The sequence below is a fragment of the Nocardioides sp. IC4_145 genome (assembly GCF_011250565.1).
Taxonomy (GTDB): Bacteria; Actinomycetota; Actinomycetes; order Propionibacteriales; family Nocardioidaceae; genus Nocardioides.
On the sequence record NZ_JAANMS010000002.1, the window covers coordinates 1 to 114,285 of the forward strand.

General features: G+C 70.9%; 103 protein-coding genes (1 of these 103 only partly in view). 75 read left to right on the forward strand and 28 right to left on the reverse strand.

The window, feature by feature from the left end:
- The first annotated feature begins 252 nt into the window (after window positions 1-252).
- The 3 genes from G6553_RS01310 to G6553_RS01320 are packed head-to-tail and all read left to right on the forward strand — an operon-like array spanning window position 253 to window position 3,657.
- Window positions 253-1,332: a sulfotransferase family protein gene (locus tag G6553_RS01310; protein ID WP_166188473.1), complete on the forward strand. Its 1,080-nt coding sequence runs from the start codon at window positions 253-255 to the stop codon at window positions 1,330-1,332.
- Window positions 1,329-2,249: a hypothetical protein gene (locus G6553_RS01315; protein WP_166188475.1), complete on the forward strand. Its 921-nt coding sequence runs from the start codon at window positions 1,329-1,331 to the stop codon at window positions 2,247-2,249. The genes G6553_RS01310 and G6553_RS01315 overlap by 4 nt, the downstream gene beginning before the upstream one ends.
- A complete protein-coding gene (locus G6553_RS01320; protein WP_166188477.1) occupies window positions 2,242-3,657 on the forward strand; it encodes a hypothetical protein in 1,416 nt (471 codons plus the stop codon). Before G6553_RS01315 ends, G6553_RS01320 begins: the two co-directional genes overlap by 8 nt.
- On the opposite strand, the gene G6553_RS01325 is transcribed toward G6553_RS01320, so the two are convergent.
- Window positions 3,628-4,773, reverse strand: a complete 1,146-nt coding sequence (locus tag G6553_RS01325; RefSeq protein WP_166188478.1) for an aminotransferase class I/II-fold pyridoxal phosphate-dependent enzyme — start codon at window positions 4,771-4,773, stop codon at window positions 3,628-3,630. The two genes, G6553_RS01320 and G6553_RS01325, sit on opposite strands and share 30 nt — an antisense overlap.
- A gap of 46 nt (window positions 4,774-4,819) precedes the next feature.
- On the opposite strand from G6553_RS01325, the gene G6553_RS01330 reads away from it, so the two are divergent.
- The 9 genes from G6553_RS01330 to G6553_RS01370 all read left to right on the forward strand — a co-directional run bounded on the left by G6553_RS01330 (window position 4,820) and on the right by G6553_RS01370 (window position 13,824).
- A complete protein-coding gene (locus G6553_RS01330; RefSeq protein WP_166188480.1) occupies window positions 4,820-5,719 on the forward strand; it encodes an ABC transporter substrate-binding protein in 900 nt (299 codons plus the stop codon).
- Window positions 5,712-6,602, forward strand: a complete 891-nt coding sequence (locus G6553_RS01335; protein ID WP_166188482.1) for an amino acid ABC transporter permease — start codon at window positions 5,712-5,714, stop codon at window positions 6,600-6,602. The genes G6553_RS01330 and G6553_RS01335 overlap by 8 nt, the downstream gene beginning before the upstream one ends.
- Window positions 6,599-7,342, forward strand: coding sequence for an amino acid ABC transporter ATP-binding protein (locus G6553_RS01340; RefSeq protein WP_166188484.1), 744 nt, complete (start codon window positions 6,599-6,601; stop codon window positions 7,340-7,342). Before G6553_RS01335 ends, G6553_RS01340 begins: the two co-directional genes overlap by 4 nt.
- A 277-nt stretch (window positions 7,343-7,619) precedes the next feature.
- Complete coding sequence (locus tag G6553_RS01345) at window positions 7,620-8,783, forward strand: CaiB/BaiF CoA-transferase family protein (RefSeq protein ID WP_166188486.1); 1,164 nt, start codon at window positions 7,620-7,622, stop codon at window positions 8,781-8,783.
- Window positions 8,726-9,526 carry a glutamine amidotransferase gene (locus G6553_RS01350; protein ID WP_347565437.1) on the forward strand — a complete coding sequence of 267 codons (801 nt, stop codon included), beginning with the start codon at window positions 8,726-8,728 and terminating at the stop codon, window positions 9,524-9,526. The genes G6553_RS01345 and G6553_RS01350 overlap by 58 nt, the downstream gene beginning before the upstream one ends.
- 48 nt (window positions 9,527-9,574) lie before the next feature.
- The gene (locus G6553_RS01355; RefSeq protein ID WP_166188488.1) at window positions 9,575-11,065 is read left to right on the forward strand and encodes an NAD(P)/FAD-dependent oxidoreductase; all 1,491 of its coding nucleotides are present in this window, start codon (window positions 9,575-9,577) and stop codon (window positions 11,063-11,065) included.
- 83 nt (window positions 11,066-11,148) lie between these two features.
- Window positions 11,149-11,343: a CsbD family protein gene (locus G6553_RS01360; RefSeq protein WP_166188490.1), complete on the forward strand. Its 195-nt coding sequence runs from the start codon at window positions 11,149-11,151 to the stop codon at window positions 11,341-11,343.
- Between the two features lie 216 nt (window positions 11,344-11,559).
- Window positions 11,560-13,074 carry a DEAD/DEAH box helicase gene (locus G6553_RS01365; RefSeq protein ID WP_166188491.1) on the forward strand — a complete coding sequence of 505 codons (1,515 nt, stop codon included), beginning with the start codon at window positions 11,560-11,562 and terminating at the stop codon, window positions 13,072-13,074.
- 54 nt (window positions 13,075-13,128) lie between these two features.
- Window positions 13,129-13,824, forward strand: coding sequence for a CPBP family intramembrane glutamic endopeptidase (locus tag G6553_RS01370; RefSeq protein ID WP_166188493.1), 696 nt, complete (start codon window positions 13,129-13,131; stop codon window positions 13,822-13,824).
- 89 nt (window positions 13,825-13,913) lie between these two features.
- Here G6553_RS01370 and G6553_RS01375 read toward each other — a convergent pair whose 3' ends face one another.
- Both G6553_RS01375 and G6553_RS01380 read right to left on the reverse strand, forming a co-directional pair.
- Window positions 13,914-14,816 carry an NAD(P)H-binding protein gene (locus G6553_RS01375; protein ID WP_166188495.1) on the reverse strand — a complete coding sequence of 301 codons (903 nt, stop codon included), beginning with the start codon at window positions 14,814-14,816 and terminating at the stop codon, window positions 13,914-13,916.
- Window positions 14,817-14,839: 23 nt separating this feature from the next.
- Complete coding sequence (locus G6553_RS01380; protein WP_347565438.1) at window positions 14,840-15,592, reverse strand: MerR family transcriptional regulator; 753 nt, start codon at window positions 15,590-15,592, stop codon at window positions 14,840-14,842.
- A gap of 110 nt (window positions 15,593-15,702) precedes the next feature.
- Here G6553_RS01380 and G6553_RS01385 point away from each other — a divergent pair, with 110 nt between their 5' ends.
- The 4 genes from G6553_RS01385 to G6553_RS01400 all read left to right on the forward strand — a co-directional run bounded on the left by G6553_RS01385 (window position 15,703) and on the right by G6553_RS01400 (window position 21,594).
- Window positions 15,703-16,914, forward strand: a complete 1,212-nt coding sequence (locus G6553_RS01385; protein ID WP_166188497.1) for an acetyl-CoA C-acetyltransferase — start codon at window positions 15,703-15,705, stop codon at window positions 16,912-16,914.
- 52 nt (window positions 16,915-16,966) lie between these two features.
- The gene (locus G6553_RS01390; protein WP_166188499.1) at window positions 16,967-19,165 is read left to right on the forward strand and encodes a 3-hydroxyacyl-CoA dehydrogenase NAD-binding domain-containing protein; all 2,199 of its coding nucleotides are present in this window, start codon (window positions 16,967-16,969) and stop codon (window positions 19,163-19,165) included.
- 178 nt (window positions 19,166-19,343) lie between these two features.
- The gene (locus G6553_RS01395) at window positions 19,344-20,075 is read left to right on the forward strand and encodes an ABC transporter ATP-binding protein (RefSeq protein WP_166188501.1); all 732 of its coding nucleotides are present in this window, start codon (window positions 19,344-19,346) and stop codon (window positions 20,073-20,075) included.
- Window positions 20,050-21,594, forward strand: coding sequence for a hypothetical protein (locus G6553_RS01400; protein ID WP_166188502.1), 1,545 nt, complete (start codon window positions 20,050-20,052; stop codon window positions 21,592-21,594). The genes G6553_RS01395 and G6553_RS01400 overlap by 26 nt, the downstream gene beginning before the upstream one ends.
- 114 nt (window positions 21,595-21,708) lie before the next feature.
- Here the strand turns inward: G6553_RS01400 and G6553_RS01405 are convergent, their stop codons facing one another.
- Window positions 21,709-22,248 (reverse strand): hypothetical protein, encoded by a 540-nt coding sequence (locus G6553_RS01405; protein ID WP_166188504.1) that lies wholly within the window; start codon window positions 22,246-22,248, stop codon window positions 21,709-21,711.
- A 40-nt stretch (window positions 22,249-22,288) separates the two neighbouring features.
- Between G6553_RS01405 and G6553_RS01410 the strand changes: the two genes are divergently transcribed.
- From G6553_RS01410 to G6553_RS01425, 4 genes are read left to right on the forward strand one after another with little or no spacing between them, the layout of a single operon-like run.
- Complete coding sequence (locus tag G6553_RS01410; protein ID WP_166188505.1) at window positions 22,289-23,545, forward strand: acyl-CoA dehydrogenase family protein; 1,257 nt, start codon at window positions 22,289-22,291, stop codon at window positions 23,543-23,545.
- Window positions 23,542-24,318, forward strand: a complete 777-nt coding sequence (locus tag G6553_RS01415; protein ID WP_166188507.1) for an SDR family NAD(P)-dependent oxidoreductase — start codon at window positions 23,542-23,544, stop codon at window positions 24,316-24,318. Before G6553_RS01410 ends, G6553_RS01415 begins: the two co-directional genes overlap by 4 nt.
- On the forward strand, window positions 24,315-25,406 hold the full coding sequence (locus G6553_RS01420) for a phosphotransferase family protein (protein WP_166188509.1): 1,092 nt from the start codon (window positions 24,315-24,317) through the stop codon (window positions 25,404-25,406). Before G6553_RS01415 ends, G6553_RS01420 begins: the two co-directional genes overlap by 4 nt.
- The gene (locus G6553_RS01425; protein WP_166188511.1) at window positions 25,406-26,074 is read left to right on the forward strand and encodes a histidine phosphatase family protein; all 669 of its coding nucleotides are present in this window, start codon (window positions 25,406-25,408) and stop codon (window positions 26,072-26,074) included. Before G6553_RS01420 ends, G6553_RS01425 begins: the two co-directional genes overlap by 1 nt.
- 4 nt (window positions 26,075-26,078) lie before the next feature.
- On the opposite strand, the gene G6553_RS01430 is transcribed toward G6553_RS01425, so the two are convergent.
- Window positions 26,079-26,837: an SDR family oxidoreductase gene (locus G6553_RS01430; protein ID WP_166188513.1), complete on the reverse strand. Its 759-nt coding sequence runs from the start codon at window positions 26,835-26,837 to the stop codon at window positions 26,079-26,081.
- 124 nt (window positions 26,838-26,961) lie between these two features.
- Between G6553_RS01430 and G6553_RS01435 the strand changes: the two genes are divergently transcribed.
- Genes G6553_RS01435 through G6553_RS01485 form a run of 11 tightly spaced genes read left to right on the forward strand, consistent with a single transcriptional unit; the run spans window position 26,962 to window position 39,294 of the window.
- A complete protein-coding gene (locus tag G6553_RS01435) occupies window positions 26,962-27,603 on the forward strand; it encodes a TetR/AcrR family transcriptional regulator (protein ID WP_347565439.1) in 642 nt (213 codons plus the stop codon).
- Window positions 27,600-28,406 (forward strand): TIGR03084 family metal-binding protein, encoded by an 807-nt coding sequence (locus G6553_RS01440; RefSeq protein WP_166188515.1) that lies wholly within the window; start codon window positions 27,600-27,602, stop codon window positions 28,404-28,406. The genes G6553_RS01435 and G6553_RS01440 overlap by 4 nt, the downstream gene beginning before the upstream one ends.
- Window positions 28,399-30,183 carry an acyclic terpene utilization AtuA family protein gene (locus tag G6553_RS01445; RefSeq protein ID WP_166188517.1) on the forward strand — a complete coding sequence of 595 codons (1,785 nt, stop codon included), beginning with the start codon at window positions 28,399-28,401 and terminating at the stop codon, window positions 30,181-30,183. The genes G6553_RS01440 and G6553_RS01445 overlap by 8 nt, the downstream gene beginning before the upstream one ends.
- Window positions 30,180-31,337: an acyl-CoA dehydrogenase family protein gene (locus tag G6553_RS01450; protein ID WP_347565440.1), complete on the forward strand. Its 1,158-nt coding sequence runs from the start codon at window positions 30,180-30,182 to the stop codon at window positions 31,335-31,337. Before G6553_RS01445 ends, G6553_RS01450 begins: the two co-directional genes overlap by 4 nt.
- A 41-nt stretch (window positions 31,338-31,378) precedes the next feature.
- Complete coding sequence (locus G6553_RS01455) at window positions 31,379-32,929, forward strand: acyl-CoA carboxylase subunit beta (RefSeq protein ID WP_166188815.1); 1,551 nt, start codon at window positions 31,379-31,381, stop codon at window positions 32,927-32,929.
- A gap of 5 nt (window positions 32,930-32,934) precedes the next feature.
- The gene (locus G6553_RS01460) at window positions 32,935-34,908 is read left to right on the forward strand and encodes a biotin carboxylase N-terminal domain-containing protein (RefSeq protein ID WP_166188521.1); all 1,974 of its coding nucleotides are present in this window, start codon (window positions 32,935-32,937) and stop codon (window positions 34,906-34,908) included.
- Window positions 34,905-36,092 carry an acyl-CoA dehydrogenase gene (locus tag G6553_RS01465; RefSeq protein ID WP_166188523.1) on the forward strand — a complete coding sequence of 396 codons (1,188 nt, stop codon included), beginning with the start codon at window positions 34,905-34,907 and terminating at the stop codon, window positions 36,090-36,092. Before G6553_RS01460 ends, G6553_RS01465 begins: the two co-directional genes overlap by 4 nt.
- Window positions 36,093-36,135: 43 nt before the next feature.
- Window positions 36,136-36,696, forward strand: a complete 561-nt coding sequence (locus G6553_RS01470; protein ID WP_166188525.1) for a hypothetical protein — start codon at window positions 36,136-36,138, stop codon at window positions 36,694-36,696.
- On the forward strand, window positions 36,693-37,001 hold the full coding sequence (locus tag G6553_RS01475) for a hypothetical protein (protein WP_166188527.1): 309 nt from the start codon (window positions 36,693-36,695) through the stop codon (window positions 36,999-37,001). Before G6553_RS01470 ends, G6553_RS01475 begins: the two co-directional genes overlap by 4 nt.
- Window positions 36,998-38,779 carry an alpha/beta hydrolase gene (locus G6553_RS01480; protein WP_166188529.1) on the forward strand — a complete coding sequence of 594 codons (1,782 nt, stop codon included), beginning with the start codon at window positions 36,998-37,000 and terminating at the stop codon, window positions 38,777-38,779. Before G6553_RS01475 ends, G6553_RS01480 begins: the two co-directional genes overlap by 4 nt.
- Complete coding sequence (locus G6553_RS01485) at window positions 38,776-39,294, forward strand: hypothetical protein (protein ID WP_166188531.1); 519 nt, start codon at window positions 38,776-38,778, stop codon at window positions 39,292-39,294. Before G6553_RS01480 ends, G6553_RS01485 begins: the two co-directional genes overlap by 4 nt.
- Window positions 39,295-39,314: 20 nt before the next feature.
- Here G6553_RS01485 and G6553_RS01490 read toward each other — a convergent pair whose 3' ends face one another.
- The 3 genes from G6553_RS01490 to G6553_RS01505 form a co-directional block, all read right to left on the reverse strand.
- Window positions 39,315-40,040, reverse strand: coding sequence for a TSUP family transporter (locus tag G6553_RS01490; protein ID WP_166188533.1), 726 nt, complete (start codon window positions 40,038-40,040; stop codon window positions 39,315-39,317).
- A gap of 140 nt (window positions 40,041-40,180) precedes the next feature.
- Complete coding sequence (locus G6553_RS01500) at window positions 40,181-43,573, reverse strand: M14 family metallopeptidase (protein WP_207619228.1); 3,393 nt, start codon at window positions 43,571-43,573, stop codon at window positions 40,181-40,183.
- A 215-nt stretch (window positions 43,574-43,788) separates the two neighbouring features.
- Window positions 43,789-43,935 carry a hypothetical protein gene (locus G6553_RS01505; RefSeq protein ID WP_166188469.1) on the reverse strand — a complete coding sequence of 49 codons (147 nt, stop codon included), beginning with the start codon at window positions 43,933-43,935 and terminating at the stop codon, window positions 43,789-43,791.
- A 96-nt stretch (window positions 43,936-44,031) separates the two neighbouring features.
- On the opposite strand from G6553_RS01505, the gene G6553_RS01510 reads away from it, so the two are divergent.
- The 3 genes from G6553_RS01510 to G6553_RS01520 all read left to right on the forward strand — a co-directional run bounded on the left by G6553_RS01510 (window position 44,032) and on the right by G6553_RS01520 (window position 47,120).
- Window positions 44,032-44,373, forward strand: a complete 342-nt coding sequence (locus G6553_RS01510; RefSeq protein ID WP_166188535.1) for a hypothetical protein — start codon at window positions 44,032-44,034, stop codon at window positions 44,371-44,373.
- Complete coding sequence (locus G6553_RS21965; protein WP_166188537.1) at window positions 44,366-45,694, forward strand: site-specific integrase; 1,329 nt, start codon at window positions 44,366-44,368, stop codon at window positions 45,692-45,694. Before G6553_RS01510 ends, G6553_RS21965 begins: the two co-directional genes overlap by 8 nt.
- 1,141 nt (window positions 45,695-46,835) lie before the next feature.
- A complete protein-coding gene (locus tag G6553_RS01520) occupies window positions 46,836-47,120 on the forward strand; it encodes a hypothetical protein (RefSeq protein WP_166188539.1) in 285 nt (94 codons plus the stop codon).
- Window positions 47,121-47,379: 259 nt separating this feature from the next.
- Here the strand turns inward: G6553_RS01520 and G6553_RS01525 are convergent, their stop codons facing one another.
- The 4 genes from G6553_RS01525 to G6553_RS01540 form a co-directional block, all read right to left on the reverse strand.
- Window positions 47,380-48,954, reverse strand: coding sequence for a hypothetical protein (locus tag G6553_RS01525; protein ID WP_166188541.1), 1,575 nt, complete (start codon window positions 48,952-48,954; stop codon window positions 47,380-47,382).
- A 26-nt stretch (window positions 48,955-48,980) separates the two neighbouring features.
- Window positions 48,981-50,597, reverse strand: coding sequence for a recombinase family protein (locus tag G6553_RS01530; RefSeq protein ID WP_166188543.1), 1,617 nt, complete (start codon window positions 50,595-50,597; stop codon window positions 48,981-48,983).
- A complete protein-coding gene (locus G6553_RS01535) occupies window positions 50,578-50,733 on the reverse strand; it encodes a hypothetical protein (protein WP_166188545.1) in 156 nt (51 codons plus the stop codon). Before G6553_RS01535 ends, G6553_RS01530 begins: the two co-directional genes overlap by 20 nt.
- Before the next feature lie 1,749 nt (window positions 50,734-52,482).
- Complete coding sequence (locus G6553_RS01540) at window positions 52,483-52,893, reverse strand: hypothetical protein (RefSeq protein ID WP_166188547.1); 411 nt, start codon at window positions 52,891-52,893, stop codon at window positions 52,483-52,485.
- 441 nt (window positions 52,894-53,334) lie between these two features.
- On the opposite strand from G6553_RS01540, the gene G6553_RS01545 reads away from it, so the two are divergent.
- Both G6553_RS01545 and G6553_RS01550 read left to right on the forward strand, forming a co-directional pair.
- Window positions 53,335-53,565, forward strand: a complete 231-nt coding sequence (locus tag G6553_RS01545) for a hypothetical protein (RefSeq protein ID WP_166188549.1) — start codon at window positions 53,335-53,337, stop codon at window positions 53,563-53,565.
- A 206-nt stretch (window positions 53,566-53,771) separates the two neighbouring features.
- Entirely contained in the window at window positions 53,772-54,743 is a 972-nt protein-coding gene (locus G6553_RS01550) for an IS481 family transposase (protein WP_166188816.1), read from the forward strand.
- Between the two features lie 544 nt (window positions 54,744-55,287).
- Here G6553_RS01550 and G6553_RS01555 read toward each other — a convergent pair.
- Window positions 55,288-55,620 carry an XRE family transcriptional regulator gene (locus tag G6553_RS01555; RefSeq protein ID WP_166188551.1) on the reverse strand — a complete coding sequence of 111 codons (333 nt, stop codon included), beginning with the start codon at window positions 55,618-55,620 and terminating at the stop codon, window positions 55,288-55,290.
- 275 nt (window positions 55,621-55,895) lie between these two features.
- Here G6553_RS01555 and G6553_RS01560 point away from each other — a divergent pair, with 275 nt between their 5' ends.
- From G6553_RS01560 to G6553_RS01570, 3 genes are all read left to right on the forward strand, one after another.
- Window positions 55,896-56,087, forward strand: coding sequence for a hypothetical protein (locus G6553_RS01560; protein WP_166188553.1), 192 nt, complete (start codon window positions 55,896-55,898; stop codon window positions 56,085-56,087).
- Between the two features lie 482 nt (window positions 56,088-56,569).
- Entirely contained in the window at window positions 56,570-57,085 is a 516-nt protein-coding gene (locus G6553_RS20855; RefSeq protein WP_278249464.1) for a TIGR02391 family protein, read from the forward strand.
- A 191-nt stretch (window positions 57,086-57,276) separates the two neighbouring features.
- Window positions 57,277-57,978 carry a hypothetical protein gene (locus G6553_RS01570; RefSeq protein WP_166188557.1) on the forward strand — a complete coding sequence of 234 codons (702 nt, stop codon included), beginning with the start codon at window positions 57,277-57,279 and terminating at the stop codon, window positions 57,976-57,978.
- A gap of 117 nt (window positions 57,979-58,095) precedes the next feature.
- On the opposite strand, the gene G6553_RS01575 is transcribed toward G6553_RS01570, so the two are convergent.
- Window positions 58,096-58,380 (reverse strand): hypothetical protein, encoded by a 285-nt coding sequence (locus G6553_RS01575; RefSeq protein ID WP_166188559.1) that lies wholly within the window; start codon window positions 58,378-58,380, stop codon window positions 58,096-58,098.
- 830 nt (window positions 58,381-59,210) lie between these two features.
- Here G6553_RS01575 and G6553_RS21970 point away from each other — a divergent pair.
- Window positions 59,211-60,263, forward strand: a complete 1,053-nt coding sequence (locus G6553_RS21970) for a tyrosine-type recombinase/integrase (RefSeq protein ID WP_166188561.1) — start codon at window positions 59,211-59,213, stop codon at window positions 60,261-60,263.
- A 255-nt stretch (window positions 60,264-60,518) separates the two neighbouring features.
- Window positions 60,519-61,010: a hypothetical protein gene (locus G6553_RS01585; protein WP_166188563.1), complete on the forward strand. Its 492-nt coding sequence runs from the start codon at window positions 60,519-60,521 to the stop codon at window positions 61,008-61,010.
- Window positions 61,011-61,505: 495 nt separating this feature from the next.
- On the opposite strand, the gene G6553_RS01590 is transcribed toward G6553_RS01585, so the two are convergent.
- Both G6553_RS01590 and G6553_RS01595 read right to left on the reverse strand, forming a co-directional pair.
- Window positions 61,506-62,912, reverse strand: a complete 1,407-nt coding sequence (locus tag G6553_RS01590) for a hypothetical protein (protein ID WP_166188565.1) — start codon at window positions 62,910-62,912, stop codon at window positions 61,506-61,508.
- Window positions 62,913-62,939: 27 nt separating this feature from the next.
- The gene (locus tag G6553_RS01595; protein ID WP_166188567.1) at window positions 62,940-63,314 is read right to left on the reverse strand and encodes a hypothetical protein; all 375 of its coding nucleotides are present in this window, start codon (window positions 63,312-63,314) and stop codon (window positions 62,940-62,942) included.
- A gap of 229 nt (window positions 63,315-63,543) precedes the next feature.
- On the opposite strand from G6553_RS01595, the gene G6553_RS01600 reads away from it, so the two are divergent.
- Complete coding sequence (locus G6553_RS01600; protein WP_166188569.1) at window positions 63,544-64,407, forward strand: hypothetical protein; 864 nt, start codon at window positions 63,544-63,546, stop codon at window positions 64,405-64,407.
- A gap of 693 nt (window positions 64,408-65,100) precedes the next feature.
- On the opposite strand, the gene pntB is transcribed toward G6553_RS01600, so the two are convergent.
- From pntB to G6553_RS01630, 6 genes are all read right to left on the reverse strand, one after another.
- A complete protein-coding gene (gene pntB, locus G6553_RS01605) occupies window positions 65,101-66,585 on the reverse strand; it encodes a Re/Si-specific NAD(P)(+) transhydrogenase subunit beta (RefSeq protein ID WP_166188571.1) in 1,485 nt (494 codons plus the stop codon).
- Window positions 66,586-66,587: 2 nt separating this feature from the next.
- Window positions 66,588-68,129 carry a Re/Si-specific NAD(P)(+) transhydrogenase subunit alpha gene (locus tag G6553_RS01610; RefSeq protein ID WP_166188573.1) on the reverse strand — a complete coding sequence of 514 codons (1,542 nt, stop codon included), beginning with the start codon at window positions 68,127-68,129 and terminating at the stop codon, window positions 66,588-66,590.
- A 91-nt stretch (window positions 68,130-68,220) separates the two neighbouring features.
- Window positions 68,221-68,973, reverse strand: a complete 753-nt coding sequence (locus G6553_RS01615; protein WP_207619230.1) for an SDR family oxidoreductase — start codon at window positions 68,971-68,973, stop codon at window positions 68,221-68,223.
- Window positions 68,970-70,001, reverse strand: coding sequence for an alcohol dehydrogenase catalytic domain-containing protein (locus G6553_RS01620; RefSeq protein WP_166188575.1), 1,032 nt, complete (start codon window positions 69,999-70,001; stop codon window positions 68,970-68,972). Before G6553_RS01620 ends, G6553_RS01615 begins: the two co-directional genes overlap by 4 nt.
- Window positions 70,002-70,056: 55 nt before the next feature.
- Window positions 70,057-70,494, reverse strand: a complete 438-nt coding sequence (locus tag G6553_RS01625; protein ID WP_166188577.1) for a thioesterase family protein — start codon at window positions 70,492-70,494, stop codon at window positions 70,057-70,059.
- A gap of 105 nt (window positions 70,495-70,599) precedes the next feature.
- Window positions 70,600-71,673, reverse strand: coding sequence for a CoA transferase (locus G6553_RS01630; RefSeq protein WP_166188579.1), 1,074 nt, complete (start codon window positions 71,671-71,673; stop codon window positions 70,600-70,602).
- A 249-nt stretch (window positions 71,674-71,922) separates the two neighbouring features.
- Between G6553_RS01630 and G6553_RS01635 the strand changes: the two genes are divergently transcribed.
- Entirely contained in the window at window positions 71,923-72,930 is a 1,008-nt protein-coding gene (locus G6553_RS01635) for an enoyl-CoA hydratase/isomerase family protein (RefSeq protein WP_166188581.1), read from the forward strand.
- Window positions 72,931-73,198: 268 nt separating this feature from the next.
- On the forward strand, window positions 73,199-74,242 hold the full coding sequence (locus tag G6553_RS01640) for an amidohydrolase family protein (protein ID WP_166188583.1): 1,044 nt from the start codon (window positions 73,199-73,201) through the stop codon (window positions 74,240-74,242).
- Here the strand turns inward: G6553_RS01640 and G6553_RS01645 are convergent.
- Window positions 74,236-75,882 (reverse strand): sulfite reductase flavoprotein subunit alpha, encoded by a 1,647-nt coding sequence (locus G6553_RS01645; RefSeq protein ID WP_166188585.1) that lies wholly within the window; start codon window positions 75,880-75,882, stop codon window positions 74,236-74,238. The genes G6553_RS01640 and G6553_RS01645 overlap by 7 nt on opposite strands.
- A 244-nt stretch (window positions 75,883-76,126) precedes the next feature.
- On the opposite strand from G6553_RS01645, the gene G6553_RS01650 reads away from it, so the two are divergent.
- The 11 genes from G6553_RS01650 to G6553_RS01700 all read left to right on the forward strand — a co-directional run bounded on the left by G6553_RS01650 (window position 76,127) and on the right by G6553_RS01700 (window position 88,367).
- Window positions 76,127-76,618, forward strand: a complete 492-nt coding sequence (locus G6553_RS01650) for a nuclear transport factor 2 family protein (RefSeq protein WP_166188587.1) — start codon at window positions 76,127-76,129, stop codon at window positions 76,616-76,618.
- On the forward strand, window positions 76,611-77,843 hold the full coding sequence (locus G6553_RS01655) for a cytochrome P450 (protein ID WP_166188589.1): 1,233 nt from the start codon (window positions 76,611-76,613) through the stop codon (window positions 77,841-77,843). Before G6553_RS01650 ends, G6553_RS01655 begins: the two co-directional genes overlap by 8 nt.
- Before the next feature lie 20 nt (window positions 77,844-77,863).
- Window positions 77,864-78,865 (forward strand): NADP-dependent oxidoreductase, encoded by a 1,002-nt coding sequence (locus G6553_RS01660; RefSeq protein WP_207619231.1) that lies wholly within the window; start codon window positions 77,864-77,866, stop codon window positions 78,863-78,865.
- Window positions 78,866-80,119: an acyl-CoA dehydrogenase family protein gene (locus G6553_RS01665; protein ID WP_166188590.1), complete on the forward strand. Its 1,254-nt coding sequence runs from the start codon at window positions 78,866-78,868 to the stop codon at window positions 80,117-80,119. It begins immediately after the preceding gene.
- Entirely contained in the window at window positions 80,098-80,958 is an 861-nt protein-coding gene (locus tag G6553_RS01670) for an SDR family NAD(P)-dependent oxidoreductase (RefSeq protein ID WP_166188592.1), read from the forward strand. The genes G6553_RS01665 and G6553_RS01670 overlap by 22 nt, the downstream gene beginning before the upstream one ends.
- 38 nt (window positions 80,959-80,996) lie before the next feature.
- Window positions 80,997-81,779 (forward strand): glucose 1-dehydrogenase, encoded by a 783-nt coding sequence (locus G6553_RS01675; RefSeq protein ID WP_166188594.1) that lies wholly within the window; start codon window positions 80,997-80,999, stop codon window positions 81,777-81,779.
- 226 nt (window positions 81,780-82,005) lie between these two features.
- Complete coding sequence (locus tag G6553_RS01680) at window positions 82,006-83,646, forward strand: FAD-binding protein (RefSeq protein ID WP_166188596.1); 1,641 nt, start codon at window positions 82,006-82,008, stop codon at window positions 83,644-83,646.
- Window positions 83,647-83,763: 117 nt separating this feature from the next.
- A complete protein-coding gene (locus tag G6553_RS01685) occupies window positions 83,764-84,894 on the forward strand; it encodes a substrate-binding domain-containing protein (protein WP_166188598.1) in 1,131 nt (376 codons plus the stop codon).
- The gene (locus G6553_RS01690; protein WP_166188600.1) at window positions 84,891-86,513 is read left to right on the forward strand and encodes a sugar ABC transporter ATP-binding protein; all 1,623 of its coding nucleotides are present in this window, start codon (window positions 84,891-84,893) and stop codon (window positions 86,511-86,513) included. Before G6553_RS01685 ends, G6553_RS01690 begins: the two co-directional genes overlap by 4 nt.
- A complete protein-coding gene (locus tag G6553_RS01695) occupies window positions 86,510-87,544 on the forward strand; it encodes an ABC transporter permease (protein WP_166188602.1) in 1,035 nt (344 codons plus the stop codon). The genes G6553_RS01690 and G6553_RS01695 overlap by 4 nt, the downstream gene beginning before the upstream one ends.
- Window positions 87,545-87,548: 4 nt before the next feature.
- The gene (locus G6553_RS01700; RefSeq protein ID WP_166188604.1) at window positions 87,549-88,367 is read left to right on the forward strand and encodes an SDR family oxidoreductase; all 819 of its coding nucleotides are present in this window, start codon (window positions 87,549-87,551) and stop codon (window positions 88,365-88,367) included.
- Window positions 88,368-88,441: 74 nt separating this feature from the next.
- Here G6553_RS01700 and G6553_RS01705 read toward each other — a convergent pair whose 3' ends face one another.
- From G6553_RS01705 to G6553_RS01715, 3 genes are read right to left on the reverse strand one after another with little or no spacing between them, the layout of a single operon-like run.
- On the reverse strand, window positions 88,442-88,810 hold the full coding sequence (locus tag G6553_RS01705) for an EthD domain-containing protein (protein WP_166188606.1): 369 nt from the start codon (window positions 88,808-88,810) through the stop codon (window positions 88,442-88,444).
- A gap of 7 nt (window positions 88,811-88,817) precedes the next feature.
- A complete protein-coding gene (locus G6553_RS01710; RefSeq protein ID WP_166188608.1) occupies window positions 88,818-90,287 on the reverse strand; it encodes an aldehyde dehydrogenase family protein in 1,470 nt (489 codons plus the stop codon).
- Window positions 90,284-91,459 (reverse strand): iron-containing alcohol dehydrogenase, encoded by a 1,176-nt coding sequence (locus G6553_RS01715; RefSeq protein WP_166188610.1) that lies wholly within the window; start codon window positions 91,457-91,459, stop codon window positions 90,284-90,286. The genes G6553_RS01710 and G6553_RS01715 overlap by 4 nt, the downstream gene beginning before the upstream one ends.
- 89 nt (window positions 91,460-91,548) lie before the next feature.
- Here G6553_RS01715 and lhgO point away from each other — a divergent pair, with 89 nt between their 5' ends.
- Entirely contained in the window at window positions 91,549-92,751 is a 1,203-nt protein-coding gene (lhgO, locus tag G6553_RS01720; protein ID WP_166188612.1) for an L-2-hydroxyglutarate oxidase, read from the forward strand.
- A 63-nt stretch (window positions 92,752-92,814) separates the two neighbouring features.
- Here the strand turns inward: lhgO and G6553_RS01725 are convergent, their stop codons facing one another.
- The gene (locus G6553_RS01725; protein ID WP_166188819.1) at window positions 92,815-93,669 is read right to left on the reverse strand and encodes a GntR family transcriptional regulator; all 855 of its coding nucleotides are present in this window, start codon (window positions 93,667-93,669) and stop codon (window positions 92,815-92,817) included.
- 270 nt (window positions 93,670-93,939) lie between these two features.
- Between G6553_RS01725 and G6553_RS01730 the strand changes: the two genes are divergently transcribed.
- The 14 genes from G6553_RS01730 (at window position 93,940) to G6553_RS01795 (ending at window position 108,616) form a co-directional block, all read left to right on the forward strand.
- Entirely contained in the window at window positions 93,940-95,184 is a 1,245-nt protein-coding gene (locus G6553_RS01730; protein WP_207619232.1) for a CoA transferase, read from the forward strand.
- Window positions 95,184-96,383: a CoA transferase gene (locus G6553_RS01735; RefSeq protein ID WP_166188613.1), complete on the forward strand. Its 1,200-nt coding sequence runs from the start codon at window positions 95,184-95,186 to the stop codon at window positions 96,381-96,383. The genes G6553_RS01730 and G6553_RS01735 overlap by 1 nt, the downstream gene beginning before the upstream one ends.
- A complete protein-coding gene (locus tag G6553_RS01740) occupies window positions 96,376-97,575 on the forward strand; it encodes a lipid-transfer protein (RefSeq protein WP_166188615.1) in 1,200 nt (399 codons plus the stop codon). The genes G6553_RS01735 and G6553_RS01740 overlap by 8 nt, the downstream gene beginning before the upstream one ends.
- Entirely contained in the window at window positions 97,572-98,012 is a 441-nt protein-coding gene (locus G6553_RS01745) for an OB-fold domain-containing protein (protein ID WP_166188617.1), read from the forward strand. The genes G6553_RS01740 and G6553_RS01745 overlap by 4 nt, the downstream gene beginning before the upstream one ends.
- A complete protein-coding gene (locus tag G6553_RS01750; RefSeq protein ID WP_166188619.1) occupies window positions 98,005-98,430 on the forward strand; it encodes an OB-fold domain-containing protein in 426 nt (141 codons plus the stop codon). Before G6553_RS01745 ends, G6553_RS01750 begins: the two co-directional genes overlap by 8 nt.
- Entirely contained in the window at window positions 98,427-99,575 is a 1,149-nt protein-coding gene (locus tag G6553_RS01755) for a thiolase family protein (RefSeq protein ID WP_166188620.1), read from the forward strand. Before G6553_RS01750 ends, G6553_RS01755 begins: the two co-directional genes overlap by 4 nt.
- Before the next feature lie 90 nt (window positions 99,576-99,665).
- Window positions 99,666-100,973 (forward strand): acyl-CoA dehydrogenase family protein, encoded by a 1,308-nt coding sequence (locus tag G6553_RS01760; protein ID WP_166188622.1) that lies wholly within the window; start codon window positions 99,666-99,668, stop codon window positions 100,971-100,973.
- Window positions 100,970-102,100: a phosphotransferase family protein gene (locus G6553_RS01765; protein WP_166188624.1), complete on the forward strand. Its 1,131-nt coding sequence runs from the start codon at window positions 100,970-100,972 to the stop codon at window positions 102,098-102,100. The genes G6553_RS01760 and G6553_RS01765 overlap by 4 nt, the downstream gene beginning before the upstream one ends.
- Window positions 102,097-102,390 carry a hypothetical protein gene (locus G6553_RS01770; RefSeq protein WP_166188626.1) on the forward strand — a complete coding sequence of 98 codons (294 nt, stop codon included), beginning with the start codon at window positions 102,097-102,099 and terminating at the stop codon, window positions 102,388-102,390. Before G6553_RS01765 ends, G6553_RS01770 begins: the two co-directional genes overlap by 4 nt.
- 6 nt (window positions 102,391-102,396) lie before the next feature.
- Window positions 102,397-103,914, forward strand: coding sequence for a class I adenylate-forming enzyme family protein (locus G6553_RS01775; protein ID WP_166188628.1), 1,518 nt, complete (start codon window positions 102,397-102,399; stop codon window positions 103,912-103,914).
- Window positions 103,911-104,990: an acyl-CoA dehydrogenase family protein gene (locus tag G6553_RS01780; RefSeq protein WP_166188630.1), complete on the forward strand. Its 1,080-nt coding sequence runs from the start codon at window positions 103,911-103,913 to the stop codon at window positions 104,988-104,990. Before G6553_RS01775 ends, G6553_RS01780 begins: the two co-directional genes overlap by 4 nt.
- Before the next feature lie 32 nt (window positions 104,991-105,022).
- Window positions 105,023-106,513 carry an aldehyde dehydrogenase family protein gene (locus G6553_RS01785; protein WP_166188632.1) on the forward strand — a complete coding sequence of 497 codons (1,491 nt, stop codon included), beginning with the start codon at window positions 105,023-105,025 and terminating at the stop codon, window positions 106,511-106,513.
- A complete protein-coding gene (locus G6553_RS01790; RefSeq protein WP_207619233.1) occupies window positions 106,510-107,283 on the forward strand; it encodes a glucose 1-dehydrogenase in 774 nt (257 codons plus the stop codon). The genes G6553_RS01785 and G6553_RS01790 overlap by 4 nt, the downstream gene beginning before the upstream one ends.
- A 55-nt stretch (window positions 107,284-107,338) precedes the next feature.
- On the forward strand, window positions 107,339-108,616 hold the full coding sequence (locus tag G6553_RS01795) for an MFS transporter (protein ID WP_207619234.1): 1,278 nt from the start codon (window positions 107,339-107,341) through the stop codon (window positions 108,614-108,616).
- A gap of 15 nt (window positions 108,617-108,631) precedes the next feature.
- Here the strand turns inward: G6553_RS01795 and G6553_RS01800 are convergent, their stop codons facing one another.
- Window positions 108,632-109,516, reverse strand: coding sequence for a LysR family transcriptional regulator (locus G6553_RS01800; protein WP_166188634.1), 885 nt, complete (start codon window positions 109,514-109,516; stop codon window positions 108,632-108,634).
- Here G6553_RS01800 and mmsB point away from each other — a divergent pair.
- The 5 genes from mmsB to fabG all read left to right on the forward strand — a co-directional run.
- A complete protein-coding gene (gene mmsB, locus G6553_RS01805) occupies window positions 109,515-110,513 on the forward strand; it encodes a 3-hydroxyisobutyrate dehydrogenase (protein WP_166188635.1) in 999 nt (332 codons plus the stop codon). The genes G6553_RS01800 and mmsB overlap by 2 nt on opposite strands.
- Window positions 110,514-110,547: 34 nt before the next feature.
- The gene (locus tag G6553_RS01810; protein ID WP_166188637.1) at window positions 110,548-112,050 is read left to right on the forward strand and encodes an aldehyde dehydrogenase family protein; all 1,503 of its coding nucleotides are present in this window, start codon (window positions 110,548-110,550) and stop codon (window positions 112,048-112,050) included.
- A 68-nt stretch (window positions 112,051-112,118) separates the two neighbouring features.
- Complete coding sequence (locus G6553_RS01815) at window positions 112,119-113,297, forward strand: thiolase family protein (protein ID WP_207619236.1); 1,179 nt, start codon at window positions 112,119-112,121, stop codon at window positions 113,295-113,297.
- Window positions 113,297-114,076 (forward strand): enoyl-CoA hydratase/isomerase family protein, encoded by a 780-nt coding sequence (locus G6553_RS01820; RefSeq protein WP_166188639.1) that lies wholly within the window; start codon window positions 113,297-113,299, stop codon window positions 114,074-114,076. The genes G6553_RS01815 and G6553_RS01820 overlap by 1 nt, the downstream gene beginning before the upstream one ends.
- A 38-nt stretch (window positions 114,077-114,114) precedes the next feature.
- Window positions 114,115-114,285, forward strand: the 5' end (the start) of a protein-coding gene (gene fabG, locus G6553_RS01825; RefSeq protein ID WP_166188641.1) for a 3-oxoacyl-ACP reductase FabG. Its footprint extends 594 nt past the window's final position; the window shows 171 of its 765 coding nt (coding positions 1-171); its start codon is at window positions 114,115-114,117; the stop codon falls past the right edge of the window.

Genomic DNA, 114,285 nt, shown 5'->3' on the forward strand with positions numbered 1-114,285 from the left:
GGCCTGGGACGACCTCCACCCCGCCACCCCTCCCCGGCCGCAGCCGGAGCAGCCCGCGCCGGAGCCCGAGCCACAGCCCGAGCCGGTGTCGCTCCTGGCCCGAGCCAAGCGCCGCCTCACCCGCTGACCCCTCGCCCAACCCCGACCGGCTGGTCGAGGAGCGCGCGCTGGCGCGCGTCTCGAGACGCCGAGAACTCGAGCGGCCCAGCAGGTGCGGCGGGGGAGGCGGGGGGATCTCCTAGGCTGAGGGCCATGTCGACGCCGCCAGTCCCGCCGACCCCTCCGGTGAAGCGGCGGGTGGTGTTCGTGGTCGGTTCCGGGCGGAGCGGGACGAGCACCATGTCCGGCACGCTGCAGACGCTGGGGATGCACGTGCCGCAGCCGGAGGTGCAGGCCGACGAGACCAACCCGAAGGGGTTCGGGGAGCCGCAGTGGGTGGTCGACTTCCACCACGAGCTGCTGCAGCGGTGCAACGTGGCGGTCTCCGACGCGCGGCCGGCGGCGTGGTTCGAGGCGGGCAGGCTCTCGACGTTCGAGCCGCTGCGCGGGCGGCTGCACGCGTGGCTGGAGCAGCAGTTCGTCGAGGGTGGCCCGGAGGTCGTGGTCAAGGACCCGCGGCTGGCGTGGTTCCTGGGCCTGTGGCGCAGCGCGGCGCTGCGGTGCGACGCGACCCCGGCGTACGTCACGATGCTCCGCCCGCCGACCGAGGTGGTCGGCAGCAAGCAGAAGTACTACGCGGGCGGGCGCACCTCCAGCACCGCCGGCGAGATCAGCCGCACCGCGGCCTGGGTGAACATGATGCTCCACACCGAGCGGTCGACGCGGGGGAGCGCGCGAGCGTTCGTCCGCTACCACGACATGCTCACCGACTGGACGATCCCGGTCTTCGGCCTCGGCCAGCTCTTCGACCTCGACGCGGTGAAGTCGGCCTCGGCCAACGACATCCGCAAGGTCCACCAGTTCATCGACCCGAACCTCCGCCGCGTGCAGCTGACCTGGGACGACGTCCGCGTGCCGACCCGCCTGCGCGAGGTCGCCGAGGAATCCTGGCGGGAGCTGGACCGGCTCGCCGACGACGGCGGTGACACCCCGGCCGCGCACGACCGCCTCGACGAGCTGCGCACGGCGTACGCCGAGCTCTACGAGGAGGCCGAGGCGCTCAGCGAGTCCACCGCCCTGGCCGCCAAGCGAGAGGGCCAGGCGCAGAAGCCGCAGCCCGACCAGCTCCCGGTCGGCCGCCGCGGCGCCGACCGCGTCCCGCACGGTGTCCGCGCGATGGTGCCGGCGAGCGCCCGACGCGGCCTGCGCAAGGCGCTCGGCAAGTCCCGATGAGGGCGCCGGACATCGCCTGCCTCGAGGGCGACGCGGCGTACGACGTCCGCTGGGCGTGGCAGGACGGCGCGCTCGACCCGGGGCTGACCTGCGTGTTCCGCGTGCGCAACGAGGCCCGGAACCTCCCGTGGGTCCTCCCGCCGATGCTGCGGGCCGTCCAGCGGGTGGTGCTGGTGGACAACCGGTCCGACGACGGCACCGCCGAGGTGGCGCAGCGGGTCGCGGACGAGTGCGGCGCGGGCGACCGGATCGAGGTGACCGGCTATCCGTTCCAGGTCAGCCGCGCCGGCACGGAGCACCTCGCGACACCGCCGCACTCGGTCCACTCGCTGACGCACTTCTACAACTGGTCCTTCTCGCACGTGCGCACCAGCTACTCGATGAAGTGGGACGGCGACATGGTGCTCACGCCCGAGGGCGAGGCGCTGCTGGCCGACCTGTCCTGGCAGCTGCACGGCTCCGGCGCGGTCGTCGCGGTCCCGCGGCACCCGCTGAGCATCGAGAGCGAGTCGGTCGCCTGGATCGACCTCGGCTTCCGGTTCCTGGAGCCGTGGGTCTACCCGATGGGTCCGCAGTTCACGTTCGTGAAGGCCTTCGAGTGGGAGGTGCGGGAGTTCCCGGAGACCTCCGAGCGGATCGTCGCCCCCGAGGGTCTCTGCGTGGAACTGAAGTGGCTCGACCAGGACGAGTTCGCCCACTGGACCAGCACCGAGGACTTCGACTCCTCCCGAGCCCCCCGCAAGCGCCGCGAGTGGGAGGTCTACTCCGCGCTGCGCGAGGGCCGCGGCGAGGAGGTCCCCGGCCTGCACCGGATCGAGGCGCCGCCGGGCGTGCACATCGTCGACCACGTCACCCGCACTTGGCTCCCGCAGGCGCCGCGGCCGCTGGTCAAGCGCCGCGGCCGGCTGGATGTCTGAGCCGGCGCTCGCACCCGTGCTCGAGCGGGGGCGCCACGACCGGGTCACGCTGCGGTTCGCCGACCGCACGGAGCTGAGGGCGTACGCCGCGGCGCCGGCCGACCACCGCGGCGTGCTCGCCAAGACCGTCGAGGTGCTGGTCGACGCCGACCCCGGCCCGCTCGGCTTCGTGCCGCGGCCGGAGTGGCCGCCGCTGCGCCGCTACCGCGCGCACACCACCGACGGGGGCTGGCGGGTCGTCGTGCGCCTGACCGGGCACGTCGAGGTCGCCGAGGTCCTCGTCGAGCTCGGCCGCCACGCCGTCCGCCCGGCGCTGGAGGTGACCGAGCGCCGAGCGCCGCTCACCCTCGACGACCGCGTCTACAACGCCGAGGGCTTCCGGTGGGCGGACGGCCCGGTGGTGGAGGTGACCGCGACCCGACCGAGCGAGCGCCTCCTGGTCGAGGCCTCGCGGGACCACGCGGGCGTCCGGGTCACGCCCGCCACCGGCACCGCGGTCGTCGCGGCGCTGGCGATGGCCGGCGTGCCGCTCGTCGGGAAGGCGCCGACCGGTGCGGACGAGGCGCTCGGCGACCTGGTCGCCGGGGGCGACGGCGTGGACCTCGCCGACCCCCGCGCCCGCGAGGAGCACTCGGTCCTCCTGCGCCGGGCGGGCCTCGACGCCCACGGCCCGGTCCGCCGCCAGCCGTCGGTGAGCGTCGTGCTGGCGACCAAGCGGCCCGACATGGTCGACCACGCCCTGCGCCAGGTCGCCAAGCAGTGCGGGGTCGACCGGCTCGAGCTGGTCCTCGCGCCGCACGGGTTCACCCCCGACGAGGCCGACGTGCGGCGCCGCTCCGGCGTACCCACCACCGTCCTGCCGCAGCCCCCCGACGCCGTCTTCGGTGACGTGCTGACCGCGGCCTCCCGAGCGGCGTCGGGCGAGCTGGTGCTGAAGATGGACGACGACGACTGGTACGGCCCCGACTTCGTCGCCGACCTCCTCCGGGCCCGCGGCTGGAGCGGTGCCGACGTGGTCGGGACGCCCGCCGAGCAGCACTACCTGGCGCCGCTCGACACCACCGTCACCCGCGGCCACCGCACCGAGGCGTGGACCCGCTTCGTCGCCGGCGGCACGATCCTGGTGAGCCGCGACCTGCTCCGCGAGGTCGGCTGGTGGCGCCAGGTCCGGCGGTACGTCGACGCGCAGCTGCTCGCCGCGGTCCATGCCGCCGGAGGCACGGTCTACCGCACGCACGGCCTCGGCTACCTGCTGCGCCGCAACGCCTCGGGCCACACCTGGGAGGTCGACCTCGAGGAGCTGCTCGACCCCGCGCGGGTCCAGCAGCGCTGGGAGGGATTCCGCCCCAGCCGGCTGCTCGGGTGCGCTCCCGAGGAGCTACCCGGCGAGTCCCCGCGCGAGCCGTAGGACGACCTCGCGCAGCCGCTCCGGCGACGTCGCGACGTTGAGCCGCACGTGTCCCGCGAGCCCCGGGTGGTAGTCGTGGCCCGGCGCCACCCGCACCCGTCCGCGCTCCAGCGCGACCGCGGCCGGGTCGTCGTGGCCGTAGGCGCGCAGGTCCAGCCAGGCGAGGTACGTCGCCTCCAGCGGCCGCATCCGCGCCTCCGGCAGGTGCTCGGCCAGCAGCTCCGCGAGCAGCGTCCGCTGCTCGTCGAGGCGCTCCAGGAGGGCGTCGAGCCACGCGTCGCCCTGCTCGTACGCCGCCACCGCGGCCACCTCGCCGAGCGGCGACCACGAGTCGTTCCGCGCCACCGGCACGCCGGCCAGCCGCTCGGCGGTCGCCGGGTCGTCGCTGACCACCTGCGCGCACCGCAGCCCCGCGGTGTTGAACGCCTTGGACGCCGCCACCACCGCGACCGCGTGCTCGCCCGCGCCGTCGAGCGACAGGTACGGCACGTGCTCGGCACCCGGCAGCACCAGCGGCGCGTGGATCTCGTCGCTGACCACCCGCCCGCCGTGCCGCGTCACCACGTCCCGCACGCCCTCGAGCTCGGCCCGCGTGTAGACCTGGCCGCACGGGTTGTGCGGCTGGGTCAGCAGCAGCGTCGACGCCCCGTCGGCGAACATCCGGTCCAGCCGGTCGAGGTCGATCGTCACCCGCTCCGCGTCCGGCTCGACGGGGAGGTCCCACCGCTCACGACCGCAGACCCCGGGCACCCCCAGCTGCGGTGCGTACGCCGGTAGCGGCAGCACCACCGCGCCCGGCCCGCTCAGCACGTCGATCGCGAGCCGCACGCCCGCCGTCACGTCGACGGTCGGCAGCACCTGCGTGGGGTCCACCCGCCAGCCGAACCGGCGCGCCGAGAACCCGGCGTACGCCCGGCCCAGCGCGCCGCCGCCCGGCTCGAACGAGGGGTAGCCGGTCACGCCCGCCGCCACCGCCTCGGCCACCGCGTCGGCCACGACCGGCGCCTGCGCGTAGTCCATCTCGGCGACCCACGCGGGCAGCACGTCGTCGGGGACCTGGCCCCACTTGTGGACGAGCGCGCGGCGGGCCTCGGTGTCGCTCAGGTCACGGATCACGGGTTCATTGAACAGGGGGCCGCCTCCAGTCCCTACGATGCGCACCATGCGCACGCGTCGTACCGCCCTGGTCGCCCCCGTCCTGCTCACCGCCCTCGCCACCGCCTTCTCGGCGTGCGCGCCGGTGGAGGACGACGAGCCGGAGGCCGCGACCGACAGCAGCTCGGCCGACGCCGGCGCCGAGACCGACCCGGCGACCTGCGCCGCCGACGCGCCGCTCGTGCAGGCCGGCCGGCTCACGGTCGGCACCGACTCCCCGGCGTACGAGCCGTGGTTCGTCGACAACGACCCCACCAACGGCGAGGGCTACGAGTCGGCCGTGGCGTACGCCGTCGCCGAGGAGCTGGGCTTCTCCGAGGACGAGGTCAGCTGGGTGACCGTGCCGTTCAACTCCTCCTACGCGCCGGGCAAGAAGAAGTTCGACTTCGACATCAACCAGGTCTCGATCACTCCGGCGCGGGAGCGGGTCGTGGACTTCTCCGAGGGCTACTACCGGGCCGCGCAGGCCGTCATCACCCTCGAGGACTCGCCGCTCGCCGGCCTCAGCACCCTCGAGGAGCTCGCCGGCCACAAGCTCGGCGCGCAGACCGGCACCACCTCGCTCACCGCGATCCGCGAGGTCGTCCAGCCCGCCGAGGACCCGCTGGTCTTCGAGGACACCAACGCCGCGAAGCAGGCGCTGAAGAACGGCCAGGTCGAGGCGATCCTCGCCGACCTGCCCACCGCGTTCTACATCTCCGCCGTCGAGATCGAGGGCAGCACGATCATCGGACAGTTCCAGCCCGAGACCGGCGAGCAGGAGGAGTTCGGCATGCTCTTCGAGAAGGGCAACCCGCTGCGCGACTGCGTCGACGCCGCGCTCGCCAACCTCCGCGAGGACGGCACCCTCGCCGACATCGAGCAGCAGTGGCTCTCCGACACCGTGAGCGTGCCGACGCTTGACTGACACCTCTCCCGGGTCGGCCACCGCCGCCGGCTCGGCGGCTGCCTGGACGCCGAGCCTGCGCGAGCTCGAGCGGCGCGCGGTCCGGCGACGGCTGCGCCGCCGGTCGCTGCTCGTCGCCAGCGGGCTCGTCGTCCTGGTGCTGCTCGCGCTCGGCGTGGCGATCACCTCCTCGCCGGGCTGGCCGAACGTCAAGGAGCTGTTCTTCTCCTGGGAGCACGCCAAGGCCGTCTTCCCCGACGTCCTCGACGGGTTCTGGCTCAACGTCAGGCTGTTCCTCATCTGCGAGGTCGTCATCCTCGTGCTGGGCCTGCTCGTGGCGCTCGCCCGCGTCGCCCGCTCGCCCTGGCTGGCACCGGTGCGCGTGCTCGCCGTCGTCTACACCGACCTGCTGCGCGGCATCCCCACCCTGCTGCTCGTCCTCATGCTCGGCTTCGGCATGCCGGCGCTGGGCCTGCAGGGCGTGCCGATCAGCGGCACCTTCTGGGCCGGCGTCGCGCTGGTCCTCTCCTACAGCGCGTACGTCGCCGAGGTCTTCCGCGCCGGCATCGACTCCGTCCACCCCTCCCAGGTCGCCTCCGCCCAGGCGCTCGGGCTCAGCCGGCCGCAGGCGCTGCGCTTCGTGGTCGTCCCGCAGGCCGTGCGCCGGGTGGTCCCGCCGCTGCTCAACGACTTCGTGTCGCTGCAGAAGGACACCGCCCTCGTCTCCGCCGTCGCCGTCTTCGACGCGGTCTTCGCCGCGCGCGACTACGCGGCGTACAACTTCAACTACACGCCGTACGTCGTCGTCGCCGCGTTCTTCGTCGTCCTCACCGTGCCGCTGGCGCGGTTCACCGACTGGCTGCAGCGGCGCTGGCTGGCGCGCGAGAGGGCGGGGCAGCTGTGAGCGCGCTCCTGGAGGTGCGCGGGCTGCGCAAGACGTACGGCGACCGGCTGGTGCTCGACTCGGTCGACCTCGACGTCCGCGCCCACGACGTCGTCTGCCTGATCGGGTCGTCCGGCTCGGGCAAGTCGACCCTCCTGCGCTGCCTGGACCTGCTCGAGGACGTCGACGACGGCACCATCACCCTCGGCGGCGTCGAGATCAGCGACCCCCTCGTCGACCCGCGCGAGGTGCGCAAGCGGGTCGGGATGGTGTTCCAGGCCTACAACCTCTTCCCGCACCTCTCGGTCCTCGACAACTGCACCCTCGCGCCGCGCCGTGTGCACGGCGACTCCAGGGCCGCGGCCGAGGAGCGGGCGCTCGGGCTGCTCGACCAGTTCGGCCTCGCCGAGCACGCCCGCAAGCACCCCGACCGGCTCTCCGGCGGCCAGCAGCAGCGGGTCGCCCTCGTCCGCGCGCTCTGCACGGGCCCGGACCTGCTGCTGCTCGACGAGATCACCGCCGCCCTCGACCCCGAGCTGGTCGGCGAGGTCCTCACCATCGTCCGCGACCTCGCCGCCGCCGGCACCACGATGGTGCTCGCCACCCACGAGATGGCCTTCGCCCGCGACGTCGCCACCAAGGTCTGCTTCCTCCACCAGGGCCGGATCCTCGAGCAGGGCCCACCCGACCAGCTCTTCACCGCCCCCCGCGAGGACCGCACCCGCCAGTTCCTGGCCCGCGTCCTCCCCACCGCTGGTTGAGCAGCGAAGGCCGCTAGGCCTGAGCGTGTCGAAACCCCGTGAGCCGACTGCGGCCTCGGGGAGGTCGGTCCGCCTGCGGCTCCCGCCGGACGGGCAGGCCCGGTCTGCGAGGCCCGACCACGACCGGGCCCCCGGCGTCCGACGCCCGGGACGCGCCATCCGACCGCTCGCCCGTGCCGGCTCCAGCGGACGTCATACGGAGCGTGCACCCGCTCGCTCCGTCCGTATGACGTCCGACCTCTCGCGACCGTGACAGTGGTTCTGTCATGATCCGCGCATGAGCGAGAGCATCGAGCTGGGCCAGGGAACCGGACCGCTGCGCGGGGTCAAGGTCGTCGAGATCGCGGGGATCGGGCCGGGGCCGCACGCGTGCATGCTGCTGGCCGACCTGGGCGCGGACGTGATCCGGGTGGAGCGGCCGGGCGGGCAGATGCTGGCGGGCGGCGCGCACAACCTGCTCAACCGCGGCCGGCCGAGCGTGGCGCTCGACCTGAAGAACCCCGAGGCGCGGGCGACCGTGCTCGAGCTGGTCAAGGGCGCCGACGTCCTGGTCGAGGGGATGCGCCCCGGCGTGATGGAGCGGCTCGGCCTCGGCCCGGAGGACTGCGCGGCGGTCAACGAGCGGCTGGTCTACGGCCGGATGACGGGGTGGGGCCAGGACGGTCCGCTGGCCCAGGCGGCCGGCCACGACATGAACTACATCGCGATCACCGGCACCCTCTTCGGCCTCGGCCAGGACAAGGACAAGCCGCACTTCCCGAGCAACCTCGTCGGCGACTTCGGCGGCGGCTCGACGTACCTCGTCATCGGCATCCTCGCCGCGCTGCTCGAGGCCAGGGTCAGCGGCCAGGGGCAGACCGTCGACGCCGCGATCGTCGACGGCACGGCCAGCCTCAACGCGATGACCGCGGCGTTCCTCGCGGGCGGGCAGTTCAAGGAGGAGCGGGCGGTCAACCTGCTCGACGGCGGCGCGCCGTTCTACGACGTCTACGAGACCTCCGACGGCCGGCACATGTCGGTCGGGTCGCTGGAGCCGCCGTTCTTCGCCACGCTCGTCGAGCTGCTCGGCGTCGGGGAGCGCTGCCCGGGCCAGTTCGAGATGGAGCGGTGGGACGAGATGCGGGCGCTCTTCACCGAGACGTTCGCGAGCCGCACCCAGGCCGAGTGGGTCGAGGTGTTCGAGGGCACCGATGCCTGCGTGGCCGGCATCATCCCGATCAGCGAGGCGGCGGAGCACCCGCACATGAAGGCGCGCGGCGTCTTCGTGACCAAGGACGACCTGCTCCAGCCCACGCCGGCGCCCCGTTTCAGCCGCACCGAGGCGACCCTGACGCTGCCCCCGTCGCGCGAGGCCGGCGAGCACACCCGCGCCGCGTTGACCGCGTGGGGCGTGGCGGACGTCGATGGGCTGATCGAGCGCGGAGTGGCGGTCCAGGTCTGAAGCCCTTCCTCTTCCTCGGGACCCGCGCGGAGGACGCCGCCGCCGACGGGGAGTACGACGCCGTGCTCCTCGCCGGCGGCCTCGACGAGCGCGACGTGCGCCGCGTGCGGCTCGAGCAGCAGCCGCTGACCGAGGCGCTGGGCGGCCCGGTCGACCTCGACGACTGGTCCGGCATCGTGCTGGGTGGCGGGCCGTTCAACGTCAGCGACCCGCCCGAGGCGAAGTCGGACGTCCAGCGGCGGGTCGAGGCCGAGCTCGGCGACCTCTGCCGCCGGGCGGTCGCGGCGGACTCGCCGTTCCTCGGCTGCTGCTACGGGATCGGCACGCTCGGCGTGCTGGACGGCGGCGTGGTCGACCGCACCCACGGCGAGCCGATCGGCGCGGTCGAGGTCCGGCTGACCGACGAGGGCCGCGCGGACCCGCTCACCGGCGTGCTGCCGGAGCGGTTCGCGGCGTACCTCGGCCACAAGGAGGCCGTCTCCCGCCTCCCCGACGGCGCGGTGCTGCTCGCGTCGTCGGCGACCTGCCCGGTGCAGGCGTTCCGGATCGGGCGGAACGTCTACGCCACCCAGTTCCACCCCGAGCTCGACGTGGACGGGCTGTGCCTGCGCATCGACGTCTACGAGCACCACGGCTACTTCGAGCCCGGCGGGGCCGCGGCGCTCAAGGCGCTGGCCCGCACCGCCAACGTCACCGAGCCGGCGCGGCTGCTCGCCGGCTTCGTGGCGCGGTACGCCCGGTGAGGCGCGTCACCCTCGACTGACTGTTGAACATCCGTCAATAATGAACGGGTGAGCACCCCAGAGCACGCACCCGAGCACAGCCCGGAGCACAGCCCGGAGCACAGTCCCGAGCACGTGGACGTCCTCGTCATCGGCGCCGGCCTGTCCGGCATCGGCGCCGCCTGCCGGCTGCGCGAGGAGCACCCCGGCCGCAGCCTCGCGGTGCTGGAGATGCGCGAGGTGAGCGGCGGGACGTGGGACCTGTTCCGCTACCCCGGCATCCGCTCGGACTCCGACATGTTCACCTTCGGCTACCGCTGGCGCCCCTGGCCGGGTGACACCGCGCTCGCCGACGGACAGCTGATCCTCGACTACATCCGCACCGTCGCCGAGGAGCGCGGGGTCGACCGCCTGGTGCGCTACCAGCACAAGGTCGTCAGCGCCTCCTGGGACTCCGACGCGGCCCGCTGGACGGTCCACGTCGACACCCCCGAGGGCGCGCGGACCCTCACGACCGACCTGCTGTGGAGCTGCGCGGGCTACTACGACTACGAGGCGGGCCACACCCCGGTCTTCCCGGGCCAGGACGAGTACGCCGGGCGGCTGGTGCACCCGCAGCACTGGCCCGAGGACCTCGACGTCACCGGCAAGAAGGTCGTCGTCATCGGCAGCGGCGCCACCGCGGTCACGCTGGTCCCCGCGCTCGCCGGCGACGCCGAGCACGTCACGATGCTCCAGCGCTCGCCCACCTACATCCTGTCCCGGCCCGGCCGGGACCCGTGGGCCAAGGCCCTCGCCAAGCTGCCGGCCGCGATCAGCTACCCGGTCGTGCGGTGGAAGAACATCCTGCTCGCGATCGGGACCTACAAGCTGGCCAAGGCCAAGCCGCAGGTGGTCAAGGGCGTCGTGCGTGCCGGCGTACGCCGCCAGCTGCCGGAGCACGTGGACGTCGACACCCACTTCAAGCCGTCGTACGACCCGTGGGACCAGCGGCTGTGCTTCGTGCCGGACGGCGACCTGTTCAAGGTGCTGCGCAGCGGCGACGCGTCCGTCGTGACCGGGGCGATCGACACGTTCACCGAGACGGGCATCCGGCTCACCGACGGCAGCGAGCTCGAGGCGGACGTCGTGGTCAGCGCGACCGGGCTCAAGCTGCTGCCCTTCGGCGGCATCCCGCTCGAGGTGGACGGCAAGCCGGTCGAGCTGTCGGAGACCATGTCGTACAAGGCGCTGATGCTCAGCGGCATCCCGAACTTCGTCTACACGATCGGCTACACGAACGCCTCCTGGACGCTCAAGGCCGACCTGGTCGCCGACTACGTCTGCCGGATGCTCAGCCACCTCGACAAGACCGGGAAGCGCTCCTTCGTCGCCGACCGCGACCCGTCGGTGGACGAGCGGCCGTTCCTGGACTTCTCCTCCGGCTACGTCCAGCGGGCGCTCGACGGCCTGCCGCGGCAGGGCGACCGGGCGCCGTGGAAGCTGGACCAGAACTACCTGTCCGACGTCCGCACCATCCGCCGCGACGCCATCGACGACGGGACCCTGACGTTCCGCTGAGAACCGGCTGAGACCTGTTTCCGGGCCCCGCCCGGGGGTCACCGGAGGGGCGTACCCGACCGAACGACCACAGGAGGTCAGACATGGGACTGGGCGACAAGATCAGCAACAAGGCCGAGGAGCTCGGCGGCAAGGGCAAGGAGAGCGCGGGCGACGCGACCGGTGACGACTCGCTCAAGGCTGAGGGCAAGGCCGACCAGAGCTCGGCCAACCTGAAGAACGCCGGCGAGAAGGTCAAGGACGCCGCGAAGGACGCCAAGGACGGGCTCACCAAGTAGCAAGCGCACGCATTCCCGCCGAGGCGGGAGAGCGATGTCACCCCGCGACGATGGGGTGTTGGGCGGGCCGCATCCCTACAGTGGGGGATGCGGCCCGTTCCAGTCCCGCCCCGGAGCCGCATCTCCAAGCGTTCGAGCGCCTGCTTCCCGCAGGAACCGGCTCCGCGCCGTCCTCATGGCGAGACAACCGCCACGAGACGGATCTGTCACCCCTTCATGCCTTCTGCTTCTGCCTTCACCGCGATCGGCGTCCCCGCCGACCTCTCCGCCGTCCTCGCGGACCGCGGCATCACCGAGCCCACGCCGATCCAGGCCAAGACGCTGCCGGACTCCCTCGCGGGTCGCGACGTCCTCGGCCGCGGCCGCACCGGCTCGGGCAAGACCTACGCGTTCCTCCTCCCGCTCGTCGCCCGCCTGGCCGCCTCCGGCCGTCCCGCGACGGCCCGCAAGCCCCGCGCGCTCGTGCTCGCGCCGACCCGTGAGCTGGTCGGGCAGATCGAGGAGGCCCTCAAGCCCCTCGCCGACGCCTTCGGCCTCACCACGCTGACCGTCTTCGGCGGCGTCGGCCAGAACCCGCAGGTCCGCGGCCTCAAGGCCGGCGTCGACATCCTGCTCGCCTGCCCGGGCCGGCTCGAGGACCTCATCGGCCAGGGTCACTGCGACCTCGGCGCCGTCGAGGTCACCGTGCTCGACGAGGCCGACCACATGGCCGACCTCGGCTTCCTCCCGGCGGTACGCCGCCTCCTGGATGCCACGCCGGCGCGCGGCCAGCGCCTGCTGTTCTCCGCGACCCTCGACAAGGCGATCGACGTCCTGGTCAAGCGGTTCCTCCACGAGCCGGTCGTCCACCAGGCCGACTCCGCCCAGTCGCCGGTCAGCGCGATGGACCACCACGTGCTGCACCTGGCCCGCGAGCACCGCGTCCCCGTGCTCGTCGACCTGGCCAGCGCGCCGGGCCGCACGGTCGTCTTCACCCGCACCAAGCACGGCGCCAAGGCGCTGACCCGCCAGCTGAACAAGTCCGGCGTGCCGACCGTCGAGCTCCACGGCAACCTCAGCCAGAACGCCCGCACCCGCAACATGGAGGCGTTCCACTCCGGCAAGGCCAGCACGCTGGTCGCCACCGACATCGCCGCCCGCGGCATCCACGTCGACGACGTCGCGCTCGTCGTCCACGCCGACCCGCCGGCCGAGCACAAGGCCTACCTGCACCGCTCGGGCCGCACGGCCCGCGCGGGCGCCGCCGGCACCGTCGTCACCCTGATGACCGACGACCAGGTCCGCGACGTGCGCGACCTGACCCGGGCCGCCGGCATCAAGCCGACGATCACCCGGCTCGCCGCGGCGACCCACCCGGTGCTCGTCGAGCTCGCCCCCGGTGAGCGCCAGGTCGTCCCGGGTGGCCTCGTCGTCGAGGCACCTGCCTCCTCCGGCCCGGCGCGCTCCGGCGGCGGCAACGGCGGCTCGGGCGGCGGCGCCCGCTCCGGTGGCGCCGGCCGGCGCTCCTCACGCGGCCGCGGTCGCTCCGGCGGCCAGGGCTCCGGCACGAGCACGAACGGCTCGGGCGCCACGGGCGGCTCCGGCGGCTCGCGTTCGGGCGGCGCCAAGGCCGGCTCCAAGCCGGCCGGCTCCGGCCAGGGCGGTCGCGGGCGGCGTACCGGCTCCGCGGCCGGCTCGTCGGCCGGTGGGAGCCGTCACAGCGCGACGTCGTTCAGCTCCGGTCGCCGCTGACCCCCGTGACCAGTGCTCGGACCGGGCCCAGGGACCGTCCGTAAGGTCGGTGTCGTGAGCCCCGTCCGAGCCTGGTTGCAGCGTGCGCTGTGGGACGTCGTCCCGCGCGACCACCGCCAGACCCCGGCCGCGCTGCGGCGCCGGCAGGTCGTGACGATCGCCTTCGTGGTGCTCGGCGCGGTGGTGCTCGGGTTCTCGCTGCGGATCGACCCCGGCAGCGACTGGTTCTACGTCTCGACGGCCGCGCTGGCCGGGGTGTGGACCGTGGGCGCGTTCGCCTCCGGCCCGCTCCACCTCGGCCGGATCGCCTGGCGCGACTCCCTCGCGCGCCCGGTGGTCACGCCGATCCTGCTCGGCGCCGCCATCGTCGGTGTCTTCGTGCTCGGCGGGCTGGTGATCCGCGAGATCCCCTACCTGCAGGGGCAGGTGGGCTCGGTCCTCGACTACGCCGACCAGGGCTCCCTGCCGCTGCTCGTCGTCATCACCGCCGTCAACGGCATCGCGGAGGAGCTGTTCTTCCGCGGCGCGGCGTACGCCGCCATCCCGCACCGCCCGGTGCTGTGGACGACCGTCGCGTACGTCGTCGCCACCGCCGCCACCGGCAACGTCATGCTCGCCTTCGCCGCCATCCTCCTCGGCGTGGTCGTCGGCCTCGAGCGGCGCGCCTCCGGCGGCATCCTCGCCCCGATCCTCACCCACTGCACCTGGTCGATCTCGATGCTGCTCGTGCTGCCGCCGGTCATCGGCTGACTCGCGCCGGCTGGCCGGCAGGTTCATCGGCCAGCCGATGGAGCTCGCAGCCGGCCGACCCGGCTCGAGGACCTCGACCAGCCGGGACGTCAGCGGGCCGCGCCGGCCCGGCGGTCCTCGACGAGCGCCGCCTCGACGGCCTCGGCGTAGGTGAGCGGCTCGCCGGGGACGAGGTCGCGGATCGAGTGGTCGGTGACGACGACCTCGTTGCCCATCGACTCGATGAGGTTGGCGGCGGTGGTGGCGTCGACGCCGGTGACGAGCTTGATCCAGTACTGCGAGAGGAACGGCGTCCCGAGAGGCACGTGGATGATCGGCAGCCGCCGGCCGTGCATGACCGAGCCGGCCTGGGCGAGCATGTCGGCGTACGTCAGCTGGTCGGCGCCGCCGATCTCGAAGACCCGGTCGCGCGCCTCGTCCAGGCCGACGACGCCGGCGAGGTAGCGGACCACGTCGGCGATGGCGATCGGCTGGGTGCGGGTGGAGGCCCAGCGGGGGACGACCATCGCGGGGAGGTTCTTGACCAGCTTGCGGGTCATCTCCCACGAGATCCCGCCGGAGCCGACGACGATCGCCGCGCGCAGGACGGTCACCGGCACGCCGGACTCGCCGAGCAGCCGCTCGACCTCCCGCCGCGAGCGCAGGTGCGCGGAGAGCTCCTCGTCGTCGGAGCCGAGGCCGCCGAGGTAGACGATCTGCTGCACCCCGGTCGCGCCGGCGGCCGCCCCGAAGGCCCGCGCCGCGTCGGCGTCCTTGCGCTCGAAGTCGCCGTCGTCGAGGGAGTGCACGAGGTAGACCGCCACGTCGACGCCGTCGAGCGCCTCGGCCAGCGAGCCGGGGTCGTGCACGTCGCCGAAGACCGCCTTGCCCGGACCGTCGTAGGTGTCGGGATGACGAGTCATCGCCCGGACCGTGTGCCCGCGGTCGAGCAGCTCGGGGACCAGGCGGGCGCCGACGAAGCCGGTCGCGCCCGTGACCAGGACGGTGCTCATGCGCCCACAGTAGGGACGCGCCCCTAGTGCTCGCGGCCGCCGCGATCGGCGCGGGCGGCGATCCGCGCCCGGCGGTCCTCGTCCATGGCCGCCTCGTAGGCCGCGACGAGGCTGGCGATCGACAGCGGCTTGAGGCGCTCGACGACCTGCTGGATCCGCTCGGGCGGCGCGCCGGCCTCCTTGTACGCCGGCCACACCAACGTCTTGAACAGCTCGTTGAGCTCCTGGGCGATCTGGCGCCCGTGCGCGGTGTACACCTCGGCCGCCGCGACGGCCGCCTCCATCGGGAAGCCGAGGTCGAGGAGGCCGAGCCCGACCTGGAGCTGCGGCGCCGCCACCTCGAACCGTCCCCGGCGCGAGCGCCGCACGATCCCGAGGGCCTCGAGCGTCGCCAGGTCCTCGTCGCCGAGGGACCGACCGGCGCGCCGCTCGAGGTCTGCGCGCGACATCTCGACGGGCACGTCGGCCTGCCACGGCGCGAGCATCGCCCGGTGCAGCGCGATGTCCTCGGGCGCGGCGTCGTCGGGGATGCCGGCGAGGTACTTCTCGATCGCCGCCAGCGTGAACCCGTGCCCCTGCAGCTCGCGCACCAGCTCCAGCCGCGCGACGTGGTCGGGCGTGTAGTAGCCGCTGCGTCCCCGCCGGATCGGCGGCGGCACGAGCCCCTTGGTCGTGTAGAAGCGGACGTTGCGCACGCTCATGCCGACCCGGCTCGTCAGCTCGTCGAGCGTCAGCAGCTCCCGGGCGGCCTCCAGCCGCTCCTCCGTCTGCGTCACGTGCGCTCCTCTCGTGAGCCAGACCACAACAGTCCCGCTCTTGACCGTGACACCGATGGTGTCACAATCGTGGAACCACCATCACAGGCACCACTGACGCTAGGACGGTCATGGCAGAAGCATTCGTGTACGACCACATTCGTACGCCGCGTGGCAAGGGCAAGGCGGCCGGCTCGCTGCACGAGGTCAAGCCGGTCGACCTCGTGGTCGGCCTGCTGGACGAGATCAAGTCCCGCAACCCCGGCCTCGACCCCGAGCGCGTCGACGACGTCGTCCTCGGCGTCGTCTCCCCGATCGGCGACCAGGGCGGCGACATCGCCAAGACCGCGGCGCTGGCCGCGGGCTACCCGGACACCGTCGCGGGCGTCCAGCTCAACCGCTTCTGCGCCTCCGGCCTGGAGGCCGTCAACCAGGCCGCGTCCCGCGTGCGCGGCGGGTTCGAGGACCTCATCCTCGCCGGCGGCGTGGAGTCGATGAGCCGCGTGCCGATGGGCTCCGACGGCGGCGCCTGGGCCTCCGACCCGGCCACCGCCCTCAGGACCGGCTTCGTGCCCCAGGGCATCGGCGCCGACCTCATCGCCACCATCGAGGGCTTCAGCCGCGAGGACGTCGACGCGTACGCCGCGCAGTCCAACCACCGCGCCGCCAAGGCCTGGGCGAACGACTACTTCGCCGACGCCGTCATCCCGGTCCGCGACATCAACGGGCTCACCGTGCTCGACCGCGACGAGCTGATCCGCCCCGACACGAGCGTCGAGAGCCTGTCGGGCCTCAAGCCGTCGTTCGCGCAGATCGGTGCGGACGCGGGCTTCGACGACGTGGCGCTGGAGAAGTACCACTGGGTCGAGAAGATCGACCACGTCCACCACGCCGGCAACTCCTCCGGCATCGTCGACGGCGCCGCCATCATGGCGATCGGCAGCGAGGAGGTCGGCACCCAGCTCGGCCTCACCCCGCGTGCGCGCATCCTCGCCACCGCCGTCTCCGGCGCGGACCCGACGATCATGCTGACCGGCCCGGCCCCGGCCGCCCGCAAGGCGCTGGCCAAGGCCGGCCTCGAGGTCGGCGACATCGACCTGTTCGAGATCAACGAGGCCTTCGCCGCCGTGGCGATGCGCTTCATGAGGGACATGGGCATCACCGACGAGATCACCAACGTCAACGGCGGCGCGATCGCCATGGGTCACCCGCTGGGCGCCACCGGCGCGATGATCCTCGGCACGCTCGTCGACGAGCTCAAGCGCCGCGACCTGCGCCGCGGCCTCGCCACCCTCTGCGTCGGCGGCGGCATGGGCATCGCCACCATCGTCGAGGTCGTCTGACCGCGCGCTGCTCCTCCAGACACCGATCTCACCTGAGCGAACAGGACCCCGAATGACCACCAGCACCACCGAGCAGACGTCCGTGCGCTACGAGCGCGACGCGGACGGCATCGTCACCCTCACCCTCGACGACCCGAACCAGTCGGCGAACACGATGAACGACCTCTACATCTCCTCGATGCAGACCGCCGTGGAGCGGCTGTACGCCGAGGAGGCCGAGGTGACCGGCGTCGTGGTCGCCAGCGCGAAGAAGACCTTCTTCGCCGGCGGCGACCTGAAGAAGATGGTCACCGCCACCCGCGACGACGCCGCGGACGTCTTCGCCATGGCGGAGGGCGTCAAGGCCGCCCTCCGCAAGCTCGAGAAGTTCCCCAAGCCCGTCGTGGCCGCGATCAACGGCGCCGCGCTCGGCGGTGGCCTCGAGATCTGCCTGGCCACCAACCACCGCATCGCCGTCGACGACTCCTCGGTCGTCGTCGGCCTGCCCGAGGTCAGCCTCGGCCTGCTCCCGGGCGGCGGCGGCGTGACCCGCATCGTGCGGATGTTCGGCCTCCAGGAGGGCCTGATGGGCTTCCTGCTCGAGGGCAAGCAGTTCAAGGCCGCCCAGGCCAAGGAGAAGGGCCTGGTCGACGAGCTGGTCGCCACCCGCGAGGAGCTCGTGCCCGCCGCGAAGGCGTGGATCAAGGCCAATCCCCAGGCGAGCAAGAACCCGTGGGACGCCCCCGGCTACAAGATGCCCGGCGGCACGCCGAAGTCCCCGGCCCTGGCCGGCTTCCTGCCGGCGTTCCCCGCCCTGCTCCGCAAGCAGACCAAGGGCGCGGTCTACCCCGCCGCACGGGCGATCCTGTCCGCGGCCGTCGAGGGCGCGCAGGTCGACTTCGACACCGCGTCGCGGATCGAGTCGCGCTACCTGACCAACCTCGTGGTCAACCAGGGCTCGAAGAACATGATCCAGGCGTTCTTCACCGACCTGCAGGCCATCAAGTCCGGCTCGCTCCGCCCGCAGGGCATCGAGCCGTGGAAGGCCACCAAGGTCGGCGTCCTCGGCGCCGGCATGATGGGCGCGGGCATCGCCTACACGTGCGCCCGCGCCGGCATGGAGGTCGTCCTCAAGGACGTCTCGAGCGAGAACGCCGCGAAGGGCAAGGCGTACTCCGAGAAGATCAACGCCAAGGCCGTCTCGCGCGGCAGGCTCACGGAGGAGAAGTCCGCCGAGATGCTCGGCCGGATCCTCGCCACCGGTGACGCCGCCGACCTGGCCGGCTGCGACCTGGTCATCGAGGCCGTCTTCGAGGACCCGGCGCTCAAGGCGAAGGTGTTCGCCGAGGTGGCGCCGTACGTCAACGCTGACGCCCTGCTGTGCTCCAACACCTCGACGCTCCCGATCACCGAGCTGGCCGAGGGCGTCGACCGCCCGAAGGACTTCATCGGCCTGCACTTCTTCAGCCCGGTCGACAAGATGCCGCTGGTCGAGATCATCAAGGGCGCGGAGACCTCCGACGTCGCGCTGGCCAAGGCCTACGACGTGGTCCAGCAGATCAAGAAGACCCCGATCGTCGTCAACGACAGCCGCGGCTTCTACACCTCGCGCGTCATCGGCTTCATGGTCAACGAGGGCATGGCGATGCTCGCCGAGGGCGTCCACCCCTGGACGATCGAGCGCGCGACCACCCAGGCCGGCTACCCGGCCCCGGTGCTGCAGCTCTCCGACGAGCTCAACCTCGAGCTGATGGCCAAGATCGCCAAGGCCACCCGCGAGGCCGCCGAGCGCGACGGCCTCGACCTCGCCGAGCACCCCGGCACCGCGGTGGTCGACCGGATGATCGAGGCCGGCCGTCCGGGCCGTCTGCGCGGCAAGGGCTTCTACGAGTACGACGAGTCCGGCAAGCGCCAGACGCTCTGGTCGGGCCTCTCGGAGCTCTTCCCGCTCGCCGAGCAGCAGCCGTCCATCCAGGACTGCAAGGACCGGATGCTGTTCGCCGAGGCGCTCGAGACCGCGAAGTGCTTCGAGGAGGGCGTCATCACCTCGGCGGCCGCCGCGAACATCGGCTCGATCATGGGCATCGGCTTCCCGCCGATGACCGGTGGTGCGGCGCAGTTCATGACCGGCTACGAGGGCGCTGACGGCGAGATCGGCCTGGCCGCGTTCGTCGCGCGCGCCGACGAGCTGGCCGAGACGTACGGCGACCGGTTCCGCCCCACGCAGTACCTGCGTGACCTCGCGGCCTCCGGCGGGTCCTTCCCCGCCTGATCCGGGGTGAGGGGGTCCCCGGTTCACCGGGGACCCCCTCGCTTCCCACGGCAGATCTCCCGTGGGAAGCGCGGGACTCCCGTGGGAAGCGGGTCGCGTCTCCTCCGATCGGTCATCCTGCGGGTGGTACGCGGCGGAACCGGTGGCCGGCCGGGCATCGACCGAGCAGGATGGTCCGGTGACCCTTCCCCCCGACGGCCACCCGGTGCAGGTGCGCGACCTGCACGTCCGCTTCGGCGAGGTGGAGGCGGTCACGGGGGTCGACCTGGTCGCCGAGGCCGGCCACGCCACCGCGCTGCTGGGCCGCAACGGCGCCGGCAAGTCGACGACCATGCGGGTGCTCGCCGGCGTCGTGCCGCCCACCTCGGGCAGCGTGACCGTCGCGGGACACGACGTACGCCGTGACCCGCTCGCCGTGAAGCGGGCGGTCGGCTACTGCCCCGACGTCGGCGGGCTCGTGCCGCGGGCGACGCCGTGGGAGCACCTCCAGCTCTCCGCCCGGCTGCGCCGGATGCACCGCACCGAGCCGGGCTGGGAGCAGCGCGCCCGCGACCTGCTCGAGCGCTTCGAGCTCGGCGACGTCGCGCACCGGGTGACCGCCGGGTTCTCCCACGGCATGGGTCGGCGGCTCTCCGTGGTGCTCGCGGTGCTCCACCAGCCCGAGGTGCTGCTGCTCGACGAGCCGTTCGACGGCGTCGACCCGATCGGGGTCGAGGCGACGATGGCCGCGATCGACGACGCCCGCGCCCGCGGCGCCTGCGTGCTGGTCTCCACCCACCTGCGCGAGCTGGCGGTCGAGGCGTGCAGCACCGTCACCGTGCTGCGCGGCGGCACCCGGGTCGCCACGGCCAGCGCCACCGAGATGTCCGGCGAGGAGGGGGCGCGTGCCTACCGCGGCCTCCTGGACTAGCGGCTGGACTGGCGGCTGGACCGAGGCCCGGCGAGCGGTCGCCGACGTCGGCCACCTGGTCCGGTTCCGGACGGGGACGGTACGCCGCCGGGGATCGGCCGCCTGGTTCGCGCTCGGCTTCGTGGCCCTGACGACCGCGGCGGCGGTCGTGCCGGCGTACACCCCCGGCGCCGGCGACGACGGCCGCGCCTTCGACCTGCTCCTCCTGCTGCCGACCGCGCTCGCGGGCTTCCTCGGGCTGGCAGTGGTCTCCGCGGTTGCCTCCGGCGGCGGCCGCGAGCTGCTCGACCGCGACCCCGGCGCGGTGCTGCCGGTCAGCCCGACCACGGACCACCTCGGCGCGCTGCTGCTCGCGCCGCTCAACATCGCGTGGCTGCTCCAGGCCTGGACGCTGCTCGGCACGACCGCCTACGCGCTCGGCCCCTCCGGCCTGGCCGCCGCCCAGGTCGTCGTCCTGCTGTGGCTGGCCGTGGCGACCGCGCTCGCCCAGGTCGTGGCGTGGACCTTCGAGGGCGTCCGGCGGGGCAACCACGGCATCGCCGGCGTCCGGCTCGTCACCCTCGCGCTGCTCGGCCTGGCGCTGGGGCTGCAGATGGCCGACGCGCTGGTCACGGTGCTCGACCGGCTGCCGACCCGCCGGATCGTGCTCGGGATGCTCGGCGGTGTCTCGTGGACGTGGGCCGCGACGATCGCCGCGCTGCTGGTCGCCCTCGTCGTCGCGGTCGCCCTCGGCGCCGTGCCCGCCTACATCGCCGCACGGCGTGCTCCGCGTGAGGAGCAGCGCGTCGAGTCCGGGCGGTACACCGCCCGCCGCCTGCCCGGCTCGGACCTGGCCGCCCTGGTGCGCACCGACCGCGGGTCGGTCTGGCGCGCGGTGCCGATGCGCCGCGGCATCGCCGTGCTGGCGATCGGCCCCGGAGCGGTGGCGCTGCTGGGCGACCTGCCCTGGTCGACGATGACCGTGCTGCCCGGCCTGGTCGCTTCCGGCGGGGCGCTGCTCTTCGGCGTGAACGCCTGGTGCCTCGACGCCCGCGGCGGGCTGTGGCGCGAGAGCCTGCCGGTCCCTCCGGGGACGGTGTTCACCGCCCGGGCCTGGGTGCTCGCGGAGTTCCTGGTCGCTGCGTCGATGGTGACGGTGCTGCTCGCGGCGGTGCGGGCGGGCGTGCCGTCGTCGGCCGAGCTGACGGCACTGGCCTGCACGGTGGTCGTCGTGACGGTGCAGGTGGTGGGCGCCGGCATGCGCTGGTCGGCGCAGCGGCCCTACGCCGTCGACCTGCGCTCGGCGCGCGCCACGCCGGCGCCGCCGCTGACGATGGTCGGCTACTCCACCCGGCTCGCGGTCTCCACCACGCTCACCGGCCTGGTGTTCTCCGGGCTGGCGCGCGTGCCCGCGTGGGAGGTGTCGGTGCTGGTGGCCGTGCCGTTCGTCTGCTGGTCGCTCGCCCGGCTCGTCCGCGCCCGGGCGCGGTGGATCGACCCGGTCGACCGGGCCCGGGTCGTCATGGCCGTCGCCGGCTGAGTCGCCGAGGAGCCCGGGGCCCCGCGCACACGATCGTTCGATGGCGCGGAAGTGTCGGGTCCACGCGCGGGTAACCCGCAACAACCGCGCAACTGCGCAGGTGTGGTCGCGCCCTCAGCCGGGGTTCGCGAGCGTCGAGCAGTCGGCCTGGGCGCGGCTGAGGGCGGTGACGTCGTCGGAGCTCCAGTCGCCGGCGAGCGTGGCGACGAGGGCGGCGCGGACGACCTCGACGTCGATCTCCTCCCGCAGGCACGCGGCGTACCCCCGCCAGTCGACCTCGCCCTTGCTGAAGGCGACCTGGGCCCGCGCGGACTCCTCGAAGTAGTCGACGCAGGCGAACGTCGCGCCGACCCAGTCGGCCGCGGTGCCCCGGTCGAGCAGTGGGAGGTCGGCGGCGACGGCGCCGTCGACGACCACGCCGGCCTCCTCCAGCTCCCCAGGCGCGACCCGGTCGAGGAGGGCGTCGGCGAAGCACTCGCCGTTGCGGGTGTCCTGCTCGCCGGGGTGGTCGCCGGCGTAGAGCGCGACCAGCCCGGAGCGGACCTCGGGGTCCGGCGAGGGCCCGTCGTCGCCGGACGGCCCGTCCTCCGAGGGACCGCTGCACGCGGCCAGGAGCGGGACCAGCAGGGCGACGGGGAGGACTGTGCGCAGCACCCCATGAGTGTCCCACCCGTCGCTGGTTAGGGTGCGCGGCATGGACTTCTCGCCGTCCCCCCGGGCCGCCGACCTGACCGAGCGCGTCCGCGCCTTCCTGGCCGAGGAGGTGGAGCCGGTCGAGCCGCAGTACCACGCCGACCTCGCCGCCGCCCGGGCCCGCGGGGAGTCCTGGACCCCGCTCCCGGTGCTGGAGGACCTCAAGGCCAAGGCCCGCGAGCGCGGCCTGTGGAACCTCTTCCTGCCCAAGGAGCACGCCGGCGAGTACGCCGCGCGGTTCGGCACCGACGGCGGCGAGGGGCTGACGAACGTCGACTACGCGCCGATCGCCGAGCTGACCGGCCGGTCGGCGATCGCGCCGCTGGTGATGAACTGCAACGCGCCCGACACCGGCAACATGGAGGTGCTGCTGCGCTACGGCAGCGAGCAGCAGCGCAAGGACTGGCTCGAGCCGCTCCTCGACGGCAGGATCCGCTCGGCGTTCACGATGACCGAGCCGTTCGTCGCCTCCTCGGACGCCACGAACATGGAGGCGACCGCGGTCGTCGACGGCGACGAGGTCGTCATCAACGGCCGCAAGTGGTGGTCGACCGGCGTGGGCCACCCGGACTGCAAGATCTTCGTCTTCATGGGGCTCACCGACCCCGACGCCGACCGGCACCGCCGGCACTCGATGGTCCTTGTCCCGCGCGACACCCCCGGCGTGAGGATCGAGCGGCTGCTTGACACGATGGGCATCCACGACGAGCCGCTCGGCCACGGCGAGGTGTCCTTCAGCGACGTGCGGGTGCCGGTCTCCAACGTCATCAGCGGGCCCGGCGAGGCCTTCGCGATCGCTCAGGGCCGCCTCGGCCCCGGTCGCGTCCACCACTGCATGCGGCTCATCGGCCTCGCGGAGCTCGCCCTCGAGCTGGCCTGCAAGCGCGGCCTGGAGCGCACGGCGTTCGGCAAGCCGATCATCAACCTCGGTGGCAACCGGGAGCGGATCGCCGACGCGCGCATCGCCATCGACTCCGCCCGCCTGCTCGTGCTCAACACCGCCTGGAAGCTCGACGTGGGCGGTCCGATCAACGCGCTGTCCGAGGTCTCCCAGATCAAGGTGGCCGTCCCGAACATGGCCCAGCAGGTCATCGACATGGCCATGCAGATCCACGGCGGTGGCGGCCTGTCCAGCGACTTCCCGCTCGCCGCCGCCTGGACCGGCGCCCGCGCGCTGCGGCTGGCCGACGGGCCCGACGAGGTGCACCGCGGCGTCGTCGCGCGCCTCGAGCTCGGCAAGTACGGCGCCAAGCGATGACCGGCGCGCGCGTACTGGTCACGGGTGCCGCCTCCGGCCTCGGCAGGGCGCTCACCGAGGCGTTCCGGGCCCGCGGTGACGAGGTCCTCGCGACCGACCTGGCAGAGGGGGCCGACCTCCGGCTCGACATCACCAAGGACGAGGACTGGGCGGCCGCGGTCGACCACGTCGAGCGGACGTGGGGCGGCCTCGACGTGCTGGTCAACAACGCCGGCGTCGCCGGCGGCGGGAGGCTCGACGTCGCCACCCTCGACGAGTGGCAGTGGATCACCGAGATCAACCTGTTCGGCGCGGTCCGCGGCACGCGGGCGTTCGTCCCGATGCTCAAGCGGCAAGGCGCCGGTCGGATCGTCAACGTCGCGTCGCTCGCCGGCCTGGTGCACCCGGGCGGGATGGCGTCGTACAACGCGGTCAAGGCAGCCGTCGTCGCCCTCACCGAGACCACCGGCCACGAGCTGGCGTCGTACGGCGTGACCGCGCACGTGGTCTGCCCGTCGTACTTCCGCACCAACCTGATGAGCTCCCTGCGCGGCAGCGACACCACGCTCGGCGCGGTGATGAGCAAGCTGGTCGACGAGTCGCCGACGAGCGCGGAGGAGGTCGCCGCGGCGGTCCTCGAGGGGATCGAGCGCGGTGACGAGGTGATCCTGCCGGACCAGGCGGCCCGGGACGCCTATGCCCTCAAGGTGGGCGATCGCGCGACGTACGACGCGGTCATGCATGCGCAGGCGGCCAAGCTCGACCGGATGGGGCAGACGGGAGGCCAGGCATGAGCGCCACCGACAGCGGCAACCCCGCCAAGCCGGTCCGCGAGGAGGACGCCTTCGACGCGGCGGCCGTGAGCGCCTGGCTCGACGAGCAGGGCGCGGGCGTGGGCCCGATCGACGAGGTCCGCCAGTTCAGCGGCGGCGCGTCGAACCTGACGTACCTCTTCGTCGCCGGCGACCGCGAGCTGATCCTGCGCCGCCCGCCGGCCGGCAAGAAGGCAGCCGGTGCGCACGACATGGGCCGCGAGTTCCGCATCCAGTCCGCGCTCGCGCCGGTCTTCCCGTACGTCGCCGGGATGGTCGGCCACTGCACCGACGAGGCGGTGATCGGCTCGGAGTTCTACGTCATGGAGAAGGTGCCGGGGCTGATCCTCCGCTCGGAGTTCCCCCGCGAGGTGAGTGCCGAGGAGGCCGACGCGCTGTGCGAGCGGGCGCTCGACGTGCTCGTCGCGCTGCACTCCGTCGACGTGTCGGCCGTGCCGGAGCTGGCGGCGCTCGGCCGCGGCGAGGGGTACGTCGGCCGGCAGGTGCGCGGGTGGGTCGGCCGCATGGCCGACGCGCGCACCGACGACACCGGCGACTGGTCCGACGTGGTGGCGTGGATCGAGGAGCACCAGCCCGCGGACGTGGCGCAGGTGCTGATCCACAACGACTTCCGCTTCGACAACCTCGTGCTCGACGACGACGAGCGGCAGCTCGCGGTGCGCGCGGTACTCGACTGGGAGATGGCCACCGTGGGCGACCCGCTCATGGACCTCTCCTCGACGCTGGCCTACTGGGTCGAGGCGGCCGACGACGAGCTGTTCCAGCTGTTCCGTCGCCAGCCGACGAACGCCCCCGGCATGTGGACCCGCGACCAGCTGGTCGAGCGGTACTGCGCGCGGATGGGCTTCGAGATCACCGCCGAGCAGCGGCTGTTCTACGAGGTCTTCGGGCTGTTCCGGCTCGCGGTCATCGCGCAGCAGATCTGGTACCGCTACGTCCACAAGCAGACCACCAACGAGTCGCACGCGGTGCTGGGCCAGGTGGTGGCCTACCTCGAGGCGCGCTGCCGCCGGCTGATCGCCGAGCACGGCTCGGGCACCCCCGCCTGATGGGCGTCCTGCTGCTCGTCCGGCACGGCCAGGCGTCCTTCGGGTCCGACGACTACGACGTGCTGTCGGAGACCGGCCACGAGCAGGCGCGCCTGCTCGGCAAGCACCTCGCCGGCCACGGCGTCACCCCCGACGTGGTGGTCCGCGGCGACATGCGCCGGCACCGGGAGACCGCCGAGGGCATGCTCGAGGGCGGCGGCTGGTCCACGTCGGTCGAGATCGACCCCGGCTGGGACGAGTTCGACCACCTCGGCGTCGTCGCGGCCCATCCCGACCTGGTGGCGGCGACCGACGACCGCCGGGCGTTCCAGCGCGCCTTCGAGGAGGCCACCGCACGCTGGGCCTCCGGCGCCGACGACGCGGCGTACCCCGAGCCGTGGTCGGGCTTCGTCGCTCGCGTCCGCGCGGCGCTCGAGCGGGCGTGCGCGCAGGCCGGCCCCGGCGGGACGGCCGTGGTCGTCACCTCCGGCGGTCCGATCGCGGTCGCCGCCGCGGCGCTCGTCGACCCCGAGGGCGACGCAACCACGACCGCCCGGCTGTGGCGCCGCTTCAACACGGTCGTCGTGAACTCGTCGTACTCCCGTGTCGTCGTCGGCTCGACCGGCCCCCGCCTGCTCACCTTCAACGAGCACGCCCACCTCGCGGGGGAGACGCTCACCTACCGCTGAGCGGTCACATGAGCTTCTTGAACACCCCGAGCGGCGCGTGCTTCATGACGACCGAGAGGGGCGCCCACGGCAGGCGCGGGACGCAGGCGGAGTCGACCTGCTTCTCGATCGCCTCGACCATCGCGCGGACGCCGACGTCGGTGGGGACCATCATCTTGGTCTTCTGGGCGACCTTCTCGTTCATCTCCGAGGCGATGTAGCCGGGGTAGAGCACGGTCACCTTGACCGTCTTCCCGAGCGGCTTGCCGTGCAGCTCGTTGCGGATGCCCTCGGCCAGGTAGGCCGCGCCGATCTTGGTGGCGGCGTACGTCGTCATCGTCTTGGGCATGCCCCGCATCGCCGACATCGAGGAGACCATCACCAGGTGGCCGGCCTGCTGGTCGCGGAAGGCCTCCATCGCGGCCTCGGTCTGGGTCAGCGCGCCGACGAAGTTCGTCACCGCCGTCTCGCGGTTGGCCGCCTGGCCGCCGGTGCCGAGCGGGGCGCCCTTGCCGAGGCCGGCGTTGACGACCACGCGGTCGAGCGACCCGAGGTCGCGGCGGAAGGCGCGGAAGGTCTCGAACACGGCGTCCTCGTCGACCACGTCGAGGGTGCGCGTCTCGACCCGACGCTCGGGGTGGGCGGCGAGGATCTCGGCCTTGAGCTCGATGAGCCGCTCCTCGCGGCGGGCGCAGAGCGCGAGGTCGTTGCCGCGCGCCGCGAGCTGGCGGGCCATCTCGGCCCCGAGACCGCTGGACGCGCCGGTGATGAGAGTCGTCGTCATGGCGCCAGAGTCTGCCCTGTGGGCGTGCCACCTCGACCCTGCGGGCGTGCCACGTCGGCGGCTCACGGGACAAAACAAACAGTCAGGCTTGACTGTTTGTGTGGCGCGGGGTCATGCTGACGCCGTGACGACCCCCGCCGGCGCGACCCGCGTGCGCCAGGAGGACCGGACCCGCGCCATGCGGGCCCGGCTGCTCGAGGCGACGGTGGAGTGCCTGGTGGAGCGCGGCTTCAGCGGTACGTCGACGACGCTCGTCTCCGAGCGGGCCGGCGTCAGCCGCGGGGCGCAGCTGCACCACTTCCCGACGAAGAACGCGCTGGTCGTCGCCGCGGTCGAGCACCTCTCCGACGTACGCCGTGACGAGCTCGCCGCGGCGGCCGCGGCGCTGCCCACCGGCCGGCGACGTACCCGCGCGGTCCTGCGCATGCTCGGCGACCACTTCGCCTCGCCGCTCTTCGCGGCCGCGCTCGAGCTGTGGGTCGCGGCCCGCACCGACGAGGCGCTGATGGAGGCCGTCGCGCCGCTGGAGCAGCGGATCGGCCGGGAGACGCACCGGATGACCGTCGAGCTGCTCGGCGCCGACGAGTCGCGGCCGGGCGTGCGCGAGCTGGTGCAGGCGACCCTCGACCTGGTGCGCGGCCTCGGGCTCGCCGACACGATCACCGACGACGCCCGCCGGCGCCGCCGCATCCTCGACCAGTGGGCCGACACGCTCGACGCGGCCCTCGCCACGGACCCCAGCACCTCCGGGAAGGACCACGCATGAGCCTGCTCGAGGACCTCCTCGCCGACCTCCGCACCGAGGGCGACCTGCTGCACGCGGTCGTCTCCGGCCTCGACACCGACGACTGGGCCACGCCCACCCCGGCGCCCGGGTGGAGCGTCGCGACCCAGGTCGCCCACCTGGTGTGGACCGACGAGGTGGCCACCCTCTCCGCGCGCTCGGCGGCCGGCGACGCCGACGCCCAGCAGGCGTGGGACGCGCTGGTGACCGGGGCCGCGGCCGACCCCGAGGGCTTCGTCGACGCCGGCGCCCACGAGATCGCCGCCCTGGCGCCGCCGGCGTTGCTGGCACGCTGGGGCACCGCGCGCGACGACCTCTCCCGCACCCTGCGCGAGGTGCCGGCCGGCACGAAGATGCCGTGGTTCGGCCCGCCCATGTCCGCTTCCTCGATGGCGACCGCACGCTTCATGGAGACCTGGGCGCACTCGCTCGACGTCCACGAGGCGCTCGGCCGGGAGCCGCAGGTCACCGATCGCGTCCGGCACGTCGTGTTCCTCGGCGTCCGCACCCGCGACTTCGCCTTCGCCACCCGCGGCCTGACGCCGCCGGCCGACGAGCTCCGCGTCCAGCTGACCGCCCCGAGCGGTGAGACCTGGACGTTCGGTCCCGAGGACGCCGCCCAGTCGGTCACCGGATCGGCCCTCGACCTGGCCCGCCTCGTCACCCAGCGCGTCCACCGTGACGACACCGACCTCGTCGCCGTCGGGTCCGACGCCGACCGTTGGCTGGACGTGGCCCAGTGCTTCGCCGGCCCTCCGGGAGAGGGGAGGCAGCCCCGTGGCTGACCCGACGACCGACCCGATCCGCATCGGCAACTGCTCCGGCTTCTACGGCGACCGCCTCTCTGCCATGCGCGAGATGCTCGAGGGCGGCCCAGGGGGCAGCGGCCAGCCGCTCGACGTGCTCACCGGCGACTACCTCGCCGAGCTGACCATGCTGATCCTCGGCAAGGACGCGATGAAGGACCCGGACCTCGGCTACGCCCGCACCTTCGTCCGCCAGCTCGAGGACTGCCTCGGCCTCGCGCTCGAGCGCGGCACCCGCATCGTCAGCAACGCCGGCGGCCTCAACCCCGCAGGCCTGGCCGACAAGGTCCGCGAGGTCGCCCGCGGCCTCGGCCTCGACGTCGCGGTCGCCCACGTCGAGGGCGACGACCTGCGCCCGCGCGCCGACGAGCTCGGCCTGGGGGGCGCGCTCACCGCCAACGCCTACCTCGGCGGCTTCGGCATCGCCGCCGCCCTGACCGCGGGCGCGGACGTCGTCGTCACCGGCCGGGTCACCGACGCCAGCCTGGTCGTCGGCCCGGCGGCGGCGCACCACGGCTGGACGCCGGAGTCGTACGACGAGCTGGCCGGCGCCGTCGTCGCCGGCCACGTGCTCGAGTGCGGCACCCAGGCGACCGGCGGCAACTTCTCCGGCTTCCGCGAGCTCATCAGCAGCGGCCGGATGGACCCGACGAAGCCGCTCGGCTTCCCGCTGGCGGAGGTCGCCGCGGACGGCTCCAGCGTCATCACCAAGCACCCCGGCACCGGCGGAGCGGTCACGGTCGACACCGTCACCGCCCAGCTGGTCTACGAGATCCAGTCGACCCGCTACCTCGGCCCCGACGTCACCACCCACCTCGACACCGTCCGCCTCGAGCAGGTCGGCGCGGACCGCGTCGCGATCGCCGGCGTCCGCGGCGAGGCCCCGCCCGAGCGGCTCAAGGTCTGCGTCAACGAGCTCGGCGGTTTCCGCAACACCGCGGAGTTCGTGCTCACCGGCCTCGACATCGACGCCAAGGCCGACTGGCTGCGCGAGCAGCTCGCCCCGGCGCTCACCGCGGAGTCGGTCACCTGGACCCGCACGGCGCTGCCGCCCGCCGACGCCGACACCGAGGAGGGCGCGTCCGCCCTGCTGCGGGTCACCGTCATGGACCCCGAGGCCGGCCCGGTCGGCAAGGCGTTCACCGGCCCCGCGGTCGAGCTCGCGCTGGCGTCGTACCCCGGCTTCACCATGACCGGCCCGCCCGCCGCGCCCACGCCGTACGGCGTCTACCGGCCGGAGCACGTCGACCGCTCGGCCGTCTCCCACACGGTCGTCCACGCCGACGGCCGGCGCGAGGTCGTGCCCGACCCGCCGACGGCTGCTCCGGCCGCGGCCGAGGAGGCGGGCGACACCGGCCGGCGACCCTCGCCGTACCCGGCGCCGCTGGACTCCCTGACCCGCCGCGCGCCGCTCGGCAGCTTCGTCCACGCCCGCTCGGGCGACAAGGGCGGCGACGCCAACATCGGCCTGTGGGTCGGCCGGACCGGCGACGCCGAGCTGGACGAGGCGCGCACCACCTGGCTCTCGAAGCTGATCACGCCGCGGAAGATCCGCGAGCTGGTGCCCGAGGCCGCCGACCTGCCGCCCGACGCGGTCCAGGTCTACCTGCTGCCCAACCTCGGCGCGGTCAACGTCGTCGTCAAGGGCCTGCTCGGGCGGGGGGTCGCCGCGTCGACCCGCTTCGACCCGCAGGCCAAGGGGCTCGGCGAGTGGGTCCGCTCGCGCGTCGTGCACGTCCAGGAAGGACTCTTGTGAGCCAGACCGTCCAGACCGAGCAGACCGACCACCGGCAGGCGCTGACCGAGCTGGGTGCGGAGTTCACCCGCCGCGAGGTCGCGCCCCACCTCCCGGCGTGGGAGGCCGCGCGCGAGGTCCCGCGCGAGCTGCACGTGAGTGCGGCCGAGCAGGGGCTGCTCGGCATCAGCTTCCCCGAGGAGCAGGGCGGCGAGGGCGGCGACCTGCTCGACACGATCGCGCTCCAGGAGGGCATGCTCTCCGCCGGCGCCTCGAGCGGCCTGCTCTCCGCGCTGTTCACGCACGGCATCGCGCTGCCGCACACCTCGGCGCACGGTTCGCCGGACCTCGTCGACCGCTACGTCCGCCCGACGCTGGCCGGCGAGAGGATCGGCGCCCTCGGCATCACCGAGCCCGGCGGCGGCTCGGACGTCGGCAACCTGCGCACCACCGCGGTCCGTGACGGCGACCACTACGTCGTCAACGGCTCCAAGACCTTCATCACCAGCGGCACCCGCGCGGACTTCGTCACCACCGCGGTCCGCACCGGCGGCCCCGGCGCCGCAGGAGTCAGCCTGCTGGTCATCGACACCGACACGCCCGGCTTCAACGTGGACCGCAAGCTGGAGAAGATGGGCTGGCACTGCTCGGACACCGCCGAGCTGTCGTACGTCGACGTGCGGGTGCCGGTGGGCAACCTGGTCGGCGAGGAGAACGCCGGCTTCTGGTACATCGCCGAGCAGTTCGTCGTCGAGCGGATGGCCCTCGCCGTCCACGCCTACGGCATCGCCGCGCGGTCGCTGGCGCTGGCCAAGGAGTACTGCCAGCAGCGCGAGACCTTCGGCGAGCCGCTCGTCAAGCGCCAGGTCGTGCGGCACAAGCTGGTCGAGATGCATCGCCAGGTCGAGGTGGCTCGCGCCTACACCCACGAGGTGGCCCGCCGCCACGTAGCCGGCGAGTCCGTCATCGCGGAGGCGTGCCTGGCCAAGCAGACCGCCTGCGAGACCGCGACCTCCGTCTGCCACGAGGCCGTCCAGCTCTTCGGCGGCGCCGGCTACATGAACGGCACCGAGGTCGAGATGCACTACCGCGACGCCCGCCTGCTGCCCATCGGCGGCGGCGCGACGGAGGTGCTCACCGACCTCGCCGCGAAGCTCCTGGGCTACACCTCGTGAGCGGGCACGAGGTGACAGTCGTGAGCGCCCACCGGGAGGCGATGCTCGCCAAGATCGCCGAGCTCGACGCCGAGCACGCGAAGGCGGTCGCGGGCGGCGGGGAGCGGTACGTCGAGCGCCACCACGCCCGCGGGAAGCTGATGCCGCGCGAGCGGATCGAGCTGCTCGTCGACGAGGGGTCGGCGTTCCTGGAGCTCTCGCCGCTCGCGGGCTGGGGCTCGGACTTCACCGTCGGGGCGAGCGTCGTCACCGGGATCGGCGTCGTCGAGGGCGTGGAGTGCCTGATCACTGCCAACGACCCCTCGGTCAAGGGCGGCGCCTCGAACCCGTGGACGCTGAGGAAGATCTTCCGCGCCAACCAGGTCGCGGAGGAGAACGGGCTGCCCACGATCTCCCTGGTCGAGTCCGGCGGCGCGGACCTGCCCACGCAGAAGGAGATCTTCATCCCGGGCGGGCGGCTCTTCCGCGACCTCACCCGCGCCAGCGCCCGCAAGGAACCAACGATCGCGCTGGTCTTCGGCAACTCCACCGCCGGCGGCGCCTACGTCCCCGGCATGTCGGACTACACCGTGATGGTCCGCGAGCAGGCCAAGGTGTTCCTCGGCGGCCCGCCGCTGGTGAAGATGGCCACCGGCGAGGAGGCCGACGACGAGTCGCTGGGCGGCGCCGAGATGCACGCCCGCACCTCCGGCCTCGCCGACTACCTCGCCGAGGACGAGCGCGACGCCATCCGGATCGGGCGACGCATCGTCGCGCGGCTCAACTGGCGCAAGGCCTCCGCCGGCGGGGCCGGGTACGCCGAGCCGGACGCCGACCCCGACGGCCTGCTGGACCTCATCCCCACCGACCTCAAGGAGCCGTTCGACCCCCGCGAGGTGGTCGCCCGCCTCGTCGACGGGGTGAGCGCGACCAACGGCGTGGCGTTCGACGAGTTCAAGCCGCTCTACGGCACCTCGCTGGTGACCGGCTGGGCGCGCATCCACGGCCGCCCGGTCGGCATCCTGGCCAACGCTCAGGGCGTGCTGTTCTCCGAGGAGGCGCAGAAGGCGACCCAGTTCGTCCAGCTCGCCAACCAGACCGACACGCCGCTGCTGTTCCTCCACAACACGACCGGCTACATGGTCGGCCAGGAGTACGAGCAGGGCGGGATCATCAAGCACGGCGCGATGATGATCAACGCCATCTCCAACTCCACCGTGCCGCACCTGAGCGTGGTGATGGGTGCGTCGTACGGCGCCGGCAACTACGGCATGAACGGCCGCGCCTTCGACCCGCGCTTCCTCTTCACCTGGCCGTCCGCGAAGTCCGCTGTCATGGGCCCCGCCCAGCTCGCCGGCGTGATGAGCATCGTCGCGCGGGCCGCGGCCGAGGCGAAGGGCCGGGACTACGACGAGGCCGGCGACGCCGCGATGCGCGAGTTCGTCGAGGCCTCGATCGAGGAGCAGAGCCTGCCGTTCTTCCTGTCCGGGATGGTCTACGACGACGGGGTGATCGACCCCCGCGACACCCGCACCGTGCTCGGCATCTGCCTGTCCGTCATCGAGAACAAGCCGATCGTCGGCACCGACCGCTTCGGCGTCTTCAGGATGTGAACCGGATGATCACCAGACTGCTCGTCGCCAACCGCGCCGAGATCGCGAGCCGGGTCTTCCGGACCTGCCGCGACCTCGGCATCGAGACGGTCGCGGTCCACTCCGACCCCGACGCGCACCTGCCCTACGTCCGGGAGGCCGACTCCGCGGTCCGCCTGCCCGGGGCCACCCCGGCCGAGACCTACCTGCGGATCGACCTGCTCCTCGACGCGGCCCGCCGCGCGGGCGCGGACGCGGTCCACCCCGGCTACGGCTTCCTGTCGGAGAACGCCGACTTCGCCCGCGCCGTCGTCGACGCCGGCCTGGTCTGGGTCGGGCCCAGCCCGGAGTCGATCGAGGCGATGGGCTCCAAGATCGGCGCCAAGGCGATCATGCGGGAGGCCGGCGTACCCGTCCTCGAGGCGCCCGAGCAGCCGACCGAGGCCGACCTCCCGCTGCTGGTCAAGGCGTCCGCCGGCGGCGGAGGCCGCGGCATGCGCGTCGTCCGCTCGCTCGCCGACCTCGAGACGGAGGTCGACCGGGCCGGGGAGGAGGCGGCGTCGGCGTTCGGCGACGGCACCGTCTTCGTCGAGCCCTACGTCGAGCGCGGTCGCCACGTCGAGGTGCAGCTGGTCGACGCCGTCGTCCACGGCGACCGCGACTGCTCGGTCCAGCGCCGCCACCAGAAGGTCGTCGAGGAGTCGCCGGCACCGGGGATCCCCGACGAGGTCCGGGCCGCGATGCACGAGGCGGCCCGCAGGGCAGCCGAGGCCATCGACTACCGCGGCGCCGGCACGGTGGAGTTCCTCTACGACCCGGCGACCGAGCGGTTCTGGTTCCTGGAGATGAACACCCGGCTCCAGGTCGAGCACCCCGTCACCGAGCTGGTCCACGGCGTCGACCTGGTCGCGCTGCAGCTGCGCTCGGCCGAGCGCGACTCCCGGCTGGTCGAGGAAGGCGCGCTGGCGCCTGTCTCGAGACCCGCCGGTCTCGAGACAGTTGCTGCGCAACCTCCTCGACCAGCGGAGGGTCACGCGATCGAGGTCCGCCTTTACGCGGAGGACCCGGCGGCGGGCTACCAGCCGCAGAGCGGCGTGCTGACGACGTTCGAGGTCCCGGCGGCGCCGGGCATCCGCGTCGACGCGGGCTTCGAGTCCGGCTCGGAGGTGTCTACCCACTACGACGCGATGCTCGCCAAGGTGGTGGCCCACGCCCCGACCCGCGACCAGGCAGCCCGCAAGCTCGCCGGCGTGCTCTCCCGTGCCCGCATCCACGGCCCGGTGACCAACCGCGACCTGCTGGTCGAGGTGCTCCGCTCGCCGGAGTTCCTCGCCGGCGACCTCAGCACCGCCTTCCTCGGTCGTGTGCCTGCGGACGCGCCGCGACGCGTTCCCGGGCACACGACCTCCGCGGCGGTGGCGGCAGCCCTTGCGCTCGCCGCGCGGGCCGGCGCGGCCAGGACCGTCCAGCGAGGCATCCCGGTCGGCTGGCGCAACGTCGTCAGCCAGCCGCAGCGCACCGAGCTGGCCGACCGCGACGGCGAGGTCACGACGGTCGAGTGGCTGGGCACCCGCGACGGGTACGTCGTGGACGGGTACGCCGTGGTCGCCGCCGGCCCGGCGGAGGTCACCCTCGAGCGGGACGGCGTGCGAACGGCGTACGACGTCGTGGTCAGCGGCCCGCACGGCGCCGAGGCCGTCGACGTCGACTCGCCGCGCGGGCACGTGCGGCTGACGCGGGTGCCGCGGTTCGTCGACCCGGCCGACCAGGTCGCCAGCGGCAGCCTGCTCGCGCCGATGCCCGGCACCGTCGTCCGGGTCATGGTCGAGCACGGGCAGCAGGTCGGGGCCGGTCAGCCGGTGCTCGTCCTGGAGGCCATGAAGATGCAGCACACCGTGGCGGCGCCGACCGCCGGCACGGTCACCGAGCTCCCGGTCACCACCGGGCAGCAGGTCGCAGCCGGCGAGGTGCTCGCCGTCGTCGAGGAGGAGCAGTCATGACCGGGACCACCGCCACCACCGCCAGCACCGCGTTCACCGAGTCCGAGGAGCGCCAGGAGCTGCGCAAGGCGGTCTTCGCGCTCGCCTCGAAGTACGGCCACGAGTACGTCGCCGAGAAGGCCCGCACCGGCGGCAAGACCACCGAGCTCTGGGAGGACATGGGCAGGCACGGCTTCCTCGGCGTCAACATCGCCGAGGAGCACGGCGGCGGGGGCGGCGGCATCGGCGACCTGGCCGCCGTGCTCGAGGAGGCCGCGGCCGCCGGCGCCCCGATGCTGATGATGGTCGTCTCGCAGGCGATCTGCGGCTCGGTCATCGGTCGCTTCGGCACCGACGAGCAGAAGAAGCGCTGGCTGCCCGCCATCGCCTCCGGCGACTACACGATGGCGTTCGCGATCACCGAGGCCGACGCCGGCTCCAACTCCCACAACATCACCACCACCGCCACCAAGGACGGCGACGGCTGGGTGCTCAAGGGCCAGAAGACCTGGATCTCCGGCGTCGACGAGGCGCAGGGCATCCTCGTGGTCAGCCGGGCCGCCGACGCCAGGACCGGCAAGCTCAAGCCCTGCCTGTTCGTCGTCCCGACCGACGCGCCGGGGCTGGAGAAGCAGCCCCTCGAGATGACGTTCGACGCCCCCGAGAAGCAGTGGACGCTGTTCTTCGACGACGTGCGGCTCCCCGCCGACGCGCTCGTCGGCGACGAGGACGCCGGCCTGCTGCAGCTGTTCGCCGGGCTCAACCCCGAGCGGATCATGGGCGCGGCGTACTCCAACGGCATGTCGCGCTTCGCGCTCGCCAAGGCGGTCGAGTACGCCAGGACCCGCACGGTCTGGAAGGCCCCCATCGGCACCCACCAGGGCATCGCCCACCCGCTGGCCAAGGTCAAGATCGAGCTCGAGCAGTCCCGCCTGCTCCAGCAGAAGGCCGCCGCGCTCTACGACGCCGGCGACGACATGGGGGCGGGCGAGTACGCCAACATGGCCAAGTACGCCGCCGGCGAGGTCGCCTGCAACGCCACCGACGTCGCGGTCCACACCCACGGCGGCTCCGGCCTCACCCGCGAGCTCGGCCTCGCCAACATGCTCGTCGCCGCCCGCCTCGGCCGGATCGCCCCCGTCAGCCGCGAGATGATCCTCAACTTCGTCGCCATGCACTCCCTGGGCCTGCCCAAGTCCTACTGAGGCGGTTGGTGTGGCCCCGGCCCGGGACGGGTAGGCCACGACCATGCTCGAGCCGACCGGACGCCCGTTCTCCACCGGTGAGGAGGCGGTCGCGCGCGTGGCGGCGGACCCGTTCTGGTCCGTGGTGCGCCGGCGGCACCCCGACCTCGACGTCGTCGTCCTGCCGGCCACGGCGGCTGCCAGGCCGACCGCCGACGAGGTGGGGGTGCTGCACGAGGTGGACCCGGCCAACGAGGCCGCGCGGGTCGAGTCGGTCGCGGTGGACCTCTGGACTGTGCTGGTCGACGAGGATCCCGACGAGGTCGCCACACGGCGTACCGCCGGGCGCGCCCGCGGCACCGTTCGGGTCGAGACGACCGTGCGGCTGGCCGGGGTCGACCCGACCGCGGGGGTCGCCGTGGTCGGCCGGGCCGAGGACGCGCTGGTCCGCGACGGCTGGCACGTCCTCACGCCGCCGGACGGCATGCCCCGGGCGCTCGCCGGCCGCGGCGAGGGCCTGGCGCGCGAGGAGCTCCAGCTGGTGCACGACCCGGCCGCGGCCCGCCTCGTCCTGCGGCTCCGGTCCGCGGACGCCCGGCCCCCCGACCTCGAGGAGCAGGCGTGAGCACGTTCGGTGCGGAGTACTCCGGGCTCTCCTACGGCAGCGGCAACTGGCGCGTGCTGGCCGAGCTGATGACCTCCACCTCCCGTGACCTCGCCGGCCAGGGCACCGGGGCGCTGGCGCCGAGCGTCCAGGCGGCCGCGGAGGCGTTCCTGACCGCCTGGTCGGGCTACGCCGACGAGAGCTCGACCATCGCGATCGGCTTCGCCGACGCGATCGACGCCCAGGCCGTCGACTACTCCACGACCGACGAGGGGTCGGGCAACCGGTTCACCGACCTGGACGGGCGGCTGGGGCCGGCCCGATGACCGTGACGATCGACGTCCCGCCGTCCCAGCCGGCGGAGGTGGTCAGGCCGGAGGGCGACCCGGGCGGCGCCGACACGCTGGCCGAGGCGCTGCACACCGCGTCGGGCCGCTACGAGGAGTTCTCCGACGAGACCGCGCGGATCCAGTGGATCGGCGGGTGGTACGGCGACGCCGCCGACGCCTACCGGGAGGCGACCGCCGAGGCGGGCGAGGAGCACGCGGCGATGGCCCGCACGGTCGAGCGCGTGGGTCGGGCGGTGACGGCGTACGCCGACACGCTCCGGGACCTGCTGCGCACCTACGAGGAGCAGGTGGACCGCAAGGAGGCGCTCGACGCGCGGCGCAGCGCACTCATCGCCGACATCAACGCGGCGACCGAGGCGACTCCGGACGTCGTCGCGGCGCTGCGGGAGCGGGCGACGGAGCTGCGGGACGACTACGCAGAGCTCGTGACCGACCACGACGACCTGCAGCGACGGGTGCGCGAGGCCGAGGACCTGCTGCGCCAGTCGTTCCAGGCCGGCACCTCCCTGGACCGGGCGCTCGCAGACGACGGCGGCGTGCCGCAGTCCGCCCAGGACGCCCTGAGCAGGCGGGGCGCGCCCGGCAGCGAGGCGACGCCCGAGCAGGTGCACGACTGGTGGCTGGGGTTGAGCGAGGCCGAGCGGGAGGCGGTCGTCTCGTCGTACCCCGAGCTCATCGGCTCGGCCGACGGGCTCCCGGCGTCCGTGCGCGACGACGCCAACCGGGTGGTCCTCGACGACGACCTCGCGACCCTCGGGTCCAAGCGGGACGACGGCACGCTCTCGCCGACGGAGGAGCGGGTGCTCGCCAACGCCGAGCAGGCGCGGCAGGCGCTGGAGGACGCCGACGCCTTCGAGGACCCGATCACGGGTGAGCGCCCGGGTGGCCTGCTGCACCTCTACGACCCCGGCGCCTTCGACGGCGACGGCCGTGTCGCGATCGGGGTCGGCGACCTCGACACCGCCGACGACGTCGCGATCTTCACCCCCGGCATCACCACGACGATGGACGACACCACCAGCTACACCGGGCAGATGATCAACCTCTACGAGGCGACGCGCTACAACGGCGACGGGTCGAGCGTCGCGACGTTGTTCTGGCTCGGGTACGACGCGCCCGACGCGTTCTACGACCCCGCCACCGCCACCGAGGGCCGGGCGGAGGACGGCGGTCGCCGGCTCGCGGACATGGTGGACGGCCTGCGTGCCTCCCGCCCCGACGACCCCGCGCACCTGACCGCGATCGGGCACAGCTACGGGTCGACGACGACGTCGTACGCCGCCGGCGACTTCGACCTCGCCGCCGACGACGTCGTGCTCATCGGCAGCCCGGGTGCGGGCCCGGCCGACCACGCGGACGACTTCAGCGTGGGTGCGGACAACGTCTACGTCGGGCGCGACAGCCGCGACATCGTCGCGGTGCTCGGCGACGAGGGCTGGGTCGGCAAGGGCCCGGTCGGCCTGGGCACGGACCCGTCCTCCGACGACTTCGGCGCGACCCGGTTCGAGGCCGAGGACGTCGACCGGGCCGACATCCGCAACTGGGGAGACGCGCACAGCTCCTACCTGCACCACGACAGTGAGTCGCTCTACAACATCGGCCTCATCGTCGACGGGCACGGGGACCGGGTGAACGTCGCCGAGCACAGCTACGACCCGTGGTACGACTTCGCGCGCGACCCCGAGTGGGACCGCGAGCCCTCCAGCGGCGTCCAGGGCGAGTCCCGGACCCGGGAAAATAGGATGGTGCCGTGAGGGCTGTCCGCGAGCGACTGGTCGCGCTGGTCCTGGCCCTGACGACGACGGGAGTGCTCGTGACCGGTTGCGGTGACCCGAAGGTCTCGGCCGAGCAGGGGGCGCAGGACACCGAGTCATCGCGCGCCCAGGTGGAGGAGGCGATGCGGGAGGTGGCCGACGTGGTCGCCGGCGTCGGTCTCCGGCTCGGGAAGCTGACCGGCGGCTGGTCGGTGTGCACGGCGGAGCCGCCGTCGATGGAGTACGACGCCGGCGGCGGCGGCGAGCCCGGCGAGCTGTCCCCGGCCGAGATGATCGCCCAGGTGACCGACGCGCTGAAGACCGCGGGGTGGACGGTCGAGAACGCCGGCACCGAGCCCCGCCCGTACGGCGTGCTCACCCGCGACGACCTCCGCGCCAGCGTGGGCGAGTCGCGCCGCTACCCGGGACACGTCACGGTCGGAGTCGTCGGTCCGTGCATCGACACCGCGCGCGAGCAGGACGCCCTGCTCGGCGAGACGTACGACGTGTCCTGACGCAGCGCTCCGCCGGGAGGTCAGAGGGCGACCGTCAGGCCGGAGGCGACCGCCCCGGCCACGAGCCCGACCAGGACGACCGGGCGGAACCGTGCCTCGGGGATCCGGGCGAACACCGCGTCCCCGGCCCGCCAGCCCACCGGGCAGGCGAGCGCGCCGGCCGCGGCCAGGACGCACAGCTCCAGGTCGACCCGTCCCACGGCGAGCAGCGCCCCGACCGCGACCAGCTCCTGGCACCAGAAGGTGACCTGCAGGGTCGCGCGCGTGCGCAGGGGGCCGAGGGTCGTCGACTGCAGCAGCAGGACGAGCGGCGGGCCGTTGAGCCCGGTCGAGGTGAGCATCGCGCCGCTGACCGCTCCGGCCCCCCACTGCGCGCCCGCGCCGGCCGGGAGCCGGACCCGGAGCGCCAGCAGCGTCGCGAGCAGGCAGACGAGGGCGCAGATGAGCAGGCTGAGCGTGGCCTCGTCGGCGTGCAGGAGCGTGACCAGCCCGAGCGGCATGCCGAGCAGCCCGCCGAGGACCATCCGCGACGCCGGGGCGGCCGCGACGTGTGCCCGCTCGCGCGCCCCGGAGACCGTCGTCAGGGCCAGCCCGACCAGCGTTGCGACGACGACCGCGCGGACCGGGTCGGTCACCGCGGCGAGGGCGGGCACGGCGACCAGGGCGAAGCCGAACCCGGTGACCGCCTGCGCCGCCGAGGCCACGAGGCAGACGACGGCGGTCCAGAGGAGGACGTCGGCGCTCATCGGGGGACCGGCGGCGACTCGGGCATGCAGGCACCCTGGGGGTGGGGGTCGACGGCCCGGGCGTCCGGTCCCGCTCAACGGCACGGCACGAGGGCCGGCACCCGCAGCGGGCGCCGGCCCTCGGCCTCGGTCCTCGTGCCTCAGCGGACCCGGAGGACCACCTTGTCCTTGCTGCCGGCGACCAGGCTCGAGCCGGCGAGCTTCGCCAGGAGCGCGTGCTTGCCCCGAGCGAGGCGGATGCTCACGACCTTGCGGCCCTCATCGGCGGCGGTGAAGCGGACGGTGCGCCGGGGGACGCCGAAGTCCTTCAGGACGACCGTGCCGGTCCTGGCCAGGCCGGGGACCTGCAGCACGAGCCGCAGCCGGACCGTTGCCTTGCCGTTCCTGACCGGTCCGACCTCCAGGGTCGAGAGGCGGACGGTCGAGGCGGCCTTGCGGACCACCAGGCGCACGGTGTCGCTCGAGGCGGCGAAGGTCTCGTCGGCAGGGGTGAACGCCGCGACCGCGGTGGTCACCCCGGGGCGCAGGCCGGGGACCTGCAGGGTGGCCCGTCCGCTGGAGGTGGCAGCGCTGGCGACCACCTCGCCGGCCACCAGCAGGTCGACGGTGCCCTCGGCGGTGCCCTCGTCCGTGGCGACGGTGACCGTCACGGTGGGCGAGGCCGGGTAGGCGACCGGCGCGACCGGGGAGACCGTCAGGCTCGTCGCCACGGGCTCGGGCTCCGGCTCGGGGGTCGGGTCGGTCGGCGTCGGGTCGGTCGGCGTCGGGTCGGTCGGCGTCGGGTCGGTCGGCGTCGGGTCCGTGGGGACCGGGTCCGTGGGGGTGGGGTCCGTCGGGGTCGGTTCGGGCGCGACGAGCTCTTCGCCAGCCGGGCCGGCCCAGAGCAGCGCGCGACCGGCCTGGCTGAGGCCTCCCTTCGGGTGGGTGCGGAAGAACACCGAGGTACCGAAGACGAGCGCCTTCGCGCCGGTCGTCGGGTCCTCCGAGGCGACGACCGAGGCCTTGCCGGCGGCGGCGTCGGGACCGTTGGTGCTCGTGGTCCCGCGCCAGTGCCCGGCGAGGAAGGGCTTGGTCGCGTCGTAGCTCTGCACGACCTGGGTCCCCGCGCCGAGGCCGCTGAAGGAGTAGGCGGGGTAGACGAACGAGGTGTCCGGGGCGTAGGGCTCCAGCACGGAGCCCGCGGGCGTGTCGACGTCGACGATGCCGTTGCCGGAGCCGTTGCCGTTGGTGACGGTGCCGCTGAGCAGGCCGAAGGACGCCGCGGCGTTGAACGCCTGGTTGGTCCGCCCGAGCATCGCACCGCCACCGGCGAGGAACGTCTCGACCGCGGTGCGTGCCGCCGAGCCGGCCGCCGGGTTGAACGACGAGCCGACCCAGAGCACGTCGACGGGGTCGAGTGCGCTCGGTGTGGCGTTGAGGGCGTTCACCGACAGCGGCGTCAGGTCGTCGAAGCCGAGCTCTTCGAGCGACAGCCGGTCGTCCTGGGTGCCGACGTAGCCGATGGTGAGGTCGGTCAGCGGCTTGGTGGCCTCGTCGTCCAGGGCCGCCAGGTCGTCGGCGGAGGCGTTCTCCATCGCGACGTCGAACCGCCGTGCTGCCGCCAGCGCGGCGGAACGGGCCGCGCCGTCGACGACCACCGACCCGTCCTCGAGCATCGAGACCTTGACGCCGTCCTCCAGCAGAGCGTTGAGCGCCTGGTAGTCCGGCACGCCGGCTACGTCGAAGCTCAGGAAGCCGCCGGTCGTCGCAGGCACCTCCGCCTCGGGGGCCCGGGAGAGCCGCACCACGGTCCCGATGGGTGCGTCGGTGACGAGGCCGACCTTGTCGACGGTGGCGCCCCAGAGGTAGCCCAGGCTCCAGGCCGAGATGTCGTACATCGACGGGACCTTGGCCGAGATGTCCTCACCCAGGTCCAGGAAGGCGTTCGCGAGGCCGCGCAGCGGCTGGTGCATGTCGACGACGTAGGAGCCGCGGGGGTAGGTCGTCCCGCCCACGGTGGTCGTGGCAGCCAGCTGTCCGACCTCGATGTCGTGGTCCAGCAGCTGCTGCACCAGGCGGTGGGCGTCGCTGGAGGACCGCTGGGTGTCGCCCACGGGGATGACGTAGGCGCGGGGCAGGGTCACGGGCTCCTGGTTGTCCGCGACGTCCCACAGTGCGCGCCACTGCGTCGGCCCGGGCACCGAGGCGACGTCGCCCACGGTGAGGTTCTTCTTGGGCTCGCCGGCCACGCCGCGGCGGAACGCCTCGATCTGGTTGCGGATCATGTCGCGGGCGTTGGTCGCGACGTTCATGTAGTCGACGATGCTGCGCATCGTCTGGTAGGCCACCGCCGTGTTGACCGCCGCACGCGCGGGCGTCTGGCGACCACCGGCGGCACCGCGGGTCAGCGGCAGCTCGACCGTCGCGGCGGCCGCACCGTAGAACGCGGCGTACTGCGCGGTGAAGACCGGCGGGAAGTCGTCCCAGCCGTCCGGGGTGTCGCGGTAGGGGATCTTGATGTGCGCGGTGTTCGGCCCGGTGTTGGCGGGGACGACCCGCCCGGTGGTGGTGTCCAGGTAGGTGTTGCCCGGGATGGCGGCGTCGACGACGTCCTTCTCGACCTTCAGCGCCAGCGCGTAGTTGTGGGGCATCGTCAGGTCGTACTCGTAGTTCGAGCCGTGCGGCGGCCCGCAGGGCTCCATCTGCAGCACGTTGGTGTAGCCGTGGAAGTCCGCGGCGTAGATGGGCTGGATCGCCTGGGCGGTCCGGACGAACGAGCGGGTCTCCGGCGTCGTGTTGGTGATGATGTCGCGGTTCGGGTCGAGCCCCAGCGCGGTCGCGCGGGTGGCGTTGGTCCGGCCGTCGGGGTTCAGCGACGGGGAGAAGTAGATCCGGTTGTTCGCGAGGATGCTGCGCACCTCGCTGAGCGGAGCGGTTGCGAGGTACTCGATGTACTGCATCGCGGCATCGGTGCCCTCCCACTCGTTGCCGTGGATGTTGTTGCTGATCCACACCGGGGTCTTGTAGCCGGCGACGAGCTCCTCGTCGGTCGCCGCGGACGCCGGGTCGTTCTTGATCTGGTCCTTCCACGCGGCCTGCTGTGCCGTCTCGGCCTCGGTCTCCGGCGCCGTGAGCGTCACCAGGTACAGGTCGCGGCCCTCGGTCGACTGACCCACGACCTGCGCCGAGATGCGGTCGCTGGTCGCCATCAGGTCCATCAGCCGAGGCGCGAGGTCCGGGTGGCCGAGCAGCGCCGCGGTGTGGGCGGCGTCGTCGGCGTTGGGCCGGTAGATCCGCAGCTCGGGCTGGTAGGGGTAGGCCGTCGGCATGACGATCGGCGACCCCGAGACGGGCGCCGCCGCGGCCGCCCGCGCGACCCTGGCCCGCTCGACCGGGTCCGTCGACCTGGCCGTGGCCGGCCCGCGGCCGGGGTCGACGCTCGGCGCTGCGGACGGCGGCGCGGCCACCGCTGGCGGCGCGCTCACGCCGAGGACCAGCGAGGAGGCGCTCAGGGCGAGACCGGTCACGCCGGTGAGGGCGCGTAGCTTCTTCACGAGGACTCGTTTCTGTCGGCTTGGCTGACGCCGACCACCTGTGCGTCGGCGGTCGCCAGGTTGTCTGACAATCGCCGACCGGGTCCCGATGTAACGGGTCGTTTACCGGATCGACCCACGCGCGTCCCACCAGGGCGCGCCGGTCCAGACCGGTCCGGGCCCACCGGCCGGGCCCCGACCTCCTGCGTTCCTCCGGCTCGTGCCGGGGCCGCCGCTCAGAGGCTCGACTGGACCCCGGCGAGGAGCTGGCGGGCCATGACGATCCGCTGGACCTGGTTGGTGCCCTCGTAGATCTGGGTGATCTTGTTCAGAGCACCTCGAAACGCGTCGTGACCTGGGCAGACGCCTCGCGGGTGGCGCACGGGTGGCGCATAACCGGTTCCGCTGTGTGCCACACCCTGCAGCCGGGTGCGTGCAGCGATTGGCAGGCTCGGAACCACCCCGGACCGGTCCTAGGCATGGAACCCACCAACACGTGCCACTGCCTCCACCAGTTCAAGGGCCGCCGGCTGCTCAACCGCGAGCTCGCCGCCGACGCTCTCAACATCTCGGTCCGCCACCTCGACAACGTCCGCAAGAACCCGTCCTTCCCGCAGCCGCGTAAGGTCGGCAAGAAGCCGACCTGGGACTACGTGGTCCTCTGCGCCTACATCGCCACCCCTGGCTGGGCCGCGCTAAAGGCCAGTACCGCCGAGGACGCGGAGACGCCCGGCAAGAAGAAGCAGGGCAAGAAGAAGGCGAAGACCAAGACCGCCGGTCAGAAGTCGGCCTCCAAGAACACGGACCGCACCCGTGTCTGAGCCCATCCTCACCAGCGCGCCGGCCACCGATCAGGTCGCGAGCCCGCTCGCGTCGAAGGCCGGCAAGAAGACAGCGAAGAAGGCGCGCAAGAAGAGCGAGAAGGCAGCCCAGGAGATCGTCAAGAAGGCGACCCGGCGCCGCGACAACGACCCGGTCCACATCATGCGGGACAACCGTGTCTTCTGGTGGCCTAGCGGCATCCCCGGCGAGGGCCCGAAGCGGCAGTCCAAGCGCTGCGGCACCCCCGAGAACGCCGCCGCGTTCGCCACCACGAAGCGAGCAGAATTGGCCCGGTTGCGGGGCGACGGCGACATCCGTGGCGCCGAGTTCCACGAGGTCATGCGCGCCTTGGTGGCACACCGCGAGCAGCTCGGGGCCCCCAAGGGCACGATCAAGCAGTACAGGTCGAATTGGAACAAGTGGGTGCCCACCGCAATAGCGGAGAAGCCGTGCGACGCCCTGACGATCGCCGACTGGACGAAGATCTTCGACGCTCTCAACTACGCCGACGCCAAGGAGGGCACCATCAAGTCGGTGGGGCGCACGCTCAACGCCGTAATCGCCTTCGGGATTGAGCGGGGCTACTGGGACGACGTCGAGCCGTTCGGGATGCCGAAGCGGCGGCAGGCCGTCGTGAAGAACGCCCGGACCCTCGCGCTCAAGGCAGCCGGCTGCATCGACGCGCCGGACTACATCGAGCTCAAGCGCTGTCCGCGACGATCGGACGTCGACAAGCTGGCGGCGGCGCTCGAGGAGCTCTACCCCGGGTACGGCGAGCGCTTGGTGCTGCTGGCGTACGCCACCGGCATGCGCTTCTGCGAGTTGCTCGCTCTGCGCGTGGAGGCCGTGCACTTCGGCGAGGACGAGACGTTGATCGACGTGGACTGGCAGTTAGACCGGTACGAGTCTTGGCCCGCGGTCACACGACCCAAGGGCGGAAAGACCCGTCAAACGATCATCTGGGACGTGTACATGCATGTCCTCGCGAGCCTCGTCGAGGATGCGCAAGCTCGGGAGGGTGTCACACACGGCTGGCTCTTCCCGCCCGTCGACGGCGTGACGTCTTGGGTTGAGAACCTGGGCGACCGCGTCGCCGACGCGGTTGAGGCGTGCGAGTGGTCGTGGAGCTTCCACTGGCTGCGCCATGCCTGGGCGAGCCTCTGCCTGGCGCCCGCACCGGAGGGTTACAACCTCGATCTTGCGTCCGTAGCTGTTTGGCTGGGTCACGCGCGGAACTCAACGACGAACGATATGTATCGTTCGCCCCTGGCCAACGACGCGGCCACGGCCAAGAAGCGGACGGCGAGGTTGCTGGACTAACCCGTCGGCCCGCCGGCGGCTCCGCGAGCGTCCCAAGATAGGCCGCAGGGACGCTCGGCGCGCGCCGTCACACGTTGCGATACTTGGGGGCGGATTCAGCCGGTCGTTGCACCACACTTGAATTAGTGGGCGGAGAGTAGTTCTTCGAACCGCTCGACTGGGTGGCCCAGCCAAGTGTCTTGCGGGGTCGGTTGTTCAGTTCGGTGGCGACGTGAGTGAGGTCGGCGGGGTTGAACTGGCGCAGGCTGACGTCGCCGGGGAAGCACTGACGCAGCGGGCCGTTGGTGTTCTCGTTCGAGCCGCGCTGCCAGGGGCTGCGCGGTCGCAGCGGTAGAGCTCGATGTCGGCGTCGAAGGCGATCTCCTTGTCAGTGCCATCTTCTTGCCCTGGTCCCAGGTCAAGGATCTGCGCAGGTGCTGGGGCAGGGTGCGTACCACCTGGACCAGTGCCTCAGCGAAGTCCGCAGCGGTGCGGCGTTCGGACAGACGGGCCAGCATCACGTATCGGGTGGAGCGTTCGACCAGGGTGCCGATCGCCGATCCGCCGGGCCTTGTCGAGAATCAGGTCGCCTTCCCAGTGCCCGGGTACGGCGGGGTCGGCCACCTCGGCCGGGCGTTCGCTGATCGAGATCGGGTCGACGAGTCTTCCCTTGCGCCGCTCGGGCCGGTTCTGCGGCTTGCGGCCAGCCCGTTGCGTGCGCAGGTGCCGAGCCAGCTCCCGCTTGAGCTCACCCCAGTTTCGTCAGATGGCACGACCAGTCGCAGTTCAGGTCAACGCCCGATGCGACGGGTTGCCGCGTGCTGGTGCGCCGGGCTGTCCCTACTCGATTGGGCTACGGGAACGCCGGTCCCGGTTCCCTTCTACGGACGCCGGCGGCGCGCCGGAGCTGATGTGGACTGGACCGGAGTCACGGAAGGTTCAGATTCGCTGCGGCGGCCGCGACCTGGCCCCTAGGTTCTAACCAGTTCACCGCAAGGTGACCGAGGCTTCGGCCTCCGCGGCCCCGGGAGTTTCTCCCGGGGCCGCACCCCTTTCCGGTATCGAGTCGGGTCCTTCTACCCTCGCGCGCATGCGCAGCCGTGGGGGTGTCTTCCGACCGAACGACGATCGCGGCCGGTCCTGATGGCAGAGCGGCCGTCGCATGCCGTATGACTCGCGCGGGCCTGCGGTGCCCCGGCTGTTTCAGGAGGTCCTGAACCAAGAGTTTCCGCTAGCTCGCAAAGACGGCACTCGGCACGCCAGCGACATCCAGGACCGGGCCCGCCGCCCGGTGCGCGCTCGCGTGGTGTTCGAGCGGGACGGCGAGGCGTATCTCGACGGCCTCGCCCAACGCTGGACCCGCCCCCACGCCTTCATCGTCATCCCCGATCCACGCCTGCAGATCGGCGCCGTCTGGTTGCGCCTCGAGGACGTGGTGCCCCGCTGAGAGCTACCCAGGCGAAAACCGTGACTTCTCGGTCCCTGACGGTGCTGGCACGCCTCCCAGCTGGCGCCCTTCGGGGCACCGGCTGCCGCAACTGACCCTCTGGGGGAGAGGCCTTCGCGCTCATGCGGCGGCTCCGGGCGGCCCGCCGCACGTCTCGGGTCGCACGACGGGCCGTTCGCGGAGGTTAGGCGCAGCGAGCTTGGAGCGCAACGAGTCCTGATCGGTCCAATTGTTGGCGCGGTGCTGAGCCTGCGCGGGATCAACGGCTGGCGAGGTACTCCACCCCGTCGTCCGTGAGACCCCAAATCGCCGGCCTTGCGCCGTCCTCGGTGACGTAGCCCTGACGTTGAAGGCGCCGCAGCGCGACGCTCAGCCCCGCTCCGTAATCGAGCCTCTCCTGGCCGTTGCGTTCGTTCAGTTCTTGGCGCAGCGCCTTCGCCGAGGCTCCGGAACGCAGCCCGTCAAGGGAGAGGAGCTGCAGTTGCATCGGGGTCAGCGCTACTCGACGACGCTCGTTCTGCGCCCGAACGTCCGCCAGGCACTCCGCGTCGGGCACCCGCAGGGCCTGGTACTCGTCAGGAAACCGCAGCGTCGCCGGAGCGCCGAACCGCTCGCCCTGCGGCATGCGTCCGCACGCACACAGCAGGTCGCGAGGAATCTCCGGCACCCGAGTCGACACGGTCGCGGGCTGTCCGCACGCGCAAGCGACGGGTGCGTACCTGCGGGTTGCGAACTCGCGGGTGTACTCGACCGGTTCGATGCTCGAGCGCCAGTCACGGATGCGCGCGCCAGCTGCGGCGGGCGCATCGTGCGCGAGCCGGACCACTGTGTGCAGATCGAACGCGTAGAGGTCGGGTGCCGCTTCGCCGAGAACGAACTCGCCACGCTCGGCGGCGTAGTTGACGATGTGCTGGCGAAGCGAGCTCAACTCGCTGTACTTCCCGCGACCCAACCAGGCCCACTTCGGGTCCGTGTAGACCCGAACAAGCCACTGCACGAACGTAGGATCGCGCCACTGGTCGCTCACCCACGCGGGGTAGGCGTCTCCGCAGATCTCGTGCAACAGGACCGCGGAGAGCTCGGAGAACGGCGCGTTGCACGCAGTCAAGGCGGCGTCTCGTTCGATGCGGCCAGTCGCAACAAGACGCGCGACTACGGTCTTGCGGCTGTCGCGGGACAACACCCGAGTGCGCGGCATGTTCACCGCGAGGGCCTGAGTGCCCTTGCCGCCGCGACCTAGTGGCCACTCGATCGGACCGAGTTCTGCGACACCGTCGGAAGTGTTGACCATGATCGTGGCACGTCCGTACCAGACGCCGTCTCGCCGCACCTGCCAGTACTTTCGAACGACCGTCTTCAAAGCGAGGTAGTCGCGTTGAGACACTCGTCCGCTGCTGCGCCGCAGGCGAGCCAGCGCGGGTATCCACACGTCGGTGAGCGCGTCGAATTCCCCGATGGGTGCGACGTTTGTCGGCATGTCCCGCAGTTCGGCGATCTTCTGGCGGGCCTCGGCGGCGTCTCGCCGTGCCTTCCGGGCTGTCGCTGCGTAGTCGAGGCTCTCGGCCTCGTCCATCTCTTCTGCCAGGCTCAGGGCCCGGGCTCGCACGGCGAGGCGTTCTGCCTGGTCACGAGCGTGTTCCAAGGCCGCGATCTGGTCGGCGCGAACGTCGACGACCTGATGCACGTGCGTCGACGCGAACACCGACTGTCCGGGTAGGCGGGAGACCGGCACGCCGGTTCGTAGTGCGTCGATGGTGGCGTCGACGAAGCCCTCAACGATGGTGGCCGCCTTGAAGTACCCGACGTTCTGCATGTCGGTGGAGTCCGCGGTCACCGCGGAGGTGACCTGGCGCCCGGCCCTCACTGGCCCGCCGCCGTGTCGACGTGCAGGATGTCGTCGCCGATGGACGCGAGCTCGTCGTCGTGTACCAGCCAACGCACCAGCCGGTACGTGCTTGCAGCCGTCATCTGCAGCTCGTAGTAGTAGTCACCGTCGCGCCAGCCACGCCCGGTGAACGGTGAGATCGTTCGCTTCGAGCGCGAGGCGTTACGCCTCGCCTTGGTGGCTCGGTCGCCGCCCTTCATGTGGTCCGGCGACAGCACGCGTGTGAGCAGCAGCGGATTGGCCGACTCGTCGATGATCGCCGGCGACACGTGCCGGTTGGGGGTGTGCCCCTTCGTGCGGAGACCAGCGCTGTAGCGAACGGCCGCGTTCTCGAACGCCCGGACCACCTCAGGTTCTGCCCAGCCGCCGTCAGGCAGCCCAACCTTGTACAGCATCTGCAGCTCGCCAGCGTCCGATGAATCGGTCTCGCCGTTCTCCGTTCGTCGCACGATCGGTACGCCCGACAGTTCGTCGAGGTCGCGGAACGTGTTCGTGACCCGCCACAAGTACTCGCCGCTGATCCACAGAGGCGCCCACGCCATCAGCGAGCTGATCGCGTAGTCCTTGTTCGCCAGTGTGGCGATCGACGCGCGGTCACCGAGGCGGCGGTGCTTTCGCATCGTCCGTACACCCAGCTCCGCAAGTGCTTCGACCTTCTGCGCCGGTCCCGCCTCGCTAGCCAGAATGAGAAGCATCTCGCGCACTTCAGCCCGCTTCGCCGGATCGGGGACCAGCTTCCTCTTGACCAGCCTGAACCCGAACGGGACCAGCGCATCGCCGAAAGGCCACTCGCCTCGACGCCACTTCGCAATGCGTCCCGCTAGCAGACGAGACACGATCGCGTCCCGCTCCAGCGCGACGACCCAGCTCATCATCGACAGGAGCATGAAGCCCATCTGCCCCTGCGGCCCGACGAAGTCGAAGCGCATGTCCTTGACCCAGAGGTGATCGACGTTGCCATCCATCGCGGCCTGCAGTCGGTTGCCCTGAGACGTGCTCCGCACCAGGCGCGAAAGGTGCGCTGCATAAATCGACTTGGGGCGGAGGCGACGGATGACCTCGATCAGAATCGTTGTGAACGCGTTCAGCCGCTGATCCTCGGCATCGTCATCGGCCTTCCACGCCGACGCGCGCGACCACAAATGCCAAAATCCGTCGTAGAAAAACAAAATTGCCTTCGTCGACCCCTGTTCCAGCACCTCGACTACCACGGTGGTGCGCTCCGTCGAGCCGTCCTTGCGCTCCCGCTTGACCGTGAACGTCGAGCTTTGCAACGGCGCGAGGCCAACCCGACGGATCGCTTCGACCGCGGGGATGTCGCGATGATTTTGATAAGTCAATTCGCGCACGCCGTTGAAAAGTTCCAGGTCCCACTCATCCGACTCCCGGATCACGAACAGGCCGAGGGCTCGTGACCCCAACGATCGCGTCGCGGCAACGTGCAGAACCAGGTCCGCCGCGTCGGCGGCATCCGTCGCGGGTCGCTGCGTGAAGTAGTCGGCGCCAGACACCCCACCGACCTTCGCCACCTTCGGGGACTGAAAGGTCACGCTCAGCCTGTCGCTCGCGCGCTCACTCGTCTCGTCTTCCATCTCTGTTCCCTTCCGTGTCGCGCCCGCTCTGGGCGATCGACATCCGACGGCTGGGGTCGATCAGAGCCATCCAGGCTCTGGCCACCAGTTCGTCGTAGACCGGGGTGCCGGTCACGGCATCGGAGAGTTCGGCCATGCGTCGAGCGTAGTTTCAAAACATCGTCTCGACTAGACCTTGAGCTCTCCGGGGCTCGTGACCGTGGCCCGCAGCGCCGAGGGTTCGATGTAGGGAGCCCCGGGTCGCCGCTCAGGGACGGTGTGGGTCTTGCGGGTGGCGTCAAGGAGCTTTCGCGGTGACGACGGATTCATGCCCGTGCCAGATGCTGCGTACGTTCGAAGAGTTGGTCGCCGTGGAGAGTGACTTGGACGACCCGTGCCGGTGCGACGGGCGGTGCGGCGGCGCTCCACCTCCTGAAGTCAACGAGCCGCCGTTGTGGCTGGCGGCAGCGCTCCTGGCAGGCGCCTTGCGAGCGGGCGTATCGGTGCACGGCTTGCAGGCGGCTTCCGAAGGGCCGCGTCGTGCGGCCGTTCAGAGGGCGGTCTACGACCTGCTTGCGTCCGATGCAGAGGCGGACGGCGACCAAGCGGACGCGCAGCGCTGGCGCGCTCAAGCGGAGGCGATGGGGGGTGACCTGGTCCCGGGCGGCTCGCCTGTCGACTTTGTGCTCGCCTCGCCGGCTGGGCTGGTTGATCAGCTGACCGCTCCGGACGAGCGGTCCACCTGCTGCCGGTCTGGGACCGAGGGCAACCGTGGCGGTCCGCTTACATGGGAGCGCCGAATCGAGGACCGAATCTGGGAAGCCACGCTGGTCTGGGGTTCAGGCGCGACGGTGGTTCGAATTGGTCCGGTACTACTCGGAAACGTGATGGTCCCTGATGCCGCAGTCCCGCCTCAGGTGACTTCGTGACCTCCCCGGGTTCGCCTCTGGGGAACCACACGAACGTGGACTGGACCTTCGAAAGGGGGGCGTTCTGCGCTACGCGACCTCGCCGGGGACCTTGCTCGCTAACCTGGGTTCGAGGGCCGTGCGCCCCGACAGCGAGCGGGCAAGCACTGCGCAGGGGTTCTGATGGTCATCCGCCGGAATCGGGCCCCGCGAACTTGACGAAGCGACGCGGCACGGGTCGCAGTACGCAAGGGGGTGTCGATCCGAAACGAACCTAGCGATACGGGCGGCTGCCTAGCGCTCGGGCGAACCTTCGCCGGCATGAGATGCGCGCCTGCGTAGGTTGATTGCTGGCCGCGGCTCGTCATCGAACGTTCGTTGCATGGGTCGGGTTCGCCAGGGAAACCCGACGCTAGGTGAGTGCGTGCCGCGCTTGGAGTCGAGCCACTTCGGGCGACGGGTGTGTCCCCAGGTCCGTCTACGACAATGCTGGACGCCGACCCGTGCTCGTAGCGCGGTTCGGCGGCGGCATCGCCCACGGTGCGGTGTCTTGGCCGGGGTGGTCCCCGATGGCGTTGAGCGACGCCCGGCCATCTGCTCAGGTCGCGGCGGGTGGCTAATCCCGCCGCCGGCTGCGGCGGACGTTCACGCTGTGCCGCGCTGCGCCGCCGGCACGGGAGCGGTGCCCGAGAGCCAGGGCGACCCCAGCTCGATCTCAACTCGCCCCTTAGCCGGTGAACAGAGGCCGGCTCGGCTCGCGCGCGCAAGTGCGCCTTCTCGACAAGACATCCACGCGAGGCGCTGCGACAGCAATACTTCTCTCGCCAGGACGTCGATGAGGCCTCTGGGCTCTACGACGAATTCCATCGCTACGACGACGAGATGACGCGCCGCGCGAACGAGGCTCACGTTCGCGAGAACCCCAGCCCGCCGGAACGGCGCCACCGCGAACACGGGTGGTACCTGCCCAACGACGACTGACCGCGCCGGGCCCGCTGCTACTTGTCCACCGGCGGGCCCCCGCTCCCCGTGGAGCGGAGGTGGAGCGTTGCGTATTCGTCGCGGCTCAGAACCCGGTCGGTGTGAATGTCGCGGTAGATGACGGTTCCATCGTCGTCCGCCTCCACGAAGTAGCGCAGACCCGCAGCGACGTAGTCCGCGCGAAGCCAGTCCTCGAAACCGGCAAGTCCCTGTGCGAGAACTGCCTCAATCTCCTCAGGATGGCCGAGGAACTCGTCCCCGCGGCCGCCACTGGCCGCCGGCCGGTCCGCAGGCTCACCGAACCCGGTTGCAGACATGGTCACTCCCTTCGCGAACTGCGCTTCCGAGAGTACGCCGTCAACCTTGCTGGGCGAGCCCGCACGAGTGGGTGCAGGGTCCAACGAGCTGGGGAAGCGGAAGGTTTCCATGCAACGAGCAGCCTCTCCCTGCGTTGATAAACTTATCGCCGCCCGCTGGTGCTTTTGATACGGCAACTGCGCAGCCTCGGATGACCGTCGCGCGAAACCCGGTCACCCTGTGTGTCTCGCCGGTTGATGAGCCCAGCACGCACGGGTACGGCGCCTCCTCGATCAGGCTGTAGGAACTCGGCGGTCATCGACGCCGCGTCGCGGCCACCCGCGGTAGGGCTGCACACCCAGGGCCCGGAGACACCAGCAAGCACGAGTCTCGTGCGCAGACTCGGAACCGCAAGGCAGTCTCGCCCGCGGAACGGCAGTCTCACCGGGAGATCTCGGGGCGCTACTGGAGTCAGTCTCGCGTCAAGACGCAGGCGGACGAGCGAGCGAGACTCCATCGGGATTCCGCACAAGAACCTTGACGGCATACAGGGGCCCCGAACTGTCCGAGTCATGCCGAGCAGCGATCGCATTGACGACGAGCACGTCGAGGGTTACACCTTGAAGCAGGGATCGGGTGGGCTCGTCGAAGCCTCAACCTCCGCCGAGGAGCAAACGGTCGGAACGGACCGCTGCCTCTATGTCAGTCCCGAGCTGGCTGACATCCTTGAGCGCTTCGCTGCCGATCCGGATGCCTACGCCGCCGAGGCGCTCCCACGCACGGTCACGCTGCGGCCCGTCTGAGTCGCGGCGGGTATCGACGCCGGCGGTTCAATCGGCTCGCCCGTGTGCATTGATCCGGTGCCACCGGTTATCGCCCTTGCCGTGCCGCTCTGCGCGGCCTAGGTGTACCCGGCCAGGACGTTGGTAGCGGCGAGCCTGGCTGAACGAACGAGAACCTCCGGATGGGATGTGGCTTGTCTAAGGCCCACTCCAACCCGGAGGTTCTCGTGTCTCACGGTAGTGCTCGTTTGACCGTCCACGGTCGTCGCCTGATCGTTCAACGTCACCAGGCCGGCTGGAAGCAGGCCCACATCGCCGCCGCGATGGGTGTGTCGCGCAAGTGTGTGAAGACCTGGATCGACAGATACGCCGCCGAAGGTGACGATGGGCTGTTGACCCGGTCCTCGCGGCCGCACTCGATGCCCACCAAGACCAGCGTCGAGGTTGAGCAGAAGGTCCTGTCTGCCCGTGCCACGCATCGCGACGGCCCGGACGTGCTTGGGGCGAGGCTCGGTGTGCCGGCCCGGACGGTGTCCCGGATCCTGCGCCGCCATCGCGTGCCCTATCTGCGTGAGTGCGACCCGGTGACCGGCGAGTTGATCCGGTCCTCGAAAGCGACCGCGGTCCGCTACGAACGCGCACGGCCAGGCGAGCTGGCGCACATGGACGTCAAGAAGCTTGGACGCATCCCCGACGGTGGCGGCTGGCGCGCCCGCGGCCGCGCCCGACGCGAGGAGACCTACCAACGCAAGGCTCCGATTGGCTACGACTACGTGCACTCGCTGGTCGATGACCACTCCCGGCTGGCCTACTCAGAGATCCTGCCCGACGAGAAGGGCGCGACCTGCGCAGCATTCCTCCAGCGGGCCGCGGCCTACTTCGCCGCCAAGGGCATCACCCGCATCGAACGGCTGATCACCGACAACGCCTTCGCCTACCGCCACTCAGCCGACCTCAAGCGCGTGTGCGCAGACCTCGGCATCAAGCAGAAGTTCATCAAGCCCCACTGCCCCTGGCAGAACGGCAAGGTCGAGCGCCTCAACCGCACCCTGGCCACCGAGTGGGCCTACCGCAAGGTCTTCACCAGCAACGCCGACCGCGCGGCCGCCCTTGCACCTTGCCTCGAGCACTACAACACTGAGCGCCGCCACAGCGCACTCGGGGGCAAACCGCCGATCAGCCGCCTGCTACCAACCTGATGGCCGGGTACACCTAGGTCGGCCGGTCAGAGGCCTGTACAGGGGCCCCGGTCGGGCGTAGTCTTCAACGGACAGCCCCCTTCAGCGGAGGACGAGATGGTTGCCTCGGGGTCCGCTCTACCAGCCGCAGTTGCACGCCTGACTGACCTGCAATGCGCCGCGCTACCGGAGTGGCACCAAGCCGACCATCGAAGGTTCCAGGACGTCGAGCGATTCGATATTGAGGTAACCGGGCCCGCATCCGACCACGCGGCGACGTGCTTCGTCGTAGTCCTTCCCGATCCAGGACCGCGGGGTGCCTTTGAGTTCGTCGTCACTGCGATCTCCGGGCTTCTGTCAACTGCGAGCAGCTTCTCCGAGTTCGTCATCGAGATAGGCCGTGTCGCAGCCGAACTGGAGGGCCGTGGCCCAGTTGCCGACTCTGGTCCTACGCCATGAGCGCGCTGCGGTGTCGCACGGGGGCGACGACTGTGAGTGGCAGTGGTTGCATCGCCCGACAGGTCAGACGCTGTTCGAGCTCGGGCTGGCCATGAGGCCTCGTAGCTCAGGAGTCCTTGCTGGTCTTTGCTCGGCCGGCCTTAGGTAGGGGCTGGTCCGGCCAGAGGGAGACGCCCAGTTCGAGTTCCAGCTTCGCGATGGTGAACAGCTCAGGCCACTTGTTGCCGGCCAGGAGGTCGTAGAGCGTCGAACGCTCTATCTCGGCAGCCAGCGCCACCTCGGACTTGTTGCGTCCCGCCAATGCCTCGCCCAGTGTCTTCGACACGTGTACCGCGTACGGCACCGCCGCGGGTGCGTCCGGATCGATCTCACCGTCCGGCCAGGTGCCTTCGGTCATCCACGCGCGGGGCGCCGCGAGGGGGGCCGAGCGTCGAGGCATGGTTGAACCCTAGCGATGTCGGACGGGGCGGACAGCGGTCGGCGTTCATGTCCAGCTCGCCTCGTGAGCGACTGGACAGGTGGGACGGCGATCCCACACACGACAAGACAACAGGTGTGTCTCGTTGGGGGTCAGGGGTCTGAACGGGGTCGGGTTGCGTTGTGCCGCCCCGTCGTCAGCGAACCGGATCCAGGCCCGGTCGGATTTCGCAACAACTTCGTGAAGCGATCGCGCAGGAGGCCGAGCGCCTGGCGGCGCTCGAGGAGCCGACTGCGGTGATCACTGCCACCGGAGATGCCTTCGCCGCGATGGATGAGGCTCTGGCGGAACTTGCGGAGCCGCGGTTGAGGGCGATCGCTCAGCTGCGCCGCGACGGCTGGTCTTACGACCGGATCGCGACGGCGACGAAGCTTTCGAAGAGTCGAGTCGTTCAACTCGTGCAGGAAGCGCGCACGCGCAACCTCTAGCGTGACATCGCCTTGCGGTTCGCTGGGCGAAGGCGTATGCGCCACTCGGATCTGTTCGCAGACGGCGGTGCTGCAAGACGTGAACCGGTAATCATCTGTCCGCCCTGGGTCGGGCGCTCGCGGACCTCGGGGTGACGGTCCGGCGGGGTCCGGGCGCCGACGCGCGCGACCGAGCGGACGTCGGCGCGTCGATCTTGCGGCTCCCCGGTGGCTGATATCAGCGTCCATGCGGACAGTTCGGTGGGACGTCAACGACCTTTTCGCTCTCCGTTAGCGGGGTCGACTGGTGAACTTGTCGGGTGACGACTATTCACGCGGCCGAGCGCTTGCGACGCATCTCCGACGAGATCAGGGTTGGGTCGCCGTTCTTGTCGGTAGTCAACAGCGGGATCCACGCGTTACAGGTCGAGGCGGCGGCACTCACCGCGTCCTGCCTCGGCTCGGATCACTACCTGGTCGCGAGGATCGATGAGTGGCACCCCATGAGGGCCGCGAACCGGTACGGAAGCGCGTCGCCAACTGACGAGCTCTGCGGGTACGTCGACGCGGCAGCTGTCCTAGCCAGCAGCGCATCACCCGCGTCCGCAGCTGCGCCGGGTTGCGACCCCGTTCTGTGGGATCATGTCGGCGGCCTAGTTGCTTCAGGGATGTGGGACTTGGTGCCGTCGGCTGTCGTGACGTTCGTCGAGGACTGGATTCGGCGCCATGCGGGCAGTCCGCCCAACAAGAAGGGCGGGAAGTTGTATGGCGCGGGGCTGTTTGCTGCGGTCTTGCGGCCAGGAAGCGCACACGCCCTAGGGGAGGACGCGAGCGAGCAAGAGGGCTGGCAGCTCCTTGGGCAGGGGTTGGCGAAAGCCATCGGCAACAGCAGCCGCCACGACCTGAGGGAGCGGGCTGACGCGGAGGTCTTCGCCTGGGGCGTCATCGGCCTGGGAAGCCTGCTCATCGCCGAGATGCGATCGACCCTAGGTTCGGGGCAGGGTCGTCTGCCCGGCTGATTCCCCGCTCGACGCACTGCGTGCCGCGGTCCAAGTCTCCTCACAAGCCGATGCCGGCACGCCGCTTTCACTTAGCCCCGACCCGCACCCGCATCCGACTAGAACGGCCTCTTCGTGGATGGTTCGGGAAGCTCGGCTCGCAGCGGCGAGCGGGTGCCGCCACCGTCGGCGGTGTCAGAGAGCATCGGTGCGTGAGTAGCGCACCGGGGTCCGCTTGCGGACCTAGCAGCAGCAAGCTGAAGACTGACATCGCCAACTTCATGGAGCGCGCGGATGAACTCGCTGAGCACCAGCTGGCGGCCGCTCGGCCTTCGTTCACCGTCATCATGTCTCGGGACCCCGAATCGACGCTCGTCACCGCCATGCAGATCGACTGGAACAACCTCGACAAGTCGACGTGGGTGTACTGCGCGGTCCTGATGCGCCCGATGGTGTTCCTCGCCAATGACGACATCGCCTTGGGGCGGCTTCTCGATCGGATCGGCGCGGAGCATCCGGCGCTGGCCCAGTACGCAGATCGCGGCAAGAGCATCTTTGAGTCTTGGCAGACCCATATGTACGTGGGTCAACAGGTCCTTGAACAGGTACCCGCCCAGTACCTGGGGCTGCCGACCGGGACAGTGACTCGCCTCGAATTGGGACCCCCAGGCACGGTCCCTGACGCTGTCGACCTTGACAACGTGGTGCCCGACCACCAGCTCGCCAAGGTCTACTTCAACGGCATGTTGTGGCACAGCGACTCAAGGAAGGCTGCCAAGTTCAAGGCGGCGAGCCCGCACATGAAGGCGTTTTTCGCCAAGTGTGCCGAGATTCGAACCCTCACGGCGTTCGAGCATGTCCTTGGTGTACGCCGCTTCGTGCACCAGGCGCGGGACCTTGGCCACGACCTGTGACAGCAGCAATCGGATGCCTTTTTCGCTTACAGCGGCAGCATGAAGTGGGCGACTCTTAGCCCGGCGGCGCAAGAGGTGGGCGTTTCCTCCGCGGGCCCAAGTGATCCCGCTTGGGGGTTAGGCCTGCGCCGGCCAGTCCGCGGTTGGGGTCGAAGCGTCGACGGGGTCCTTAGGCATCACCGACAACCGCTCGACGCGCCCTGCCTCGGCATCTGTGAGGTGCCCGGACTGCGAGTGGCCTGGGGCGTCGCAGGGTCGAGTCCTGGCCGATCGCCTGCTCTCGTGGTACTCGTCGAGCAAGCTGTCGAAGTTCGCTTCGACGAAGCGCAGAGCCGTCGTGTACTTCTCGCCCGTCTCGTGTTGACGCCGCCGCGCCAGTCGCTGCTTGATCGTCTTGCCCATGGTCCGCTCCTATGCGTCGTCGACCTGGCGGTTTGGCCAGCTGGCTTCTCGATCAGGCACCGTGCCGACCCACCGCGAACCCGCAAGCAGGGCACGCCTCGACACCAATGTGCGAGGTCGTTCTCGCCGCGGAGCAGCCAGCAGCCACCCAGTACGAGGGCACCCTCACCGCGACCGGCCGGGGCACGCCTCGGAGCCGCTGCCGAACGACGTCAGCGGGGCTCGAGAGCGCGCTCTGGCGGCAGGCAGGTCGGCGGGCCCGGGCGGAGTCTCGCCGTCCTGCGACCCGAGTTGGTCCCGGGAGTGCGTCTCAGACAGCCATGAGCCGTCCGAATGGGGTCAGCGCTAGCTAGGCCTTGTCGAAGATGCCCTACATCCTCGACGCCCCGCCGCTCACAGCCGTGTGACCTGGGCGTTCGCGGCGACCGGTTCGGTGCCGACACAGCGCTGACACAGGACGCGTGCGGGTGCGGTTCGGCTGGTTGGCGTGGCTGCGCACCGGCGCTTCCTGCGGCGCCTGACTGGAGGGTGCGCCGCCACCGGCCGCACCGCAATCAACCCCCGCCAGAATCATTTTTTGCGGTGCACGTGTGCGTCGATTGGCAGCCGGATCCCGAGGCCGCACCAGTCCATCCCATGACCACCAACACCACGCCCTCCGCGGCGAACAACGACAACAACGACAACCGCTCCGTCTTCGCAAGAGCGACCGGGACCCGGTCCGGGTCTACCAGGACCGGGTCGTCTACTACCCGACCGGCGTCGTGGGGGAGGGCGCCCGTAAGACCGTTCGCCTGAACGGACGTACCCTCGCCGAGACCGAAGCTGCCGTGCGCGAGAAGCTCGCCGAACTGGCGGTGGCTCCCACCGATCAGCTGACGTTGACCAAGCTGATGGGTCACTACATCGCCCACGCCGACGCGACCAATGCCGAAGCCGCGACGATCCGCCGTTACCAGGTCGCGTTCAACAGCCTGCCGGCGGAGATCCACTCGTCGAACAAGCCGGTCAGCGACCTCGACCTGCTCGACTGGGTGGGAATCTTCGACCACTACAACCGCGTCAAGGCGGGTGCGGCGACCATCAAGGCCGCGCGGGTGGTGCTGGGTGCGCTCGAGTCGCACGCGCTCGAGAAGAGGATGATCGGCTCGCCGCTGTTCGGCGAGAGCAAGCTCCGCAACAAGACTTTCAAGAAGTCCATCAGCAAGGCTGCGGCGTACAGCACCGTCGAACGTCGCCAGGGTCGGATCGCGATGAGGCACTGCCCAACCACTGGTGAGGTGGAGGCGTTCGCCGACGCCTTCGAGCTCTACTACCCCGGGTACGGCCGCCGGCTCGTTCTGCTCGCCTACGCCACCGGCATGCGCCCCAGTGAGCTCCTCGGACTGCGCTGGGATGACTTCGACTTCGGCGAGGACGAGATCAGCGTCAGCGTTCGGCGGCAGATGAAGCGCCAGGCTCCCTGGCCCGCGACGAAGCCCACCGAGAACCGTCAGCACCGCGAGACGATCGTCTGGTCCTGCTACGGCTGGGCGGCCGAGAGCCTCGTTGCCGACGCGAGGGCGCGCACCGGCAAGGACAGCGACTACATCTTCCCGAACCTTGCGGGCGTCAAGCACTGGCCCGAGGAGTTCGACAAGTGGTCCCGCGCGGCCTCGAAGGCCGCCGCCCCGTCGGGCTGGCGCTGGTCCTTCAGGTGGTTGCGTCACGCGTTCGCGACCAAGTCGCTCTCGCCGCGGGGCTATGGCTTCGAGCTCCACCAGGTCAGTGAGTGGCTCGGCCACCACGCTCCGAGCCTGACCGTGAACATCTACGTGCACGTCAGTAGCCGCGAGTCGCGCGTCAAGACGGTCGCTGAGACGACCGCCGAGCCGCCGCGCTAGCGGCTGGGGGCGTCGCCTCGTCCAGATATGCCCTGCTACGAGCCGCCTGGTCGGGTGACCAGGCGGCTCGCCGGCGTCGGTCGCCGGGCACCGGTCACCGACGTTCCATTACGCAGGGTCGGACGCTTTTTGCGGATCCAGCGACCGCCCAGTCCATGGTGCTGTTTGCCGAGTCGTTGTCTACCTGCCTCGCTTCTGGTAGACGACAGTCCCGTTCCGGCTCCGTCGAGACGCTGAACGCCCTACCGTGCCGTCGTGACGCGAACACGGACTGGACTCCTCCTCCTAGCTCTCTCCTTCCTCGCCGGTGGTTGCGGATCGGCCGCCGACGCCGGTCAGGGCTCCGCTACGGATTCCGAAACGACGAGCATCTCCGGCGTCGTCCTGACCAAGGTCGACACCTTCGCCCTCCTGCGCACCGGCCTCGCGATGAGTGACGACGAGAAGTACGAGCAGGGAGTCACGCCCTGCAAGGCAGACAAGTCGGTCACGCCGGGGGTGAAGCAGGGGGCTCAGGTCGTTGTGCGCGATGCGAACGGCACGACGATTGGGACGGCCACTCTCGGCGCCGGCGTCATGAGCGGCCGCGACGGCCAGGCACCTATCAACTCGCCATGTGGCTTCGAGTTCGAGGTGCTCGACGTGCCCGCCGATAGTGCGTTCTACGCCTTCCAGGTAGGCGAGGAGGCTGAGCTCACCGTTCCGGCGGCCGAGGTAGCAAGTGTGGTCGAGCTCCGGCTCCGGTGAGGTCGGCGTGCGGCCGTAGTCGCCGGCGAAGAACGTCACCAGAGACAACAGTTCCGTCTACCGCACACGCCTGTTGCCCCAGTCCGGTTGACCGGGACTCCAATTGTCGCCCGAGGACATCTCGCTCAGCCTGACGCTGGCTGATGTCCGTAGACGCAGCATCATGTCGGCGGCTTGTGTTCATCGGGTGCTGCTCCGGTTGCAGACCAGACCCGGGCGGCGACCCTCGTTCTCCGTCATTCCGGCCACCGGGCAGCAGCAGTGCGGTGAGGCCCCAGCGCTGCTCGTCGCACGCATTTGCGAGGCCGAGCTCGATGCAAGCGACGGCGAGCCGGTGGTCGGCTAGGCGGATGCGATCCGCTGCGCCGGAGCGGGAAGCGTTGGCGACGCACACCGAACCGGGGCTTCGACCCGGGGCGTGATCGGGATGAGTACCGAGGAGAACTCGCACCAAGTACAAGCCTGTGACGACGGCGACATCGAAGTCGGGACCCTCTAGATGCTGCTGCTGTCGGAGTCGCCGCCGCGGTAGGTCCAGCCGATGCCCTGGCCCGGCTCCTGGGCGCATGGGATGCGCAACTCACCTTCGAAGACATGGTCCACGCCCCGCGCGGTCACCTTGAAGCGAGCCACCACCTCAGGAGCATGCGCACCGCTGTAGATGGCGAAACGCTCCGCGGACGACTCGGTGCTGCGGGGCCGCAGGTCGCCAACGTCCCAGGTCACGCAGTAACCGCCGTCAGACAACGCTTCCACCTCGACGTCGGACCGCCAGGCTGCACTGCGGGGGATGACCGGGCTGCGAACAGAGCCGTAGAGCGAAGCCAAGCTGCTGTCCTTGCCCCACTCCACCGGCGGGTCGGGCAGCTGCTGGAACACCCGGAACCCCTCGCCGCCGTGGTCGCAGTACTCCGAGTCGGACTCCGCTAGCACGACCACATCGGCGGCGAAGTACACCTGCGCCCGCACCGCCACCAGGTACTTGGTGGATTCGTTGGTCAGCCGAAGCTTCCCTGCCGCTCGGTAGTGCCGGATGAAGTCGGCAGCTACGGCGGGCACGGCCTCGCCCGCAGTGTCTCGCCAGCGCTCAACCTGACCTCGGAACGTGGCGGACGAACGACGGTCCTGCTCAAATCGGGTGCTCTTCATCAGCGCATCGAGCCCGGCAGTGCTGAAGGGCGATCCACCACGAGGGGCCTCGCGCGGCAGCGCGTCGAGGAGCTCGTCCGCCTTGCGGGCGATCAGTTGCCGAATGAGGTCGGGCACGTTGTCGGGGTCCAGGTGGTCGAAGCCGCCTTCGTAGCCCATCGTGATGACGGCTCCACGATCGGCTGCCTGGTCACGGCGGCGCTCAAGGTTGATGATGTCGTTGCTGCTCGCGGGTCGCGTGGCACCAGAGCTGCGCACGAACACCTCGCCGTCGCGCACAGCCAACTTGGTCTGGTCGTCCGTGTAGTCCTTGCGGCAGGCGTGGATCCGGTCGCCCCAGCGGGGCGGGTCCACGGTTACGGCGAGCACCAGGCCGTCCGCATGGTCGATGAAGTTGTAGTCCCAGCGCGGGCCGTCCTCGCCCACGTACGGCAGCACTGCCGCGACCAGTTCGGCACCGTCTACACGCTCGGCAGGGTCCACATGCTGGCCCTGCACACCCACCAGCAGCACCCCGTGGCCACCCAGGTGCGCCTCGGCGACGTCGGGCATGCGGTTGGCCATACCCAGCACGGTGCGGGCGATCACGACAGCCGACCGCTTGCGGCTGCCCTTACCGAAAGGCAGCGCGCCCTTGAGTTCCAGCCAGCCAACTTCGGACAGGTCACCCAGCGACAGGGCGTGGTCCACGAGGGCGTGCCAGCCAGCGTTGCCGCTGGGCAGTCGGGTCAGGTCTAGGTCCACGGAGGCCATGCTCTCAGCCGATGCCGACAGTTTCGGTCACTCGGACGACGACTGAGCTTCGTGGTGTTTACGTCGCAGAACCTCGCGCCAGTTGGTGGCATCCAGCCAGGTCTTCTCCAGCAACTGGACGGTCCACTCGATCAGATCCCACGCCGTGCGCAGATCTTCCACACCGATTGCGTACGGCTCGCCACCGGTCGGGTCGCACACCTCGTGCAGCGCGTTCCAGGGGACGGGATCGGGAAACTCGCTGATTTCACTGAGGCTATGGCTGGGGCCGGGGTACTTCTCGTGCCAGGCGCGCACGGCGCCCTCCTGAACCATGACCTCGCTCATGCGCACGTGCACCCAGCCGTCGCGGTCAGCAATCTCGAAGCCGCAGGCGGCGCAGTCCCACTTGATCTCCTCCACACTGCGATCCTGCCGAGAGTGTCCAGTCAAGCGCCACCGGATGCTTGCGCTCCCGTGCTCGCTCAGTACCGGGCTGCGTCCTGGCTGCCCGCCGTGGCGCCTTTCCCCCGCCATTGACTGTGCGCTCTCGCCGCCAAGCGCACCCGTTCGGACGTTCCCGAGATCTTCGGCTCGTTCTGCGATAGGCAGGGACGGCGAACCCTTCTCCAGGCCAACGAGGTGCACAGAGATGACCAGACCGAGCCGCCTGCTAGCACTTCTGGTTGCGCTACTGAGCTCGTCCGCCCTGACTGCGGTTTCGACCCCGGCCTCCGCGCAGACCGCTGCCGAGCCGCAGCAGGTGCGGCTCAGTTCTTGGCCTCGAGGCGCCACGCTCACCCCGAAGGCCAAGGATGTGGAGGAGGGCGACCGGCTGACCCTCGCCGCGGTGATCGAGTCGCCTTCGCGGGCGAGGAAGGTGACGCTGCAGAAGTACCGGCCGCCGCTCTACGTCGGGGACGACGCGGAGTGGAACGCGGTGAAGTCGCGCAATGTGCGAGGCGCGAAGCGGGTCAGGTTCGCGGTCGTAGCCACCGGCCCCAACACCGAGCGGTATCGCGCGGCTATCACTTACAAGAACGCCAAGCCCGTCACGACCCAACCCGTCAGCGTGAACGTGTGGCGCTGGATCCCACTGTCGGACTACGACCCCTACTACCAGGCCGAGCCCTACGCGGCAGGCTTCGGCGCCGTAAGCATCAACGGGCAGACGTACAGCGGCTGGGGCGCCGCGACGTACTCCCACACCGGCGCCTGGGAAGCGCGATTCACTCCCGGACGCCACTGCAAGACCTTCCGCAGCGTCATCGGCGTCTCCGACATCTCGCACGACGGCTCCAGCGCAATCATCGAGTTCACGGCCGACGACGCTCATATCTACGAGTCACCCGCCCTCACTCCCGGCATGGACATGACCATCAGCCTGCCGCTCGCCATGCCGTACCGGTTCGGCATCCAACTCTTCGACACGACCCCTGGCGGCACCACCGGACGCGACGCCGTCGAATCGTGGCCCGTCATCGGAGAACCGTCCTTCTTGTGCACGGGGGTCTGAGCACACACTGAACAGAGTGACCGGCTCTGCCGCCAGGAAGTTGCTTCCGGGATGCGTCCTTTCGCTGCCGAGCGCTGGCGCATCCACTCGATCCGCTTTCCCTCAGGAGCGGTGCATAGGCGGGTGCCTCCCTGCCCGCGCTTGGATCCGTCGTCCCTCTGCTGCGTCTCCGCGAGGGCGGACTGCTGAGGCGGGCTCGGTGGGGCACTATCGACGCACGCGATCGCGCCTAGGCACGTTTCTCGTGGGTTGATTGCGAGGCAAGTTCGACGCGGCACACTCCATGTCAGGAGCGGGCGACACCTCCGTGTGCGCCGCCGTTCGGTGACCGCATGGAGCCGAACGCGCGTCTGTGTCGGCGATGTGTCAGCGACCCGGACGTCGCAGCGAACCTGCAGTTCAGGGCGGTCCTGGGAGCGGGGCTGTCAAGGATCTACGGGATCTTTGAGTTGTGGCACCCACCGGGAAGTTCAGCCAGCGTGCGTGCGGATCGTCGCATGGCGCCTCGTGGCGCACGGCCGTTCCCCCGTACGAGCAGCCCGAGGACGTGCGCGGGACACACCTCCGCCGGCCGGTGCACGTCATATGGAGACGAGGCGCTCGTCCGCATTGCTCTGACGCACGGTCAGCAAGGGCGAGCGGGAGAGGTTCGCACGTGCTCATCCCGCAGTTCGTGATGCTCGTCGGCGATCACTATATACCAACTGGCGCTCGGCTTGCCGCGTCTCGTACCCTCCGTGCTGGTGCGCCAGGCTCGCGCTCGAGGTGGCCGAGGATGTCCGCGACGCGCTCCTGAGCGTCCCCGAATAACATCGACGTGTTGCTCGTGAAGAACAGCGGATTTTGCACGCCGGCATAACCCGACGCCATGGAACGCTTGAAGACGATGACCTGCTTCGCATTCCAGACGTGGAGGACGGGCATCCCGGCGATCGGCGAAGCGGGGTCGTCAGCAGCCGAAGGGTTGACGGTGTCATTGGCCCCGATGACAAGGACCACGTCGGTGTCGGAGAAGTCGTCGTTGATTTCGTCCATCTCCAGGACGATGTCGTACGGGATCCTTGCTTCGGCGAGCAGCACGTTCATGTGTCCGGGCAGTCGCCCGGCGACGGGGTGGATGCCAAAGCGCACTGCGGTGCCTCGCGCGCGGAGCCTGCTCGTGAGCTCCGCGACGCCGTGCTGCGCTTGCGCTACAGCCATCCCGTAACCGGGAGTGATGATGACCGACTCGGCCTCGGCGAGGAGGTCGGCCACCGCGGCGGCGTCGACCTCGGTGTGCTCGCCTGCTTCGCTGTCTCCGACCGTGGTGGCGACGGCGCCGAAACCGCCGGCGATGACCGAGATGAACGAGCGGTTCATCGCCTTGCACATGACGTAGGACAGGTAGGCGCCGGAGGACCCGACCAGCGCGCCGGTGATGATGAGCAGGTCGTTCCCGAGGAGGAAACCTGAGGCGGCCGCCGCCCAGCCGGAGTAGCTGTTCAACATCGAGACGACCACCGGCATGTCGCCTCCGCCGATCGAGGCGACGAGGTGCACCCCGAGAGCGAGGGCCACGAGAGTGACTGCGATCAGCAGCCATAGCCGTGGCTCGACGACGAACCAGACCGTCAGCGCAGCGAAGGCGAGCAGGGCTCCTACGTTGAGTGCGTTCTTCCCGGGCAGCACCAGGGGTGCTGACTTGATGCGTGCGGAGAGCTTGAGGAACGCGGTGATGGAGCCGGTGAACGTGACCGCGCCGATGAAGACGCCGATGAAGACCTCGGCGGAGTGGATCCCGAGCAGTCCCTGGTCTCGGAGTGTCTCGAGCTCGGCGCTGCTGCCGTTCGCCTCGACGTGCAGGTAGCCGTTCCAACCGACCAGGACGGCGGCCGCGCCGACGAACGAGTGCAGGAGCGCGATGAGTTCGGGCATCCCGGTCATCTCGACCGCCCGCGCGCGCCCCAGACCGATGACGGCTCCACTGGCGACGGCACCGAGCAGCAGCCCGGCGTCCAGGGCATCGAGGCCGTGGTCGACCGCGACCAGGCCGGTGGCAAGCAGGGCGACTGTCATGCCGCAGACGCCCGCCAGGTTGCCGGCCTTCGAGGTCTCGTGCTTGGACAAGCCGGCGAGCGAGAGCACGAAGAGGAGGGCGGCCACGACGTAGGCCGCGGCGGCGACGGTTTCGATGTTCATGGTCAGCTCCTCGTGAACATGGCGAGCATGCGGCGGGTCACCGCAAAGCCCCCGAAGACGTTGATCGAAGCCAACAGGACCGCGATGGTGGACAGGACAGTGACTGTCGCGCCGCCGGCGCCGTCGTGGCCGATCTGGAGCAGGGCGCCGACCACGATGATCCCCGAGATCGCATTCGTGACCGACATCAGTGGCGTGTGCAGGGCGTGGTGGACCTGCCCGATCACGTAGAAGCCGATCACTACGGCGAGAGCGAAGACGGTCAGGTGGCCGAGCATCGCGGGCGGCGCGGCGGCAGCGAGCAGGAAGAACGAGACGGCCGCGAGCGCTGCGAGTCCAAGGCGTCGACCCGGCGAGCTCGTAGGCGGAGCCGGGACCTCCTCGGCTGCTCGAGCGCCGTTGCCGGCGGGGGCGGCTGACGGCGCTGACACTTCCACGGGGGGAGGCGGCCACGTGAGCTGGCCGTCACGAACCACCGTCATCGACCGGATCACAACGTCGTCGAAGTCGACGGTGAGCTCCCCGTTCCGTTCCGGCGTCAACAGCTTGAGCAGGTTGACCACGTTCGTGCCGTACAGCTGCGATGCCTGGGCTGGAAGTCGGCCCGCCAGGTCGGTGTAGCCGATGAGGGTGACCCCGTTGGCCGTCCTCACCACTCGACCGGCCTCGGAGCCCTCGACGTTCCCGCCGTTGGCTGCGGCCATGTCGACCACCACGCTGCCCGGCTTCATGGATGCCACCATGGCGGCGGTGAGGATCCGCGGCGCCGGCCGGCCCGGGATCAGAGCGGTGGTGATGACGACATCGACGTCGCGCGCCTGCTCCGCGTACAGCGCAGCCTCGAGCGACTTGTAGTCGTCGGACATCTCCTTCGCGTACCCGGTCGCGGACACTTGGGCTTCGGCGGAGTCGATGGGCAGGTACTCCCCGCCGAGCGAACGGACTTGGTCGGCCACCTCCGGCCGAGGATCTGTGGCTCGCACGATGGCGCCCAGGCTTCCGGCCGTACCGATCGCTGCCAGGCCGGCGACGCCGGCCCCGACCACCAGGACCTTCGCAGGAGGAACCTTGCCTGCGGCGGTCACCTGACCGGTGAACACCCGGCCGAACGCGTGCGCTGCTTCGATCACAGCCCGGTACCCGGCGATGTTCGCCATCGACGACAGCACGTCCAGGGACTGCGCCCGGCTGATGCGCGGCACCGCGTCCATTGACAGCGCCGTGATCTGGCGGCTGCTGAGGTCCTCGACCACGGCAGGGTCGAATCGCGGAGAGAACAGCGCGACCACGGCCGCCCCCGGTCGCAGCCGGTCCAGGCGGTCGGCAGAGGGTCCGTTGACGGCCAGGACGATGTCAGCTGCGAACGGGTCGCCGATACGCGCGCCGGCCTCCGCGTAGGCCTCGTCCTCGAAGGAGGATCGCGACCCGGCGCCCGGCTCGACGATGACGTCGTAGCCCAGCTTCATCAGCTGTGCTGCTGTGCTCGGAGTAGCGGCGACGCGGGTCTCGTCGGCGCGCTGTTCCTTGAGTACGCCTATCTGCATGCTGACTCCTTCAGGTCGTCGGCGGCGTCAGGTGTCGAGGCGCTTCTCGTCCCTGAAGCATCTCGGAGGCGGCTGGCACGGGTGCGGGTGCTCACGCGCCCAGCCATCCGCCGTCGACCACGAGCTGCTGACCGGTCACGTAGCCTGCCCAGTCCGACAGCAGGAAGACGGCAGCACCTCCGAGCTCGGAGGGGTGCCCCAGGCGGCCCATCGGGATGCGGCCGGTCACCCGAGCACGCTGCTCGGGATCGTCGAGGAGGTCCGCGGTCAGCTCGGTGTAGAAGTAGCCGGGGGAGAGCACGTTCACCCTGATGTTGCGTGGCGCCCACTCGGCGGCGATGGTTCGCGCGAGGCCGAGCAGACCCGACTTCGAGGCGGCGTAGGCCACCGCGCGAGGGATGGCGATCGAGCTTCCGAGGGACCCGACCAGGACGACGCTGCGCAAGCTGCCCATCACATCGTTGCGGACCAGCTCCCGGGTGAGCCGGAACGGTGACGCGAGGTTGACTTCTACTACCCGCGCGAAGTCCTCGTCGCCGAACTCGTCGGCGGGCGCCCGGTGTTGCACGCCTGCCGCATGGACGACCCCGTGCAGGCCGCGCTCCGACACCTGCTGCACCAGTCGGTCGGTCTCTGCCGGGTCGGCGAGGTCGGCCGCAACGGCGGTTGCCGCTATCCCGGCCTCGGCGAGTTCCGCGACGCTGGAGTCCAGTTGGCTCTGGTTCCGGGCGGCGAGGACAAGTTCTGCTCCGGCTTCGCCGGCTGCCTGAGCCATGGCGAGCCCGAGGCCGCGGCTGCCACCGGTCACAAGGATGCGTCGGCCTGCCAGCAGGTCGTTCGTCATGAGGAGCAGCTCCAGGAGTGAGGGGTGCCGGCCCAGGGGTCGACCATGATTCGGAGGGGGGAGCCGCGTCGCTGCTCGATGTCGGCGATGGCCTCGTTGACGGAATCCAGGTCGACGACGCGCGTGACTGACGGACCAAGCTCCAGCGTGCCGTCGGCCACTGCATCCACGACCGCGGCGATGTCCGCCGCGCTGTAGGCGTAGACGGCTGACAGGGTCAGCGAGCGGCGCACGAAGACTCCGGGCGGGGGAAGGCGTGGCGCGGTCGCTCCGATACCGACCACCACGCAGCGTCCGCCGGGACGTAGCAGGTCGAGGGCGGCCTCGGTGGTGCTCGGGAAGCCGACGCAGTCGACGACCGCGTCGCACCCGTCACCGGCATCCAGCGAGTCCAGCGCGTCCCGTGTCTCCGGGTCGGTCGGATCGACGGCAGCTGTCGCCCCTGCTTCGAGGGCGCGCTGTCTCGAGACCGGGTCGAGGTCGAGGCCGACCACCCGAGCACCTCGCCCCAGTGCCAGTCGGAGGACCTGCATGCCGAGGCCTCCGAGGCCGATCACGACGACGACGTCGGCAGGGCTCACAGCCGCTACGCGAAGGGCGTGGTGCGCGGTGCCTGCCGACTCGATCAGAGGCGCTGCCAAGAGATCCGCACCCTCGGGAAGTCGCGTGAGATTCCTGGCCGGGGCGGTCAGCACCTGGGTGAGCCCACCGTCCACCTGGATGCCCATCATCCTTCGGCGCGGGCAGAGGTTGGTTTCCCCTCGCGCGCAGGCGCGGCACTGCTCGCACCCCAGGATCGGGTTGACGAATACCGCGTCGCCCGGCTGGAGCTCGGAGCCGCCGGGGGCGGTGAGTACCGTTCCTGCGATCTCATGGCCGATGGTGATCGGGAGGTGTCCGGTCTCGGTGTGTCCCGAGACGATGTGTGCATCCGATCCACACAGACCCACCGAGCCCACGCGGACGAGGCAGTCGGTCGGGTCCGGGATCGGGACCGGCAGGTCCTGGACGTGCAACCGCTGCCCCACGCGCCCGAATCGAACGGCTCGGACCGTCTCAGGCAGCGCAGGAGTCGACGACGAGTCAGCCACGGGGTCGAACGGGACTCGTGAGGGCTTCACGCATCGCGTCCGGCACCGGCGCCTTTCCCGTGATCGCGCCGTCTACGACAACGTAGGTCGACGAGCCCCTGGCGCAGGTCCGGTTACCGCCGATCACCTCGTAGCTGAGCGTGATGCTGGTCGTGCCGACGCGCTCTGTGCTGACCTGCACCCACACCTCGTCGCCGTACCGAACCGCGGCCGTCCAGTTGAGGTCGATGCTGACGACTTGGATGTCGTGGCCCTCAGCGACGAGCCGGTCCAATGCGTAACCGCAGCGGGCGAAGTAGGCGTTGCGGGCATCCTCGATGAAGGCGAGGTACCACATGTTGAAGACGACGCCTTGCTGGTCGTACTGGTAGTAGTGCGTGGTGATCGGGAACAGCGCCACGTCGGTCGGGGCTGCGGCGGTGCTCGTCACGGAGTCTCCTGGCGCATGAGGGCGGCCCGCCGCATTGCAGGCAAGCCACCGTGGCTCGGCTGACGGCGAGGACGGGACGAGTACAGCGCCGGCCGGAGCGGCTTGTCAACGCTTCAGCGGTAATTTCTCATGATCTTTTATGTCCGACAATGTCCGGTGGCGCGGCGCCCAGGGTGCCGGCAGGTTCGCCGGCCAGGGGGGGTCCCCGGCGGCGCGGCAGTACGACGCGACCCCGGCGAGCGAAATCTCGATGTGCGTCATTGCGCGGTCGTCGTGCAGCGCAAGGACCGCGACGGCCCCCAGCAATCCGGTGAGAGGGTCGGCAACCGCGTCGCCGCTGAAGCAGGGCGCCCCGTCCTCGTCCTCGGCGACCAAGCCCCCGGCGACAGCGGCGTCGTCGCCGAAGCCGACCCGCAACGGCTGTCTCGTCCCGTGAGCGGTGAGCTGGAGCCACGTGCGTGCCCGACCGTCAGCGGCGGCGGTGCCGAACGACACCCCCAGGTTCTCGAGCGCGCGCGGACGGCTGGCCTCGATCACGACATCGGCTGACGAGACCAGGTCGAGCAGATACCTGCGTCCAGGTCCCGAGTCGAAGTCGACCTCCACGTGCTCGGCGCCGGCGTGCAGCAATGCGTGGAGCCGAGGGTCTCCCCACCGGGAGGCGTCCGGCCGGTTGGTGCTCTCCACGTGAACCACCTCAAACCCCGCCTCTCCGAGCAGGTTCGCGGCGAGCGGCGCTGCCCACAGAGCGCCGAGGTTCACCACCCGCGCCGTGCTGCGCCGGCTCGAGCGCCCGGGGCGCGTGCGAAAACTGAATGGACTGGCGGGTGGGATGGTCTCGAACGGCAGCGATGCCGGCATGCCCAGCCACACCGCCCGCTCGACGGCCGCGGCGGCCGGGCGCACGCAGGCCCATGCCTCGAGCGCCTTCCAGGGATCGGCGTCGGCGTCGGGGTCCTCCACGAGCGCCGGTACGAGGTCCAGGTCCGTCTCCCGTGCCAGGTTGAGCACCCACGCCCCGTCGAGCCCGTGCAGGAAGCGCGCGCTTCCTCCTCGCGACACGCGAGGCCCACCGGCGGCGGGCGACCTGACGGCGAGCGCTGCGCGTTCGGCGAGCAGGGCCGCGCCGTCGATCTCGAGGGAGATGCCGAAGCGCTCGCCGGCCAGCGCGGTGAGCACAGCGCCGGCGCCGCGGGCGACGGAGGCGGGAAGACCCCGCGGACGCAGGGGTCGCCGGCTCGAGTCCCGGGTCAGGTCCATGAGACCGGACTGCGCCCAGTCCTCGAGGGGGGTGGCCTCGGGCGTGCGGAGCGGCAACCCGGAAACGCCCAGAGCGTTGAGGAGGCGTCGTCCCTCGGCGGTGGAACGGTGGCCCGCGTCCTGGGGTGGGAGCCGACTCTGGACGTCCTCCGCTGGCATACTCCCATCATGCTCGACGAGCCGTTCCTCGCGGTGGGGGGCGGCGCCGCGGAGGTCGACCGGTCACCGGTCTTCGTCGTCGACGCCGACCGGGTGGTCGCGACAACCACCGAGCTAGTGCCGTCCTTCGTGGCACGGCGGCACGTCGTGGTGGGCCTGTGCCAGGAGAAGCCCGCGGACGAACGCCTGATGCAAGTGCTCGACGTCGCCATCGCTCCGCTCGGAAGCGGGGCCGCTGCCCATCCAGGTGTGGTGGAGGTGGCGGACGTCGACGCTGCCCTGAGGGTCCTGCTGGCGGCAGGGGAACGGAACCCGGACGCGGTGTGGGCGCTCGCGCGCCTACTGCGGCTCACCGAGACCCTGCCCGTCGAGGCCGGTCTCGTCGCCGAGTCGGCGACCTACTCGGCGCTACTCGGTGGAGCGGAGTTCCGATCCTGGCTCGCGTCGCGGGGTCAGCCGAGGGCGGCCGAGGACGGGGATCGCGTCCAGGTCGAACGTTCGGGGGACCTGGTCACCATCACCCTGGCGCGACCCCTCCGCCGCAACGCCTACGACGCCCATATGCGTGACGCGCTGCTGGAGGCCCTGGAGATTGCTGTCCTCGACCCCTCTGTCAGAGTCCACCTCAGAGGCGAGGGACCCGACTATTGCGCGGGTGGAGATCTGGACGAGTTCGGCACTGCGAGCGACCTCGGCTTCGCGCACCGGCTGCGCGTGAGTGCCAACCCGGGCCTGGTGGTGGACGAGATGCGGCACAGGGTCACGGCTTACGTGCACGGCAACACCATCGGGTCGGGCATCGAGGTGGCCGCCTTCGCCGGCACCGTCGTCGCCGCGGGGGACACGAGGTTGCGCTTGCCCGAGCTCGGCATGGGTCTCATCCCGGGCGCAGGCGGCACGGTGAGCCTGACCCGACGGATCGGCCGGCACAGAGTGCTGTGGTGGGCCATGGCGGGGGAGCGCATCGGCGTCGACACCGCCCGGCGCTGGGGACTCGTCGACGATGTCACCTCCTGAGTCGGTCCTGCTGCGCAATGTGGTCGTGGCCGGCGACCGGTTGGATTGCCGGTTGTCTGGAGGGAAAGTCGTAGAGCTAGGCCCGAGAATCGAGGCGCGCTCCGAGGAAGGGGTCGTTGAAGGAGGCGGCGCGGCGCTACTGCCGGGGCTCCACGACCACCACGTCCACGTGCTTGCCGCGGCGGCTGCCCGAGCATCGCTGGACCTGCGGGGCGGGCCGCTCCCTGCCGGCTCCGCCGGACGGGGGGACGACGACAGCTGGTTGCGCGTGGTCGGCCTCGGCAGCGACCACGTCACGCGCGCCGACGTGGACGCGGTGTGGCCGTCGCGTCGGGTCCGGGTGCAGCACCGCTCCGGGGCCCTGTGGATCCTGAACTCGCCGGCGGTCCGGGAGCTGGCCGGCTACCTGGACGCGGAGGAGCGGCGCACCGGGCGAGTCTGGCGCAGTCGGGGTCAGTGGGGCGCAGCGCTGGAGGAGATGTCGCTCGGCTCAGAACTAGCGGAGATCGGGCGCGAGCTCGGCACGTGGGGTGTGACGGGGCTGACCGACGCCACCCCGGACCTGGATGGTCCGGCGCTCGACGCGATTCGCGCCTCGCTGCCGCAGCGGGTCTGGTCGCTCGGGCCGGGTCGGACCCACCTGCCGAGGAAGGTCGTGGTCGCGGACCACGACCGCAACACGTGGGACCGAGTGCATGCGGGCGTCGCAGCGGCGCGGGCCGCGGGGCGGCCGGTGGCCTTGCACGCGGTGACCCGTACGGGCCTGGCCCTCGCCTTGGCGGTACTCGAGGAGTTCGGTGTGGTCCGCGGCGACCGCATCGAGCACGCCGCCGTGTGCGACGACCGCGCCGCGGACCGGATGGCCGAGCTAGGCCTGGTCGTCGTAACGCAGCCGTCCATCGCCGCGCGGCGCGGGGCCGCCATGGTGGAGGAGGTCGAGCCCGAGGACCGGCCGTGGCTCTGGCGCCTTCGTGGGCTTGTCGAGCGAGGGGTCGACGTCGTGCTGAGCAGCGACGCGCCATACGGCGATGCGAACCCGTGGACTTCCGTCCGCTTGGCCGCCGTCGGCGCATCCGGGCGCGGTTCGCCGTGGGTAAGTGACCAGACGATCGAGGCGAGGGCCGCTCTCGGCTGCTACCTGACCGCTCCGGGCGATCCGGCAGGCCCCGAGCGCAGTGTCGAGGTGGACGCGCCGGCCGATCTCTGCCTGCTAGACAGCCCGCTGGAGGAAGCTCTCGCGCGTGTGGTGGACGGCCGGACGGACGCCCCGGTGCGTGCCACCTTCATCGGCGGCGTCCGAGTGGGTCAGTAGACGTCCTGGGAGTAACGGCGCTGCCGCTTGAGGTCCGCGAGGTAGTCCCAGGCCTCGGACTCGGACCGGTCGCCGTGCTTCGCGATGACCTCGACAAGTGCGGCCTCGACGGCGTGCGACATCTGGGTGCCATCTCCACACACGTAGAAGCTGGCGCCGTCTTCCAGCCATCGGTAGACCTCCTCGCCGCGCGCCACCAGCCGGTCCTGGACGTACACCTTGTGATCCTGATCGCGCGAGAAGGCGGTCGTCAGCTCGGTGAGGAGTCCACTCGCGACCCACTTCTCGAGCTGCTCGCGGTACAGGAAGTCGCAGGCTTCGTGCTGGTCGCCGAAGAACAGCCAGTTGCGTCCCGCGGCGGCGCGCGCGTCCCGCTCCTGGAGGAAGGAGCGGAACGGGGCGACTCCGACGCCCGGCCCGACCATGATGACCGGACGGTCGTCGGCCGGAAGTCGGAAGCTGGGGTTGGGGACGAGGAAGACCGCCACCTTGTCGGCTTCATGTTCCGAGGTGGACGCGGTGCGGAGGGTGCTCGATCCGGCACCGACCCGATCCCGGCCGTCGCGGTGGTAGGACACGGACGAGACCAGCAGCTCAGCCGTGGAGGGATTGCGCCCGGGTGCGGAGCTGATCGAGTACGACCGGTGCTGCAGCGCTGGCAGGAGGGCGAGAATCCGCGCCGGGTCACGGTCGGCCGGTGCAACCATGGTGACCAGGTCAAGGACGTCACGACCCCACAGCCAGGCATCGAGCGCCTCCCGATCGCCGGTCGCGAGCAGGTGACGCAACTCGGGGTCGGCCGAGACGTCGGCCACCCAGGCGGTGAGCTCCCGACCGGGCAGCCGGAGCTCGCGCTGGTGGGTGAGCACCTCGGCCCATGTGCCGTCGCCGACCGGTGCACGGTCGCTTCCGGCGGCGCCGAGTGCCGCGAGCATCCCCTCGACCAGTTCGCGAGGGTTCGCGGGCACGAGGCCAAGAGAGTCGCCAGGCTCGTAGCAGATGCCGCTGTCGGCGAGGTCGATCTCGTAGTGGAGGACGGACTTGCGCGAGCCCGCGCCGGAGAGCGTCTCAGAGGCGACGAGTTGCGCGAGGAACGGGTTACGCCGCGTCCACCGGTCGTCGCGCTGCGGCGCGCGCACCGCGTTGGCGGCCCGCGTCTCCGGCAGGCCGTCGCTCGTCCCGAGGGTCTCGAACGTCTCGACCGTCGCCGCGATCCACTGCCGCGAGGGCTGCTCGTAGTCCAGGTCGCAGTCCACGCGTTCGAGCACGCGATGACCGCCGAGCGCAGCCAGCTTCTCGTCGAAGTGCCGGCCCGCGGCACAGAAGTCGTCGTACGACGAGTCGCCGAGAGCGAGGACCGCGAAGCGGAGGTGGCCGAGCTCGGGTGCCTCGGCCTCCAGCTCGTCCCAGAGGTCCTGCGCGTTGTCCGGCATGTCGCCGTCGTCGTACGTCGAGCTCACGACCACGACGTGCTTCATCGCAGCGAGGTCGCCCGCCCCAATCTCGTCCATCCCGAGGAGCGTCGCGCTGAAGCCGGCCTCGGTGAGAGCGTCCGCGGTGTCCATCGCGATGATCTCGGCGTTGCCGGTCTGGCTGCCGAACAGCACATGCACGGGCGGTCGTTCCGAGGAGGTGGTCATGGGTCGGCTCCTTCAATGCACGATGTGAGCGGAGTCACTCACTAAACATCATGAGGAACCAGCGTGGGTGGTGTCAAGGGAGGAGCGGCCAAACATCATGAGGAAAATCGGCTCCAGGCATTGACACGCCCACGCCTGGGTCAGTGTAATCGGCGTCACGAGCGCCGTGATCGACATCTCAACGTCGTCGAGGCGGCGCCGAACGAGCACGCGTCGTCGCGCGCGACACGACAGGAGACACGACATGATTTCCGGACGCGGCAGCCAAGCCACGACGAGCGCCGCCATCGAGCGGCAGCGGGTGGCAGAGGTGGTCACGGCCTATGCCCTCGCCTGCGACGAGCGCGACGGCGAGGCACTCGAGCGGATCTTCCACCCCCAGGCGACGGCGTCGTACGACGTCGATGCCGACCTCGTGGGCGGCGCCGCCATCGCCCGGTGGGTGCTTGACGCCACGGCTCACCTGCGGTGGCAGCAGCACGCGCTCCGCGTGATGCTCGTCGACCTCGACGGGGACCAGGCGAGGTCGGTCGGATACCTCACTTCGCACCAGGTGGCCTTCGACAGCCCGGACACGACCCTGATGATGAACAGCCGCTACGACATGGAGCTGGCCCTGGTTGACGACGATTGGCGCATCCGGTCGCTGCGTCTGGTCGTCGGCACGCGGGAGCAGCGGCCGGTCACGCTCGGCCAGCTGGTCCCCGACACCCGGGTGGAGGCCGCCCATGTCTGACAAGCCGGCGATCGAGGTCCTCGAGGGCCAGACCAAGGGTGGCTGCCCGGTCGTGCACTTCGACTTCAACCAGCCGCTGCCGATCCACAGCTACCACTCTGAGCTGGACCGGCTCCGAGCGCTCTCTCCGATCGTGTGGAACACCTTCGGGGGCGGCTTCTGGATGCTCCTGGACGACCAGACTGTGCGCGACGCCTTCCACGACCACGAGGTGTTCAGCAGCGAGGCCACCATCCCGACGGTGCCTGAGCCGGACTGGCACTGGATCCCGACGATGGAGAACCCGCCCAAGCACAAGCTCTACCGTCGGGTGCTGAACGCGCCGTTCTCCCCGCGCGCCATCCGGGACCGGGAGGAGCGGATTCGCGAGCACGCGATCGCCTTCATCGAACCGTTGGTTGCGCGCGGGCGGGTCAACTTCGTCAACGAGTTCGCCAAGGAGTACCCGACCAAGGTGTTCCTGGAGATCCTGGGGCTTCCCCACGAGGACTCCAAGAGGTTCGTCCCTTGGGTCGAGGCCGTCTTCGGTGGTCTCGGTGCTGAGGCGGAGGATGCCGCCGCGGCGATGTCCCAGGCTCAGGCGAGCATCCGGGACTACTTCGTCGACCTGCTCGCGGACCGCAAGGCCAACCCCCGCGAGGACGACTTCTTCACCGACCTCAGCCGGTCGACGATCGGCGACGCGCCGATCAGCGACGAGGAGTTCCTCAACATCTGCGGCGTGCTGGTGCTGGCCGGCCTGGACACGGTCAAGAGCCAGCTGGGCTACATGATGCTGCACCTCTCGGAGCACCCCGAGGACCGACAGCAGATCCTCGATGACCCCGGCCTCATCCCTGTCGCCGTGGAGGAGATGCTCCGCGTGTACTCGATCGTCATGGACGGTCGCAAGGTCGTCCAGGACACCGAGTTCCACGGCTGCCCCATGTCCGCCGGCGAGATGGCCATGTTGACCGTCCCCTCTGCGACTCGTGACGAGACCAAGTACGCCGACCCGAGCCGGGTCGACTTCAGCCGCACCGATGCGACCGGGCATCTCGCCTTCGCGGCCGGGCCCCACAAATGCCTAGGAACGCACCTGGCGCGGCGCGAGCTCAACATCGCGCTCGAGGAGTGGCACAAGCGGATCCCGCACTATCGGGCGGTCCAAGTCGACGAGCTCCGCGAGACCGGCCCCCAGCTCGGTCTCGAGGACCTCTGGCTCGAGTGGGACGTCGCGGAGTGAGCACTGTCCGCAATCGCGAAGTGCACCTCGTCCGTAGGCCGGTCGGCACCCCCGTCCCTGACGACGTGGACGTGGTCACCACGGACCTGGTGGTCGAGCCGGGTCAGGTGCTCGTCCGCAACACCGTCATGTCGGTCGAGCCCTACATGCGCGGGCGCATGTCGGAGGGCACGAGCTACGTCGAGCCCTACGCACTGGGCGAGGCGATGACCGGCCACGCCACCGGGGTGGTCGAGCGCTCCGACGACGCCGCCGTTCCCGTCGGATCGGTCGTCGTGCACCAGCACGGGTGGAGGGAGTACGCCGCCTTGGCGCCGCAGGACGTCGAGGTCGTCGACATCGACGGGCTGAAGGCGACCGACCACCTCGGTGCCCTGGGCCAGACCGGCTTCACCGCGTGGGTCGGCCTCAACCTCGTCGCTGGCCTGCAGCAGGAGGAGACGGTGTTCGTCTCCTCCGCCGCCGGAGGCGTCGGTGCGATCGCCGGCCAACTCGCGAGGGCCCGGGGGTGCACGACGATTGGCAGTTGCGGCAGCGCGGACAAGGCCAAGCGCGTGATGGGCGACTTCGGCTTCGACACCGCGTTCGACTACCACGACGGCCCGGTCCGCGACCTGCTCGCCGACGCGCTGAAGGAGGTGGGCCGGCCCGGGCTGGACGTCTACTTCGACAACGTCGGCGCCGAGCACCTCGAGGCAGCGATCCGAGCCATGCGCGACAACGGCCGGATTGCGCTGTGCGGCGCGATCGCCGTCTACAACGCGACCGAGCCCGTGCCCGGCCCGCGCAACCTGCTGCTGATGATCTGGCGCCGGCTGCGCATGGAGGGCTTCATCGTCGGTGACCACGACAGCCGCCAGCCGGACTTCCTCGCCGAGGTGACCGCTCTCGTGCGCGAGGGCCGCGTCGTGAGTCCCGAGACCTACGTCGGTCACGGCATCGAGGAGGCCTTCTCTGGCTTCCTCACCCTGCTCGACGGGCGCGCTGTGATCGGCAAGGCCCTTGTCGCCCTGGAGGACTGAATGACACTCACCCCTGACCGCACGGAGAGTCTCGAAGACTTCGCGGCACGTGCGAGCGACTGGCTGAAGGGCCAGGGCCTCCCGCGCCGCGGCACCACTGCTCCGGGAGGACCGCACACCTCCTCGCTGGCCGTCTTCCACGACCTGTCCTTCGACGAGGAAGCGGCACTCATCGGCCGGCTCACCGACTGGGTCCGCCGCAGGTACGACGCAGGCTTCGGGGCGATCAGCTGGCCGACCGAGCTCGGCGGTGCGGGCCTCCCGCCGTCGTACGAGCAGGCCTTCGCGCGCGCCGAGGCGAAGTACGACGTCCCGGACGCCCACGAGCTGGTGTCGGTGACGCTGCAGCTGATCGCACCGACCCTCCGGGTATTCGACCGCACGCCCGAGCTACGGGCCCTGGTCGGCCCGATGCTGCGGGGCGACGTGCTCGCCTGCCAGCTGTTCTCCGAGCCGGGCGCCGGGAGCGACCTGGCCGGGTTGGGCACCCGTGCACGCCGCGACGGTGACCAGTGGGTCGTCACCGGGCAGAAGGTCTGGACGTCGGGCGCCCAGTTCGCCCAGTGGGGCGAGCTCCTGGCGCGGACGGATCCGGACGCGCCCAAGCACCGCGGCATCACCGCGTTCATGGTCCCCCTCGACGCCGAAGGGGTGGAGATCCGGCCGCTGCGGCAGATGTCGGGCGGGTCCAGCTTCAACGAGGTGTTCCTCACCGAGGTGCGGATCCCGGACGCGTGGCGCATCGGTGAGGTGGGCGAGGGCTGGAAGGTCGCGCTCACCACTCTGGGCTTCGAGCGAACCTCCAGCGGGGAGAACACCCAGACCGGGGCGGGGCTGGCCGACGCGATCGCCTTGGCCCGGACCACCGGAGCCCTCGGGGACCCTGTCCTGCGTCAACGCCTGGCCGACCTGGTCGTCTCGCACACCCTCGGCGAGGTCGCACTCGCCCGCGACGCGGCGGCCGCCGGTCGCGACTCGACCGACGTGGTCGGGTCGATGCGCAAGCTGCAGTGGGTCAACCGTCTGCGGCAGGTATCGGCCTTCGCGCAGGACGCCCTCGGCCCGGGACTGGTCGTGGACGACGGCACGCCGGACTCGTTCGCCTGGACCGAGCACGTGCTGGGCGCGCCCGGCTACCGCATCGCCGGTGGCTCGGATGAGATCCAGCGCAACCTGATCGCCGAACGGATGCTCGGGCTTCCCGCGGAGCCCCGCGCGGACAAGAACACGCCATGGAAGGACATCCCGCGCTGAACGGTCGACCGGGCGCCGCCCGGGAGAACGGCGTGGCTGACGGACGGGAAGGCACGTTGGGAACACTCGAGGGCAAGGTCGCCCTAGTGACTGCAGGTAGTCGCGGGATAGGCCGCGGGATCGTCGAGGCGCTGGTCGCCGAAGGTGCCTCAGTGGTGCTGACGGGGCGCTCGCAGGAGAAGGGGGAGCGCGCGCTCGACGAGATCGACGCACGCGATCGCACCGCCTTCCGACCGGGGGACGCGCGATCACGCGCCGACGTCGAGGGCTGGGTCAACCACACACTCGAGCGCTTCGGCCGGCTCGACGTCCTCGTGAACAACGCTGGAGGCGTCGACGGGTTCGCGCTCGTCCACGAGATGACGGACGAGGCGTGGCGCAACGCCTTCTCCTTCATCGTCGACTCCGCCTTCACAGCTTCCAGGGCGGCGATCCCGGCCATGTTGGAGCAGGGTTCTGGTCGGATCATCAACGTCGCGTCCGTCAACGCCAAGCTCGGCAACAAGGCGACCGTCGCGCACTACACGTCGGCGAAGCACGCGATGCTCGGTCTCACCAAGGCCGTCGCCCACGAGTACGGACGCCGGGGCATCACCTGCAATGCGATCTGCCCCGGTGGCATCGAGACGGACCTGATGGCCGAGAACGGGCCCGCATTCGCCGCCGAGAACGGCATCTCCTACGAGGAGTACAAGGCCGACTACGCGAAGGAGTCAGCCATCGGCAGGCTCAACACCGTCGAAGAGGTCGGCGCGGTCGCTGTCCTACTCGCCGGCCCCGGCGGCGCCGGAATCACCGGCTCGTCCATCAACGTCGACGGCGGCACCCTGCCCTATTGAAGCCCCCAGCGCTTCCGAGACCATTAGAAAGGGCCTGAGTGCACCGTTACAACGACCGGACAGTGATCATCACCGGCGCAGGATCCGGCTTAGGGCGAGCGGCCGCAGTGCGGCTCGCCGCCGAGGGCGCGGTCCTGTCGCTCGTCGATCGCTCCGAGGAGGGTCTGGTCCGCACCCGAGAGGCGGTCGAGACGGCGAGCCCCGGCACCCGAATCGTCAGCACCACAGCGGATGTGTCGCGACAACCTGACGTGGCCCGCTACGTCGAGAGCACGCTCGAGGCCTTCAGCCGAGTCGACGGGTTCTTCAACAACGCCGGCATCGAGGGCACGCAGAACCTCACCGAGGACTACACCGAGGAAGAGTTCCAGCGCGTCCTCGACGTCAACCTCACCGGCGTCTTCCTCGGACTGGAAGCGGTCCTTCCCGTGATGCGCAAGCAAGGTGGCGGATACGTCGTCAACAGCGCCTCCGTGGGCGGGATACGCGGCATCGGCCGGCAATCGGGGTACGCCGCGGCCAAGCACGGCGTCGTGGGCCTGACCCGAAACTCCGCCGTGGAGTACGGCCAATGGGGTGTCCGCGTGAACGCCATCGCCCCGGGGGCCACGTGGACGCCCATGGTTGAAGCCTCCATGCGCCAGCTCGACCCTGAGGACCCGCGCGCTGCAGCGGTCCAATTCGCTCAGGGGAACCCCGCTGGTCGCTTCGGCGAGCCTGAGGAAGTCGCCGCAGTCGTGGCCTTCCTGCTGTCCGAGGACGCCAGCTACGTCAATGCGGCGGTCATCCCCATCGACGGCGGGCAGTCGGCGAAGTACTGAGACCCCTCGTCGCGCGCAGCCGCCGTCCCGGACGGCTGCGCGACACGAGCGCGGGCGAAAACCGAGCCGAAAGCGGAGCTCGTTCCCGCCGCGGGAGCCAATTTCTAAGGGAATTCCTCGGAAGGATTGACATCTGTGATCGGGAACACTTCACTTGCTTCGACAGCCTGAGGTGGTGCCAGTCACACACAGCGAAGCCGCCCCTCTCGAACAACCAGGAGTTGCCATGAGCCTCGACTACGACGTGATCGTCATCGGCACCGGCGCCGGCGCGCTCGTCTCCGCCCTGCGCGCCCATGACGCCGGCGCTCGAGTCGGACTCTTCGAGAAGGGCGACCAGGTCGGAGGTACCAGCGCGTGGTCCGGCGGCATGGTGTGGATCCCCAACAACCCGCACATGGCCGAGGCCGGAATCGACGACAGCGCGGACGAGGCAGTCACCTACATCATGGCGATGTCGAACGGGCTCATCGAGGAGAAGCTCGCCCGCCAGCTCGTCGAGGCCGGACCGGACATGGTCACCTGGTTGGAACAGAACACGCCGACCCGGTTCCAGCTGATCGAGTCCTTCCCCGACTACCACCCAGAGGAGACCGGCGGGAAGACGGCCGGCGGTCGCTCGCTCGAGTGCCCGCTCTACCCCTTCGCTGAGCTCGGCGAGTGGGCGGCTCGGGTCACCCGCGGCCCGCAGCTCGACGGCTCCACTCGAATGGGCGAGAGCCCCCTCGGCAACCAGCCCGTCTTCGGGATCGACCCCGCGGAGCTTGAGCGCCGTAAGGAGCGCGACGAGCGGGGATCCGGCCAGGGCCTCATCGGCCCCCTGCTGCGCGCCTGCCTCGATCGCGGCATCGAGCCGCACGTCGGCCACTCAGCTGTCGAGCTGATCACCGAGAACGGCGCCGTGCGCGGTGCCGTCTTCGAGACGTCCGAGGGCCGCAAGGAGGTCCGCTCGGGTGCGGTCATCCTTGCCACTGGTGGTTTCGAGCGTGACGAGCGCTTCCGACAGGCGTTCCTCCGGGGGCCTCTCGAGCGGTACGCGAGCGTGCCGACCAACACAGGCGATGGCCTTCGCATGGCCATGCGGGTCGGCGCCGCACTCGGCAACATGCGCGAAGCGTGGTGGGTGCCCATGATCGACGTCGACGTCCCGGGCCGAGGTACGACCGCGTGGATGATCAACCCCGAGCGGACCTGGCCCCGCACCATCATGGTCAACCCGCAGGGACGGCGCTTCGCCAATGAGGCGACCGAGTACAACGCACTCGGTGCGGCGTTCCACGTCATGGACGCGACCGGGTACGGCTACACCAACCTGCCGGCCTGGATGATCTTCGACCAGGAGTACCTCGAGCGCTACGGCATCGCGGTCCACCGGGCCGGGGAACCCACCCCCGCATGGCTGATCGAGGCGGCGACGATCTCCGAGCTCGCCGACAAGATCGGTGTCCCCGCCCACCAGCTGGCCGCCACCATCGACCGGTGGAACGGGTTCTGCGCTCAGGGTCACGACGACGACTTCAACCGTGGCGACTCGGCCCACGACCGCTACTGGGGTGACCGCCGAATCGGGGCCGGTGTGGAATCCACGCTCGGCCCGATCGACACGGCCCCGTACTACGCAGTCCAGATGCGCCCAGGCGCTCTCGGGACCAAGGGCGGCCCTCGGACCGACGTGAACGGCCAGGTCGAACACGTCGACGGCGGTCCTATCGACGGCCTCTACGCCACCGGAAACGTCGTCTCCTCCGTCATGGGAGGCACGTACGGCGGAGCCGGAGGAACGCTGGCCCCAGCCATGGTCTTCGGCTGGCTCGCCGGCAACCACGCGGCCGAGACGGCGCTCGCCCGACTCGCGCTCACGAACTGACGGCGCAGCCCGACCGGCTGCGCGCTCCACCACCACCACACCCACAGCTCGGGGAAGCCCCCGGGTCCGACCGGCATGCCGTCGCGCCCGAAAACATCCAGCAAAAGGAGATCCATCGTGCCCCGGAAGACCTTCGTCAGAATCGGTGCCCTCGTGGCATCACTGACTCTCGCCACGGCCGCCTGCGCCTCCTCGGAGGGTACCCCGGACGGATCCGGGTCGACCGATACCTCCGCCATCGAGGCCGCCAAGGCGGCGGTCGAGCAGTACAAGCAGCCGCCCACGGAGATCGGCATCGACGAGCCGCTCAACGAGGCACCCGCCCCCGGCCTGCTCGTCAACATCTCCTGCGCCGACAGCAACTGCGTCAACACCGCGGAAGGCGCGAGGGCCGCAGCCGATGCCGCGGGCTGGGACTACGAGGAGATCCCCTTCGACAACACCGACCCCGCCACGCTGCTGAAGGGACTCGAGGAAGCCCTCGAGATGAATCCCAAGCCGAATGGCGTCACCTTCACCGGTGTCGACCGCTCGCAGTGGGAGCAGATCATCCCCAAGTACGAGGCTGCCGGGATCAAGATCATCCCCGGCCACATCGGCGACACCGACCTCGGCGAGACGGTGATCGCAAGCATCGCGCGTGACGAGAACGGCGAGCAGGGCAAGATGCTCGCCGACTGGGCGGTGGCCGACTCGGACGGAAAGGCCAACGTCCTGGTCATGAACGTGCCCGCGTTCCCGGTGCTGAAGAAGTTCTCCGAGGGATTCGACGCCCAGATCGCCGAGACGTGCCCTGGCTGCAAGGTCACGCACCTCGATGCCGCCATCACCGACGTCGCCTCCGGCGCGATCCCCGGCCAGATTGTCTCCATGATCCAGCAGGATCCCGCGATCAACTACGTCATCAGCTCCGTCGGCGACTTCGCAGTCGGCATCGACAGCGCGCTGAAGTCCGCCGGCCTCGCCGACAAGGTGAAGCTGGCCGGCGAGGCAGCCGGAGCTCCTCAGCGGGCGGGGATCAAGAACGGCACCGAAGCGGCCTGGACCACCATCTGCTTCCAGTACAACGGATGGCAGATCATCGACACGCTGCTCCGTGACCAGCAGGGCATGGAGCACAGCGAAACCGCTGGCCTCATGCCGAAGCAGCTGCTCGACGCGTCGAACATCGGTACGGACCCGGAGCAGCCGTGGTGCGAGCCGGCCGACTACGCCGAGCAGTTCAAGGCCCTGTGGCTCGTGAAATGAGCCAAGCTTCTGCACAGCCAGCGCGGCGTGCAGCCGCCCGCGAGGCGGGGCGCCCGCCCCGCCTCGCGGTTGAGGGCATCGTCAAGAAGTTCTCGGGCACACGCGTGCTGGACGACGTCTCCTTCGAGATCCTCCCCGGCGAGGTCCATGCACTCCTGGGCCACAACGGCTCCGGAAAGTCCACCCTCATCAAATGCCTCGCCAACTACTACATCCCGGACGGCGGAAGGATCACCGTCGATGGGGAGGGGCTCAGCTTCGCCGGGCCGGGCGACTCCGCGCGGCTGGGTCTGCGCTTTGTGCACCAGGACCTCGGCCTCGTGGACTCCTGCTCCGTCCTCGACAGCATGTTCCTCGGCCGGTCCTTCCCGACACGGTTCGGTGTGATCAGCTGGTCGACCGCTCGCGAGTCCGCGCGCCTGTCCCTGTCCCGCGTGGGACTGCAGCACCTCGACCTCGACTCTCCGATCGAGGAGTTGACCCCCTCGCAGAAGACGGGTGTGGCTATCGCCCGGGCGCTGAACACCGACGCATCGACCGAGGACGCGGCCGCGGTCCTGGTCCTCGACGAGCCCACGGCAACGCTGCCGGCGGCCGAGGTGGAGAACCTCCTCCTCATTGTCGACCAGGTGGCTGCGGCTGGGACCGCCGTGCTGTACGTGACGCATCGCCTGGACGAGGTCTTCCAGGTCGCGGACCGATTGACGGTCCTGCGTGACGGCGTCAACGTCGCCACTCGCAGGGTGGACGAGATGACCAAGGACGAGCTGATCGTCACCATGGTCGGCTACTCCATCGAAAAGGCAGAGCGCACGGATGCCGTTCGAGAGCGGCTGCCTGAGCTTCTCCGGGTGGAGGGCGTGCGCGCCGGCGCCGTCCGGGACGCCACCTTCACCGTGCACGAGGGAGAGATCCTCGGGCTGGCCGGGCTCACCGGGTCCGGCCGTGAGGAGGCTCTCGGTCTGATCTTCGGCGCCCATCGGCGCGAGCGCGGAAAGGTGCTTTTGCGAGGCGTCGAGCTGCCCGCCGGTGACCCGGCGTCCTCGATCGGTCACGGCGTCGCCTACCTGCCGGCCGAACGCAAGACGCACGGCTCGATCCTGACGCTCACCGCCGCCGACAACTGCTCGGTCACCGACGTGCGCCGCTTCTTCAAGCGTGGATTCCTGCGCCGCTCCCTGGAAGAGGAAGAGGTCGCGGCCTGGTTCCAGCGCCTGCAGGTGAAGCCGCTGGGCGCGCAAGGTCTGGCTTTCGGCGCTCTCAGCGGCGGCAATCAACAGAAGGTCCTGTTCGCGAAGTGGCTGCGTTGCAAGCCGTCGGTGTTGCTGTTCGACGAGCCGACCCAAGGGGTGGACGTGGGGGCGCAGCGCGAGCTTCACGAACTGATGAGGGAGGTCGCAGCGGACGGCACCGGAGCGGTCGTCAGCTCCTCGGACCTCGCCGAGCTCGAGGCCATCTGCGACCGGGTCCTCGTCTTCCGGAACGGCGAGGTCGTCGCCGAGCTGACCGGTGACCAGATCCAGGAGCACGAGATCGCCCAGTGGTGCCTCGGACGCGATGTTCGCGCTCCAGAGCACGTCTCCCACATCTCCGACGAACTCACGAAGGACGCGTCATGACCGACAAGCGCCGCCTGTCACTGGGCCTGGACCGCTACAGCGGACTGTGGATCTGGGCCGCACTGATCGTCGTGTTCGGCGTACTGCGCCCGGACACCTTCCTCACCTCGACCACCCTGCACTCGGTCGCCGCCCAACAGGCCATCGTCGCCATCCTTGCCCTCGGCCTGGTCATTCCGCTGGCCACGGGCGTCTTCGACCTCTCGATCGGGGCCAACGTCGGATTCGCGGCGGTGTTCGTGACGCTGCTGCAGTCGGATCACGGCCTCGGCATGTGGTCAGCCATCGCGTTGACCGTTCTCGTCTCCGCGCTCATCGGTGCGATCAACGGGTTCGTCGTCGTCGTCTTGAAGGTCGACTCCTTCATCGCGACGCTCGGGTCGTCGTCGATCGTGATCGCCACCCAGACCATCGTCACCAAGCTGCAGCAGCCGGTACCGCCCCCGGACGCCGGGTGGCGCAGCCTGACCCAGACCGAGTTCTTCGGGTTCCAGATCATCGTCGTCTACATGCTCGCGCTCGGCTTGCTTCTGTGGTGGGTGCTCGAGTACACGCCGTTCGGTCGGTACGTCTACGCCACCGGCGGTAATCGTGAGGCGGCGCGGCTCTCCGGCGTCCGCGTCGACAAGCTGATCTTCTTGTCGCTGGTCACCTCGGCGGTCATCGGGTCCATCGCAGGGATCTTGTATGCCTCTCGGACTGCCCCCTCCTTGACGTTCGGCAACACGCTGCTGCTGCCGGCGTTCGCCGCGGCGTTCCTCGGCACCACGCAGCTGAAGCCCGGGAAGTTCAACGTTTGGGGCACGATCATCGCGATCTACGCGCTGGCGACCGGGATCAAGGGGCTCCAGCTGATCAACAACCAGCGGTGGCTCGACGACATGTTCAACGGGGTCGCTCTCATCGGCGCGGTGGCTCTGGCCGGCGCGCGGCTGCGGGCTGCCCAGCATCAACGCCGGATCAAGGCAGTCGAGGTCGACGGCGGGGGTAGCGACGCCGACACGGGCGTCCTAGCGGGAACGCACAGGTAAGCAGATGCCGGACACTGAAATTGCCACTCATCTCGCCAACATCCAGCCAGACGCACGGCCCGACCCGCCCGGCGACCTCGCCGGGCGGGTGGTGGTCGTCACCGGCGGCGCACAGGGGATGGGGCTGGCGACCGCCCGCCGCTGTGCCGCTGCGGGGGCGCACGTCGTGGTCGTTGACCTCGACGGGTCTCGTGCGGCTCACGTGGCCGACTCGCTTCCTGTGCCGGCGCTGGGGCTTGCCGTCGACGTGCAGGACGAGACGCAGGTGGAGGAGATGGTCGCCCGTACCCTCGAGCGGTTCGGGCGCCTCGACGGCGCGGTGAACAACGCCGCTCGCCCGCCTGACAGCCGCCTGCTCAGCGACCTCGACCTGGCGGAGTGGCAGTCGGTCATGGCCGTTGACCTGACCGGGATGGCGCTCTGCCTGAAGCACGAGCTTCGGGCCCTGATGGCGCAGGGGGAGGGGGGCTCACTGGTGAACATTGCGTCTGTGAGTTCGTTCCGTCCCCAGGAACGGAACGCCGCGTACGTCGCGGCCAAGCACGGGGTCCTCGGGCTGACGAAGGTAGCTGCGCTGGAGAACGCGCCGCACGGCATCCGGGTGAACGCTGTCGCTCCTGGTGCGATCGACACGCCGATGCTTCGAGGCGCCCTCGAAGGCTCCGGATTGTCCGAGCCCGAGGTGGCCGGCGCTTTCACCGGCTTCGCCCGCTTCGGCCGACCGGAGGAGGTCGCCGAGTCGAGCGCGTGGCTGCTGGGCCCCGCGTCGTCGTACGTCACCGGGACAACGCTGACCGTGGACGGTGGCTTCACCGCGCGCTGAGCCGCGGCCCAGACCACTTCGGCCCGGACGTGCACCCTTCAAGGGGCACGTCCGGGCCGATTGGTTTCCGCGAGTCACGGCGCTAGGGACGCGCGCTGGACTGGGGAGTCATGCTCGACTACCAGGTAGCTGCGCGTCCGGGACCGGTCGAACAGGCGTAGCTCGTCGGCGACGATCTCCGCTTGAACGGCCGGTGACGATAGGTGCTCCACGGCTGCGTCCAGATCCTCGCGGGCCAGGAACCACAGCTCGGTGATCACGTCGTCCGCGTCGTCAACCGGCGCGGTCGACAACGGTGGCGGGTCGAGGAAGCGCCTGACGTAGCGCGCCGCCTGGGGGACGTGCTTCTCCCCCAGGCGGGCGTGATGACGCTCGTAGTAGTCGCGGAAGTCCTCGGTCGACATGCCGGGACGGCGTCGCAGCAGGAAGACCCAGCGGATCATGCGACCGTCAGACCGCGCGGACCGCGCACGTCTTGACGCGCTGGTAAAAGTGCAGCGCCTCAAGGCCCTGCTCCTTGTGGGCCGAGCCGGACAGCTTGAACCCGCCGAAGGGGTGGTGAACGTCCCACCCGGACGTCGGCAGGTTCACGGCGGCCTGGCCGGTTCGGACGCGGTCGAGGAACGTCTCGGAGGCACCGATGTCCCGGGTAAAGAGCGCTGCCGAGAGACCGTACTCCGAGGCGTTGGTGAGTTCGATGGCCTCCTCAAGGCCAGCGACGGGCATGACGGCGATGACCGGCCCGAACACCTCCTGCGTCCAGATGCTCATGTCCGGCGTGACGTCCGCGACCACCGTGGGCTGGACGAAGCAGCCGTCAGCCGCAAGCCCGGAGGTGTCCACGGAGCCGGTGAGCACCCGACCACCCTCGGCCTCGGCGCGGGCAACGTGCTCCTCGATCTCGCGGCGGTGAGCAGGGTTGATGACCGGGCAGAGGGTGGTGCCCTTGGCGCTGCCGGCACCTGCCACGAGCGCACCCGCCCGCGCCAGGAGACGCTCGAGCAGCGCATCGTGCACGGAAGTCTCAACCAGAACCCGGCTGGTCGCCGTGCAGCGCTGCCCCGCCTGTGCGAAGCCGGCGGCGGCGATCGTGTCCGCGGCGAGGTCCAGGTCCGCGTCCTTCAGCACGATCGAGGCGTTCTTGCCGCCCATCTCTGTCTGTACCCGCAGGTTCCGCCCCGCCAGCGAGCGCTGGAGGTCGAGTCCCACCTCGGTCGAACCGGTGAATGTGACGGCATCGATCTCGTCGGAGTCGAGGAGCGCGTCCGCGATGTTCCCCGCGCGGCCGGTGACCGTCGTGACCGCTCGAGCCGGCACGCCGGCGTCGACGAGCGCGCGAACGAGCTCGAGCGCGATCACCGGCGTGTCACTAGCCGGCTTGAGGACCACAGCGTTGCCTGCGAACAGCGCCGGCGCCAGCTTGCGCGCCGGCGTGAGCAGCGGGTCGTTCCACGGCGTGATGACGAGCACCACACCCACCGGCTCACGGCGAACGCTGGTGGTCGTGCGTTCGCGGGCGTCGTGGATCAACTCGCCGTACGGCAACCGGGCCAGCCCGGCGTAGAACTCGAAGAACTCCGCCGACTTGGCCACCTCGACCGTCGCCTCGGCCGTCGTCTTGCCGTTCTCGCGCGTCAGCAGCGCGACAAGCTCCGGAGCGCGCTCGCGGAGGACAGCAGCCGCGCGGAAGAGCACGGCCGATCGCGCCAGAGCGCCGGTCGCGGCCCACTGCTCGGCTCCCTCGCGGGCTGACTTGTAGGCGCCGCGCACCGTGTCTGCCGACAGGCTCGGCACCTGCGCGATCACGGTGTCCCAGGCGGCCGGGTCGTGCACGTCGAGCCACTGGTCGCCAGCGTCGATCCACTCCCCTCCGACCAGTGCCTGGTAGCGGGCAGGGGTGGAGGTGGTCGGTTGGTTCACGGGGTGGCTCCCATCGCGGTCCAGGCGCCGGCGAGGTCGCCGGTGCGCAGGTGAGTGATCAAGGTGGTCAGTCGACCGGTCTCCAGCGGGACCGGGTTCGTGGGGCGCGGATAGTCCGCGACCACGCGCGAAGCGATCTGCTCCGACTCCTCGGGAGTCGATCCGAGGCCGAGCAGGTCCGTGGGCAGGCCGGCGTCAGCGGAGAGCTCCGCGACCCGGGTCGCCAAGAGGCGCAGGTCGGCCGTCTCGTCCTGCAGTACCTCCGCGGCGAGCTCCGCACCGCGCTCCTCACCCATCGTCTGGTTGTAAGCCAGGCAGTAGGGAAGGGCGAGCGAGCAACCCACACCGTGTGCCAGTCCGTGACGGGCCGCGAGCACGTAGCTCAAGCTGTGCCCAAGCACCACGCCCGCATTCAGCGAGACCCCAGCGAGGAACGACGCGTACAGCAGATCGCCGCGGGCTTCGCGGTCGCCGCCGAGGGCGGGGCGCAGGCGGTCGAAGATGATCTGGGACGCCCTCACGGAGAACTGCCTGGTGAGGTCGTTGCTGGTGGTCGACATCGCCGACTCCAAGGCGTGGGACAGCGCGTCGAGGGCCGTGCTTGCCACGACGGTTGCCGGCAGGCCGGCGACGAGGTCGGCGTCGAGGACAGCGAGGTCGGGCACGAATTGGGCGCTCAGCACAGCCCGCTTCGCGCCGTCGACCGCGAACATCGCGACGCGGGTCGCCTCGGCACCCGTGCCGACCGTGGTGGGGACCAGTGCCAGGAACGGGAAGTTCGCGATCGGCGCGATGGGTCCGCGCAGGTCGTCGGGCTCCACGTCGCCGCCGACCGCGTGAGCCACGAGCTTGGTGACGTCGAGTGCGCTGCCGCCGCCGATGCCTACAAACGCCACCGCCTGTGCCGCGCGCGCAGCCGCGATGGCCCGCTTGAGCACGAGGTCGTCCGGCTCACCCTCGATCTCGGCGAAGACGACGACGTCGTACCCACTGTCCTCGAGACTGCCCACGGCAGCCCGATCGAGCCCGAGGTCGTGCACCACTGCGTCGGCGACCACCATCACTGCGCCCAGCGGGACGCGGTCACCGGTCAGGAGGCTACCCAGCCGGCCGGCGGCACCCGGTGCGGCGACCACCCGGCGAGGGAAGAGGAATTCGTCGATCTCGATCATGCGGACTCCCGTCGTCGGTGGATCCAGTTGTGTGACCCACGTCCCAGATGGTAGTTATTCCTCATAACAAATTGCAAGGAGCGTGCCAGATGAAGCAGTACGACCTCGTGGTGGTCGGGGCCGGGATCGTCGGCCTCGCCGTCGCTCGCGAGTGGTTTGCCCGGCACCCCGGTGCGAGCATCCTCGTGGTCGAGGGTGAGTCCGACGTGGCTGCGCACCAGACCAGTCACAACTCGGGTGTCATCCACAGCGGGGTGTACTACGAGCCAGGCTCGCTCAAGGCCCGGTTGTGCGTCGAGGGTGCTCGCCTCATGTACGACTACGCGGCCGAGCACCGGATCCCGGTGGAACGGTGCGGAAAGCTCATCGTCGCCCTCGAGGAGCACGAGCTGCCCCGCCTGGACGAGCTCGAGCGCCGTGGACGCGCCAACGACGTGGAAGGTCTGCGCCGGGTGGGGGCGGCGGAGATCAAGGAGATCGAGCCGCATGCTGCCGGGTTGGCGGCACTCCACTCGCCCGGAACGGGCATCGTCGACTACGCCGAAGTCGCCCGCGCCATCCGACGTGAGCTCGAGACGAAGCACGTGGAGCTCCGGTTCGACACCTGGGTGCGGTCGGTGCGCAACCACGGTGACATCTGCCGGGTCGAGCTGCCGGACGGCGAGGTCACCGCGCGGCGTGCCATCACCTGCGCCGGTCTCTGGTCGGACCGGCTGGCCCGCTCGTCAGGAGCCCCGGGGGATCCGCGCATCGTGCCCTTCCGGGGCGGATACCTGCAGCTTCGCCGAACGGAGGAGCCGTTGGTGCGCGGGATGATCTACCCGGTTCCCGACCCGACGCTGCCCTTCCTCGGGGTACACATCACCCGCCACATCAACGGCACTGTGTCGCTGGGCCCCACGGCGATGATGGTGGCTGCGCGCGACGGGTACTCCGCCACTCGGCTTCGCGGCCGCGACGTGTGGGAGACAGCGGCCTGGCCAGGCAGCTGGCGGCTTGCGCGACGCTTCTGGCGCACGGGTGTCCGTGAGCTCACCATGGCGGCGAGTCGCAAGGCGTTCGTCCGTGAGGCGGCGCGGTACGCGCCCGGCCTCACCGTCGACGACCTGGATGGGAGCGTCCACGCTGGTGTGCGCGCTCAGGCGCTTGGTCGTGACGGCTCGCTGGTTGATGACTTCGCCTTGTCCACCGATGGTCCCGTCACCCACGTTCGCAATGCGCCCTCGCCGGCTGCCACGGCGTCGTTCGCTATCGCCGGGGAGCTCGTCGACCGAGTCATGGCCGCTAACTGATCCGCAGCCTCAGCCGGCCGACGCCGGCGGCCGACGCGTCGCGCTCGCGCCCCGGTCCGCGGTTCAGAGGCGCCACTCGACGGGCATGAGGCCCTGGTCGGGCGAGCGGCTCAGGTAGGTGTCGCGAACCTCGCCGATGTGCTCAGCCATCAGCTTGCGCGCCTTGGTCGCGCGGCCGTCGACGATCGCGACGGCGATGTCCTCGTGGGAGTGGCTGAGCATGGAGCGCTCCGAGACCGGGTCGACCGAACGCAGGACGTTCTCCACCACGATGTGCGTCACCGACTGCGTGACGAGGGTGAGGACGCGGTTGCCGCTCAGCTGTGCGATGGCGGCATGGAAGTTGTTGAAGTCAGCGAAGAGCTCGTCGGACTGATGGGCGTCCGGGTCGTAGTCGATGAACGGCGCGAAGACCGCTCGCTTCGCCCGTCGATCGGGTTTCTGTGCGACAAGCTCCGCCAGCGATGGCTCCAGGATCGCCCAGGTCTGGAGGAGCTCCATGTGCGTCGCCCCGCTGAGGTGGAAGTAGAGTGACGAGGTCCTGGCCAGGTACCCCGAGTTCAGAGGGGCGACGAAGGGTCCGCCGCCAGGCCCGCGCTTGATGTCGATAATCCCCTGGATCTCCAGGAGCCTCAGCGCTTCGCGCAGCGACTCGCGGCTCACGGCGTACCGCTCGAGCATCTCAGGCTCGGTCGGCAGCTTCTCGCCGACCTGCACGCGGCCGCCGATGATGTCGTCGACGATCCGGGACGCCGTCACCTCCGCCGCCTTCGGCTCGCGAGTCCGGGGCGCTGCGTCCGACGCGGAGCGGAATCCGCGAGGGGCGTAGATGATGGGCAACCCGTGAGCGGGCCGCGGGTCGTTCGCCGCTCGGCCCGCGGCGGCTGCAGCAAGGTCGTCGATCGGCTCTGCGCTCATGTCGGCTTTCTGGTCGAGGTCGCGGCGTGGGCCGCTGCCGACGTGACACGTCGGGGCCCTGCGAACAGGGTTCACTCTCGCACCTCGTTGCTATCGAAACAACGATCCCTGCGACCGCCAGCAGCGGCGAGATCTCTGAGACCAGGGTCACGACAGGCCCTTGACCTAGTTCATCATGATGAATAACATGGCGGCGTGACGCAGACCACGTACGGCGGCCCCTCTGCAGGCGGCTCCGACCAGCGCCGGCCCCGACCGCGCACGGGCCCCTTGGCCGGCATCAAGGTCGCGGACTTCTGCTGGATGGGCGTCGGGGCCGTCGCCACACGTCTGCTGGCCGACTTCGGGGCAGAAGTCATCAAGATCGAGAACCGCAAGCGGCTCGACACGCCCCGCCGGCTGCCCATCTACAAGGGTGAGGTGCGGTCGTACGGCGACGAGGATCCCAACCCGGATCCCGACAAGGGTGGGCTGTTCAACAACTACTCGCGCAACAAGCTCGGGATCACCGTCGACATGGCCGACCCGCGCGGGCGCGAACTGGTCCTGGACCTCATCGCCCACTGCGGCGTCGTCACGGAGAACTTCGCCCCGGGCGTGATGGAGCGCTGGAATCTCACCTACCCCCAGCTGTGTGAGATCCGTGAGGACGTGATCTTCGCGCGGATGAGCGGCTACGGGCACTCGGGCCCGCATGCGCATTACCGCAGCTACGGTCCCGTGGTGCAGGCGGTCAGCGGTCTGTCGTTCAACAGCGGCTTGCCGGGTCGCGAGCCGTCCGGCTGGGGCCTGTCCTACATGGACAACCAAGCGGCGTACTACAACTCCGCCGGCCTGCTGCTGGCGATCTTCCACCGGATGCTCACGGGCCAGGGGACCGAGATCGACGTCTCCGCCGTCGAGGCCGGCGTCGGCCTGCTCGGTGCCGACCTGCTCGACACCCTGGTCAATGACCGGCCCAGCCGCCGCGCGGACTTCCCGCGCGGCAACCGCCTCGAGCACCCCGAGTGCGCGCCGCACGGGGTCTACCCGGCGCGCGGCGATGACCAGTGGGTGGCGATCGCGGTGTTCACCGACGAGGAGTGGAAGTCGCTCTGTGCCGCGATGGAGAACCCCGCGTGGGCCGACGACACGCGCTTCGCCAGCGCTGCCGGGCGGGTGGCCCACCACGACGAGCTCGACGCCCACGTGTCCGCGTGGACTGCAGAGCGCGACAAGCACCAGACCATGCACGAACTGCAGTCCGCCGGTGTGATCGCCGCAGCGGTGCAGAACTCCCGCGACCTCAGTGAGATCGACGCGCAAATCGCTGCCAGAGGGACGTTCTTCGAGCTCGACCACCCGGTAATCGGTCCGGCCCTCTTTGAGGGGTTCCCAGCCCGGCTGTCGACCTCCAGCCCCGACAACTGGCGCTCGGCGCCGCTGCTCGGCGAAGACAACGCCTACGTCTTCGGCGAGCTGCTCGGCCGAGACGCCGACACGCTGGCCGAGCTGGCCGCGGAGGGAGTCATCTGATGAGTGCCGCACAGGTCACCAAGGGGACCTCCCCGGTCCAGCAGCTCACCGTCGTGGAGCTCGCGCAGAGTCCGGCAGGGGAGCAGACCGGGAAGTTGCTCGCCGACCTCGGCGCGCACGTCGTCAAGGTCGAGCCGCCCGGCGGCGTCGCCAGTCGCCGTACAGGCCCGTTCGTGCAGGGTCAGGAGGACCCCGACCACAGCCTCGAGTTCTGGGCCTACAACTCCAGCAAGACCAGCCGCGTGGTAGACGCCGCCTCCGCGGAGGAGCGGGCGGTGTTCGCATCGGTGCTCGCCGGCGCCGACGTGGTGATCCTGGAGGAGCCGGAATGGCTGGGTGCGCTCGGCTTCGACCTTGACAGCCTTCAGGCGGAGCGCCCGGACCTGGTGATCGTGACGATCACCCCGTTCGGGTTGACCGGCCCGTGGAAGGACTACCGCACCAGCGACCTCGTCGCCCTCGCCGCCGGCGGCATGCTCAACAGCTGTGGGTACGACGACCACTCGATCCCGCCGATCCGGCCGGGTGGCAACCAGGGATTCCAGCTGGGGGCCAGCTTCGCCTGGTGCGCCCTGCTCCTGGCACTGATCGAGCGCCACCGCACCGGGCGGGGCCAGCTGGTCGACGTGTCGATCCACGAGGCCAATGCCGTGAGCGGCGAGCTCGCGAACCCGTACTGGTTCTACCCCAGGGCGCTGGTGAAGCGGCAAACGTGCCGGCACGCGCAGCCCGAGCCGACGCAGCCTGCCGTGTTCGAGTGCGCCGACGGCGCCTACGTGTACTTCGCGTTGATCCTGTCGGAGCAGAAGGCGTGGAACTCGCTGCTGGCGTGGATGAGCGACCTCGGCATGGCGGCTGACCTCGAGGATCCGGCGTACCAGGACGTCGCGTACCGACAGCAGGCCTTCGGCCACGTCCAGGAGCTGATCGAGGTCTTCTTCCTGATCCAGGACGCCGAGACCGTCTACCACGAGGGTCAGCGGCGCGGCCTGCCCATCGGCCGGCTCAACGCCTTCGAGGACCTGGTGCACGACGAGCACCTGGACCAGCGCGGCTTCTTCCTGCAGATGGAGTCGTCGGAAGGCACGACCCATCCCTACCCGGGCCTGCCGTACCGCTTCACCGCGTTCGAGACCACGCCCGGGGCGCCTCCTCGCCTGGACGAGCACGCTGCCAGGCCGGACGGCTCCCGTGACTGAACTCGCGCACAGGTGGGTCCCCGGTGCGACGTCGATCGCCGGCATCGGAGCCACCGACTTCTCCAAGCACTCCGGGCGCTCGCCGCTCACGTTGGCGGTCCAGGCCACCCGCGCGGCGCTCGCTGACGCGGGCATCGACCCGCGGGAGGTCGACGGCATCGTCCGCTGCGACATGGACCTGGTGTCAGCGCCGGCCCTCGCCGACTCCCTCGGCGTCCGGGACCTCACCTACTGGGGCGAGGCCGGCCCCGGGGGGTCGGGTCCGGCCGCGATGGTCGCCCAGGCCGCTGCAGCGGTCAGCGCCGGCCTGGCGTCCACGGTCGTCGTGTTCCGCGCCCTGAACGGACGCTCGGGGAACCGGTACGGGCTGGTCGGCGAGCGTGGCGCCGCCGGCGGGGAGGGCAGCTACGACGAGTTCTTCCTGCCCTTCGGGATGCAAACGGCCGGCCAGTTCTTCGCCGTGGTCGCCCGGAGGTACGCCCACGAGCACGGCATGTCGGTGGACAAGCTGTCCGAGGGGCTCGCGTCAATCGCGCTCGCCTGCCGGTCCCACGCCAACAACAACCCGGCCGCCCAGTTCCACGGCCGCACGATGACCCGCGAGGAGTACTTCGCCTCGCGGATGCTGTCCGACCCGCTCCGGCTCTTCGACTACTGCCTCGAGAGCGACGGCGCGTGCGCGGTGGTCGTCACCTCCACCGAGCGGGCCCGCGACCTCGCGAGCGTCCCGGTGCCGATCATCTCGGCGGCACAGGGAACGGGGGCCTGCGTCCAGCCCGGTCTGATGTTCCCCGCGCTGCTGCGCCCGTCGATCACCACGTGGCCGTCCGCGGCCGCCGCGCCGACGCTCTTCGGGCGCGCCGGCCTGACGCCGGCCGACATCGACGTCGCCCAGATCTACGACTGCTTCACCATCACCACGCTCATCCAGCTCGAGGACTACGGCTTCGTGCCCCGAGGTCAGGCCGCGCACCTCACCGAGGACCAGCTGACGACCGGCGGCACCCTGCCGCTCAACACCAGCGGCGGTCACCTGTCCGAGGCCTACATCCACGGCATGAACCACGTCGTCGAAGGGGTCCGCCAGATCCGGGGGACCTCGACCAACCAGGTCGCCGGCGCAGAGGTCTGCCTGGTCACCTCGGCCCCGCCGCCGGGCGCGAGCGCCCTGATTCTGGGAGTAGACCGATGACCGGGACCGAAACCACCACCGTGGGACCGGTCGTCCCGGTAGTGGACGACGTCGACACCGGGGAGTTCTTCGCCGCCGCGGCGCGCGGAGAGCTCGCGGTCCGCCAGTGCGCGGGGTGCCGGGCCGACCTGCACCTGCCGCGCGAGTGCTGCCCGCACTGCGGCGAGCTGAGCCGTACCTGGCGCACCGTGACACCGCGGGGCACGTTGTACAGCTGGACCGTCGTCGAGCACCAGGTGCACCCCGCTCACCCCACGCCGTACACCGTCGTCCTCGTGGAGCTCGACGAGGCGCCGACCGTCCGTCTGCTCGGCCACCTCGACGGCCGCCCGTCCCTGACCATCGGGCAGCCGATGGTCGTCGAATTCGTGGACGTCGAGGGTGTCCGACTGCCGCATTGGCGGCCTGCCGCCGAGGAGGAGAGTGACCATGAGTGAGCGCCGTTGGGTCGACGACTCGTTGTTCGTCGACCCGTCGGAGACGACGTCGCCGACGCTGGCGGGGGCCCGCTGCCCCCGTTGTTCGACGACCACGTTCCCCTACCAGTCGGGATGCCCACGTTGCGGCGGTGACGCCGCCGAACGGATCGCGCTGCCCACCACCGGCACGCTGTGGTCCTTCACCGTTCAGTACTTCGCGCCGAAGTCGCCGTACCGCGGCTTCGAGCCGTTCGAGCCCTACGGAGTCGGTTACGTCGACCTCGGGGACGTCTGCGTCGAGGCGCGGCTCACCGTCAACGACCCCGCGGCACTCGCCCTCGGCATGCCGATGGAGCTGGTCACCCTCCCGGCGTTCGCCGAGGGCGATGTCCGGGTCGACACCTTCGCCTTCGCGCCCCAGGAGGTCACCGCATGAGCAGCGACGTCGCCATCGTCGGGATCGGCATCCACCCCTTCGGCCGCACGGAGGGTGTCAGCGGCCGCGCCCAGGGTGCCTTCGCGGCCCGCCAGGCTCTGGCCGACGCCGGTGTGGAATGGTCCGACATCCAGTTCACCTACGGCGGCAGCCACTCCGCCGGAGATCCCGACTCCCTGGTCTCGGACCTGGGACTCACCGGGGCGCCGTTCATCAACGTGCACAACGGGTGCGGAACCGGCGGCTCGGCGCTGATCTCAGCGCGGAGTGCGCTCATGTCGGGGCAGTACGACCTGGGCATGGTGGTCGGCTTCGACAAGCACCCCCGAGGCGCCTTCAACACCGATCCGGCGAGCCTGGGCATCGGCGAGTGGTACGGCCAGACCGGAATGATGGTCACCACCCAGTTCTTCGCCCAGAAGATCGTGCGCTACATGGCCGAGCACGGCATCGGACACGAGACGCTGGCAGCGGTGGCGGAGAAGTCATTCGCCCTCGGGGCGCTCAACCCCAACGCCTGGCGGCGCAAGGCCTTGACCGCGCAGGAGATCCTCGACGCGCCGATGGTCAACCACCCCCTGACCCAGTACATGTTCTGCTCCCCCGGGGAGGGCGGCATCGCCTTGGTGCTCGCGCGCGGCGAGGTCGCCCACCGCTACACCTCGACGCCGGTCTACCTACGCTCGGCCGAGTTCCGGTCCCGCCGCTTCGGGTCGTTCGAGGTGTTCAGCCCCTGGACGACCCCAGAGACGCTCACGGGGCCGACCTCGGACGCCGCCGCCGCCGCCTTCGAGTCCGCCGGCATCGGCCCCGAGGACATCGACCTGGCGCAGATCCAGGACACCGAGTCCGGAGCCGAGATCATGCACATGGCCGAGACCGGGCTTTGTGCGCACGGGGAGCAGGAGAAGCTGATCGCGGAGGGACAGACCCGCCCGGACGGCCGCCTCCCGATCAACACCGACGGCGGCGTCATCGCGAACGGCGAGCCGATCGGCGCCACGGGTCTGCGGCAGGTCTACGAGACGGTCATGCAGTTGCGCGGCAACGCGGGCCAGCGGCAGGTGCCGGGAGCCCCCCGCACCGGCTTCACGCACGTCTACGGAGCGCCGGGCATCAGCGCCTGCACCGTGCTCTCGCGCTGAGGCAGCCGCGACCCACCCCGCCGACCACCGCACGCACCGCCAGCCACGGGCACCTCTGGCACCCACCGGCATCACTGAAGGAGACAACACATGAGCTGGGGCTTCGAGACCGACGCCGACTACCAGAAGGACCTCGAGTGGGCCGAGGAGCTCGTCCGCACCGAGATCGAGCCCGTCGACCAGGTCGTCGAGCACGCCTGGGACGTCACCGACCCGGTGCGGAATGCGCTGATCCGCCCCCTGCAGGAGAAGGTGCGCGAGCGCCGGCTCTGGGCCTGCCACCTCGGTCCCGAGCTCGGCGGCCCCGGCTACGGCCAGCTCAAGCTGGCGCTGCTGAACGAGGTTCTCGGTCACACCCACTCCGGGCCGGTCGTCTTCGGGTGTCAGGCACCGGACTCCGGAAACGCGGAGATCCTCGCCCACTACGGCACCGACGAGCTCAAGGAGCGCTACCTCCGGCCGCTGATCGAGAACGAGATCGCCTCCTGCTACTCCATGACCGAGCCGCAGGGCGGTTCGGACCCGACCGCATTCGTCACCCGCGCCGTCGACGACGGCGACAGCTGGGTGATCTCCGGAGAGAAGTGGTTCTCCTCCCACGCCCGTTTCTCCAGCTTCTTCATCGTCATGGCCGTCACGGACCCCGACGCCGAGCGTCACAAGCGCGCCTCGATGTTCGTCGTGCCGGCCGACACCCCGGGGATCGAGATCGTCCGCAACGTGGCCGTCTACGGCCACGACGAGGTCGAGGGCACCCACGCCTACATCCGCTACCACGACGTGCGGATCCCCAAGGACCACATCCTCGGTGCCCGGGGCGAGGGCTTCGCCGTGGCACAGACCCGCCTGGGCGGCGGCCGGATCCACCACGCCATGCGCACCGTTGGCCTGGTGCGGGAGTCGATCGACATGATGCTCGAGCGCGCCGTCTCGCGACGCAGTGGCGCGGGCACCCTTGCCGACCGCCAGCTGGTCCAGGCGATGATCGCCGACTCTTGGATCCAGTACCAGCAGTTCCGCCTCCTGGTGCTGCAGACCGCCTGGAAGATCGACAAGTACCAGGACTACCGCAAGGTGATCGCCGACATCTCGGCCGTCAAGGCCGCCATGCCGAAGGTCCTCAGCGACGTCACCGGGCGCGCCATCCAGCTGCACGGGTCCCTCGGCATCTCCACCGAGCTGCCGCTCGGGACCTGGTCCGCCGAGGCCCACCACATGGCGCTCGCTGACGGAGCGACCGAGCTGCATCAGATGCAGGTCGCCAAGCAGCTCCTCAAGGCGGCCGTGCCCGCGCCCGGCCTCTTCCCCACCCGCCACCGGCCCGCCCTGCGGGAGTCGGCGGAGCTCCACCTGGCGACGCGGCTGGCGTCCGTCGACGACCTGGTCGGTGCGGAGTGAGTGCGGCACCGACCAGCGCCTCGGTCCAGCCCACCACCGAGCCCGCCACCGAGCCCACCACCGAGACCGCGCCTGTTCGGCCCGGTGAGGAGCTGGACTGGGCTCGACTCGAGGCGTACCTGCGTGCGACGGTGCCCGGCCTCGAGGGTGACTTCTCAGTCCTGCAGTTCCCCCGCGGCTCGGCCAACCTGACCTACCAGGTGACGGTTGGCGGCACGCGCCTCGTCGTGCGCCGTCCGCCGATGGGCAAGGTGGCTCCCGGCGCCCATGACATGGCGCGGGAGTACCGGGTGCTCTCCCGGCTGAACGCCGCCTACGACCGCGCGCCGCGCGCGTTGGCCCTCGGCGAGGACCTCTCCATCGTTGGTGCGCCGTTCCTCGTCACCGAGTACCGGCCCGGCGTCGTGGTCTGGAACGAGGTCCCGGCGACGATGGCGCACCGTGAGGACGCCGGTCGGGCGGTCGGCCTCGCGGTGACCGACGCGCTGGCCGACCTCCACCACGTCGACCCGGCAGCAGTCGGCCTCGAGGGGCTCGGCCGGCCCGACGGCTACCTGGAGCGCCAGGTGCGCGGCTGGCTGAGCCGCTGGCAAGCCGTTGCCGAGGACGGCAAGGAGGTCGTGGGGAAGGTCGGTGAGGAGCTCTTGGCGCTGCTGCCGCAGCGGGGGACGGGCTCGATCATCCACAACGACTTCAAGATCGACAACTGCCAGTTCGCACCTGCGGACCCAGACCGCGTCGTGTCCGTGTTCGACTGGGACATGGCCACACTGGGCGACCCGCTGGCCGACCTAGGAACCTTGCTGAACTACTGGCCCGACGCCGACGCCGCTGCGGCGATCGCAATTCCCGGGCTGGACCGGCTGGGCCTGCCGACGAAGGACGAGGTCGTCGCGCGGTACGCCGAGCGGCGCGGCCTCGACCTGACCCGCTCGGACCTGCTCTGGTACGAGGCCCTCGGCTGCTGGAAGACCGCGGTCATCATGCAACAGCTCTATATGCGGTGGGTGCGCGGCGAGTCGAACGACCCCCGCATGGGCGAGCGGGGCGGCCCCGTCGTCCCCCTCGCGACCCGCGCGCTCGAACTGCTGGGCTCGGCCCGGCTCCACGGAAGGAAGTTCTCATGAAGGTCGGGAAGCGTCTCAAGAGCACGGTCTGCTCCACGAACGTCGTCGTGGTCCGCGCGGCCGACGTCACCCTCAGCTGCGGTGGCGCGCCGGTGGTCGAGGAGCTCGCCGGCGAGCCGAGCGGCGAGCTGGCCACCGGTCTCGACGGCGGCACCCAGCTCGGGAAGCGCTACGTCCACGAGCCGTCGGGCCTGGAGGTCATGTGCGTCCAGGCCGGGACGGGCTCGCTCTCGGTGGACGGCGTCGTGCTCGAGGTCAAGGCCGCCAAGTCCCTGCCGGCGTCGGACTGACCCGCCATGAGCATCATCATGCTGCTGACGATGGCGGTCGAGCTGGACGGCGACCGCGTCGCGGTGACGGCGGGCGAGGAGCACCTGACGTACCGGGACCTCCTCGAGCGCTCACGCGCCCTCGGCGCCGAGCTGAGCGAGCAGGGCGCAGAGAACGTGGCGCTGCTGGACCTCAACACCGCCGCGTTCCCGATCGCGCTGTTCGGCGCCGCGGCCGCCGGCGTCCCGCTCGCACCACTCAACTACCGGCTCGCTGACGACCGACTCAGCGAGGCCGTGGCCCGACTGAGCCCGGTCGCGCTCTTCCAGGGGCCCGGGGTCTCGAACCAGGTCGCGGTCGGCCCCGCGGACACCCTGCTCCCGACGGGCGCCCTCCTGGCTGCTGCCACGGCCGGACCGGCCACGGCCGACCAGGGTGCGGTGGACGACATGGCCGACCCCGAGTCCCCCGCGGTGCTGCTCTTCACCAGCGGCACCACCGGCACGCCCAAGATCGCCGTCCTCCGTCACCGGCACCTGTTCTCCTACGTCACCTCGACGGTCGAGTTCGGTCACGCCGGGCCCGAGGAGGCGATCATGGTCTCGGTCCCGAACTACCACATCGCGGGGATCAGCTCCGTGCTCGGCTCGGTCTTCGCCGGCCGGCGCATCGTCCAGCTGCCGAGCTTCAGCCCGGAGGCCTGGGTGGAGACCGCGGCCCGGGAGCGGATCACGCACGCCATGGTGGTGCCGACGATGCTCGGCCGCATCCTCGACGTCCTCGAGGAGCGCGGCGAGAAGCTCCCTGCCCTGCGCCACCTGTCGTACGGCGGTGGACGGATGCCCGTCCCGGTCGTCGAGCGGGCGGTCGGCGACCTGCCGCACGTGGACTTCGTCAACGCCTACGGCCTGACCGAGACCAGCTCGACGGTCACGATCCTGGGGCCGGAGGACCATCGCGAAGCCATGGCGAGCCTCGACCCGGCCGTGCGGGCCCGGCTCGGCTCGGTCGGCCGGCCGGTGCCCAGCATCGAGCTGGAGGTCCGCGACCATGACGGTCGCGTGCTCGGTGCCGGCGAGGTGGGTGAGGTGTTCGTGCGCGGCGAGCAGGTCGCCGGGGAGTACACCTCCCACAAGGCGGTCGCCGACGACGGCTGGTACGCCACGCGCGACCAGGGACACCTCGACGCGGACGGCTTCCTGTTCCTGCGCGGGCGGGCCGACGACATCATCGTCCGGGGTGGCGAGAACATCTCGCCCGAGGAGGTCGAGGACGTGCTGGCGAGCCATCCGGCGGTGGCCGCTGCAGCGGTGGTCGGCGTCCCCGACCTGGAGTGGGGCGAGCGCGTCGAGGCCGTCATCGTGCTCGAGCCCGGCGCGGCGGACCCCTCGGCGGAGCTCACCGCCTGGGTGCGGGAGCGGCTGCGCTCGACCCGCGTCCCCTCGGCGGTCCACGTCCGCCCCCAGCTCCCGTTCAACGAGACCGGCAAGCTGCTCCGGCGCGTGGTGCGCGAGGAGCTGGCGAAGGGAGGCACCTCGTCGTGATCACCACGGAGATCGCTGAGCTGGAGGACGTGCGCGCCGTTGCGGCCGACTTCTTCGCCAAGCACCGGGCCGCGCTGGACGACGACGGCTCCCCCCGCTACGACCGAGGGCTGTGGCGCCGGGCGTGCTCCGATCTAGGTGTCGCTGCCATCCTCGAACCGGAGACCGACGGTGGGCTGGACGGGGGCGCCGCGATGCTCGCCGCCGTCCTGGTCGAAGCGGGCCGGTCGCTGAGCCCGCTGCCGCTGCTCGGCTCGGCGGTGCTCGCCCAGACCGCACTTCGGCTGGTCGCCGAGGACGCCGAGCGGGCCGAGCTGCTCGACGGCCTGGTCGCCGGGGAGGTGATCGCGACGCTGGCCCCCTGGGAGGAGTCCCTCACGAGGGTCACTGCCACCGCAGAGGGCCGCGACTGGTCCCTGACCGGGACCGTCAGCCGGGTGCTCGACGGCGGTGTGGCCGACCTGGCGCTGCTCCTCGCCCCGGTGGACGACCGGGTCGGCCTCTTCGCGCTCGGCACCGGCGGCGAGGCACCCAGCTGGGAGCCGCAGCCCACGGTCGACCTCACCCGGACCTTCGCCCGGCTGCGGCTGGACGGGACACCAGCCCGGCTGCTCGGGGTGGCCGACCGCGGGGTCGTCGACCAGCTCGCCCACTGGCGGACCCTGGCGGTCGTCGGTGACCAGCTCGGCGGCGCCGAGGCCTGCCTGGACGCGACGCTGGACTACCTCCGGACGCGGGTCCAGTTCGGCCGTGTCCTGGGCTCGTTCCAGTCCCTGAAACACCAGTGCGCCGATCTCGCCGTCCTCGTCGACGACATCCGCTCCGCTCTTGCCCACCTGGTGTGGGCGCTCGACGAGTCCCCGGGCGACGTGCCGTCGGCGGCTGCGGTCGCTGCGATCGCCGGCTCCGACGCCTACGTCACGTGCGCCGAGGAGATGGTGCACCTGCACGGCGGCATCGGCTTCACCTGGGAGCACGACGCCCACCGGTACGTCCGTCGCGCCCTGACCGACCGCGGGGCCTTCCACGACGTCCGCGCCGCACGCGAGGAGCTCCTCGCCGCCCACGGGCTGTGACTCCCACCCATTCCGCCGCACGAAGGAACGCCATGACCATCGAAGCCTCACCCACCTTGAACCACCTCGCTCCCGAGACTGCGAGCTACCTGAGCGGCAAGTTCTTCGGTCACGTCGTGGACGGGACCGTCTTGGAATCCGCGGACGGGCGGACCATGCCCGTCATCGATCCCTCGACCGGCCTCGAGGTCGCCACGGCCGCCCGCGGCGGCCGCGCCGACGTCGACCGCGTCGTCGGCAGCGCCCGGCGCGCCTTCGACGACGCCAGGTGGCGCGGTCTCGCGCCGCTGGAGAAGGAGCAGCGTCTGCACCGCTTCTCCCGGCTCATCGACGAGAACCGGGTGATCTTCGGGGACCTCGACGCCGTCGACGCAGGCCTGCTCCGTTCCTACACCAGGTTCCTGGAGGACTTCGGGGTCAACGCCACGGCGTACTTCGCCGGCTGGCCGTCGAAGATCCTGGGTTCCATCCCTCCGGTCCCGCCGGGGCTCACGGCGCAGCACCGCCGCATCCCCCGCGGCGTGGTCGCGCTCGTGGTGCCGTGGAACGGCCCGACCGCCGTCGTCGCCTTCGCCGCCGCGATCATGGCCGCGGGCAACTCGGTGGTCCTCAAGGCCGCGGAGAACACCCCGATGAGCGCGGTGCTGATGGCCGAGCTGGCGGTCGAGGCCGGCATCCCGCCCGGCGTGTTCAACGTCCTGCAGGGCACCGGCGCGGAGGTCGGTGAGGCGCTCGTGACGCACCCGGGCACGGACTTCATCATGTTCACGGGCTCGGCCGCCACGGGCCGAGCCATCCAGCGGGCGGCGGCGACCACGCTCACGCCGGTGTCGCTGGAGCTGGGCGGCAAGAGCCCGTTCATCGTCTTCGACGACGTGGACATCGCGCCCACGGCGGCCGCCGCGACCGCGGCGGTCTGGAGCGGGCAGGGCCAGGTCTGCACGGCAGGCTCGCGTGTGCTCGTCCAGCGCTCGATCCACGACCGGTTCGTCGACGCGATGGTCGAGGCGAGCCGCTCGGTGAAGGTTGGGAACGCCTTCGACCCCGAGTCGACGCTGGGCCCGCTGGTCTCGCGGACCCAGCTGGAGCGGGTGTCGTCCTACGTCGAGATCGGCAGGGGTGAGGGCGTCGACGTCGCTCTCGACGGAGGACTCACAGGAGACGGGGGCTTCTTCCACGAGCCGGTCATCTTCACCAACGTGCGCAACGACATGCGGATCGCCCAGGAGGAGATCTTCGGGCCGGTGATGTCCGTGATCCCGTTCGACGACGAGGCCGAGGCGTTGCGCATCGCCAATGACGTGGAGTACGGCCTCGCCGCGGGCGTCTTCACCAACGACCTGCGCCGCAGCCAGCGGATGGTCGACGGTCTGGACGTCGGGACCGTCTGGGTGAACACCTACCAGGCCGGCTACCCGACCGTCTCCTACGGCGGGGTCAAGCAGTCCGGCTACGGCCGGACGCTCGGCGAGGAGATGATGCACGAGCTCACCCACGTGAAGTCCGTCTGGATCGGCGCATGAGCGCGGCGGTGGCGTCCGCCCGACCGCTGACGGGCAAGGTCGCGCTGGTCACCGGGGCGACACGTGGGCTGGGCCGTGCCATCGCACAGGGCCTGGCGGAGGCCGGCGCGTGCGTTGCGGTGTCCAGCCGCAAGGCAGAGGCGTGCGAAGCCGTCGCCCGCGAGATCGCCGACACCACCGGGTCGCGCACGCTGGCCCTGCCCCTCCACGTCGGCCAGTGGGAGGGCATCGACCCCGCGGTGGACGCGGTCGAGCAGGAGCTCGGCCCGCTGGGAGTCGTCGTCAACAACGCCGGCATCGCTCCGCTGTCGCCCTCGCTGCTGGAACAGTCGGAGGCGCTGTTCGACAAGACCCTCGAGGTGAACCTCAAGGGCCCGTTCCGCCTGATGGCAGTCGCGGGCGCGCGCATGGCGGCCCACGGCAGCGGGTCGATCATCAACATCTCGAGCATCGGCGCGGTCCGCCCGAGCGCCGCCGAGGCGACGTACTCGGCGGCGAAGGCCGGCCTCAACGCGCTGACCCAAGCATTCGCCCAGGAGTACGCGCCGGTGGTGCGGGTGAACTGCGTCATGCCGGGCGCGTTCGCGACGGACATGGCCGAGAGCTGGGACGAGGAGTTCGTCGGCAAGGTCGTCGACGGGCTGCCTGCCGGCCGGCTCGGCAGACCGGAGGAGCTGGTGGGGTTGGTGGTGCACCTCGCGAGTGACGCGAGCTCCTACACGACCGGAGCGCTCATCCCTGTCGACGGCGGCCGCCTCGCCGTCTACTGAGGGGCCCACGACCCGCCGGCCGGCCAGGCCGGCGCGGCTCCCGGCGTCGCGGGACGTGGACGCGGTGGTCGCCGGCACGCCGCAGGACGTGGCGCCGAGCAGGGCGCTCGCGGTGTGGGGAGTGGCGGTCGCGGCCTACGCGCTGGGCGTCTTCCACCGGTCCTCCCTGGCGGTGGCGGGGCTGCACGCCACCGAGCGCTTCGGCCTGACCGGGTCCCAGCTGGCTTCCTTCGTCGTGCTGCAGCTCGTCGTGTACGCCGCGGCGCAGGTGCCCATGGGGATCCTGGTGGACCGTGTGGGCCCTCGCCGCGTCCTGCTCGGTGGCGTCCTGGTCATGAGCGTCGGGCAAGCGGTCTTCGCCCTCGCCGACTCCTACGCCGGGGTCCTGGCCGCCCGCGCGGTCGTCGCCCTGGGCGAGGCGGCCTCGCTCGTGTGCGTCCTGCGACTGATCCCGGCCTGGTTCCCCTCGGTGCGGGTGCCCCTCCTGACCCAGGCGACCGGACCTGTCGGCCAGCTCGGGGCGGTGGCAGCCACGGCACCCACGGTCTGGAGCCTGCGCCACCTGGGGTGGGAGGCGACCTACCTGACGTCGGCTGTGGCCGGTCTCGCTGTCGTGGTTGCCCTCGTCGTCGTGGTAGGGGACGAACCGGCGAGACGGGTGCGCACCGGGACGCCGCTGGCATGGGCCGGCATCCGCCGCAGCATCCGCGAGTCCTGGGCGCGGCCGGGCACGCGCCTGGGCTTCTGGCTCCACTTCACGCACCACTTCAGCCCGTCGGTCCTCGGTCTCCTCTGGGGCTACCCGTTCCTGGTGATCGGCCAGGGCTTGAGCGAGGAGGTCGCGGGCCTGCTGCTGAGCCTGATGATGCTCACCATCGTCGTCGCCGGCCCAGTGACGGGCTGGTGGACAGGCGGCCGTCCGTCGCTCCAGGTGACCTACGCAGTGGGTTGCACGGGCGGCCTCGCCGCGGTCTGGGCGGCGGTGCTCGCCTGGCCGGGCGACGCCCCGATCGGGTTGCTCGTCGGATTGATGGTGGCCGCGGGGGTCGCCGGTCCCTGCGCCCTCCTCGGATTCGAGGCCGCCAGGTGGCGCAGCCCGTCCAGCACCCTCGGCCTCACCAACGCCCTCGTGAACTGCGGTGGCTTCCTCGCGAGCCTGCTCGCGGTGCTCGCCGTCGGCGTCGTGCTCGACGTGTCGGGCGGGAGCGGCCCGGACGGGCCGACGGCGCTGCACCTCGACGTGGCCATGACGGTGCAGTTCGTCCTCTGGGGACTGGGCTTCGTCCAGGTCAGGCGGCAGTGGAGGCGCTGCTCGGTCGGTGCGGCGTCGTGAGCCCCGCCTCTGGGGTCAGGCGAGCTCGGTCGCCCGACGCTGCACCTCGGTGCGGATCTCCGCCAACGCCGCGACTGCCGGCGCCCGCCGGAACGAAGCCGGGGCGAGGGCGGCCACGAACTTCAGCTCCACCCGCACCCGGCGGGCCAGCACCGGCTCGAGCGAGCTGGACCGCCGGGCGAGGAAGGTGGGCAGGAGCGCGATGCCGCCCCCAGCGCGTGCGGCCTCGACCTGAGCGAAGACGCTGGTCGAGCCGAGCTCGACGGCGTGCGTGGCGAACAACCGGTCGACGAGCTGGAGATCGCTGACGCGGAGTGCCCCCTCGACGTAGTAGATCAGTGCGTGGCGTTCCAGGTCGGCCAGCTGGTGAGGGCGACCCGCGCGGTCGAGGTACTCGCTCGATGCGAACAACCCCAACGAGTAGGTCGCCAGGTCCACCGTGCGCACACGCGGCGACAGCGCGTCGCCGACCCCGACCTCGACGTCGACTCCACTGCCGTGGACGATGGGACGTGTCGTCGCGGTGAGCTCGACGGTGACGCGCGGGTGCTGGGCCCGAAGCCGGGCCAGCGCCGGGGCGGCGAAGCACGCGGAGAACGCCTCAGGCGCCGAGACGCGCACGAGTCCGGTCAGCTCCTGGCCGTCGCCGCCCGCCGCGGGGTGGCGAGCAGTCGCAACGGCTCGCTCGACCGCCTCGGCGGCCGGGAGCAGGGACCGCCCGAGGTCGGTCAGCTGGCAGCCGGTCGTCGACCGTGACACCACCGGAGCGCCCACGGCGACCTCCAGGACGTCGAGCCGCCGCGACAACGTCGAGTGCGTCAGGCCCAGCACGCGCGCGGCTGTGTTGAGACTTCCGCTCCGTGCCACCTCGAGCAGGACCACCAGGTCATCGGCGCGCATGGGTTCCTCCCGACCGTTGTGCATCTGCGCACATCTGCTGTGCGAATTGCAGCGTAGCGAGGGCGCGGCACGAGCGGCACGCTTCAGTCGTCCATCGAGAAGGAGAAATGTCATGAGGATCGGTTGGCTGGGCCTCGGCAACATGGGCCTCCCCATGGCGGGCCGACTGGTCGACGCCGGGCACGAGGTGCTCGGCTACGACGTCACCGCGCCGGCACGACGGGCGGCCGCGTCGAGGGGGATCACGGTTGCCGACAGCGTCGCCGACGCGGTGACAGGCGCCGACGCGGTCTTCACCATGCTCCCGAACGGTGCGGTCGTCCGGGAGGTGCTCGTGGAGCACTCCGCGCTCGTGCGTGCACCGGCGAGAGCGGTCTTCATCGACTGCTCCACGATCGACATCGCCGACGCCCACGACCTGCACACCGCGGCCGTCTCCGCGGGCCGGCGGTTCCTGGATGCTCCGGTGTCCGGCGGCGTGGGGGGCGCAGCCGGCGGCTCGCTGACCTTCATGGTGGGAGGCGACGCCGAGGTGCTCGCCACCGTCCGGTCGCTCGTCCAGGCGATGGCGGGGCGGATCGTGCACGTCGGGGGCCCCGGCGCGGGGCAGGCAGCGAAGATCGTCAACAACATGATGCTGGGCATCAACCTGGCCGGCCTCTGCGAGGGCGCAGTCCTGGCCGAGCGGCTCGGTCTCGACGCAGCGACCTTCCAGTCCTTGGCGGCGGCGTCGTCCGGCGACAGCTGGGCCCTCCGGACCTGGTACCCCGCGCCCGGCGTGGTGCAGTCCGCAGCGGTGAACCGCGACTTCGACGGCGGCTTCGCTGCGGACCTGCTCGCCAAGGACCTCCGTCTGGCGCTGCAGGCCGGCGAGCGGACCGGGACCCCCCTGCCGCACGCGACGGCAGTCGCCGAGGCGATGCACGACCTGCACGAGCGCGGCCACGGCGGCAAGGACTGCACGGTCCTGGTTCGAAGCGTCGCCGGTTCGTGGTGACCAGCGCAGGACCGACGAGAACGAGGACGATGTCATGAAGCTGCAGACCACCATCGACGCTCCCGACGCCGGAACGCCGGACTGGCCGATGCTGATCGGAGGGAAGTGGGTGCCCTCGCTGGGCGGCCAGTGGCGGGACGTCGTGTCGCCGGCACGTGGGGACCAGGTGCTGGCGCGCGTGCCGTCCGGGACCACCGCCGACCTCGACCGGGCCGTCGAGGCGGCCACGGACGCGTTGCCGGCCTGGCGGGCGCTGCACTTCCGCGAGCGCGGCACGATCCTGCTGCGGATCGCGGACGCGCTGGAGGAGCTGTCGGAGGAGTTCGCGGTGCTGACCGCGCAGGACACCGGCAACGCGCTGCGCACCCAGGCGCGACCGGAGTCGGCGACGCTGGTGGCGCTGTTCCGCTACTTCGGCGGCGTCGCCGGCGAGTTCAAGGGCACCGTGCTGCCGGCCGGCGACGACCAGCTGCAGTACACCCGGCTCGAGCCGCTCGGCGTGGTCGGCGCGATCCTGCCGTGGAACTCCCCGCTGATGATCGCCGGCATGAAGATCCCCGCGGCGCTGGCGGCGGGGAACACGCTGGTGGTCAAGCCGGCCGAGGACGCCCCGCTGACCATCGTGAAGCTCGCTCAGGTCATCAACGACCACGTGCCCGCGGGTGTGTTCAACCTCGTGACCGGACGCGGCAGCGTCGTGGGCCAGGCGATGGCCGAGCACCCCGGCATCCACAAGGTGTCGTTCACGGGTTCCTCCGAGGTCGGGCAGGGCGTGGCCGAAGCCGCCGGGCGCCGCTTGGCCCACGCGAGCCTCGAGCTGGGCGGCAAGTCCCCGAACATCGTGTGCCCCTCCGCGGCCGAGCCCGACGTCATCGAGGCGACCGCCGATGGAGTGCTGTTGGCCATGCGGTTCACCCGACAGGGGCAGTCCTGCACGGCCGGGTCGCGGCTCTTCCTCCACGCCGACATCCACGACGAGTTCCTCGAGGTCCTGGCCCGCAAGGTCTCCGCACTGAAGGTCGGCGACCCACTCGCGGAGGACACCGACATGGGCGCGATCATCAACGAGAAGCAGCACGCGTCCGTCCTCGCCTACGTCGAGGACGGGACGTCCCAGCCGGGCGTCCGCGTCGTCCTCGACGGCTCGCGCGAGGTGCCCGAGGGCCTCGAGGGCTACTACCAGGGCCCGACCATCCTCGCCGGGGTCGCCAACGACTGGCGGATCGCCCGCGAGGAGATCTTCGGCCCGGTCCTGGTCGTCATCCCGTGGGAGGACGAGGACGAGGTCGTGGCGATGGCCAACGACTCCCACTACGGCCTCGCCGCGTTCGTCTGGTCCCGCGACCTCGACCAGGCCCTCGGCCTCGCCCACCGCATCGAGTCCGGCTGGGTGCAGGTCAACCAGGGCGGCGGCCAGGTCGTCGGCCAGTCCTACGGCGGCTACAAGGCCTCCGGCATCGGCCGGGAGTTCTCCATCGAGGGTGCGATCGAGGGCTTCACCCAGACCAAGCAGATCAACGTCAAGCTCGGCCGGTGACGACGGCGGCTCCCTGAGTCGGTTCCAGGGCGCACGCACCACCGACGTATCAGGAGGACCAGGAGATCATGACCAGCGAGAAGATCGTCGTCGTCGACGGAGCGAGGACCCCGATCGGCAGCTTCGGCGGGATGTTCAAGGACGTGCCGGGCTTCGAGCTCGGCGCGGTCGCCACCCGGGAGGCGCTGCGCCGCGCCGGGGTGGCGGCGGACGACGTCGACGAGGTCGTGATGGGTTGCATCGGCCAGGTCGGCGCGGACGCCTACAACGCGCGCCGGGTCGCGATCACCGCGGGCATCCCGCAGTCGGTGCCGGCGTACACCGTCAACCGGCTCTGCGGCTCGGGCCTGCAGGCGGTCTGGTCGGCCGCGATGCAGATGCGCTGGGGCGGGGTCGACATCGCGGTCGCCGGTGGTGACGAGTCGATGACGCGGATGCCGTTCTACGACTTCGGCGCTCGCAGCGGCTACAGGCTGGGCAACCGGGAGCTGGTCGACGGCACGGTGATGATGCTGACCGACCCGTTCGGCGGCATGCACATGGGCGTCACCGCCGAGAACGTCGCGGCGAAGTACGGCGTGTCGCGAGCGGAGCAGGACGAGTTCGCCGCAGAGTCCCAGCGCCGCGCCGCCACCCCGGAGGCGAAGGCAGCCTTTGCCGAGGAGATCGTCCCGGTCGAGGTCGGTGGCCGGAAGCCGTTCACGGCCGAGGTCGACGAGCACCCCAAGCCCGCGACGACGGTCGAGACGCTGGCCGGGCTGCGGCCCGCGTTCGCGAAGGACGGGACGGTCACGGCCGGCAACTCCTCAGGGATCAACGACGGCGCCGCGGCGCTGGTGCTGGCGCGGGAGCCGGTCGCGGCCGAGCGGGGGCTGCGGCCGTTGGTGGCGCTGGAGGCGGTCGCCACCGCGGCGATGGAGCCGGGGCTGATGGGGTACGCGCCGGTGCTGGCGTTGGAGTCGCTGTTCGAGCGGACCGGCACGACGCCGGCGGACATCGGGATCGTGGAGCTGAACGAGGCGTTCGCCGCACAGGCGGTGGCGTGCATCCGCGATGCCGGGCTCGACCCCGAGCAGGTCAACCCCTACGGCGGCGCCATCGCGCTGGGCCACCCGGTCGGCGCCACCGGCGCCAACCTCACCCTGCGGGTCGCCAAGGACATGGTCTGCCGCGACCTCGAGCTCGGCGTGGTCACCATGTGCATCGGTGGCGGCCAGGCCCTGGCCGCGCTGTTCCGGAGGATCTGATGGCGGCCGCAGCGACGGCCGGGGCGACCGCCCCGGTCCGCGTCGAGGTGTGCGACGGCGTCGGGCACCTGGTGCTCGCCCGTCCGTCGGCCTCGAACGCCGTCGACCTCCCGACCGCCCACGCCCTGCGCGACGCCGTCGGCGCGCTCGCCGCCGACGACGCGGTCGCGGCGGTGCTGGTCACGGGCGAGGGTCCGCGGTTCTGCGCGGGCGGTGACGTCGCGTCGATGCTGGCGGCGACCGACCGCGCGGCGTACCTCGAGGAGCTGGCCGCCGCCGTCGACGAGGCGCTGGTCGCCCTGCACCGGCTCGAGAAGCCGGTGGTCGCCGCCGTCAAGGGTGCCGTGGCCGGCGCCGGCCTGGCTGTCATGCTCTCCTGCGACCTGGTGGTCGCCCAAGCCTCGACCCGGTTCGTGAGCGCGTACGCCGGCGTCGGGCTCACCCCCGACTGCGGGCTGTCGTGGCTGCTCCCGCGTGCGGTCGGCCAGCAGCGTGCGCTCGAGCTCCTGCTGACCCCGCGGGTGCTGACCGTCGAGGAGGCGCGCGACTGGGGGATGGTCACCGAGGTCGTGCCCGACGGGGACGCCGACCGTGCGGCCGAGCTGGCCGAGCGGCTCGCGCGCGGACCGGCGTACGCGCTCGGCCAGGCGCGGCGGCTCGTGCGCTCGGGTTGGGACGCCGACCGCGCTGCCGTCGGCCGCGACGAGGCGGCCACCATCGCGCGTGCCGTCACCACACCGCAGGCGGCCGCCCTGCTGGACCGCTTCGCCGGCCGCTGAACCACCAGACGAAGACCAACGAAAGAGGAGTGCACATCATGGGTCGATTCGACGGGCGCGTCGCCGTCGTCACCGGAGCCGCCCGCGGGATCGGGTTCGGCACCGCCATCCGGTTCGCCGAGGAGGGTGCGTCGGTCGCGGTCGTCGACCTCGACGAGTCGGCTGCGGCCGAGGCGGCCGCGAAGCTGCCGGTCGTCGAGGGCGCGAAG

What these genes read in the sequence shown, in the direction of transcription:
- G6553_RS01575 (WP_166188559.1), bottom strand. Translation starts at nt 58,380, where the DNA reads ATGGGCAAGACGATCAAGCAGCGACTGGCGCGGCGGCGTCAACACGAG.
- G6553_RS01790 (WP_207619233.1), top strand. Translation starts at nt 106,510, where the DNA reads ATGAGCGCGGCGGTGGCGTCCGCCCGACCGCTGACGGGCAAGGTCGCG.
- G6553_RS01800 (WP_166188634.1), bottom strand. Translation starts at nt 109,516, where the DNA reads ATGCGCGCCGATGACCTGGTGGTCCTGCTCGAGGTGGCACGGAGCGGA.
- G6553_RS01545 (WP_166188549.1), top strand. Translation starts at nt 53,335, where the DNA reads ATGCCGAGCAGCGATCGCATTGACGACGAGCACGTCGAGGGTTACACC.
- G6553_RS01745 (WP_166188617.1), top strand. Translation starts at nt 97,572, where the DNA reads ATGACCGGGACCGAAACCACCACCGTGGGACCGGTCGTCCCGGTAGTG.
- G6553_RS01645 (WP_166188585.1), bottom strand. Translation starts at nt 75,882, where the DNA reads ATGACCACCTCCTCGGAACGACCGCCCGTGCATGTGCTGTTCGGCAGC.
- G6553_RS01820 (WP_166188639.1), top strand. Translation starts at nt 113,297, where the DNA reads ATGGCGGCCGCAGCGACGGCCGGGGCGACCGCCCCGGTCCGCGTCGAG.
- G6553_RS01775 (WP_166188628.1), top strand. Translation starts at nt 102,397, where the DNA reads ATGAGCATCATCATGCTGCTGACGATGGCGGTCGAGCTGGACGGCGAC.
- G6553_RS01665 (WP_166188590.1), top strand. Translation starts at nt 78,866, where the DNA reads ATGACACTCACCCCTGACCGCACGGAGAGTCTCGAAGACTTCGCGGCA.
- G6553_RS01725 (WP_166188819.1), bottom strand. Translation starts at nt 93,669, where the DNA reads ATGAGCGCAGAGCCGATCGACGACCTTGCTGCAGCCGCCGCGGGCCGA.
- G6553_RS01815 (WP_207619236.1), top strand. Translation starts at nt 112,119, where the DNA reads ATGACCAGCGAGAAGATCGTCGTCGTCGACGGAGCGAGGACCCCGATC.
- G6553_RS01410 (WP_166188505.1), top strand. Translation starts at nt 22,289, where the DNA reads ATGGACTTCTCGCCGTCCCCCCGGGCCGCCGACCTGACCGAGCGCGTC.
- G6553_RS01705 (WP_166188606.1), bottom strand. Translation starts at nt 88,810, where the DNA reads ATGATCCGCTGGGTCTTCCTGCTGCGACGCCGTCCCGGCATGTCGACC.
- pntB (WP_166188571.1), bottom strand. Translation starts at nt 66,585, where the DNA reads ATGAACATCGAAACCGTCGCCGCCGCGGCCTACGTCGTGGCCGCCCTC.
- G6553_RS01680 (WP_166188596.1), top strand. Translation starts at nt 82,006, where the DNA reads ATGAGCCTCGACTACGACGTGATCGTCATCGGCACCGGCGCCGGCGCG.
- G6553_RS01590 (WP_166188565.1), bottom strand. Translation starts at nt 62,912, where the DNA reads ATGGCCTCCGTGGACCTAGACCTGACCCGACTGCCCAGCGGCAACGCT.
- G6553_RS01320 (WP_166188477.1), top strand. Translation starts at nt 2,242, where the DNA reads ATGTCTGAGCCGGCGCTCGCACCCGTGCTCGAGCGGGGGCGCCACGAC.
- G6553_RS01785 (WP_166188632.1), top strand. Translation starts at nt 105,023, where the DNA reads ATGACCATCGAAGCCTCACCCACCTTGAACCACCTCGCTCCCGAGACT.
- G6553_RS01345 (WP_166188486.1), top strand. Translation starts at nt 7,620, where the DNA reads ATGAGCGAGAGCATCGAGCTGGGCCAGGGAACCGGACCGCTGCGCGGG.
- G6553_RS01460 (WP_166188521.1), top strand. Translation starts at nt 32,935, where the DNA reads ATGATCACCAGACTGCTCGTCGCCAACCGCGCCGAGATCGCGAGCCGG.
- G6553_RS01330 (WP_166188480.1), top strand. Translation starts at nt 4,820, where the DNA reads ATGCGCACGCGTCGTACCGCCCTGGTCGCCCCCGTCCTGCTCACCGCC.
- G6553_RS01470 (WP_166188525.1), top strand. Translation starts at nt 36,136, where the DNA reads ATGCTCGAGCCGACCGGACGCCCGTTCTCCACCGGTGAGGAGGCGGTC.
- G6553_RS01555 (WP_166188551.1), bottom strand. Translation starts at nt 55,620, where the DNA reads ATGCCTCGACGCTCGGCCCCCCTCGCGGCGCCCCGCGCGTGGATGACC.
- G6553_RS01365 (WP_166188491.1), top strand. Translation starts at nt 11,560, where the DNA reads ATGCCTTCTGCTTCTGCCTTCACCGCGATCGGCGTCCCCGCCGACCTC.
- G6553_RS20855 (WP_278249464.1), top strand. Translation starts at nt 56,570, where the DNA reads ATGAGGGCCGCGAACCGGTACGGAAGCGCGTCGCCAACTGACGAGCTC.
- G6553_RS01700 (WP_166188604.1), top strand. Translation starts at nt 87,549, where the DNA reads ATGCCGGACACTGAAATTGCCACTCATCTCGCCAACATCCAGCCAGAC.
- G6553_RS01760 (WP_166188622.1), top strand. Translation starts at nt 99,666, where the DNA reads ATGAGCTGGGGCTTCGAGACCGACGCCGACTACCAGAAGGACCTCGAG.
- G6553_RS01735 (WP_166188613.1), top strand. Translation starts at nt 95,184, where the DNA reads ATGAGTGCCGCACAGGTCACCAAGGGGACCTCCCCGGTCCAGCAGCTC.
- G6553_RS01415 (WP_166188507.1), top strand. Translation starts at nt 23,542, where the DNA reads ATGACCGGCGCGCGCGTACTGGTCACGGGTGCCGCCTCCGGCCTCGGC.
- G6553_RS01655 (WP_166188589.1), top strand. Translation starts at nt 76,611, where the DNA reads ATGTCTGACAAGCCGGCGATCGAGGTCCTCGAGGGCCAGACCAAGGGT.
- G6553_RS01425 (WP_166188511.1), top strand. Translation starts at nt 25,406, where the DNA reads ATGGGCGTCCTGCTGCTCGTCCGGCACGGCCAGGCGTCCTTCGGGTCC.
- G6553_RS01315 (WP_166188475.1), top strand. Translation starts at nt 1,329, where the DNA reads ATGAGGGCGCCGGACATCGCCTGCCTCGAGGGCGACGCGGCGTACGAC.
- G6553_RS01385 (WP_166188497.1), top strand. Translation starts at nt 15,703, where the DNA reads ATGGCAGAAGCATTCGTGTACGACCACATTCGTACGCCGCGTGGCAAG.
- G6553_RS01690 (WP_166188600.1), top strand. Translation starts at nt 84,891, where the DNA reads ATGAGCCAAGCTTCTGCACAGCCAGCGCGGCGTGCAGCCGCCCGCGAG.
- G6553_RS01375 (WP_166188495.1), bottom strand. Translation starts at nt 14,816, where the DNA reads ATGAGCACCGTCCTGGTCACGGGCGCGACCGGCTTCGTCGGCGCCCGC.
- G6553_RS01600 (WP_166188569.1), top strand. Translation starts at nt 63,544, where the DNA reads ATGACCAGACCGAGCCGCCTGCTAGCACTTCTGGTTGCGCTACTGAGC.
- G6553_RS01715 (WP_166188610.1), bottom strand. Translation starts at nt 91,459, where the DNA reads ATGATCGAGATCGACGAATTCCTCTTCCCTCGCCGGGTGGTCGCCGCA.
- G6553_RS01535 (WP_166188545.1), bottom strand. Translation starts at nt 50,733, where the DNA reads ATGGCCGAACTCTCCGATGCCGTGACCGGCACCCCGGTCTACGACGAA.
- G6553_RS01540 (WP_166188547.1), bottom strand. Translation starts at nt 52,893, where the DNA reads ATGGAAACCTTCCGCTTCCCCAGCTCGTTGGACCCTGCACCCACTCGT.
- G6553_RS01430 (WP_166188513.1), bottom strand. Translation starts at nt 26,837, where the DNA reads ATGACGACGACTCTCATCACCGGCGCGTCCAGCGGTCTCGGGGCCGAG.
- G6553_RS01610 (WP_166188573.1), bottom strand. Translation starts at nt 68,129, where the DNA reads ATGCAGATAGGCGTACTCAAGGAACAGCGCGCCGACGAGACCCGCGTC.
- G6553_RS01465 (WP_166188523.1), top strand. Translation starts at nt 34,905, where the DNA reads ATGACCGGGACCACCGCCACCACCGCCAGCACCGCGTTCACCGAGTCC.
- G6553_RS01650 (WP_166188587.1), top strand. Translation starts at nt 76,127, where the DNA reads ATGATTTCCGGACGCGGCAGCCAAGCCACGACGAGCGCCGCCATCGAG.
- G6553_RS01420 (WP_166188509.1), top strand. Translation starts at nt 24,315, where the DNA reads ATGAGCGCCACCGACAGCGGCAACCCCGCCAAGCCGGTCCGCGAGGAG.
- G6553_RS01755 (WP_166188620.1), top strand. Translation starts at nt 98,427, where the DNA reads ATGAGCAGCGACGTCGCCATCGTCGGGATCGGCATCCACCCCTTCGGC.
- G6553_RS01455 (WP_166188815.1), top strand. Translation starts at nt 31,379, where the DNA reads ATGCTCGCCAAGATCGCCGAGCTCGACGCCGAGCACGCGAAGGCGGTC.
- G6553_RS01390 (WP_166188499.1), top strand. Translation starts at nt 16,967, where the DNA reads ATGACCACCAGCACCACCGAGCAGACGTCCGTGCGCTACGAGCGCGAC.
- G6553_RS01695 (WP_166188602.1), top strand. Translation starts at nt 86,510, where the DNA reads ATGACCGACAAGCGCCGCCTGTCACTGGGCCTGGACCGCTACAGCGGA.
- G6553_RS01440 (WP_166188515.1), top strand. Translation starts at nt 27,600, where the DNA reads ATGAGCCTGCTCGAGGACCTCCTCGCCGACCTCCGCACCGAGGGCGAC.
- G6553_RS01810 (WP_166188637.1), top strand. Translation starts at nt 110,548, where the DNA reads ATGAAGCTGCAGACCACCATCGACGCTCCCGACGCCGGAACGCCGGAC.
- G6553_RS01510 (WP_166188535.1), top strand. Translation starts at nt 44,032, where the DNA reads ATGGAACCCACCAACACGTGCCACTGCCTCCACCAGTTCAAGGGCCGC.
- G6553_RS01490 (WP_166188533.1), bottom strand. Translation starts at nt 40,040, where the DNA reads ATGAGCGCCGACGTCCTCCTCTGGACCGCCGTCGTCTGCCTCGTGGCC.
- G6553_RS01770 (WP_166188626.1), top strand. Translation starts at nt 102,097, where the DNA reads ATGAAGGTCGGGAAGCGTCTCAAGAGCACGGTCTGCTCCACGAACGTC.
- G6553_RS01670 (WP_166188592.1), top strand. Translation starts at nt 80,098, where the DNA reads ATGGAAGGACATCCCGCGCTGAACGGTCGACCGGGCGCCGCCCGGGAG.
- G6553_RS01520 (WP_166188539.1), top strand. Translation starts at nt 46,836, where the DNA reads ATGCCGTATGACTCGCGCGGGCCTGCGGTGCCCCGGCTGTTTCAGGAG.
- G6553_RS01635 (WP_166188581.1), top strand. Translation starts at nt 71,923, where the DNA reads ATGCTCGACGAGCCGTTCCTCGCGGTGGGGGGCGGCGCCGCGGAGGTC.
- G6553_RS01530 (WP_166188543.1), bottom strand. Translation starts at nt 50,597, where the DNA reads ATGGAAGACGAGACGAGTGAGCGCGCGAGCGACAGGCTGAGCGTGACC.
- mmsB (WP_166188635.1), top strand. Translation starts at nt 109,515, where the DNA reads ATGGGTTCCTCCCGACCGTTGTGCATCTGCGCACATCTGCTGTGCGAA.
- G6553_RS01750 (WP_166188619.1), top strand. Translation starts at nt 98,005, where the DNA reads ATGAGTGAGCGCCGTTGGGTCGACGACTCGTTGTTCGTCGACCCGTCG.
- lhgO (WP_166188612.1), top strand. Translation starts at nt 91,549, where the DNA reads ATGAAGCAGTACGACCTCGTGGTGGTCGGGGCCGGGATCGTCGGCCTC.
- G6553_RS01310 (WP_166188473.1), top strand. Translation starts at nt 253, where the DNA reads ATGTCGACGCCGCCAGTCCCGCCGACCCCTCCGGTGAAGCGGCGGGTG.
- G6553_RS01360 (WP_166188490.1), top strand. Translation starts at nt 11,149, where the DNA reads ATGGGACTGGGCGACAAGATCAGCAACAAGGCCGAGGAGCTCGGCGGC.
- G6553_RS01480 (WP_166188529.1), top strand. Translation starts at nt 36,998, where the DNA reads ATGACCGTGACGATCGACGTCCCGCCGTCCCAGCCGGCGGAGGTGGTC.
- G6553_RS01615 (WP_207619230.1), bottom strand. Translation starts at nt 68,973, where the DNA reads ATGACGAACGACCTGCTGGCAGGCCGACGCATCCTTGTGACCGGTGGC.